General features: G+C 54.6%; 103 protein-coding genes and 7 tRNA genes (2 of these 110 cut by a window edge). 78 read left to right on the top strand and 32 right to left on the bottom strand.

The genetic code is table 11. The annotated features are described in order from the left end of the window. Nucleotides 1-383, top strand: the final stretch of a protein-coding gene (locus tag OGV67_RS21215; protein ID WP_115614963.1) for an MFS transporter. It extends 1,099 nt beyond the left edge of the window; only the last 383 of its 1,482 coding nucleotides appear in the window; the start codon falls outside the window, past its left edge; the stop codon is at nt 381-383. Nucleotides 384-529: 146 nt separating this feature from the next. On the opposite strand, the gene OGV67_RS21220 is transcribed toward OGV67_RS21215, so the two are convergent. Next, the gene (locus tag OGV67_RS21220) at nt 530-736 is read right to left on the bottom strand and encodes a YbfA family protein (protein WP_024130535.1); all 207 of its coding nucleotides are present in this window, start codon (nt 734-736) and stop codon (nt 530-532) included. A gap of 309 nt (nt 737-1,045) precedes the next feature. Here OGV67_RS21220 and kdpF point away from each other — a divergent pair, with 309 nt between their 5' ends. From kdpF to potE, 9 genes are all read left to right on the top strand, one after another. Beyond that, nucleotides 1,046-1,135: a K(+)-transporting ATPase subunit F gene (gene kdpF / locus OGV67_RS21225; RefSeq protein WP_042285393.1), complete on the top strand. Its 90-nt coding sequence runs from the start codon at nt 1,046-1,048 to the stop codon at nt 1,133-1,135. After that, complete coding sequence (gene kdpA, locus OGV67_RS21230; protein WP_115614964.1) at nt 1,135-2,814, top strand: potassium-transporting ATPase subunit KdpA; 1,680 nt, start codon at nt 1,135-1,137, stop codon at nt 2,812-2,814. Before kdpF ends, kdpA begins: the two co-directional genes overlap by 1 nt. A gap of 20 nt (nt 2,815-2,834) precedes the next feature. After that, nucleotides 2,835-4,883, top strand: coding sequence for a potassium-transporting ATPase subunit KdpB (gene kdpB / locus OGV67_RS21235; protein ID WP_115615346.1), 2,049 nt, complete (start codon nt 2,835-2,837; stop codon nt 4,881-4,883). Nucleotides 4,884-4,891: 8 nt separating this feature from the next. Then, nucleotides 4,892-5,458, top strand: coding sequence for a K(+)-transporting ATPase subunit C (kdpC, locus tag OGV67_RS21240; RefSeq protein WP_115614965.1), 567 nt, complete (start codon nt 4,892-4,894; stop codon nt 5,456-5,458). Then, nucleotides 5,458-8,145, top strand: a complete 2,688-nt coding sequence (gene kdpD / locus OGV67_RS21245; RefSeq protein ID WP_200003507.1) for a two-component system sensor histidine kinase KdpD — start codon at nt 5,458-5,460, stop codon at nt 8,143-8,145. The genes kdpC and kdpD overlap by 1 nt, the downstream gene beginning before the upstream one ends. Continuing rightward, nucleotides 8,142-8,819 carry a two-component system response regulator KdpE gene (kdpE, locus tag OGV67_RS21250; RefSeq protein WP_012133308.1) on the top strand — a complete coding sequence of 226 codons (678 nt, stop codon included), beginning with the start codon at nt 8,142-8,144 and terminating at the stop codon, nt 8,817-8,819. The genes kdpD and kdpE overlap by 4 nt, the downstream gene beginning before the upstream one ends. A 278-nt stretch (nt 8,820-9,097) precedes the next feature. Next, a complete protein-coding gene (gene speFL / locus OGV67_RS21255; RefSeq protein WP_114149115.1) occupies nt 9,098-9,202 on the top strand; it encodes a leader peptide SpeFL in 105 nt (34 codons plus the stop codon). A gap of 256 nt (nt 9,203-9,458) precedes the next feature. Continuing rightward, entirely contained in the window at nt 9,459-11,657 is a 2,199-nt protein-coding gene (gene speF / locus OGV67_RS21260; protein ID WP_024130539.1) for an ornithine decarboxylase SpeF, read from the top strand. Then, a complete protein-coding gene (gene potE, locus OGV67_RS21265) occupies nt 11,654-12,973 on the top strand; it encodes a putrescine-ornithine antiporter (protein WP_058668769.1) in 1,320 nt (439 codons plus the stop codon). The genes speF and potE overlap by 4 nt, the downstream gene beginning before the upstream one ends. A gap of 89 nt (nt 12,974-13,062) precedes the next feature. Here potE and pgm read toward each other — a convergent pair whose 3' ends face one another. Both pgm and seqA read right to left on the bottom strand, forming a co-directional pair. Further along, complete coding sequence (gene pgm, locus OGV67_RS21270) at nt 13,063-14,703, bottom strand: phosphoglucomutase (alpha-D-glucose-1,6-bisphosphate-dependent) (RefSeq protein ID WP_012133312.1); 1,641 nt, start codon at nt 14,701-14,703, stop codon at nt 13,063-13,065. A gap of 24 nt (nt 14,704-14,727) precedes the next feature. Beyond that, on the bottom strand, nt 14,728-15,273 hold the full coding sequence (gene seqA, locus OGV67_RS21275; protein WP_047458147.1) for a replication initiation negative regulator SeqA: 546 nt from the start codon (nt 15,271-15,273) through the stop codon (nt 14,728-14,730). 197 nt (nt 15,274-15,470) lie between these two features. Between seqA and ybfF the strand changes: the two genes are divergently transcribed. The 4 genes from ybfF (at nt 15,471) to fur (ending at nt 18,083) form a co-directional block, all read left to right on the top strand. Then, nucleotides 15,471-16,244: an esterase gene (ybfF, locus tag OGV67_RS21280; protein WP_049009846.1), complete on the top strand. Its 774-nt coding sequence runs from the start codon at nt 15,471-15,473 to the stop codon at nt 16,242-16,244. A 128-nt stretch (nt 16,245-16,372) separates the two neighbouring features. Next, nucleotides 16,373-16,666, top strand: a complete 294-nt coding sequence (gene ybfE / locus OGV67_RS21285) for a LexA regulated protein (RefSeq protein ID WP_012133315.1) — start codon at nt 16,373-16,375, stop codon at nt 16,664-16,666. A gap of 150 nt (nt 16,667-16,816) precedes the next feature. Beyond that, nucleotides 16,817-17,347, top strand: a complete 531-nt coding sequence (gene fldA, locus OGV67_RS21290) for a flavodoxin FldA (protein ID WP_047458152.1) — start codon at nt 16,817-16,819, stop codon at nt 17,345-17,347. Between the two features lie 289 nt (nt 17,348-17,636). Further along, nucleotides 17,637-18,083: a ferric iron uptake transcriptional regulator gene (gene fur / locus OGV67_RS21295; RefSeq protein ID WP_007373881.1), complete on the top strand. Its 447-nt coding sequence runs from the start codon at nt 17,637-17,639 to the stop codon at nt 18,081-18,083. Between the two features lie 123 nt (nt 18,084-18,206). Here the strand turns inward: fur and chiQ are convergent, their stop codons facing one another. From chiQ to nagE, 4 genes are all read right to left on the bottom strand, one after another. Continuing rightward, the gene (gene chiQ, locus OGV67_RS21300; RefSeq protein WP_047458156.1) at nt 18,207-18,539 is read right to left on the bottom strand and encodes a ChiQ/YbfN family lipoprotein; all 333 of its coding nucleotides are present in this window, start codon (nt 18,537-18,539) and stop codon (nt 18,207-18,209) included. Between the two features lie 48 nt (nt 18,540-18,587). Continuing rightward, nucleotides 18,588-19,994, bottom strand: coding sequence for a chitoporin ChiP (gene chiP / locus OGV67_RS21305; protein ID WP_012133319.1), 1,407 nt, complete (start codon nt 19,992-19,994; stop codon nt 18,588-18,590). A 443-nt stretch (nt 19,995-20,437) separates the two neighbouring features. Then, nucleotides 20,438-22,105 (bottom strand): glutamine--tRNA ligase, encoded by a 1,668-nt coding sequence (glnS, locus tag OGV67_RS21310; protein ID WP_012133322.1) that lies wholly within the window; start codon nt 22,103-22,105, stop codon nt 20,438-20,440. A gap of 416 nt (nt 22,106-22,521) precedes the next feature. Next, nucleotides 22,522-24,471: a PTS N-acetyl glucosamine transporter subunit IIABC gene (nagE, locus tag OGV67_RS21315; protein ID WP_115614966.1), complete on the bottom strand. Its 1,950-nt coding sequence runs from the start codon at nt 24,469-24,471 to the stop codon at nt 22,522-22,524. A gap of 343 nt (nt 24,472-24,814) precedes the next feature. Between nagE and nagB the strand changes: the two genes are divergently transcribed. The 12 genes from nagB (at nt 24,815) to OGV67_RS21375 (ending at nt 31,689) form a co-directional block, all read left to right on the top strand. After that, nucleotides 24,815-25,615 carry a glucosamine-6-phosphate deaminase gene (gene nagB / locus OGV67_RS21320; protein WP_012133326.1) on the top strand — a complete coding sequence of 267 codons (801 nt, stop codon included), beginning with the start codon at nt 24,815-24,817 and terminating at the stop codon, nt 25,613-25,615. A gap of 58 nt (nt 25,616-25,673) precedes the next feature. Further along, nucleotides 25,674-26,822, top strand: coding sequence for an N-acetylglucosamine-6-phosphate deacetylase (gene nagA, locus OGV67_RS21325; RefSeq protein WP_047458163.1), 1,149 nt, complete (start codon nt 25,674-25,676; stop codon nt 26,820-26,822). A gap of 8 nt (nt 26,823-26,830) precedes the next feature. Beyond that, on the top strand, nt 26,831-28,051 hold the full coding sequence (gene nagC, locus OGV67_RS21330) for a DNA-binding transcriptional regulator NagC (RefSeq protein WP_012133328.1): 1,221 nt from the start codon (nt 26,831-26,833) through the stop codon (nt 28,049-28,051). Between the two features lie 46 nt (nt 28,052-28,097). Then, nucleotides 28,098-28,850, top strand: coding sequence for a ribonucleotide monophosphatase NagD (gene nagD / locus OGV67_RS21335; protein ID WP_012133329.1), 753 nt, complete (start codon nt 28,098-28,100; stop codon nt 28,848-28,850). Between the two features lie 281 nt (nt 28,851-29,131). Further along, complete coding sequence (gene asnB / locus OGV67_RS21340) at nt 29,132-30,796, top strand: asparagine synthase B (protein WP_047458165.1); 1,665 nt, start codon at nt 29,132-29,134, stop codon at nt 30,794-30,796. Nucleotides 30,797-31,018: 222 nt separating this feature from the next. Then, a tRNA-Met gene (locus tag OGV67_RS21345) sits at nt 31,019-31,095 on the top strand. Between the two features lie 8 nt (nt 31,096-31,103). Next, nucleotides 31,104-31,188: transfer RNA gene (locus OGV67_RS21350), tRNA-Leu, on the top strand. 23 nt (nt 31,189-31,211) lie between these two features. Beyond that, nucleotides 31,212-31,286, top strand: a tRNA-Gln gene (locus OGV67_RS21355). 36 nt (nt 31,287-31,322) lie between these two features. Then, nucleotides 31,323-31,397, top strand: a tRNA-Gln gene (locus OGV67_RS21360). 16 nt (nt 31,398-31,413) lie between these two features. Then, nucleotides 31,414-31,490 (top strand) — tRNA-Met (locus OGV67_RS21365). Nucleotides 31,491-31,496: 6 nt separating this feature from the next. Then, nucleotides 31,497-31,571, top strand: a tRNA-Gln gene (locus OGV67_RS21370). 43 nt (nt 31,572-31,614) lie between these two features. After that, nucleotides 31,615-31,689 (top strand) — tRNA-Gln (locus OGV67_RS21375). Nucleotides 31,690-31,787: 98 nt separating this feature from the next. Here OGV67_RS21375 and ubiF read toward each other — a convergent pair. Continuing rightward, nucleotides 31,788-32,963, bottom strand: coding sequence for a 3-demethoxyubiquinol 3-hydroxylase (gene ubiF, locus OGV67_RS21380; protein ID WP_115181847.1), 1,176 nt, complete (start codon nt 32,961-32,963; stop codon nt 31,788-31,790). A gap of 145 nt (nt 32,964-33,108) precedes the next feature. On the opposite strand from ubiF, the gene miaB reads away from it, so the two are divergent. From miaB to rihA, 10 genes are all read left to right on the top strand, one after another. Next, entirely contained in the window at nt 33,109-34,533 is a 1,425-nt protein-coding gene (gene miaB / locus OGV67_RS21385) for a tRNA (N6-isopentenyl adenosine(37)-C2)-methylthiotransferase MiaB (RefSeq protein ID WP_024130541.1), read from the top strand. Between the two features lie 243 nt (nt 34,534-34,776). Beyond that, a complete protein-coding gene (locus OGV67_RS21390) occupies nt 34,777-35,823 on the top strand; it encodes a PhoH family protein (RefSeq protein ID WP_012133334.1) in 1,047 nt (348 codons plus the stop codon). Continuing rightward, on the top strand, nt 35,820-36,287 hold the full coding sequence (gene ybeY / locus OGV67_RS21395) for an rRNA maturation RNase YbeY (RefSeq protein ID WP_012133335.1): 468 nt from the start codon (nt 35,820-35,822) through the stop codon (nt 36,285-36,287). The genes OGV67_RS21390 and ybeY overlap by 4 nt, the downstream gene beginning before the upstream one ends. Nucleotides 36,288-36,371: 84 nt before the next feature. After that, nucleotides 36,372-37,250 (top strand): CNNM family magnesium/cobalt transport protein CorC, encoded by an 879-nt coding sequence (gene corC / locus OGV67_RS21400; RefSeq protein WP_024130542.1) that lies wholly within the window; start codon nt 36,372-36,374, stop codon nt 37,248-37,250. Between the two features lie 24 nt (nt 37,251-37,274). Next, on the top strand, nt 37,275-38,813 hold the full coding sequence (gene lnt, locus OGV67_RS21405; protein ID WP_012133337.1) for an apolipoprotein N-acyltransferase: 1,539 nt from the start codon (nt 37,275-37,277) through the stop codon (nt 38,811-38,813). 360 nt (nt 38,814-39,173) lie between these two features. Further along, nucleotides 39,174-40,082 carry an amino acid ABC transporter substrate-binding protein gene (locus tag OGV67_RS21410; protein ID WP_047458175.1) on the top strand — a complete coding sequence of 303 codons (909 nt, stop codon included), beginning with the start codon at nt 39,174-39,176 and terminating at the stop codon, nt 40,080-40,082. Between the two features lie 162 nt (nt 40,083-40,244). After that, complete coding sequence (gltJ, locus tag OGV67_RS21415) at nt 40,245-40,985, top strand: glutamate/aspartate ABC transporter permease GltJ (RefSeq protein WP_012133339.1); 741 nt, start codon at nt 40,245-40,247, stop codon at nt 40,983-40,985. Further along, a complete protein-coding gene (gene gltK, locus OGV67_RS21420; protein WP_012133340.1) occupies nt 40,985-41,659 on the top strand; it encodes a glutamate/aspartate ABC transporter permease GltK in 675 nt (224 codons plus the stop codon). Before gltJ ends, gltK begins: the two co-directional genes overlap by 1 nt. Further along, nucleotides 41,659-42,384 carry a glutamate/aspartate ABC transporter ATP-binding protein GltL gene (gene gltL / locus OGV67_RS21425; protein WP_012133341.1) on the top strand — a complete coding sequence of 242 codons (726 nt, stop codon included), beginning with the start codon at nt 41,659-41,661 and terminating at the stop codon, nt 42,382-42,384. The genes gltK and gltL overlap by 1 nt, the downstream gene beginning before the upstream one ends. Nucleotides 42,385-42,500: 116 nt before the next feature. Continuing rightward, the gene (rihA, locus tag OGV67_RS21430) at nt 42,501-43,439 is read left to right on the top strand and encodes a pyrimidine-specific ribonucleoside hydrolase RihA (RefSeq protein WP_115614968.1); all 939 of its coding nucleotides are present in this window, start codon (nt 42,501-42,503) and stop codon (nt 43,437-43,439) included. A gap of 93 nt (nt 43,440-43,532) precedes the next feature. Here rihA and OGV67_RS21435 read toward each other — a convergent pair whose 3' ends face one another. After that, nucleotides 43,533-44,015: a zinc ribbon-containing protein gene (locus tag OGV67_RS21435; protein ID WP_012133343.1), complete on the bottom strand. Its 483-nt coding sequence runs from the start codon at nt 44,013-44,015 to the stop codon at nt 43,533-43,535. A 235-nt stretch (nt 44,016-44,250) separates the two neighbouring features. Here OGV67_RS21435 and leuS point away from each other — a divergent pair, with 235 nt between their 5' ends. Genes leuS through nadD form a run of 4 tightly spaced genes read left to right on the top strand, consistent with a single transcriptional unit; the run spans nt 44,251 to nt 49,115 of the window. Further along, nucleotides 44,251-46,833, top strand: a complete 2,583-nt coding sequence (leuS, locus tag OGV67_RS21440) for a leucine--tRNA ligase (protein ID WP_024130545.1) — start codon at nt 44,251-44,253, stop codon at nt 46,831-46,833. Between the two features lie 14 nt (nt 46,834-46,847). After that, nucleotides 46,848-47,441: an LPS assembly lipoprotein LptE gene (gene lptE / locus OGV67_RS21445; protein ID WP_024130546.1), complete on the top strand. Its 594-nt coding sequence runs from the start codon at nt 46,848-46,850 to the stop codon at nt 47,439-47,441. Then, complete coding sequence (holA, locus tag OGV67_RS21450; RefSeq protein ID WP_012133346.1) at nt 47,441-48,472, top strand: DNA polymerase III subunit delta; 1,032 nt, start codon at nt 47,441-47,443, stop codon at nt 48,470-48,472. Before lptE ends, holA begins: the two co-directional genes overlap by 1 nt. A gap of 1 nt (nt 48,473) precedes the next feature. Next, entirely contained in the window at nt 48,474-49,115 is a 642-nt protein-coding gene (gene nadD, locus OGV67_RS21455; protein WP_114847778.1) for a nicotinate-nucleotide adenylyltransferase, read from the top strand. On the opposite strand, the gene cobD is transcribed toward nadD, so the two are convergent. Beyond that, nucleotides 49,090-50,184, bottom strand: a complete 1,095-nt coding sequence (gene cobD, locus OGV67_RS21460) for a threonine-phosphate decarboxylase CobD (protein WP_115614969.1) — start codon at nt 50,182-50,184, stop codon at nt 49,090-49,092. The two genes, nadD and cobD, sit on opposite strands and share 26 nt — an antisense overlap. Before the next feature lie 94 nt (nt 50,185-50,278). Here cobD and OGV67_RS21465 point away from each other — a divergent pair, with 94 nt between their 5' ends. The 11 genes from OGV67_RS21465 to lipA all read left to right on the top strand — a co-directional run bounded on the left by OGV67_RS21465 (nt 50,279) and on the right by lipA (nt 61,007). After that, the gene (locus OGV67_RS21465; protein ID WP_115614970.1) at nt 50,279-50,890 is read left to right on the top strand and encodes an adenosylcobalamin/alpha-ribazole phosphatase; all 612 of its coding nucleotides are present in this window, start codon (nt 50,279-50,281) and stop codon (nt 50,888-50,890) included. Nucleotides 50,891-51,148: 258 nt separating this feature from the next. Next, nucleotides 51,149-51,466, top strand: coding sequence for a ribosome silencing factor (rsfS, locus tag OGV67_RS21470; protein ID WP_012133350.1), 318 nt, complete (start codon nt 51,149-51,151; stop codon nt 51,464-51,466). A gap of 3 nt (nt 51,467-51,469) precedes the next feature. Further along, nucleotides 51,470-51,937, top strand: a complete 468-nt coding sequence (rlmH, locus tag OGV67_RS21475; protein ID WP_286466055.1) for a 23S rRNA (pseudouridine(1915)-N(3))-methyltransferase RlmH — start codon at nt 51,470-51,472, stop codon at nt 51,935-51,937. 30 nt (nt 51,938-51,967) lie between these two features. Next, nucleotides 51,968-53,869, top strand: a complete 1,902-nt coding sequence (mrdA, locus tag OGV67_RS21480; protein WP_012133351.1) for a peptidoglycan DD-transpeptidase MrdA — start codon at nt 51,968-51,970, stop codon at nt 53,867-53,869. A gap of 2 nt (nt 53,870-53,871) precedes the next feature. Then, nucleotides 53,872-54,984, top strand: coding sequence for a peptidoglycan glycosyltransferase MrdB (mrdB, locus tag OGV67_RS21485; RefSeq protein WP_012133352.1), 1,113 nt, complete (start codon nt 53,872-53,874; stop codon nt 54,982-54,984). Between the two features lie 10 nt (nt 54,985-54,994). Further along, the gene (gene rlpA, locus OGV67_RS21490) at nt 54,995-56,119 is read left to right on the top strand and encodes an endolytic peptidoglycan transglycosylase RlpA (protein WP_115614972.1); all 1,125 of its coding nucleotides are present in this window, start codon (nt 54,995-54,997) and stop codon (nt 56,117-56,119) included. 139 nt (nt 56,120-56,258) lie between these two features. Beyond that, on the top strand, nt 56,259-57,470 hold the full coding sequence (dacA, locus tag OGV67_RS21495; protein WP_012133355.1) for a D-alanyl-D-alanine carboxypeptidase DacA: 1,212 nt from the start codon (nt 56,259-56,261) through the stop codon (nt 57,468-57,470). A gap of 106 nt (nt 57,471-57,576) precedes the next feature. Beyond that, complete coding sequence (gene ybeD / locus OGV67_RS21500; protein WP_000850547.1) at nt 57,577-57,840, top strand: DUF493 family protein YbeD; 264 nt, start codon at nt 57,577-57,579, stop codon at nt 57,838-57,840. A gap of 97 nt (nt 57,841-57,937) precedes the next feature. Next, nucleotides 57,938-58,579, top strand: a complete 642-nt coding sequence (lipB, locus tag OGV67_RS21505; protein WP_047458192.1) for a lipoyl(octanoyl) transferase LipB — start codon at nt 57,938-57,940, stop codon at nt 58,577-58,579. 300 nt (nt 58,580-58,879) lie between these two features. Then, a complete protein-coding gene (locus OGV67_RS21510) occupies nt 58,880-59,854 on the top strand; it encodes a YbeF family transcriptional regulator (protein ID WP_047458193.1) in 975 nt (324 codons plus the stop codon). Nucleotides 59,855-60,041: 187 nt separating this feature from the next. Continuing rightward, on the top strand, nt 60,042-61,007 hold the full coding sequence (gene lipA, locus OGV67_RS21515; RefSeq protein ID WP_012133358.1) for a lipoyl synthase: 966 nt from the start codon (nt 60,042-60,044) through the stop codon (nt 61,005-61,007). A gap of 100 nt (nt 61,008-61,107) precedes the next feature. Here lipA and tatE read toward each other — a convergent pair whose 3' ends face one another. Continuing rightward, the gene (gene tatE, locus OGV67_RS21520; protein ID WP_012133359.1) at nt 61,108-61,311 is read right to left on the bottom strand and encodes a twin-arginine translocase subunit TatE; all 204 of its coding nucleotides are present in this window, start codon (nt 61,309-61,311) and stop codon (nt 61,108-61,110) included. Nucleotides 61,312-61,440: 129 nt separating this feature from the next. Further along, a complete protein-coding gene (locus OGV67_RS21525; RefSeq protein ID WP_115614973.1) occupies nt 61,441-62,229 on the bottom strand; it encodes a deaminated glutathione amidase in 789 nt (262 codons plus the stop codon). Nucleotides 62,230-62,320: 91 nt separating this feature from the next. Between OGV67_RS21525 and crcB the strand changes: the two genes are divergently transcribed. After that, nucleotides 62,321-62,704, top strand: coding sequence for a fluoride efflux transporter CrcB (gene crcB / locus OGV67_RS21530; protein WP_024130549.1), 384 nt, complete (start codon nt 62,321-62,323; stop codon nt 62,702-62,704). 54 nt (nt 62,705-62,758) lie between these two features. On the opposite strand, the gene cspE is transcribed toward crcB, so the two are convergent. Both cspE and pagP read right to left on the bottom strand, forming a co-directional pair. Beyond that, entirely contained in the window at nt 62,759-62,968 is a 210-nt protein-coding gene (gene cspE, locus OGV67_RS21535) for a transcription antiterminator/RNA stability regulator CspE (RefSeq protein ID WP_000034825.1), read from the bottom strand. A gap of 187 nt (nt 62,969-63,155) precedes the next feature. Further along, nucleotides 63,156-63,719: a lipid IV(A) palmitoyltransferase PagP gene (gene pagP, locus OGV67_RS21540; RefSeq protein WP_012133363.1), complete on the bottom strand. Its 564-nt coding sequence runs from the start codon at nt 63,717-63,719 to the stop codon at nt 63,156-63,158. A 459-nt stretch (nt 63,720-64,178) separates the two neighbouring features. On the opposite strand from pagP, the gene dcuC reads away from it, so the two are divergent. Continuing rightward, entirely contained in the window at nt 64,179-65,564 is a 1,386-nt protein-coding gene (dcuC, locus tag OGV67_RS21545) for an anaerobic C4-dicarboxylate transporter DcuC (protein WP_012133365.1), read from the top strand. 116 nt (nt 65,565-65,680) lie between these two features. Here the strand turns inward: dcuC and dpiA are convergent, their stop codons facing one another. Continuing rightward, nucleotides 65,681-66,358, bottom strand: a complete 678-nt coding sequence (gene dpiA, locus OGV67_RS21550) for a two-component response regulator DpiA (RefSeq protein ID WP_012133367.1) — start codon at nt 66,356-66,358, stop codon at nt 65,681-65,683. After that, nucleotides 66,327-67,988 (bottom strand): sensor histidine kinase DpiB, encoded by a 1,662-nt coding sequence (gene dpiB, locus OGV67_RS21555; RefSeq protein WP_012133368.1) that lies wholly within the window; start codon nt 67,986-67,988, stop codon nt 66,327-66,329. Before dpiB ends, dpiA begins: the two co-directional genes overlap by 32 nt. A gap of 386 nt (nt 67,989-68,374) precedes the next feature. On the opposite strand from dpiB, the gene citC reads away from it, so the two are divergent. The 11 genes from citC to uspG all read left to right on the top strand — a co-directional run bounded on the left by citC (nt 68,375) and on the right by uspG (nt 77,462). After that, the gene (gene citC, locus OGV67_RS21560) at nt 68,375-69,451 is read left to right on the top strand and encodes a [citrate (pro-3S)-lyase] ligase (RefSeq protein ID WP_012133369.1); all 1,077 of its coding nucleotides are present in this window, start codon (nt 68,375-68,377) and stop codon (nt 69,449-69,451) included. After that, nucleotides 69,448-69,744, top strand: coding sequence for a citrate lyase acyl carrier protein (citD, locus tag OGV67_RS21565; RefSeq protein ID WP_012133370.1), 297 nt, complete (start codon nt 69,448-69,450; stop codon nt 69,742-69,744). Before citC ends, citD begins: the two co-directional genes overlap by 4 nt. Beyond that, nucleotides 69,741-70,649, top strand: a complete 909-nt coding sequence (locus OGV67_RS21570) for an aldolase/citrate lyase family protein (protein WP_024130551.1) — start codon at nt 69,741-69,743, stop codon at nt 70,647-70,649. Before citD ends, OGV67_RS21570 begins: the two co-directional genes overlap by 4 nt. 9 nt (nt 70,650-70,658) lie before the next feature. After that, nucleotides 70,659-72,191, top strand: coding sequence for a citrate lyase subunit alpha (gene citF, locus OGV67_RS21575; RefSeq protein ID WP_012133372.1), 1,533 nt, complete (start codon nt 70,659-70,661; stop codon nt 72,189-72,191). Nucleotides 72,192-72,194: 3 nt separating this feature from the next. Then, nucleotides 72,195-72,746, top strand: a complete 552-nt coding sequence (citX, locus tag OGV67_RS21580; RefSeq protein ID WP_115614974.1) for a citrate lyase holo-[acyl-carrier protein] synthase — start codon at nt 72,195-72,197, stop codon at nt 72,744-72,746. After that, nucleotides 72,718-73,626, top strand: a complete 909-nt coding sequence (gene citG / locus OGV67_RS21585) for a triphosphoribosyl-dephospho-CoA synthase CitG (RefSeq protein WP_115614975.1) — start codon at nt 72,718-72,720, stop codon at nt 73,624-73,626. The genes citX and citG overlap by 29 nt, the downstream gene beginning before the upstream one ends. Nucleotides 73,627-73,650: 24 nt before the next feature. Next, nucleotides 73,651-75,114: a citrate/succinate antiporter CitT gene (gene citT, locus OGV67_RS21590; RefSeq protein ID WP_012133375.1), complete on the top strand. Its 1,464-nt coding sequence runs from the start codon at nt 73,651-73,653 to the stop codon at nt 75,112-75,114. Between the two features lie 128 nt (nt 75,115-75,242). Beyond that, complete coding sequence (gene rna / locus OGV67_RS21595; protein ID WP_012133376.1) at nt 75,243-76,049, top strand: ribonuclease I; 807 nt, start codon at nt 75,243-75,245, stop codon at nt 76,047-76,049. 218 nt (nt 76,050-76,267) lie between these two features. Further along, nucleotides 76,268-76,678, top strand: coding sequence for a nucleoside diphosphate kinase regulator (gene rnk, locus OGV67_RS21600; RefSeq protein WP_012133377.1), 411 nt, complete (start codon nt 76,268-76,270; stop codon nt 76,676-76,678). A gap of 137 nt (nt 76,679-76,815) precedes the next feature. Next, nucleotides 76,816-76,905: a small membrane protein YldA gene (yldA, locus tag OGV67_RS21605; RefSeq protein WP_275148965.1), complete on the top strand. Its 90-nt coding sequence runs from the start codon at nt 76,816-76,818 to the stop codon at nt 76,903-76,905. A gap of 128 nt (nt 76,906-77,033) precedes the next feature. Next, entirely contained in the window at nt 77,034-77,462 is a 429-nt protein-coding gene (gene uspG, locus OGV67_RS21610; RefSeq protein WP_024130553.1) for a universal stress protein UspG, read from the top strand. Between the two features lie 76 nt (nt 77,463-77,538). Here uspG and ahpF read toward each other — a convergent pair whose 3' ends face one another. Together ahpF and ahpC are read right to left on the bottom strand one after the other, a co-directional pair. Then, a complete protein-coding gene (ahpF, locus tag OGV67_RS21615) occupies nt 77,539-79,104 on the bottom strand; it encodes an alkyl hydroperoxide reductase subunit F (RefSeq protein WP_012133379.1) in 1,566 nt (521 codons plus the stop codon). 239 nt (nt 79,105-79,343) lie between these two features. Continuing rightward, a complete protein-coding gene (ahpC, locus tag OGV67_RS21620; protein WP_012133381.1) occupies nt 79,344-79,907 on the bottom strand; it encodes an alkyl hydroperoxide reductase subunit C in 564 nt (187 codons plus the stop codon). A 374-nt stretch (nt 79,908-80,281) separates the two neighbouring features. On the opposite strand from ahpC, the gene dsbG reads away from it, so the two are divergent. From dsbG to OGV67_RS21640, 4 genes are all read left to right on the top strand, one after another. Continuing rightward, nucleotides 80,282-81,028: a thiol:disulfide interchange protein DsbG gene (gene dsbG, locus OGV67_RS21625; RefSeq protein ID WP_047458212.1), complete on the top strand. Its 747-nt coding sequence runs from the start codon at nt 80,282-80,284 to the stop codon at nt 81,026-81,028. 213 nt (nt 81,029-81,241) lie between these two features. After that, nucleotides 81,242-82,144 (top strand): DNA-binding transcriptional repressor CitR, encoded by a 903-nt coding sequence (citR, locus tag OGV67_RS21630; protein WP_049011612.1) that lies wholly within the window; start codon nt 81,242-81,244, stop codon nt 82,142-82,144. Between the two features lie 184 nt (nt 82,145-82,328). Next, the gene (locus tag OGV67_RS21635) at nt 82,329-83,564 is read left to right on the top strand and encodes a phosphoadenosine phosphosulfate reductase (protein ID WP_286466058.1); all 1,236 of its coding nucleotides are present in this window, start codon (nt 82,329-82,331) and stop codon (nt 83,562-83,564) included. After that, the gene (locus OGV67_RS21640; protein WP_012133386.1) at nt 83,537-84,154 is read left to right on the top strand and encodes an IbrB-like domain-containing protein; all 618 of its coding nucleotides are present in this window, start codon (nt 83,537-83,539) and stop codon (nt 84,152-84,154) included. The genes OGV67_RS21635 and OGV67_RS21640 overlap by 28 nt, the downstream gene beginning before the upstream one ends. On the opposite strand, the gene OGV67_RS21645 is transcribed toward OGV67_RS21640, so the two are convergent. Continuing rightward, the gene (locus OGV67_RS21645; RefSeq protein WP_024130556.1) at nt 84,155-85,315 is read right to left on the bottom strand and encodes a pyridoxal phosphate-dependent aminotransferase; all 1,161 of its coding nucleotides are present in this window, start codon (nt 85,313-85,315) and stop codon (nt 84,155-84,157) included. It abuts the gene before it with no gap. A 130-nt stretch (nt 85,316-85,445) separates the two neighbouring features. Here OGV67_RS21645 and OGV67_RS21650 point away from each other — a divergent pair, with 130 nt between their 5' ends. Further along, the gene (locus OGV67_RS21650; protein WP_047458216.1) at nt 85,446-86,534 is read left to right on the top strand and encodes an oxidoreductase; all 1,089 of its coding nucleotides are present in this window, start codon (nt 85,446-85,448) and stop codon (nt 86,532-86,534) included. Nucleotides 86,535-86,810: 276 nt separating this feature from the next. Here OGV67_RS21650 and OGV67_RS21655 read toward each other — a convergent pair whose 3' ends face one another. From OGV67_RS21655 to entC, 7 genes are all read right to left on the bottom strand, one after another. Continuing rightward, entirely contained in the window at nt 86,811-87,008 is a 198-nt protein-coding gene (locus tag OGV67_RS21655) for a YbdD/YjiX family protein (RefSeq protein ID WP_012133390.1), read from the bottom strand. A 60-nt stretch (nt 87,009-87,068) separates the two neighbouring features. Further along, complete coding sequence (cstA, locus tag OGV67_RS21660) at nt 87,069-89,174, bottom strand: pyruvate/proton symporter CstA (RefSeq protein WP_012133391.1); 2,106 nt, start codon at nt 89,172-89,174, stop codon at nt 87,069-87,071. 174 nt (nt 89,175-89,348) lie between these two features. Beyond that, entirely contained in the window at nt 89,349-89,762 is a 414-nt protein-coding gene (entH, locus tag OGV67_RS21665) for a proofreading thioesterase EntH (RefSeq protein ID WP_012133392.1), read from the bottom strand. A gap of 2 nt (nt 89,763-89,764) precedes the next feature. Then, on the bottom strand, nt 89,765-90,520 hold the full coding sequence (entA, locus tag OGV67_RS21670; protein ID WP_115614976.1) for a 2,3-dihydro-2,3-dihydroxybenzoate dehydrogenase EntA: 756 nt from the start codon (nt 90,518-90,520) through the stop codon (nt 89,765-89,767). Continuing rightward, nucleotides 90,520-91,377 carry an isochorismatase gene (locus tag OGV67_RS21675; RefSeq protein WP_047458220.1) on the bottom strand — a complete coding sequence of 286 codons (858 nt, stop codon included), beginning with the start codon at nt 91,375-91,377 and terminating at the stop codon, nt 90,520-90,522. The genes entA and OGV67_RS21675 overlap by 1 nt, the downstream gene beginning before the upstream one ends. Nucleotides 91,378-91,390: 13 nt before the next feature. Continuing rightward, entirely contained in the window at nt 91,391-93,001 is a 1,611-nt protein-coding gene (entE, locus tag OGV67_RS21680; protein ID WP_115614977.1) for a (2,3-dihydroxybenzoyl)adenylate synthase EntE, read from the bottom strand. A 9-nt stretch (nt 93,002-93,010) separates the two neighbouring features. Next, a complete protein-coding gene (entC, locus tag OGV67_RS21685) occupies nt 93,011-94,186 on the bottom strand; it encodes an isochorismate synthase EntC (protein ID WP_060815865.1) in 1,176 nt (391 codons plus the stop codon). Between the two features lie 187 nt (nt 94,187-94,373). Between entC and fepB the strand changes: the two genes are divergently transcribed. Next, nucleotides 94,374-95,330: a Fe2+-enterobactin ABC transporter substrate-binding protein gene (gene fepB / locus OGV67_RS21690; RefSeq protein ID WP_110494549.1), complete on the top strand. Its 957-nt coding sequence runs from the start codon at nt 94,374-94,376 to the stop codon at nt 95,328-95,330. 43 nt (nt 95,331-95,373) lie between these two features. Here fepB and entS read toward each other — a convergent pair whose 3' ends face one another. Next, nucleotides 95,374-96,624 carry an enterobactin transporter EntS gene (gene entS, locus OGV67_RS21695; protein ID WP_071259793.1) on the bottom strand — a complete coding sequence of 417 codons (1,251 nt, stop codon included), beginning with the start codon at nt 96,622-96,624 and terminating at the stop codon, nt 95,374-95,376. A gap of 111 nt (nt 96,625-96,735) precedes the next feature. Here entS and fepD point away from each other — a divergent pair, with 111 nt between their 5' ends. The 3 genes from fepD to fepC are packed head-to-tail and all read left to right on the top strand — an operon-like array spanning nt 96,736 to nt 99,526. Beyond that, on the top strand, nt 96,736-97,743 hold the full coding sequence (fepD, locus tag OGV67_RS21700) for a Fe(3+)-siderophore ABC transporter permease (RefSeq protein WP_012133399.1): 1,008 nt from the start codon (nt 96,736-96,738) through the stop codon (nt 97,741-97,743). After that, nucleotides 97,740-98,732, top strand: a complete 993-nt coding sequence (fepG, locus tag OGV67_RS21705; protein ID WP_286466065.1) for an iron-enterobactin ABC transporter permease — start codon at nt 97,740-97,742, stop codon at nt 98,730-98,732. The genes fepD and fepG overlap by 4 nt, the downstream gene beginning before the upstream one ends. After that, entirely contained in the window at nt 98,729-99,526 is a 798-nt protein-coding gene (gene fepC / locus OGV67_RS21710) for an iron-enterobactin ABC transporter ATP-binding protein (protein WP_049010817.1), read from the top strand. The genes fepG and fepC overlap by 4 nt, the downstream gene beginning before the upstream one ends. 72 nt (nt 99,527-99,598) lie before the next feature. Here the strand turns inward: fepC and wzz(fepE) are convergent, their stop codons facing one another. The 4 genes from wzz(fepE) to fes all read right to left on the bottom strand — a co-directional run bounded on the left by wzz(fepE) (nt 99,599) and on the right by fes (nt 106,330). Beyond that, nucleotides 99,599-100,735: an LPS O-antigen length regulator Wzz(fepE) gene (wzz(fepE), locus tag OGV67_RS21715; protein WP_071259795.1), complete on the bottom strand. Its 1,137-nt coding sequence runs from the start codon at nt 100,733-100,735 to the stop codon at nt 99,599-99,601. Nucleotides 100,736-100,986: 251 nt separating this feature from the next. After that, nucleotides 100,987-104,871 carry an enterobactin non-ribosomal peptide synthetase EntF gene (gene entF / locus OGV67_RS21720; protein WP_115614978.1) on the bottom strand — a complete coding sequence of 1,295 codons (3,885 nt, stop codon included), beginning with the start codon at nt 104,869-104,871 and terminating at the stop codon, nt 100,987-100,989. Further along, complete coding sequence (locus tag OGV67_RS21725; protein WP_058668745.1) at nt 104,868-105,086, bottom strand: MbtH family protein; 219 nt, start codon at nt 105,084-105,086, stop codon at nt 104,868-104,870. The genes entF and OGV67_RS21725 overlap by 4 nt, the downstream gene beginning before the upstream one ends. A gap of 29 nt (nt 105,087-105,115) precedes the next feature. After that, entirely contained in the window at nt 105,116-106,330 is a 1,215-nt protein-coding gene (gene fes, locus OGV67_RS21730; protein WP_115614979.1) for an enterochelin esterase, read from the bottom strand. A 305-nt stretch (nt 106,331-106,635) separates the two neighbouring features. Between fes and OGV67_RS21735 the strand changes: the two genes are divergently transcribed. Then, nucleotides 106,636-108,879: a TonB-dependent siderophore receptor gene (locus OGV67_RS21735; protein ID WP_286466068.1), complete on the top strand. Its 2,244-nt coding sequence runs from the start codon at nt 106,636-106,638 to the stop codon at nt 108,877-108,879. A gap of 48 nt (nt 108,880-108,927) precedes the next feature. Next, nucleotides 108,928-109,581 (top strand): enterobactin synthase subunit EntD, encoded by a 654-nt coding sequence (gene entD / locus OGV67_RS21740; RefSeq protein WP_115614981.1) that lies wholly within the window; start codon nt 108,928-108,930, stop codon nt 109,579-109,581. A gap of 169 nt (nt 109,582-109,750) precedes the next feature. Here the strand turns inward: entD and OGV67_RS21745 are convergent, their stop codons facing one another. Further along, nucleotides 109,751-111,784: a choline transporter gene (locus OGV67_RS21745; RefSeq protein ID WP_047458253.1), complete on the bottom strand. Its 2,034-nt coding sequence runs from the start codon at nt 111,782-111,784 to the stop codon at nt 109,751-109,753. 282 nt (nt 111,785-112,066) lie between these two features. On the opposite strand from OGV67_RS21745, the gene betI reads away from it, so the two are divergent. The 3 genes in view from betI to betA are tightly spaced (at most 13 nt apart) and all read left to right on the top strand, a layout consistent with a single transcriptional unit that may run on beyond the window. Further along, nucleotides 112,067-112,660 (top strand): transcriptional regulator BetI, encoded by a 594-nt coding sequence (gene betI / locus OGV67_RS21750; protein WP_024130562.1) that lies wholly within the window; start codon nt 112,067-112,069, stop codon nt 112,658-112,660. Nucleotides 112,661-112,673: 13 nt separating this feature from the next. Next, nucleotides 112,674-114,146, top strand: coding sequence for a betaine-aldehyde dehydrogenase (betB, locus tag OGV67_RS21755; RefSeq protein ID WP_286466070.1), 1,473 nt, complete (start codon nt 112,674-112,676; stop codon nt 114,144-114,146). A gap of 13 nt (nt 114,147-114,159) precedes the next feature. Next, nucleotides 114,160-115,343, top strand: the 5' portion of a protein-coding gene (gene betA, locus OGV67_RS21760) for a choline dehydrogenase (RefSeq protein ID WP_012133412.1). It continues 493 nt past the right edge of the window; the window shows 1,184 of its 1,677 coding nt (coding positions 1-1,184); the start codon lies at nt 114,160-114,162; its stop codon lies beyond the right edge, outside the window.

Raw genomic sequence — 115,343 nt, forward strand, 5'->3', positions numbered from 1 at the left:
GGTTATCTGCCGCCTACGGTCACTCTTCTATGCCACTGATGATCTTAGGGTTGGCGGTAATGGGTTTTGCCGAGTTGTTCATCGACCCGGTCGCAATGTCGCAGATTACACGTATTGAGATCCCTGGCGTGACGGGCGTTCTGACCGGCATCTATATGTTGCTCTCCGGCGCAATCGCCAACTATCTGGCTGGCGTCATTGCCGATCAGACCTCGCAGAGCGCGTTTGATGCAAGCGGCGCGATCAACTACGCCATCAATGCCTATATCGATGTGTTCGACCAGATAACCTGGGGAGCGCTGGCCTGCGTGGCGCTGGTACTGCTGATTTGGCTGTATCAGTCACTCAAATTCAGAAACCGCCCGCTGGCGGTTGAGTCCTGAATGACATTACGCCCGGTGGCGCAGCGCTTACCGGGCCTACAGCGTGGCACTATCTGTAGGCCGGATAAGGCATCGCCGCCATCCGGCATAACGTATAAAAAAACCGCCACATTTCTGTTGGCGGTTTTCTCGGACGATGCTGTATATCAGTAGAAATCGCAGGTCACTTTTTCTGCCTGCTCCATCCACACCGGTTTATCGCTGGTTTTCGACCAGACGCGATGCAGATAGCTGTAAAAACGAGCACGGTCTTTCCAGAACAACATGACCGGCAGCGCCAGAACCCCAGCCACAACGGCGAGAGTGCGGCGTAACAAAACAACATGAGCTGGATATTCTTTATAGAGTTCCATACTTTTCTCCCCTTTATCTGGCCGGTAATCATCACCGGTAAAGTCAAATTGGTTATCTGCTGAAAATAGTACCGCTTTGCGTGTAATTTTACTACTCATCCGACCACTTATTTTTGTCTATTTAAGCTTTATTTACATTCGCCCTGTAATTAAGTTACATAAAAGTTAAATTAATACTAATCATTAGTTAAATGATGGTCTTTTTCATTTTTATACTTTTTTTACACCCTACGCGCCGATTTTTGCGAAATCTTTGCAGGCAAAAAATTACCCTCCGCATATCAGAAGAAAAACCACTGGAGGTGCACCGTGAGTGCAGGCGTAATCATCGGCATCGTGCTGATTTTCTTACTTTTGGGTTACCTGGTGTATGCCCTGATTAATGCGGAGGCATTCTGATGGCGGCCCAGGGATTTTTACTGACAGCCAGTTTTTTACTGATCCTGTTCGTGCTCGCCCGCCCTTTAGGCGTGGGTCTGGCGCGACTTATCAACGACATTCCCCTGCCAGGCACCGCCAGCGCAGAGCGTCTGCTATGGCGCGGGTTGGGGATACCGACGCAGGAAATGGACTGGAAACAGTATCTGCTGGCCATTCTTACCCTGAATCTGTTGGGTCTGGCAGTGCTGTTTCTGATGCTGCTGGGGCAAAACCTGCTGCCGCTGAACCCGCAGCAGTTGCCTGGCCTTTCCTGGCATCTGGCGCTCAATACGGCCATCAGTTTTGTCACCAATACCAACTGGCAGTCCTACGGCGGGGAAACCACCTTAAGCTACTTCAGCCAGATGGCGGGACTGACCGTACAGAACTTCCTGTCGGCGGCTACCGGTATCGCAGTGATCTTCGCCCTGATCCGCGCCTTTACGCGCCAGAGCATGGATACGCTGGGCAACGCCTGGATGGATTTGGTGCGCATTACGCTGTGGATCTTATTGCCGCTCGCCCTGTTAATCGCCCTGCTTTTCATCCAGCAGGGCGCACTGCAAAACCTGCTGCCCTATCAACCGTTCACCAGCGTTGAAGGTGTGAAACAGCTTTTGCCGATGGGGCCGGTAGCTTCACAGGAAGCCATAAAGATGCTCGGCACCAACGGCGGCGGGTTCTTCAACGCCAACTCATCGCATCCGTTTGAAAACCCGAGCGCATTAACCAACATGGTACAGATGCTGGCGATCTTTTTGATTCCCGCCGCGCTTTGCTTTGCCTTTGGCGATGCGTCAGGCGATCGCCGTCAGGGACAGATGCTGCTGTGGGCGATGTCGATCATTTTCGTGGTCTGCGTCGCCGTGGTGATGTCGGCGGAAGTCCAGGGCAATCCTCATCTGCTGAAGTTTGGCGCCGACAGCAGCCTCAATATGGAAGGCAAAGAGAGTCGCTTTGGCGTGCTGGTCAGCAGCCTGTTTGCCGTCGTGACCACGGCGGCCTCCTGCGGGGCGGTTATCGCTATGCATGACTCCTTTACCGCGCTGGGCGGCATGGTGCCAATGTGGCTGATGCAAATCGGCGAAGTGGTTTTTGGCGGCGTCGGTTCGGGTTTGTACGGCATGCTGTTGTTCGTATTGTTAGCCGTATTTATCGCCGGGCTGATGATTGGCCGCACGCCAGAATATCTGGGTAAAAAAATCGACGTGCGCGAAATGAAAATGACCGCCCTGGCGATTCTGATTACCCCGACGCTGGTATTGCTCGGTACGGCGCTGGCGATGATGACCGAAATCGGCCGCAGCGGAATGCTCAACCCCGGCCCACACGGTTTTAGCGAAGTGCTGTACGCCGTCTCTTCGGCGGCCAACAACAACGGCAGCGCCTTTGCCGGTCTGAACGCCAGCACGCCCTTCTGGAACTGCCTGCTGGCCTTCTGCATGTTTGTCGGTCGCTTCGGGGTGATTATCCCGGTCATGGCAATTGCCGGATCGCTGGTCGGTAAAAAGCGCCAGCCGGCCAGCCCCGGCACACTGCCGACGCACGGCGCGCTGTTTGTCGGCCTGCTGATCGGTACGGTGTTGCTGGTGGGCGCACTGACCTTTATTCCTGCGCTGGCGCTTGGGCCGGTTGCTGAACACCTCTCTTTATATTGAGCGAAGCGGAGTACATGGTGATGAGTCGCAAACAACTGGCGCTGTTCGAGCCCTCCCTGGTCGCTCAGGCGCTGATCGAGGCCGTGAAAAAATTAAGCCCACATACCCAGTGGCGCAATCCGGTCATGTTTATTGTCTGGATCGGCAGTCTGCTGACGACCCTTATCACGGTGGCGATGGCAACCGGGCAGATGCCAGGGAATCCCCGGTTTACTGGCGCGATAAGCCTCTGGCTATGGGTTACCGTCCTGTTCGCTAACGTTGCCGAAGCGCTGGCGGAAGGTCGCAGCAAAGCACAGGCCAGCAGTCTGAAAGGGGTGAAGAAAACGGCATTTGCCCGCAAACTGCGTGAACCAAAGTATGGCGCGCAGGCGGATCGCCTCCCTGCCGATGAGCTGCGTAAAGGGGATATCGTCCTGGTTGAAGCGGGCGATATTATTCCCTGCGACGGCGAGGTCATTGAAGGCGGCGCATCGGTGGACGAAAGCGCCATTACCGGTGAGTCCGCGCCGGTGATTCGTGAATCCGGCGGCGACTTTGCCTCAGTGACCGGCGGAACACGTATTCTCTCCGACTGGCTGGTCATCGAATGCAGCGTGAATCCCGGCGAAACCTTCCTTGACCGGATGATCGCGATGGTGGAAGGCGCGCAGCGCCGTAAAACGCCAAACGAAATCGCGCTGACCATTCTGCTGATTGCCCTGACTATTGTCTTTTTACTGGCAACCGCCACGCTCTGGCCCTTTTCCGCCTGGGGCGGCCATGCCGTCAGCGTGACGGTGCTGGTCGCCCTGCTGGTTTGCCTGATCCCTACCACTATCGGCGGATTACTTTCGGCGATCGGCGTCGCCGGGATGAGTCGAATGCTGGGAGCAAACGTCATCGCCACCAGCGGGCGGGCGGTGGAAGCCGCAGGCGACGTGGACGTGCTGCTGCTGGATAAAACCGGCACCATCACTCTCGGCAACCGTCAGGCCTCAGACTTTCTGCCCGCTCAGGGCGTGGATGAAAAGACGCTGGCCGACGCGGCGCAACTCTCTTCGCTGGCCGACGAGACGCCGGAAGGCCGCAGCATCGTCATTCTCGCCAAACAGCGTTTTAATCTGCGCGAGCGCGATGTGCAGTCGCGCCATGCCACCTTTGTTCCCTTTACCGCGCAAAGCCGGATGAGCGGCATCAACATTGATAACCGAATGATCCGTAAAGGTTCCGTGGATGCCATTCGCCGCCACGTTGAAGCCAGCGGTGGTCACTTCCCTGCTGACGTGGAGCAAAAAGTGGATAGCGTCGCCCGTCTTGGCGCCACGCCGCTGGTGGTGGTGGAAGGTTCCCGCGTGCTGGGCGTTATCGCGCTGAAAGATATTGTCAAAGGCGGGATTAAGGAACGTTTTGCCCAGTTGCGCAAAATGGGCATCAAAACGGTGATGATCACCGGCGACAACCGCCTGACGGCAGCGGCGATTGCCGCAGAAGCCGGTGTGGATGATTTCCTGGCGGAAGCCACACCAGAAGCCAAGCTGGCGTTGATCCGCCAGTACCAGGCTGAAGGTCGTCTGGTGGCGATGACCGGCGACGGAACCAACGATGCACCGGCGCTGGCGCAGGCTGATGTGGCGGTGGCGATGAACTCCGGTACTCAGGCAGCGAAAGAAGCCGGTAACATGGTGGATCTGGATTCCAACCCGACCAAGCTGATCGAAGTGGTGCATATCGGTAAACAGATGCTGATGACGCGCGGTTCGCTCACCACGTTCAGTATCGCCAATGACATGGCGAAATATTTCGCCATCATTCCGGCGGCGTTTGCCGCGACGTACCCGCAGTTGAATACGCTGAACATTATGCGTCTGCATTCGCCGGATTCCGCAATCCTCAGCGCGGTGATCTTCAATGCGTTGATTATCGTTTTTCTGATCCCGCTGGCATTGAAAGGGGTGAGCTATAAGCCGCTTTCGGCCTCTGCCATGCTGCGCCGTAATCTGTGGATCTACGGCCTGGGTGGTCTGGTTGTGCCGTTTATCGGCATTAAAGTGATTGATTTACTGCTGACTCTGCTGGGTCTGGTGTGAGGTTTATAATGAGTGGATTACGTCCTGCATTATCAACGCTGGTGTTTCTGACGCTGCTAACCGGCGGCATTTACCCGCTGCTTACCACCGCGCTGGGGCAATGGTGGTTCCCGTATCAGGCTAACGGTTCACTGATTGTTGATGGCAGTCTCGTGCGCGGCTCTGCGCTTATCGGGCAGAATTTTACCGCCGACGGCTATTTTCAGGGACGCCCGTCAGCAACAGCGGAAATGCCCTATAATCCCATGGCTTCCGGCGGCAGTAATCTGGCGGTCAGCAACCCGGAGCTGGATAAACAGTTGCAGCAGCGGGTGAAGGCGCTGCGGGCCGCTAACCCGGACGCCAGCACGACGATTCCGGTGGAACTGCTCACCGCCTCCGCCAGCGGGCTGGACAATAACCTGACGCCAGCAGCGGCGGCGTGGCAGATCCCGCGCGTCGCCAAAGCGCGAAATCTCAGCGTTGAAGCCGTGACGCAGTTGGTCGCAGAATATACGCAAAAGCCGCTGGTCAGTTTTATCGGCCAGCCAGTGGTCAATATCGTGGAACTCAATTTAGCGCTGGATAAGCTCTGATGGTTAATGAAGAACCGCTACGCCCTGACCCCGATCGCCTGCTGGAACAGACCGCCGCACCACACCGGGGAAAACTGAAAATCTTCTTCGGCGCCTGCGCAGGCGTTGGGAAAACCTGGGCGATGCTGGCTGAGGCGCAGCGACTGCGGGCGCAAGGGCTGGATATTTTGACGGGTGTCGTGGAAACCCACGGGCGTAAAGAGACCGCCGCGCTGCTGGACGGCCTCAGCATCCTGCCGCTAAAACGGCAGACGCGTCACGGACGCCATCTCAGCGAGTTCGATCTCGACGCGGCGCTGGCCCGTCGCCCGGCGCTTATTCTCATGGACGAACTGGCGCACAGTAATGCGCCAGGCTCGCGCCACCCTAAACGCTGGCAGGATATAGAAGAACTGCTGGAAGCGGGTATTGACGTCTTTACCACCGTCAACGTCCAGCACCTGGAAAGCCTCAACGATGTGGTCAGCGGCGTGACCGGCATTCAGGTTCGAGAAACCGTACCAGACCCCTTCTTCGATGCCGCCGACGAGGTGGTTCTGGTCGACCTGCCGCCTGACGATCTGCGAGCGCGTCTGAAGGAGGGCAAGGTGTACATTGCCGGTCAGGCTGAACGCGCCATTGAGCACTTCTTTCGCAAAGGCAATTTGATCGCCCTGCGTGAACTGGCGCTGCGCCGCACGGCCGACCGGGTGGACGATCAAATGCGCGCCTGGCGGAGCCACCCGGGCGAAGAGAAAGTGTGGCATACCCGCGACGCCATTCTGCTGTGCATCGGGCACAACACCGGCAGTGAAAAACTGGTGCGTGCCGCCGCGCGGCTGGCTGCCCGCCTCGGCAGCGTCTGGCACGCGGTGTATGTCGAAACCCCGGCGCTGCATCGCCTGCCGGAAAATCAGCGGCGCGCCATCTTGAGCGCCCTGCGTCTGGCGCAGGAGCTGGGCGCAGAGACCGCCACGCTTTCCGATCCCGCCGAAGAAAAAGCGGTTGTGCGTTACGCCCGGGAACATAACCTCGGCAAAATTGTGCTGGGGCGTCCGGCAACGCGACGCTGGTGGCGCAGAGATTCGTTTGCCGATCGCCTGGCGAAACAGGCGCCGGATCTCGATCAGGTGGTTGTCGCCCTTGATGATCCCCCGACTCGCCCGTTGAATCAGACACCGGATACCCGTGCCTTCAAAGATAAGTGGCGGGTGCAGATACAGGGCTGCCTGGTCGCGATCGCCCTTTGCGCAGTGACCACCGTCATCGCCGTACAGTGGATGGTCGCCTTTGACGCCGCTAACCTGGTGATGCTGTATCTGCTGGGCGTGGTGATTATCGCTCTGTTTTATGGGCGCTGGCCCTCGGTAGTGGCAACCTTTATTAACGTCGCCAGCTTCGATCTCTTTTTTATTGCTCCTCGCGGCACGCTTGCCGTTTCCGATGTGCAGTATCTGTTGACCTTCGCCGTGATGCTGACGGTGGGGCTGGTGATTGGTAACCTGACGGCGGGCGTGCGCTATCAGGCGCGGGTTGCCCGCTATCGGGAACAGCGCACGCGCCATCTGTACGAGATGTCCAAAGCGCTGGCAGTGGGGCGAAGCAGGCAGGATATCGCCGCCACCAGCGAACAGTTTATCGCCTCCACGTTTCAGGCCCGCAGCCAGGTGTTATTGCCGGATGAAAACGGCACGCTGACGCCGCTGACCCACCAGCAGGGCATAACGCCGTGGGATGACGCCATCGCCCGGTGGAGCTTTGACAAAGGCCAGCCGGCCGGGGCGGGCACGGATACCCTGCCCGGCGTGCCGTATCAAATTTTACCGTTAAAAAGCGCCGATAAAACGCATGGACTGGTGGTGGTCGAGCCGGGGAATCTTCGTCAGTTGATGATCCCGGAGCAACAGCGGCTACTGGAAACATTCACCTTGCTGGTCGCCAGCGCGCTGGAGCGTCTGACGCTTACCGCCAGTGAAGAGCTGGCCCGACTCGCCAGCGAGCGCGAAAGCATTCGCAATGCCCTGCTCGCCGCCCTCTCCCATGACTTGCGCACGCCGCTGACGGTGCTGTTTGGTCAGGCGGAGATTTTAACCCTGGATTTGGCAAGTGAAGGATCGCCACATGCGCGCCAGGCCAGCGAAATCCGCCAGCACATTCTCAACACCACCCGACTGGTGAATAACCTGCTGGATATGGCGCGCATTCAGTCCGGTGGATTTAATCTTAAAAAAGAGTGGCTGACGCTGGAAGAGGTTGTCGGCAGCGCCCTGCAAATGCTGGAGCCGGGGCTACCCCACCCCATTAACCTGTCGCTGCCAGCGCCGCTGACGCTGGTACACGTTGACGGCCCGCTGTTTGAACGGGTACTGATCAACCTTCTGGAAAACGCCGTCAAATACGCCGGTTCGCAGGCGGAGATCGGCATTGATGCCCATGTTGAAGACGAACATCTTCAGCTTGACGTCTGGGATAATGGCCCCGGCATTCCTGACGGGCAGGAGAAAAGCATCTTCGACAAATTTGCCCGGGGAAATAAAGAGTCTGCCGTACCGGGCGTTGGGCTGGGGCTGGCTATTTGCCAGGCGATTGTTGAAGTGCACGGTGGAACGATTTCCGCCCACAATCGCCCGCAGGGCGGAGCCTGTTTCCGTGTTACACTCCCGCAGGAAACTGCACCTGAACTTGAAGATTTTCATGAGGATATGTGACCAACGTTCTGATTGTTGAAGACGAACAGGCTATTCGTCGCTTTCTGCGCAGCGCGCTGGAAAGCGACGGGCTGCGCGTGTACGAAGCAGAGACGCTAAGCCGTGGGTTGCTGGAAGCCGCCACGCGGAAACCCGATCTCATCATTCTTGATCTTGGCCTGCCTGACGGCGACGGCATCGATTTTATTCGCGACCTGCGACAATGGAGCGCAATTCCGGTGATTGTGCTTTCTGCTCGCAGCGAGGAGAGCGATAAAATCACTGCGCTGGATGCGGGCGCCGATGACTATCTGAGTAAACCCTTCGGCATTGGCGAACTACAGGCGCGCTTACGCGTGGCGCTGCGCCGTCACGCCAGCGGCCCTTCTCCTGATCCCATCGTGCAGTTTTCCAGCATAAAAGTGGACTTAGCAGCACACCTTGTCCACCGTGATGAAGAAGAAATTCACCTGACGCCGATTGAGTTTCGCCTACTGGCCGTGTTGCTGAATAATGCGGGCAAAGTGCTCACCCAGCGGCAGCTGTTGAACCAGGTCTGGGGCCCGAACGCCGTCGAGCACAGTCACTATTTGCGTATTTATATGGGGCACCTGCGACAGAAACTGGAGAAGGATCCCGCCCGCCCCCGCCATTTCATTACCGAAACCGGAATCGGTTATCGTTTTATGCCATGAATGGTTATTCATTTTTTTTAATTAATTCCTAAATATCATTTTTATCATTAACCACACTGCAAATAATGTATTTTGCAGTGTAATCTCATTCCTTAAAAAATATAAAAATACAAACCCATAACATATAAACAACAATACGATATCTTATCGTGTGATATGCATAAACAACGACTAAATATTTTAGAAATGATCGTTTTTTATTGATCTTCTTCACAGATCAGGCTCATTTCCTGGATAAAATACCCTCACCTTCCACTTATCCAGTAAAGGTAACCAAAATGGAAAATAATAGCCGTACAATGCCCCATATAAGGCGGACAACTCATATTATGATGTTTGCTCACCGTAACAGCTTCGACTTTCATTTCTTTAATGCCCGTTAGTCTTTCGACTAAGGGCACTCCAGCATACAGGTCTTCCTGACCCCTTGTATCGCAGGCTAACGCCTGTATCTCGTGGTGCTCACACTGCATAACCCTGTTTTACCTGTGACCGGAAAGGTTAGGGTTTATTGCATCTTCTAAAAAGCAATTTACTGATTTATTTGTCAGTGGCGTCGTATTGCTTTTTTTCCGGAGCTATCAGTTTCTCATTCGAGAAATTGAGGACCTGCTATTACCTGAAAATAAAGAGATGAAAATGTCTGAATTAAAAATTGCCGTCAGTCGTTCCTGCCCTGATTGTTTTTCTACACAGCGCAGTATCGTTAATGTTGATGAAAGTAATTTCATTGATGTTGCCGCCATCGTGTTATCCATCAATGATATTGAACGAGGTAAACTCGATGAGATTGATGCGACGGGCTACGGTATTCCCGTGTTTATCGCGACACAAAATGAAGAGCGCGTTCCGGCGGAATATCTGCCGCGGATCTCGGGCGTATTCGAACATAATGAAGCCCGTAACGCCTTCTATGGCCGCCAACTGGAGACCGCTGCCAGCCACTATGAAACGCAACTGCGCCCGCCGTTCTTCCGGGCGCTGGTGGACTACGTAAACCAGGGCAACAGCGCATTTGACTGTCCGGGGCATCAGGGCGGTGAATTCTTCCGCCGTCACCCCGCAGGGAACCAGTTCGTTGAGTACTTTGGCGAAACGCTTTTCCGCTCTGATTTGTGTAATGCCGACGTGGCGATGGGCGATCTGCTTATCCATGAAGGCGCGCCGTGCATCGCGCAACAACACGCCGCGAAAGTGTTCAACGCCGATAAAACCTACTTTGTGCTGAACGGCACCTCATCGTCAAACAAAGTGGTACTTAACGCGCTGCTGACCCCAGGCGATCTGGTGCTGTTCGATCGTAATAACCACAAATCGAACCACCACGGCGCGCTGTTGCAGGCGGGCGCGACGCCGGTTTATCTGGAAACCGCACGCAACCCGTACGGCTTCATCGGCGGGATCGACGCCCACTGCTTTGAAGAAGACTATCTGCGTGAACTGGTCAGCGAAGTGGCGCCGCAACGCGCGCAAGACGCCCGTCCGTTCCGCCTGGCAGTGATCCAGTTAGGCACCTACGACGGCACCATCTACAACGCCCGTCAGGTGGTGGATAAGATTGGTCATCTGTGCGACTACATCCTGTTTGACTCCGCATGGGTCGGCTACGAGCAGTTTATTCCGATGATGGCCGATTGCTCGCCGTTGTTGCTGGACCTGAACGAGAACGATCCGGGTATCCTGGTCACGCAGTCTGTTCACAAACAGCAGGCCGGTTTCTCCCAGACCTCGCAGATCCACAAGAAAGACAGCCATATCAAAGGTCAGTCTCGCTATGTGCCGCATAAACGTATGAATAACGCGTTCATGATGCACGCCTCCACCAGCCCGTTCTACCCGCTGTTCGCCGCCCTGGACATCAACGCCAAAATGCACGAAGGCGTCGGTGGCCGTAACATGTGGATGGACTGCGTAGCGAACGGCATCAATGCACGCAAGCTGATCCTTGATAACTGCCATCACATCCGTCCGTTCGTGCCGGAACTGATCGACGGTAAACCGTGGCAGTCTTACCCCACGGCGGAGATCGCAAACGACCTGCGCTTCTTCCACTTTGTGCCGGGCGAACACTGGCATGCCTTCGAAGGCTACGCCGAACACCAGTACTTTGTTGATCCGTGCAAACTGCTGCTCACGACGCCGGGCATCAATGCGCGCAACGGCGAATACGACACCTTTGGCGTTCCGGCGACCATCCTTGCCAACTTCCTGCGTGAAAACGGCGTGGTACCGGAAAAATGCGATCTCAACTCGATCCTGTTCCTGCTGACGCCAGCGGAAGACATGGCGAAATTGCAGCAACTCGTCGCCCTGCTGGTGCGCTTTGAGAAACTGCTGGAAGCCGATGCGCCGCTGGCTGACGTTCTGCCGTCAATTTATAAGCAGCATGAAGCGCGTTATGCCGGCTACACCCTGCGTCAGCTGTGCCAGGAGATGCACGATCTGTACGCACGCCATAACGTGAAACAGCTGCAAAAAGAGATGTTCCGTAAATCCCATTTCCCACGCGTCAGCATGAACCCGCAGGACGCCAACTACGCCTATCTGCGCGGTGAAGTCGAACTGGTTCGCCTGCCGGACGCGGAAGGACGGATCGCGGCAGAAGGCGCGCTTCCGTATCCGCCAGGGGTTTTGTGCGTTGTTCCGGGTGAAATCTGGGGCGGTGCGGTGCTGCGTTATTTCAGCGCGCTGGAAGAAGGGATCAACCTGCTGCCGGGCTTTGCGCCTGAACTACAGGGCGTTTACATCGAAGAACACGACGGCCGTAAACAGGTGTGGTGCTACGTCATTAAACCGCGCGAAGCACAGAACACCCTGCTGAAAGGGGAAAAATTATGAGTAAAGCCAAATCCAATAAAATGGGCGTCGTTCAGCTCACCATCCTGACAATGGTCAATATGATGGGCTCCGGGATTATCATGCTGCCCACCAAACTTGCGGAGGTCGGCACCATCTCGATCATCTCGTGGCTGGTGACTGCCGTTGGTTCAATGGCGCTGGCATGGGCTTTCGCCAAATGCGGGATGTTTAGCCGTAAATCCGGCGGCATGGGCGGCTACGCGGAGTATGCCTTTGGTAAATCCGGCAACTTTATGGCGAACTACACCTATGGCGTTTCGCTGCTGATTGCCAACGTCGCTATCGCCATCTCCGCCGTCGGCTACGGCACCGAGCTGTTCGGCGCCACGCTGTCACCGGTGCAGATCGGTCTGGCGACCATCGGCGTGCTGTGGCTGTGCACCGTCGCCAACTTCGGCGGCGCGCGCATTACCGGGCAAATCAGCAGTATCACCGTCTGGGGCGTGATTATTCCGGTTGTCGGTTTGTGCATCATCGGCTGGTTCTGGTTTAGCCCGACGCTGTACGTCAACTCCTGGAACCCGCATCACGTACCGTTCTTCACCGCCGTCGGTTCTTCTATTGCGATGACGCTGTGGGCCTTCCTCGGTCTGGAATCTGCCTGCGCCAACGCCGAAGTGGTGGAAAACCCGGAGCGTAACGTACCGATTGCGGTATTAGGCGGTACGCTGGGCGCGGCGGTGATTTACATCATCTCCACCAACGTGATTGCCGGGATCGTACCAAACATGGATCTGGCCAACTCCACCGCGCCGTTCGGTCTGGCGTTCGCACAGATGTTTACCCCGGAAGTCGGTAAAGTGATCATGGCGTTGATGGTGATGTCCTGCTGCGGTTCGCTGCTGGGCTGGCAGTTCACTATCGCCCAGGTCTTCAAATCCTCGGCGGATGAAGGTTATTTCCCGAAAATCTTCTCTCGCGTAACGAAAGTAGATGCGCCGGTTCAGGGGATGCTGACCATCGTGATTATCCAGAGCGGATTATCGCTGATGACCATCAGCCCATCGCTGAACAGCCAGTTCAACGTGCTGGTTAACCTGGCGGTGGTAACAAACATTATCCCGTACATTCTGTCGATGGCCGCGCTGGTGATCATTCAGAAAGTGGCAAATGTTCCGTCGTCAAAAGCCAAAACGGCGAACTTCGTGGCATTCATCGGCGCGCTGTACAGCTTCTATGCGCTGTATTCCTCCGGTGAAGAAGCGATGCTGTACGGCTCCATCGTGACCTTCCTCGGCTGGACGCTGTATGGACTGGTATCGCCGCGCTTTGAGCTGAAAAACAAACACGGCTAAAAAAAAGCCCGGTGGCGCTAACGCTTACCGGGCCTACGATCGTTGTTGTAGCCGGGCAAATGCAGTACCGCCCGGCACACAAACCGCACTTACGCGTTTTTCAGCACTTCGCTGACAATCTCAACCGCTTCTTTTTCGATCTGCTTGCGGTGTTCCTCGCCGAGGAAGCTTTCGCAATAAATCTTATAAGCGTCTTCCGTACCAGAAGGCCGCGCGGCGAACCAGCCGTTGTCGGTCATCACTTTCAGGCCGCCAATCGACGCGCCGTTACCCGGCGCCGCCGTCAGACGCGCGGTGATCGGATCGCCCGCCAGCGTGCTGGCGCTCACCATTTCTGGAGAGAGCTTAGACAATGCAGCTTTCTGCGCAGACGTTGCGCTTGCCTGCAAACGGTTATAGCTCGGCGCGCCAAAGCGGGCCGCCAGCTCGTTGTAGTGCTCCTGCGGGTTTTTCCCGGTGACGGCCGTGATTTCCGCCGCCAGCAGGCACATGATGATGCCGTCTTTATCGGTAGACCACGGCGTGCCGTCGAAACGCAGGAAAGACGCCCCGGCGCTCTCTTCGCCGCCGAAGCCGAAGCTGCCGTCGAACAGACCGTCAACGAACCATTTAAAGCCGACCGGCACTTCCACCAGTTTACGCCCCAAATCGTTCACCACGCGGTCGATCATCGCAGAAGAGACCAGCGTTTTACCGACCGCCACCTCTTTGCCCCACTGCGGGCGGTGCTGGAACAGATAGTTGATCGCTACCGCCAGATAGTGGTTCGGGTTCATCAGCCCTGCCGGAGTCACGATGCCGTGGCGGTCATAGTCCGGGTCGTTGGCGAACGCCAGATCGAACTTATCACGCAGCGCCAGCAGACCCGCCATCGCGCACTCGGAGGAACAGTCCATACGGATTGCGCCGTCTTTGTCGAGATGCATAAAGCGGAACGTCTGATCAACGTGATCGTTAACGATAGTCAGGTTCAGGTTGTAGTGCTTAGCAATACGCTTCCAGTATTCGATACCGGAACCACCCAGCGGATCGACGCCCAGCGTCAGGCCCGCTTTCTGAATCGCCGCCATATCGACGATATCCGCCAGCCCTTCAACGAACGGCTGCACCAGATCCTGCTCTTTAACGTGGCCTGAGGCCATCGCCGCATCCAGAGAGATACGCTTCACGCCCTTCAGACCGTCAGCCAACAGCGCGTTGGCCCTGTCTTCCACCACTTTGGTGACGTTGGTATCCGCCGGGCCGCCGTTTGGCGGGTTGTACTTAATTCCGCCGTCTTCCGGTGGATTGTGAGATGGCGTGATCACGATGCCATCAGCCAGCGGGCCGCCTTTTTTATTGTGAACCAGGATAGCGTTGGAAACGGCAGGCGTTGGCGTGAAGCCATTGTTTTCCTGCACGATGACATCAACACCGTTCGCCGCCAGCACTTCCAGTACAGAGATAAATGCCGGTTCAGACAGCGCGTGGGTATCTTTGCCCACATAACAAGGACCAGTGATACCGTTTTTTGCACGCTCTTCCGCAATCGCCTGGGCGATCGCCAGGATGTGCGGCTCGTTAAAACTATGACGACCTGCGCTACCGCGATGCCCGGACGTACCGAACTTCACGGCGTGCTCTGCATTCCCTGCTTCGGGTTTCAGTACATAGTACTGTGCCGTCAGTTGGGCGACGTTAATCAAATCACTCTGTTGCGCAGGTTGACCTGCACGGTTGTGGATTGCCATTGCCTGGTCCTTTTAATGCAAGGATTAAATTGTTCCGCAAACCTTCTCAATCAATTCCGCCGGGAATTGCATTGACTGCATGATGTGTTCAACCATGCTGCATTTACGGCCGGTGTTGGTGTTGGTAATCACCCAATACGGCGTGCCGGGCACATGTTTCGGTTTGGTTTGATTACCATTTTTCAGCAGCGTTTGTTCATCAGCCGCAAAATAGACGCGCGTACGGCCATGCAACGACTCCGTTGCTTCGGCAAACGCGCGATTATCCAGTGAGTAGAGTGTAGACAGCACCAGCATGAAGCGGTTTACCGCTTTCTTCTGCTCCGCGTACTCGTCGGAAAGCAGCAGTTCACGCATGGCGCGGACTTTATCTTTTACGGGGTTGACGGGCTTCGCTTCCACGATAGCAGGTTGCGCGACGCGAACCTCTTTCGCCGCCGGAGTGACAGGCTGTGATACGGCGGAAAACTTCAACATGCGCCGTAAAATGTCGGATGCGCTCTCGCCAATATGCTTGGTGTGGCTGGCAATATAGCTATAGAGTTCATCATCAACTTCAATCGTTTTCATCTTAATCCAGTGCGGTGTCTTATCTGAATACAAGTCGTTGGGATTACCTGCACGTAGTGTAAAGGCAAATTCCAACAGCGGATAGCGTCAAACCTGGCTGACGGAAAAACTCGGAGTAAACCGTAGTTGTTGCAGCCCTGTGGCAGAATAGTCAACATAATACCCTAACCCGACAGAGCGAAAAAAAGAACTTTGCCATGAAATTGAATATCCGAGCGCAAACTGCACAAAACCTGCACAATAATTCTCCCATCGTCCTCGTTCACGGTTTGTTTGGCAGCCTGGACAACCTCGGCGTGCTGGCGCGCGACCTGGTGACCGATCACGATATCATTCAGGTTGATATGCGCAACCACGGTCTCTCCCCTCGCGATCCGGTGATGGACTACCCGGCAATGGCGCAAGACTTACTGGATACCATTGATGCCGAAGGCATTGAGAAAGCCACCTTTATCGGCCACTCCATGGGCGGTAAAGCGGTAATGGCGCTCACCGCGCTGGCGCCGGAGCGTATTGACCAGTTGGTCGCGATAGACATCGCGCCGGTCGATTACCACGTTCGCCGCCACGATGAAATCTTCGCCGCCATCAATGCCGTCACCGACGCGGGCGCCGAAACCCGTCAACAGGCCGCCACCGTTATGCGTCAACATCTGCAAGAAGAAGGCGTCATCCAGTTTCTGCTGAAATCGTTTATCGACGGCGAATGGCGCTTTAACGTACCGGTGTTGTGGGAACAGTATCCACATATTGTGGGCTGGGAGACCATTCCAGCCTGGGATCGCCCGGCGTTGTTTATCCCCGGCGGCAACTCCCCTTATGTGACCGAAGCATATCGTCACGATCTGCTGGCGCAGTTCCCTCAGGCGCGAGCGCACGTCATCGCCGGAGCGGGCCACTGGGTTCACGCGGAAAAACCCGATGCGGTACTGCGCGCCATTCGTCGCTATCTGGCAGATAAGGCCAACTGATTAAAAACTCAGCGTCCGCGCGCGATTACGTCCGCGAGCGTTGGCGTGTCTGCCTTGCTGATGTATGATGGCGCGCTATCCATCCGGGCAGACGCCTGGCTGATTGTTTCCCCGAAGTCACCAAAATCATGGCCAAAGAACAAACGGACCGTACGACATTAGATCTGTTCGCACACGAGCGTCGCCCGGGACGACCCAAAACCAATCCGCTTTCGCGTGATGAACAGCTGCGCATTAATAAGCGTAACCAGCTAAAACGCGACAAAGTACGTGGCCTTAAGCGTGTCGAACTGAAACTCAACGCTGAGGCTGTCGATGCGCTGAACGAGCTGGCCGAATCCCGCAATATGAGCCGTAGCGAACTCATCGAAGAGATGCTGATGACTCAACTGGCAGCGCTGCGCGGCCAGGGCGTAGTCTGAAAAACTGCTCAATATCATAAATCATGTAGCACAGAGTGCAGTCCCGCGTGATTGCTGTTTCCGCATGCCTGACTGTTCTGCTATGATTGCCCTTATCTGCGGGCAATACGCCACCACCATTTCAATAAGTTTCAAGAGGTTATTTTACTCATGGCAATCACTGGCATCTTTTTCGGCAGCGACACCGGTAATACCGAAAATATCGCAAAAATGATTCAAAAACAGCTTGGTAAAGACGTTGCCGATGTGCATGACATTGCGAAAAGCAGCAAAGAGGACCTGGAAGGGTACGACATCCTGCTGCTGGGCATCCCGACCTGGTACTACGGTGAAGCGCAATGTGACTGGGATGACTTCTTCCCGACTCTCGAAGAGATTGATTTTAACGGTAAACTGGTGGCGCTGTTCGGCTGCGGCGACCAGGAAGATTACGCAGAATATTTCTGCGACGCGTTAGGCACCATCCGCGACATCATTGAGCCGCGCGGCGCGACCATCGTCGGTCACTGGCCAACGGCGGGCTACCATTTTGAAGCGTCCAAAGGTCTGGCTGACGACGATCACTTTGTTGGTCTGGCTATCGACGAAGACCGTCAGCCTGAACTGACCGCAGAGCGCGTTGAAAAATGGGTTAAACAGATTTCCGGCGAACTGCACCTCGACGAAATCATTAACGCCTGATTTTGTGCGGCGCAGAAAAGCATCTGCGTCGCATCAATAGATAAAACCAATTAAAATAATTGCTACAAATTTGTAACTTTCTTGCCTGACCCTGTACAATGTCCGGGTGTTATTCTGGTATTGCACAGTGTGTTTGTTGGCGATACCTCGTTTTTATTAACAATATTTGCCGGAGGCTTGCAGTTTTCATTTAGGCGTGGCAGTTCTATAATGAAACGCATTATCTCAAGTGCAATTTCTGTCACTTCTTTGTTTGAAGTGAATCGTTTAGCAACAGGACAGATTCCGCATGACTGACAACAATACCGCATTAAAGAAGGCTGGCCTGAAAGTAACGCTTCCTCGTTTAAAAATTCTGGAAGTTCTTCAGGAACCGGATAACCATCACGTCAGTGCGGAAGATTTATATAAACGTCTGATCGACATGGGTGAAGAGATTGGGCTGGCGACCGTGTACCGCGTGCTGAACCAGTTTGATGACGCCGGTATCGTAACCCGCCACAACTTTGAAGGCGGTAAATCCGTTTTTGAGCTGACCCAACAGCATCATCACGATCACCTTATTTGCCTCGATTGTGGCAAAGTGATCGAATTCAGTGATGATTCTATCGAAGCGCGCCAGCGTGAGATTGCGGCTAAGCATGGCATTCGTTTGACGAACCACAGCCTCTATCTCTACGGCCACTGCGCTGAAGGCGATTGCCGGGAAGACGAGCACGCGCACGACGCGAAGTAATGTGAAACCTGCTAAAAAGCCAACCGACCGGTTGGCTTTTTTTATGCCTCCGACCCGGTAGCGGCCTTAAAAAACGCAAACGGGCGGAGAGTTCTCTCCGCCCGCCATTAACCCGCCCTGCTTTTATTTGGCGCTATTTTTACTGCGAATTTCCTGCCAGATTTTGTCGCAATCGGCGGTCACCGCCTGATCGTTCCCCGTACGCGTAGCCTGAATGCACTGCTGATAATCCAGCACGCGCACGCTCTCTTCTGTAGCAAACTGCTTGTGCTGGTCATCTTTCTTCAGCACGTTCAGTACGCTCTGACAGGCCTCGATTTTCTCTGGCGAACCTTGCGCCGTATTGATGCAGGCGCTGTACGCCTCTTTTAACTGACTGTCTTCTTTGGGCGCGGTTGGCTGCGCGCAGGCCACCAGTCCCGATGCCATCATGGCGATGAGTAACAGTTTTTTCATATCAGTGTCCTCAACGTTGCGGCAGACAAATCGCCTGCGCAACGGGCATCAGAAAATAGTGAACGGAGCGATAACCATGAACTTCACGTCACGTTCATCCTGGAAGATGTTGCCGTAACCGCCGCCCCAGCTTGGGATGTTGGAGTGGTTGTCATATTCCGTGAAGTGCAGTTTAAACATGGTGCCTTTGGCACGGCCTTCCTGTAGGGTGTAGACCGCATCAAGGCTGTAAGAAGACTCTTCAATGGTACGGTTTTTGTCATAGTACGCATCCGGGGTAATCTGCCAGGTTGATGGCTTCGCGTCCCAGGCGTAAACGTATGACGCCCCCACTGCCCAGCCCGGCAGGTTCCAGTTTTTCAGATCGTACATCGCACCGAAGAAGACAGCTTTTTCGCCGTTGGCGTTAAAGTCTGAACGGTTATCCCACCAGATATCCAGACGACCGTTTGAGGATGCGTAAGTCGGCGTCATACGTTGCAGGAAGTAACCTTGTTGACCGTCCGCCTTAACCCAGGTCCCTTCCAGGCGCAAATCGACGACTTCGGCCACTTTGTAACCGAAAGTCAGCGCCTGCAACCAAGCGGTGCCGTCATAAATATCGTTTACGCTGCGATCATCAACTTTGTCGCGCGCACCATAGAACTGATAGCTGGTGGTGAACGGGTTGCCGCCCAAATCAAATTTGTAGCTGGCTTTGGCAAAATACTGGTCGACATACCCTTCTGACTGACCAAATGCCGCTTCCAGCACGAGGTCATTTTTGAAATCGTATTTAGCGCCGATAGAGTGGAGGTAATCCACTTTGGTCTTTTTATCGGCCTGATAGAATTTATCAACATCGGTGTGCCACGGCGCTTTATATTGGTTGGCCCACATATAGGAGAAACTCAGCGCGCCCGCATCACCGTAGTCAAAATTCGCTCCGGCTTCCGCGCCCTGATAAGTACCCGGCATAAAGCTCCAGTGCGGCGCTAACAGCGTCTGACCGGTCGGCTGGATATACCCCGCACGCGCCCAGGTTGGCCCGTACTTAAATTTTGCCGCGGCTTTATAAAGGCTGATCCCGCTCTTATCGCCAGAATAATCTTCATCGTAACCTTTATTCTTTTTCGAGAAGGCGATTTCGTTGGGGTGTCCGCTGTCGCCGTTTTCCGCCATTTCTATCGCGGTAAATGCCGCGATATCCAGACCGAACATATCAGCCGCATAACCAGACTGGAAATCCAGGTTGGCGTTCCAGGTCGCGTGTGAAAGGTTGGTTTTATATTTGTCATCGTCGGTGACATCTTTACGGTCACGCTCACGCTGCCAGTAATAGATGCCGCCTGTTAACGTGGAATCGTCAATAAAGCCTTCGGCCTGAGCCTGTGGAACGACGACCAAACCTGACATTGCTGTGATACCGGCGATAGCCAGCGCCAGCGTACTACGTTTGCCACTAAACGTACGCATGTGTTAATCCTCTTTGACGTATAAAATGCTGCCGAACAAAAGCGGACAGCGAAAAATAAAAATGTAAAAGTAGCGTTGAGAAAAACCTCGCAGACTACAGTGAATAGACTATTTTTCGCGACGCGAATTATCAATCTCTTTCTGTAACGAGAATGTAAGAGTATGAGCAACCGCACATATTTCATTGCTTTCTGTTACATTTTCATCAGGCGCTAAAAAAGATGAACAAAAGTTAAAATTGTCTTGTTTTCCATGCACATGAAATCGGTTTCACATGAAATGATATTCATTCCATAAATTCACTACGCCAAAACTATTTTGTTGCGAAATTATTTTCCCGACGGCATTAATTCGCTCTGCAAACAGAGAGCGGGATGACAAAATGGAAAGGATAAAAAAACGCCGCAAAATGCGGCGTTGGAAGGTGATGTGATGCGGTGGCTTTACTCGCCCGCTTTAGCCCACGTATCGCGCAGACCTACGGTACGGTTAAACACGCGTTTATCCGCCGTTGTGTAGCGGCTGTCCAGGCAGAAGTAGCCTTCACGCTCAAACTGATACGCTTTACCCGCTACGGCGTTCTGCAACGACGGTTCCGCGTAACCCTGCTTAATTACCAGCGATTCAGGGTTGATCACGGACAGGAAGTCCTCTGCGGCGCCCGGGTTCGGCACGCTGAACAGACGATCGTACAGACGAATTTCAACCGGCAGCGCGTGTGCCGCGCTTACCCAGTGAATGACGCCCTTCACTTTACGGCCATCGGCCGGATCTTTGCTCAGGGTGTCCGCATCATAGGTACAGAAGATGGTGGTGATATTGCCTTCCGCATCCTTCTCCACGCGCTCAGCTTTCACCACATAGGCGTTACGCAGACGCACTTCTTTCCCCATCACCAGACGCTTGTACTGCTTGTTCGCTTCTTCGCGGAAGTCAGCACGATCGATCCAAATCTCACCGCTAAACGGTACTTCACGGCTGCCCATTTCCGGTTTGTTCGGATGGTTCGGCATGGTGACCATTTCGCTTTCGCCCTGCGGGTAGTTTTCGATAACCAGTTTCACCGGATCGATAACCGCCATCGCGCGCGGAGCGTTTTCATTCAGATCTTCACGAATGCAGGACTCCAGCGACGCCATCTCAATGGTGTTGTCCTGCTTGGTAACGCCGATGCGTTTGCAGAATTCACGGATGGAGGCCGCGGTATAGCCACGACGACGCAGGCCAGAAATGGTCGGCATACGCGGATCGTCCCAGCCTTCAACGTGTTTGTCCGTCACCAGCAGGTTCAGCTTACGCTTGGACATCACGGTGTATTCCAGATTCAGGCGTGAGAATTCGTACTGACGCGGGTGAACCGGGATGGTGATGTTGTCCAGCACCCAGTCGTACAGACGACGGTTGTCCTGGAATTCCAGCGTACACAGAGAGTGCGTAATGCCTTCCAGCGCATCGCTGATGCAGTGGGTAAAGTCGTACATCGGGTAGATGCACCACTTGTTGCCGGTCTGGTGGTGTTCGGCAAATTTAATGCGGTACAGCACCGGATCGCGCATCACGATAAACGGCGACGCCATATCAATTTTGGCGCGCAGGCACGCTTTACCTTCTTCAAAACCACCGGTACGCATTTTTTCAAACAGCGCCAGGTTCTCTTCCACGCTGCGATCGCGGAACGGGCTGTTTTTACCCGGCTCTTTCAGCGTACCGCGATATTCGCGGATCTGATCCGGCGTCAGCTCATCGACGTACGCCAGACCTTTGGTGATCAGCTCAACCGCATACGCATGCAGCTGATCGAAGTAATCTGAGGAGTAGCAAACGTTGCCAGCCCAGTGAAAACCTAACCACTCGACGTCGTTTTTGATCGAATCAACGTACTCGATATCTTCTTTTACCGGGTTGGTATCATCGAAACGCAGGTTGCACAGGCCCTGATAATCTTGCGCGATACCAAAGTTCAGACAGATGGATTTCGCGTGGCCGATGTGCAGATAGCCATTCGGCTCCGGCGGAAAACGGGTGTGGATTGTGGTGTGCTTACCACTGGCCAGATCTTCATCGATGATCTGACGAATAAAGTTAGTCGGGCGGGCTTCAGCCTCACTCATCGTGGATTCCTCAAAGCGTAAACAACGTATAACGGCATATGATCTTATAAGCCGGACAGACTGACAACCTTTAGTTACTTAAAAAGTGGCTTTGAAGAAAATATGGGGGCTGATTGCTGTAAAAAAAAGCGACGGCGCTTTGCCGGATGACGGCTACGCCTCATCCGGCCTACAAACTGCTACAAACTGCGTCGAACCGTAGGCCTGATAAGCGCAGCGCCATCAGGCGCATTTGCCGGATAGCAGCTATACCTTATCCGGCCTACAAACTGTGTCGAACCGTAGGCCTGATGAGCGCAGCGCCATCAGGCGCATTTGCCGGATAGCGGCTATACCTTATCCGGCCTACAGGCTGCAAAAAAAAAGCGGCGGAGGTTTCCCCCCGCCGCTCAGGCACAAACTCTACTCAGGAGCGATTATTTGCCTTTAATCTCATACAGTGGCGTTTGACCCGCAACCACCTGACCTTCAGCTTTAATCACCAGACCGCTGAAGTCGTCGATGTTGCTGCAAACCACCGGGCTAATCATCGAGCGCGCATTGGCGTTCAGGAACTCCAGATCCATTTCCAGGATCGGCTGACCGGCAACCACTTCGGTACCCTCTTCCACCAGGCGTTTGAAGCCCTGACCGTTCAGCGCAACGGTATCGATCCCCATGTGGACAACGATTTCCGCGCCTTTTTCAGTTTCCAGGCAGAACGCATGATTGGTGTTGAAGATTTTCACAATGGTGCCTGCCGCCGGGGAAACAACGGTTTTATCCGTTGGTTTCACCGCCACGCCGTCGCCAACCGCTTTGCTGGCGAACGCTTCGTCAGGAACCTGTTCCAGCGCAACCACGTCACCCGTGACTGGAGAAACCAGCGTCGCGATAGTCACCGCATTAGGAACCGCCTGCGGTTTTACCGCCGGCGCCGCAGTCACTGGCGCGCTGTCAGCAGACGCTGCCGCAACCGGGCCACGCGCCACCACTTTCTTCATTTCGTCGCCGATAGATTCCGCTTTCGCGCCGACGATAACCTGGATGGTCTGTTTGTTCAGTTTCACCACGCCAGACGCACCAAGACGTTTACACATCGCATCGCTCACGCGAGCCGCGTCGGCAACGGTCAGACGCAAACGGGTGATGCAGGCATCGATCGCTTTCAGGTTATCCGTACCGCCAACCGCAGCAATGTAGTTGGTCGCCAGTTGGGTCATACCTTCTTCAGTGTTGCTGTTCGCTTCGTCAGTCACGATATCGTCGTCTTTATCTTCACGACCTGGCGTTTTCAGGTTGAACACGCGAATTACCGCGCTGAACAGCAGGAAGTAGATGACGAAGAATACCGCGCCCATCACCAGCAGCATCCAGACGTTTTTGCTGGCCGCAGGCAGGCTATACATCAACACGTAGTCAATTGCGCCTGCGGAGAAGGAGAAGCCCGCATGAATACCCAGCAGCGTCGCGATGAACAGGCTGATACCGGTCAATATTGCGTGCAGGAGGTACAGCAACGGCGCCAGGAACATGAACAGGAATTCCAGCGGCTCAGTAACACCGGTCAGGAACGCGGTGATCGCAACGGACAGCAGCATACCGCCAACCATTGGACGACGCGCTTTCGGCGCAGCGAAGTACATCGCCAGCGCCGCACCCGGCAGACCGAACATCATGATCGGGAAGAAGCCGGACATGAACATCCCCGCCGTGCCGTCACCCGCGTAGAAGCGGTTGATGTCGCCGTGGAATACCGTACCTGCCGTGTTAGTGAACTCGCCAATCTGGAACCAAGCGATGGTGTTCAGCACCTGATGCAGACCTGTCGGGATCAACAGACGGTTGATGAAACCGAAGATACCGGAGCCCAGCGCGCCCGCGCCGACAATCCATTCACCGCCCGCATGAATAGCGTGCTGAACCGGAGGCCAGACGTAACCGAAAATCGCCGCCAGCACCAGACAGAAGAAGCCCGTGGCGATCGGCACAAAACGTTTGCCGCCAAAGAAGCTCAGGAAATCAGGAAGTTTGATACCGGACCAACGGTTATAAACGGCGCCGCCCACCAGACCGGTAATGATACCCGCCAGGACGCCCATGTTGATTTCCGGGTTAATCGTCACCATCGCTTTGGTCAGGACGAAGTACCCGACCGCACCCGCCAGCGCTGCTGCACCCGCGCTGTCCTTAGACCAGCTGGATGCCACACCGATGGCGAAGATCAGTGCGAGGTTATCGAAGATCGCCCCGCCCGCCTGCGCGATAAAGGCGACATTCAGTAAATCTGGTTGACCGAATCGCAGCAACAGTGCCGCCACCGGCAGCACTGCGATAGGGAGCTGTAACGCCCTACCCAGTCGCTGGAAAAAACCTAAAATATTCATCTTATTCCCCCTACGAGACCCCGATTAGGCTTCTGGAAGCCATTTTTTTATTGTGCGACAAATCGTTAAAGCGTGATGTTTGGCAACAACGGTATGAATTATTCATCTACGCTCAGAGTGTGTGAAAAATTAATTCGTATCGCAAATTAAACGCGTGTTTTTTGTGATTTGAATCACCAAATATCGTTATTCACCCTCCCTTATACTGGCTAACTGCGAAAACTTATTTTATCATTCAAAAAATCAACACGGATTAGCGCCTGTCCATACGAATCCAGGTTACGCTTACTAACGTACAGATGCTCAATCCGCCAATTTATTACTTTTACTTTTGAGGTGAAGAATGAGACTGATCCCCCTGACGTCCGCAGAACAGGTCGGCAAATGGGCTGCTCGCCATATCGTTAACCGTATTAACGCCTTCAAACCTACCGCCGATCGCCCGTTCGTCCTGGGCCTGCCGACCGGCGGCACGCCGCTGACGGCGTATAAAGCATTAGTCGAAATGCACAAAGCGGGCCAGGTCAGCTTTAAGCATGTGGTGACATTCAACATGGACGAATATGTTGGCCTTCCGAAAGAACACCCGGAAAGCTACCACAGCTTCATGCACCGCAATTTCTTCGATCACGTTGATATTCCGGCAGAAAATATTAACCTGCTCAACGGTAACGCGCCGGATATCGATGCGGAATGCCGTAATTATGAAGAAAAAATCCGTTCTTACGGTAAAATTCACCTGTTTATGGGCGGCGTAGGTAACGACGGCCATATCGCGTTTAACGAACCGGCTTCTTCCCTGGCTTCCCGTACGCGTATCAAAACGCTGACCCATGACACCCGCGTGGCAAACTCCCGCTTCTTTGACGGCGACGTCAATCAGGTGCCGAAATATGCGCTGACCGTAGGCGTGGGTACGCTGCTGGACGCAGAAGAAGTGATGATTCTGGTGCTGGGCCATCAGAAAGCGCAGGCGCTACAGGCGGCTGTCGAAGGCAACGTCAACCACATGTGGACCATTAGCTGTCTGCAACTGCATCCGAAAGCAGTCGTGGTGTGCGACGAACCTTCCACTATGGAACTGAAAGTTAAGACACTGAAATATTTCAACGAGTTAGAAGCCGAAAATATTAAAGGTCTGTAATGTTATCTCCGCCCTGTACGCAGACGCAGGGCGGCATTTTTTGAAATCGGGGGTCGGAATGTATGCTTTAACCCAGGGCCGGATTTTTACCGGTCACGAAATTCTTGATGACCATGCGATTGTTGTCGCCAATGGCCTGATTGATCGCATCTGTCCAGTGGCGGAACTGCCGCCAGAGATAGAACAACGCGCGTTGAATGGGGCCATTCTCTCCCCCGGTTTTATTGATGTGCAATTAAACGGCTGCGGCGGCGTCCAGTTCAACGATACCGCTGACGCGGTGACTGTCGAAACGCTGGAAATCATGCAGAAAGCCAATGAGAAATCAGGCTGCACCAGCTACCTGCCGACGCTGATTACCACCAGCGACGATCTGATGAAACAGGGCATTCGCGTCATGCGTGAATACCTGGCGAAATACCCGAATCAGGCATTAGGTCTTCATCTTGAAGGTCCGTGGCTGAACCTGGTCAAAAAAGGCACCCATAATCCAAGTTTTGTCCGCCAACCTGACGCTGCGCTGGTGGACTTCCTGTGCGATAATGCCGATGTGATCACCAAAGTCACGCTGGCGCCGGAAATGGTGCCGGCAGAAGTGATCGCTAAGCTGGCGGCGGCGGGCATTGTGGTTTCAGCCGGTCACTCCAACGCGACGTTAAAAGAGGCGAAAGCCGGTTTCCGCGCAGGGATCACCTTTGCCACCCACCTGTTCAACGCGATGCCGTATATTACGGGCCGTGAACCGGGTCTGGCGGGCGCCATTCTTGACGATGCCGATATTTATTGCGGCATCATCGCGGATGGTCTGCATGTTGATTACGTCAACATTCGTAACGCTAAACGTCTGAAAGGTGACAAACTTTGCCTGGTGACCGATGCAACCGCCCCGGCGGGTGCAAACATTGAACAGTTCATTTTTGCTGGTAAAACAATATACTACCGTAATGGACTGTGTGTGGATGAGAACGGTACGCTGAGCGGATCATCATTAACCATGATCGAAGGCGTGCGTAATCTGGTTGAACATTGCGGTATTGCGCTGGATGAAGTGCTGCGTATGGCAACGCTCTACCCTGCGCGCGCGATTGGCGTCGATAAGCAGCTCGGCAGCCTCGCGCCGGGTAAAGTTGCGAACCTGACCGCCTTCACCCACGACTTTAAAATCATCAAGACCATCGTTAATGGTAACGAGGTCGTTACTGAGTAAGAGAAAGTATGACACCAGGCGGACAAGCTCAAATAGGTAATGTTGATCTCGTAAAACAGCTTAACAGCGCGGCCGTTTACCGCCTGATTGACCAGCACGGGCCAATCTCGCGTATTCAGATTGCCGAGCAAAGCCAGCTTGCTCCCGCCAGCGTAACCAAAATTACGCGTCAACTCATTGAACGCGGGCTGATCAAAGAAGTTGATCAGCAGGCCTCCACCGGAGGCCGCCGCGCCATCTCCATCGTTACCGAAACCCGTAATTTCCATGCCATTGGCGTGCGGTTGGGTCGTCATGACGCAACCATTACCCTGTTTGACCTGAGCAGTAAAGTGCTGGCTGAAGAGCACTACCCGCTGCCAGAACGCACTCAGGAGACGCTGGAACATGCCCTGCTCAATGCCATCACCACATTCGTCGACAGTAATCAGCGTAAACTTCGCGAGTTAATCGCGATTTCCGTGATCCTGCCGGGTCTTGTCGATCCCGAAAGCGGCGTGATCCGCTATATGCCGCATATTCAGGTTGAAAACTGGGGATTAGTTGAAGCGCTGGAAAAACGTTTTCACGTAACCTGTTTTGTCGGTCACGATATCCGCAGTCTGGCGCTGGCCGAGCACTATTTCGGTGCAAGCCAGGATTGCGAAGATTCCATTCTGGTGCGCGTACACCGGGGGACTGGCGCCGGGATTATCTCAAATGGCCGCATTTTTATTGGTCGCAACGGCAACGTCGGAGAGATCGGCCATATTCAGGTCGAGCCGCTGGGCGAGCGCTGTCACTGCGGCAATTTTGGCTGTCTGGAAACCATCGCCGCCAACGCGGCCATTGAACAACGCGTACAGCACTTACTCAAGCAGGGCTACCAAAGTCGCGTTACGCTGGACGACTGCACGATTAAAACCATCTGCAAGGCAGCTAATAAAGGTGACAGCTTAGCGGCAGAGGTGATTGAACACGTTGGTCGTCATCTGGGCAAAACCATCGCTATCGCTATCAACCTGTTTAATCCGCAAAAAATCGTGATTGCCGGTGAAATTACCGAAGCGGATAAAGTGCTGCTGCCGGCGATTGAAAGCTGCATCAACACACAGGCGCTGAAAGCGTTTCGCAAAAATTTGCCGGTTGTCCGTTCCACGCTGGATCACCGCTCCGCCATCGGCGCATTTGCGCTGGTGAAACGCGCCATGCTCAACGGCATTTTGTTGCAACATTTGCTGGAAAATTAATGAGCTTTTATAGTGGCGCATTATGACTAAATCCTTTGGGTAGTTCATGACCATCAAGAATGTAATTTGTGATATTGACGGCGTGCTGATGCACGACAATGTTGCCGTACCCGGTGCGGCAGAATTTCTGACGGATGTAATGGAAAAAGGTCTGCCGCTGGTGCTGCTGACCAATTACCCTTCGCAGACCGGCCAGGATCTGGCGAACCGCTTTGCTACCGCAGGGGTTAACGTACCGGACAGCGTTTTTTATACTTCCGCGATGGCCACCGCCGATTTTCTGCGTCGTCAGGAAGGCAAGAAAGCCTATGTGGTCGGTGAAGGTGCACTAATTCACGAATTGTATAAAGCAGGTTTTACCATTACCGACGTCAATCCCGATTTTGTGATTGTCGGCGAGACCCGCTCCTATAACTGGGACATGATGCATAAAGCGGCCTTCTTCGTCGCCAACGGCGCCCGTTTCATCGCCACTAACCCCGATACCCACGGTCGTGGTTTCTATCCGGCCTGCGGCGCGCTCTGTGCAGGTATTGAAAAAATTTCTGGCCGTAAGCCTTTTTACGTCGGTAAACCCAGCCCGTGGATTATCCGCGCCGCGTTAAACAAAATGCAGGCGCACTCGGAAGAGACCGTTATCGTCGGCGACAATCTGCGCACCGATATTCTGGCGGGATTCCAGGCCGGTCTGGAAACCATTCTGGTGCTCTCTGGCGTCTCAACGCTCAACGATATCGACGACATGCCGTTCAGACCAAGCTGGATTTATCCTTCCGTCGCCGAAATCGACGTTATCTGAAAACGTCCCCCTGCCTGATGGCGCTACGCTTATCAGGCCTACAATATTGTTCTGTTCGAATCGTAGGCCTGATAAAAAACATCGTTTAATAAAATCGCCATAAAATTATCGATTCATCAATAAACACGCTCATTACGTAATCTTTTTTCATCATTCAACAACTGCCATTGCATTTTTTGCTTTCATCACGCCAAATCTCTTGCGAACCCTGCGGCTTTGCGGCATTTTCATAAACAAGCAAACACAAAAAAGCACCACGCAACGGGTTAATGGAGAAGGTTATGTGTTCTATTTTTGGCGTATTCGATATCAAAACAGACGCGGTTGAGCTGCGTAAAAAAGCCCTTGAGCTGTCACGTTTGATGCGCCATCGCGGCCCTGACTGGTCCGGTATTTACGCCTGCGATAACGCGATTCTGGCACACGAGCGTCTGTCTATTGTCGACGTCAACGCCGGTGCGCAGCCGCTGTACAACGAAAAGAAAACACATGTGCTGGCCGTTAACGGTGAAATTTATAACCACCAGGCATTACGCGCGGAATATGGCGACCGCTATCAGTTCCAGACCGGGTCTGACTGTGAAGTGATCCTCGCGCTGTACCAGGAAAAAGGGGTGGAATTTCTCGACGACTTACAGGGTATGTTCGCCTTTGCGCTGTACGACAGCGAACAGGATGCCTGGCTGATTGGTCGCGACCACATCGGGATCATCCCGCTTTATATGGGTCATGACGAGCACGGCAACTTTTATGTCGCCTCTGAAATGAAGGCGCTGGTGCCGGTCTGCCGCACGATTAAAGAGTTCCCGGCAGGCAGCTACCTGTGGAGCAAAGACGGTGAGATTCGTCAGTACTACCAGCGCGACTGGTTCGAGTTCGACGCGGTAAAAGACAACGAAACGGACAAAAACGTGTTGCGCCAGGCGCTGGAAGAGTCCGTCAAAAGCCACCTGATGTCAGACGTGCCATACGGCGTATTGCTCTCGGGCGGCCTGGATTCCTCCATCATTTCCGCCATCACCAAGAAATTCGCCGCACGCCGCGTTGAAGATCAGGAACGTTCGGAAGCCTGGTGGCCTCAGTTGCACTCCTTTGCTGTCGGTCTGGAAGGCTCCCCGGATCTGAAAGCCGCGCAGGAAGTGGCAAACCATCTCGGCACCGTGCATCACGAAATTCACTTCACCGTGCAGGAAGGTCTGGATGCGATTCGCGACGTGATTTACCACATCGAAACTTACGATGTCACCACCATTCGCGCCTCGACGCCGATGTATTTAATGTCGCGTAAAATCAAAGCGATGGGAATCAAAATGGTGCTGTCCGGCGAAGGTTCCGATGAAGTGTTCGGCGGCTACCTCTACTTCCATAAAGCGCCAAACGCCAAAGAACTGCACGAAGAGACCGTGCGTAAACTACAGGCGCTGCATATGTTTGACTGCGCTCGCGCCAACAAAGCGATGTCTGCCTGGGGCGTCGAAGCCCGCGTCCCGTTCCTGGATAAGAAATTCCTCGATGTGGCGATGCGCATCAACCCGGAAGACAAAATGTGCGGCAACGGCAAAATGGAGAAACATATCCTGCGTGAATGTTTTGAATCCTACCTGCCCGCAAGCGTGGCATGGCGTCAAAAAGAGCAGTTCTCTGACGGCGTCGGCTACAGCTGGATCGACACGCTGAAAGAGGTCGCGGCGGAGCAAATTTCCGACCAGCAACTGGAAACCGCCCGCTTCCGTTTCCCGTACAACACGCCATCTTCTAAAGAAGCGTACCTGTACCGTGAAATCTTCGAAGAGTTGTTCCCGGTACCCAGCGCAGCAGAATGTGTGCCAGGCGGCCCGTCCGTCGCCTGTTCTTCTGCGAAGGCCATCGAATGGGATGAGGCGTTCAAAACGATGGACGATCCATCAGGCCGCGCCGTCGGCGTACACCAGTCCGCTTATAAATAAGTTATCGTGTTAAAAAGAGTCCTGCGGGGCTCTTTTTTTACGCCGTTTTTTCACCGCAAAAAACGATTAATAACCAATAATTGCCGAATATTGCGTCACGCTGTTCGCAACCTAACCAAACAGTCACATTCCGGCCATTTTCAATGAAAAAGAGGTTGACGCTTCAAGGCTCAATACGCATAATGCGCCCCGCAACGCCGATAAGGTAACGCGAAAAAAGATGGCTACGTAGCTCAGTTGGTTAGAGCACATCACTCATAATGATGGGGTCACAGGTTCGAATCCCGTCGTAGCCACCATCTTTTTTGCGGGAGTGGCGAAATTGGTAGACGCACCAGATTTAGGTTCTGGCGCCGCAAGGTGTGCGAGTTCAAGTCTCGCCTCCCGCACCATTCACCAGTACGCGTTGCACGGATGGGGTATCGCCAAGCGGTAAGGCACCGGTTTTTGATACCGGCATTCCCTGGTTCGAATCCAGGTACCCCAGCCATATTTCTTCGAGTTTGCGGATTGCCGCGACGGTCATTGGGGTATCGCCAAGCGGTAAGGCACCGGTTTTTGATACCGGCATTCCCTGGTTCGAATCCAGGTACCCCAGCCATCGAAGAAAACAATCTGGCTACGTAGCTCAGTTGGTTAGAGCACATCACTCATAATGATGGGGTCACAGGTTCGAATCCCGTCGTAGCCACCAAATTCTTGGGGTATCGCCAAGCGGTAAGGCACCGGATTCTGATTCCGGCATTCCGAGGTTCGAATCCTCGTACCCCAGCCAAATTTGAAAGACGTTCGGATGACGAACGCAAAAACCCAATCATTGGGGTATCGCCAAGCGGTAAGGCACCGGATTCTGATTCCGGCATTCCGAGGTTCGAATCCTCGTACCCCAGCCACATTAAAAAAGCTCGCTTCGGCGAGCTTTTTGCTTTTCTGCCCGGCACTCCGGGCGGTGTAGGCCTGATAAGCGCAACGCTATCAGGCACAGAACATCCTACAACCCTAACGCATACTTCAGAGCCTGACGTTTCAACACGCCTGCGCGCTCTGCCGCCATCAATCCAATATTACGCATAATGCGCAGCGGCTGAAGATTATTGCTGAAACCGGCATAGAACAGATCCATCCCGCTTTGCATAATGAAGTTATCCGCCATGCGGCGCGTCTGATAGCGTTTCAGCACCTGGTGACTGGCCCAGACTTCGCCATGACTGCGGGCGCTGATCAACACATCCAGCAGCGCATCCACATCACGATACCCCAGGTTTACCCCCTGCCCGGCTAATGGATGAATGGTATGCGCCGCATCCCCCACCAGCGCCAGGCCAGGCTGTACGTATTGCAACGCATGGCGGCGCGTCAGCGGAAAAGCACCTGCCGCAACCGGTGTGACCTCCCCCAGACGCGACGGAAAATGTTGCATAATTTCCGCCTGCAACTGCGGCATACTCAGGTTCTGCAACTGGCGAATACGCGCTGGTGAGTCATACCACACCAGCGATGCCCAGTTGTCGAACAACGGTAAAAAGGCCCGTGGGCCGTCCGGCGTAAATTGCTGCCAGGTGCTGTCACCGGGATCGTTCTCACACTGTACGGTAATCAGCATACAGGACTGAGCATACTGCCAGGCATGAATGCCAATCCCCGCCAGCTGTCGTACCTGCGAGTTCGCACCGTCAGCGCCGATCACCAGTTTTGCGGTAAGACGCTCACCATCCGCCAGCTCCAGCTCATGTCGATCATTGTGGCGATGCAACGCAATCAGTGAAGCAGGCGCGCGCAGCGTCACTTTCGGGTGCGCGTCCAGCGCCTGCCACAGCGCCTGTTGCAGCACGATATTCTCAACCATATAGCCAAGCAGCGGTAACTTAAGCTCAGCGGCGTCAAACACCACATGGGCGTTTTCCCACTCCCAGGTCTCCAGACGACGGTACGGATGGCTGCGCATCCCCTGCACCGCATCCCAGACGCCCAGGCCTTTAAGCAGCGACACCGACGCCGCGCTGATCGCTGAAATACGCACATCAGGCTGGCTGTCGGCCACAAACGGCGCAGGCTCAGCATGTTCAATCACCGTGACGGTAAATCCATGCTGCGCCAGTCCCAGCGCCAGCGCGCCACCGACCATCCCCCCGCCAACAATGGCAATTTCCGTTGGTTGATTTGTCATGGTCACTCATCCTGTTACGTTGATAAGACAAGTTTACAGGATTTTTTACCTCTAAGGGCTGATAAGCGTCATACTGGTCACAACCGCGCCAAAGCATTACACTATGCGCCCTGCAATTCAGCCACTATTTCGCAAGAGCAAGTCGATGACCAAAAAACTCCATATTAAAACCTGGGGCTGTCAGATGAACGAGTACGATTCATCGAAGATGGCCGATCTGCTGGATGCTACCCACGGGTATCAACTGACCGAGGTCGCGGAAGAAGCGGATGTGCTGCTGCTGAATACCTGCTCAATCCGCGAGAAAGCTCAGGAAAAAGTCTTCCATCAATTAGGCCGCTGGAAGCTCTTAAAAGAGAAGAACCCGGACCTGATTATCGGCGTCGGCGGTTGCGTGGCCTCCCAGGAAGGCGACCACATCCGTCAACGTGCGCACTATGTCGATATTATTTTTGGCCCGCAAACGCTGCACCGCTTACCGGAAATGATCAACTCCGTTCGTGGCGACCGCAGCCCGGTGGTGGACATCAGCTTCCCGGAAATCGAGAAGTTCGACCGCCTGCCGGAACCGCGTGCGGAAGGCCCGACCGCGTTTGTCTCCATCATGGAAGGGTGTAATAAATACTGCACGTACTGTGTGGTGCCGTATACCCGTGGTGAAGAGGTCAGCCGTCCGTCTGACGACATCCTGTTTGAGATCGCCCAGCTTGCCGCTCAGGGCGTGCGTGAAGTCAACCTGCTCGGTCAGAACGTTAACGCCTGGCGCGGTGAAAACTACGACGGCACCACCGGCTCCTTTGCCGACCTGCTGCGTCTGGTTGCCGCCATCGACGGGATCGATCGCATCCGCTTCACCACCAGCCACCCGATCGAGTTCACCGATGACATCATCGAAGTTTACCGTGATACGCCGGAACTGGTGAGCTTCCTGCACCTGCCGGTACAGAGCGGCGCGGATCGCGTACTGAATCTGATGGGGCGTACCCACACGGCGCTGGAGTACAAAGCGATCATCCGTAAACTGCGCGCGGCGCGCCCGGATATTCAAATCAGCTCGGACTTCATCGTTGGCTTCCCTGGCGAAACGACTCAGGACTTCGAACAGACCATGAAGCTGATTGCCGACGTCAATTTCGACATGAGCTACAGCTTTATCTTCTCGGCGCGTCCGGGAACACCGGCGGCCGATATGGTTGACGATGTGCCGGAAGAAGAGAAAAAGCAGCGTCTGTATATTCTACAGGAGCGTATTAACCAGCAGGCGATGGCCTGGAGCCGTCGGATGCTCGGCACCGTCCAGCGTATTCTGGTGGAAGGCACCTCGCGTAAGAGCATTATGGAACTGTCAGGCCGTACCGAAAATAACCGCGTGGTGAACTTTGAAGGCACCCCGGAGATGATCGGTAAGTTTGTGGATGTGGAAATCACCGATGTCTACACCAACTCTCTGCGCGGCAAGGTTGTACGTACCGAAGATGAGATGGGGCTACGCGTGGCTGAAACGCCGGAGTCAGTCATTGCCCGTACCCGTAAAGAAAACGAGATTGGCGTCGGTTTTTACCAGCCTTAATCCTGCTGAAAAGCGAAAAAATGCCCGATGGCGCTGCACTTATCGGGCCTACGGCACAATATGGTTCGTAGGCCGGATAAGGCACCTGTGCCGCCATCCGGCAAATAACAGGCAGACCTTGTAATTCCCCCCTACGCCCCCATCTTCATTGCAATGCTTGCGCCTTTATCCTGTGGCGTGAATAATTTCCTTATCTGCCGGTGAATTTTCATTTTCCGGCGACTCAGGCATAAGAGGAACAGTTTGAACATAGACACTCGCGAAATTACCCTTGAGCCCGCAGACAACGCCCGTCTGTTGAGCCTTTGCGGCCCGTTTGACGACAACATCAAACAACTGGAACGCCGTCTCGGCATCGAGATCAACCGTCGTGACAATCACTTTAAGCTGACCGGTCGCCCGATTTGCGTCACCGCCGCGGTAGATATCCTGCGCAGCCTGTACGTCGATACCGCCCCGATGCGCGGTCAGATTCAGGACATCGAGCCGGAACAAATCCACCTTGCGATTAAAGAAGCGCGCGTGCTGGAACAAAGCGCGGAGAGCGTTCCTGACTATGGCAAGGCGATAAATATTAAAACCAAGCGTGGCGTGATTAAGCCGCGCACGCCGAATCAGGCGCAGTACATCGCCAACATTCTCGATCACGACATTACTTTCGGCGTTGGCCCTGCCGGTACGGGGAAAACCTACCTCGCCGTTGCCGCCGCCGTGGACGCTCTTGAGCGTCAGGAAATTCGTCGTATTCTGCTGACCCGTCCGGCAGTGGAAGCCGGGGAAAAACTGGGCTTTCTGCCAGGCGACCTGAGCCAGAAGGTCGACCCGTATCTTCGCCCGCTGTACGACGCGCTGTTTGAGATGCTCGGCTTCGAGAAAGTAGAAAAGCTGATTGAGCGCAACGTCATTGAAGTCGCGCCGCTGGCCTATATGCGCGGTCGTACGCTGAACGACGCCTTTATTATTCTCGATGAGAGCCAGAACACCACCATCGAACAGATGAAGATGTTCCTGACGCGTATCGGCTTTAATTCGAAAGCGGTTATTACCGGCGACGTCACGCAGATTGACCTGCCGCGCAACACGAAGTCTGGCCTGCGCCATGCGATAGAAGTGCTGGCGGAAGTCGAAGAGATCAGCTTTAACTTTTTCCACAGCGAAGACGTGGTGCGCCATCCGGTGGTTGCCCGTATCGTTAACGCCTATGAAGCCTGGGAAGAAGCGGAGCAAAAACGCAAGGCAGCGCTGGCGGCAGAACGCAAGCGTGAAGCGCAGGAGCAGGAACAAAAATGAGTCAGGTGATCCTCGATTTACAACTGGCATGTGAAGACCATTCCGGCCTGCCGGAAGAGAGCCAGTTTCAGACGTGGCTGAATGCGGTGATCCCACAGTTTCAGGAAGAATCAGAAGTGACGATTCGCCTGGTGGATGAAGCCGAAAGCCACGATCTTAACCTGACCTACCGCGGGAAAGATAAGCCAACCAACGTGCTCTCTTTCCCGTTTGAAGCGCCGCCAGGTATGGAGATGCCGCTGCTGGGTGATCTGATCATCTGCCGCCAGGTGGTGGAGCAAGAAGCGAAAGAACAAGATAAGCCGCTGGAGGCCCACTGGGCGCATATGGTCGTGCACGGCAGCCTGCATTTGCTGGGCTACGACCATATCGAAGACGACGAAGCGGAAGAGATGGAAGCCCTCGAAACAGAGATTATGCTTGCTCTGGGCTATGAGGACCCGTACATTTCCGAGAAAGACTAAGTACGATGAACAAACATGCCGTCAGCCGTTAAGTATATGCATGACGAGCGACCTATTAACCAACATGAGAACCCATACGACGCCATGAGCGACGACAATTCACACAGTAGTGACACGTTAAACAGCAAAAAGGGATTTTTTTCCCTGTTACTGAGCCAACTTTTCCACGGTGAACCCAAAAACCGTGACGAACTGCTGGCGCTGATCCGTGATTCCGGGCAGAACGACCTTATCGATGAAGATACGCGCGATATGCTCGAAGGGGTGATGGACATTGCGGACCAGCGCGTTCGCGACATCATGATCCCCCGCTCCCAGATGATTACCCTGAAACGCAACCAGACGCTGGATGAGTGCCTTGATGTCATCATTGAGTCAGCACACTCGCGTTTCCCGGTCATCAGCGAAGACAAAGATCACATTGAAGGGATTCTGATGGCGAAGGATCTGCTGCCGTTTATGCGCAGCGATGCCGAAGCCTTCAGCATGGAAAAAGTGTTACGCCAGGCCGTTGTTGTCCCGGAGAGTAAGCGCGTTGACCGCATGCTCAAAGAGTTCCGTTCCCAGCGTTACCATATGGCGATCGTTATCGACGAGTTTGGCGGGGTGTCGGGTCTGGTGACCATTGAAGACATTCTCGAACTGATCGTGGGTGAAATTGAAGACGAGTATGATGAAGAAGATGATATCGACTTCCGTCAGCTCAGTCGCCACACCTGGACCATTCGCGCTCTCGCACCGATTGAAGACTTCAACGAAGCCTTCGGCACCAGCTTCAGCGATGAAGAGGTCGATACCATTGGCGGTCTGGTGATGCAGGCGTTCGGTCATTTGCCTGCGCGCGGTGAGACCATTGACATTGATGGTTACCAGTTCAAAGTCGCTATGGCCGACAGCCGTCGTATTATTCAGGTTCATGTCAGAATACCGGATGACTCGCCCCAGCCTAAACTGGACGAATAAAACCAAAAGTGGACTAAAGACTAAATGGCATTTGCCTCACTGATTGAACGCCAGCGCATTCGCCTGCTGCTGGCGTTATTATTCGGCGCCTGCGGAACGCTGGCTTTTTCTCCGTATGACGTCTGGCCCGCCGCGCTTATCTCGCTTATGGGCCTACAGGCGTTAACCTTACACCGCCGCCCGCTCCAGTCGGCTGCTATCGGCTACTTCTGGGGGCTGGGACTCTTTGGCTCCGGCATCAACTGGGTCTACGTCAGTATCGCGCAGTTCGGCGGTATGCCCGGCCCGATAAACGTCTTCCTTGTGGTGCTGCTTGCCGCATACCTTTCCCTCTACACGGGCCTGTTCGCCGGTATTCTGTCGCGTCTGTGGCCGAAAACCACCTGGCTGCGCGTGGCGATCGCCGCCCCCGTAGTCTGGCAAATCACCGAGTTTCTGCGTGGCTGGGTACTGACCGGCTTCCCGTGGCTACAGTTCGGCTATAGCCAGATTGACGGCCCGCTAAAAGGGCTGGCGCCGGTGATGGGCGTTGAGGCCATCAACTTCCTGCTGATGATGGTCAGCGGCCTGCTGGTGCTGGCGGCAGTTACCCGCAACTGGCGTCCTCTGGTCGTCGCGCTGGTGTTATTTGCCCTGCCCTTCCCGCTGCGTTACATCCAGTGGTATACGCTGGAGCCGGAAAAAACCACGCAGGTCTCGCTGGTTCAGGGCGACATTCCCCAATCGCTGAAGTGGGATGAGAGTCAGCTTATCAATACGCTGAAAATCTATCTCGACGCCACCCAGCCGGAAATGGGTAAATCGCAACTGATTATCTGGCCAGAGTCCGCCATTCCCGATCTGGAGATTAATCAGCAGCGTTTTCTGGGCATGATGGACGATCTGCTGAAATCCAAAAACAGCACGTTGATTACCGGCATCGTCGATGCGCGTCTGAACAAGCAGAACCGCTACGACACCTACAACACGATTATCACGCTGGGTAAAGACAGCCCGTACAGCTACGATTCCAGCAATCGCTACAACAAAAACCACCTGGTGCCGTTTGGCGAGTTCGTGCCGCTGGAGTCGATTCTGCGCCCGTTAGCGCCGTTCTTTGACCTGCCGATGTCCTCATTCAGCCGTGGGCCGTACATACAGCCACAGCTGCATGCGCATGGCTTTAAACTGACGGCGGCGATTTGCTACGAAATCATTCTGGGTGAACAGGTTCGGGACAATTTCCGCCCGGACACTGACTATCTGCTGACCATCTCTAACGACGCCTGGTTCGGAAAATCTATCGGCCCGTGGCAGCACTTCCAGATGGCGAGAATGCGTTCTCTGGAGCTGGCGCGCCCGCTGTTGCGCAGCACCAACAACGGCATTACGGCAGTCATTGGCCCGCAGGGTGAAATTCAGGCGATGATCCCGCAGTTTACCCGCGACGTGTTGACCACCCACGTTACGCCAACCCGTGGTTTAACGCCTTATGCCCGTACCGGCAACTGGCCGTTATGGTTGCTCACCGCGCTGATGGGCTTTGGCGCCGTGGTGATGAGCCTGCGTCAGCGTCGTAAATAATCTCCCTTATTACCGGGTAAGACGCGATGCGTCTTACCCGGCCTGGCTATATCCCTCCATTCTGGCACGCCTATTGCTTTGTTAAACAAGGTAAACCTTGTTTTGGCTATATGTGCAACCTGGTCGCACCAATATCGATCATCGGTAGCACCCAAACAGTGCAATGAAAGATTTTTGCCTCTAAACGGTGCGGCGCACTTCGCAAAAATAAACAATAAAGCAGCAAAATCTTTACATTCAGCCAAACTAAATGTTAACAAACACGCATAACACTGCACGCTCAAGTTGCAGACGATAACAACACAAACACTCACAATGGGTATCAATGCGTCGATGGCGCAGACGATAAAGGAGTTGGATATGCAATTACGTAAGCTAGCCACAGCAATGCTGGTCATGGGAATGTCTGCCGGTCTGGCACACGCGGAAGACGCCGCGCCGGCGGCGGGCAGTACGCTGGATAAAATCGCGAAGAATGGCATTATCGTCGTCGGCCACCGCGAGTCCTCCGTGCCGTTCTCTTACTACGACAACCAGCAAAAAGTGGTCGGTTATTCACAGGACTACTCCAACGCCATCGTTGAAGCCGTGAAGAAAAAGCTTAACAAACCTGACCTGCAGGTGAAGTTGATCCCAATTACCTCCCAGAACCGTATTCCGCTGTTGCAGAACGGAACCTTCGACTTTGAATGTGGCTCCACCACCAACAACGTCGAACGCCAGAAACAGGCCGCGTTCTCTGACACCATTTTCATCGTCGGTACGCGTCTGCTGGCGAAAAAAGACGGCGATATTAAAGACTTCCCGGACCTGAAAGGGAAAGCAGTCGTGGTCACCTCCGGTACCACCTCTGAAATTCTGCTGCACAAGCTGAATGAAGAACAAAAAATGAATATGCGCATTATCAGCGCGAAAGACCACGGTGACTCCTTCCGTACGCTGGAAAGCGGTCGCGCCGTCGCCTTTATGATGGATGATGCCCTGCTGGCGGGTGAACGCGCGAAAGCCAAAAAACCAGACAACTGGGAGATCGTCGGTAAGCCGCAATCTCAGGAAGCCTACGGCTGTATGCTGCGTAAAAACGATCCTGAGTTTAAAACGCTGGTAGATGACACGATTGCCCAGGTGCAGACCTCAGGCGAAGCGGAAAAATGGTTTGATAAGTGGTTTAAAAACCCAATCCCGCCGAAAAACCTGAACATGAATTTCGAACTGTCCGACGAGATGAAGGCGCTGTTCAAAGAACCGAATGACAAAGCACTTAACTAACTAAAATAAATGGGGCGGGATCTCCTTGCCCTCTCGATTGTCATTCAGCACGGACAGACTATAAGCCTGATGGTCGTTCCCCATCAGGCCTGAAAACCGCAAAACGCTGGATAACAATCTTCGAGGGTAGCGCTGCTACCCTTTTTTTTCTGGAGTAGATTTATGTCAATAGACTGGAACTGGGGGATTTTTTTACAACAAGCCCCGTTCGGCAACACCACGTATCTCGGCTGGCTCTGGAGCGGCTTCCAGGTCACCGTCGCGTTATCCATCACCGCCTGGATTATTGCTTTCCTCGTCGGCTCGTTATTCGGCATTTTACGTACTGTACCTAACCGCTTCCTCTCGGGAATGGGGACGCTTTACGTGGAACTGTTTCGTAACGTCCCGCTGATTGTTCAGTTCTTTACCTGGTATCTGGTCGTGCCTGAGCTGTTGCCGGAAAATATCGGCATGTGGTTCAAGGCGGAACTGGACCCGAACATTCAATTTTTCCTCTCATCAATGATCTGTCTGGGGCTGTTTACCGCTGCGCGCGTCTGCGAGCAGGTACGCGCCGCGATTCAGTCGCTGCCTCGCGGGCAGAAAAACGCTGCGCTGGCGATGGGGCTGACGCTGCCTCAGGCTTATCGCTATGTTCTGCTACCGAACGCCTATCGGGTGATTGTCCCGCCGATGACCTCGGAAATGATGAACCTGGTGAAAAACTCCGCCATCGCATCGACCATTGGTCTGGTGGATATGGCGGCGCAGGCGGGCAAGCTGCTGGATTACTCCGCCCACGCCTGGGAGTCGTTCACCGCGATTACGCTGGCCTACGTGCTGATTAATGCCGTCATTATGCTGGTGATGAATCTGGTGGAACGTAAAGTCCGCCTGCCTGGCAATATGGGAGGCAAATAATGTACGAGTTTGACTGGAGTTCGATCGTTCCTTCCATGCCGTATTTGCTGGCCGGGCTGGTGATCACCCTGAAAATTACCGTCACCGCCGTGGTGATCGGGATTCTCTGGGGCACTATTCTGGCGGTAATGCGTCTCTCAAGTTTCGCCCCTGTCGCCTGGTTTGCGAAAGCTTACGTCAACGTTTTCCGCTCCATCCCGCTGGTGATGGTGCTGCTATGGTTCTACCTGATTGTGCCGGGGCTGTTGCAGGACGTACTGGGTATTTCGCCCAAAACGGATATTCGCCTGATTTCAGCGATGGTCGCGTTTTCCATGTTTGAGGCGGCGTATTACTCGGAGATTATCCGTGCGGGTATTCAGAGCATTTCACGCGGGCAGTCCAGCGCTGCGCTGGCGCTGGGGATGACCCACTGGCAGTCGATGAAGCTCATCATCCTGCCGCAGGCGTTCCGTGCGATGGTGCCGCTGCTGCTTACCCAGGGTATCGTACTGTTCCAGGATACCTCCCTGGTTTACGTGTTAAGCCTCGCGGATTTCTTCCGCACCGCCACCACCATTGGCGAGCGTGATGGTACGCAGGTCGAAATGATCCTGTTTGCCGGTGCCGTCTACTTTGTTATCAGCCTGAGCGCGTCGTTGTTGGTCAGCTATTTGAAGAAAAGGACAGTTTAATGATTACCCTGAAAAATGTTTCTAAATGGTATGGTCACTTTCAGGTGCTGACCGACTGCTCCACGGAAGTGAAAAAAGGTGAAGTGGTGGTAGTCTGCGGCCCGTCGGGTTCCGGTAAATCGACCCTGATCAAAACGGTGAACGGACTGGAACCGGTGCAACAGGGTGAAATCACCGTTGACGGCACCAAAGTGAATGACAAAAAAACGGATCTGGCGAAGCTCCGCTCGCGGGTCGGAATGGTGTTCCAGCACTTTGAACTGTTCCCGCATCTGTCGATCATTGAAAACCTGACGCTGGCGCAGGTGAAAGTGCTCAAACGCGGCAAAGCGCCCGCCCGTGAAAAAGCGCAGAAGTTGCTTGAGCGCGTAGGACTTTCGGCCCATGCCAATAAGTTCCCGGCGCAGCTTTCCGGCGGGCAGCAACAGCGTGTGGCAATCGCGCGCGCGCTGTGCATGGACCCTATCGCTATGCTGTTTGATGAACCGACATCCGCACTCGATCCTGAAATGATCAACGAAGTGCTGGACGTTATGGTCGAGCTGGCAAACGAAGGGATGACCATGATGGTCGTCACCCACGAAATGGGCTTTGCCCGTAAGGTGGCCAATCGGGTGATCTTTATGGACGAGGGGAAAATTGTCGAAGACTCACCGAAAGAGGAGTTCTTCGCCAACCCGAAATCGGACCGCGCCAAAGACTTCCTGGCGAAAATCCTGCATTAATCCTCCCGGCGCGCACGACAGAGTGCGCGCCATATCACGCTTTATCTCTTCATATCTCGAATCGCACTCATCCCGGCGTTACCCTTGTCACAAAGTACCACTTACAAGGAGCAACAATGGCACTTCCAGTCCTTTTTGATTGCGATCCAGGTCATGACGACGCCATCGCAATTGTTCTCGCCCTCGCATCGCCTGAACTGGATGTGAAAGCGATCACCTCTTCCGCCGGTAACCAGACGCCTGACAAAACGCTGCGTAACGTATTGCGTATGCTGACGCTACTGGGGCGTACCGATATTCCTGTCGCGGGCGGCGCGATAAAACCGCTGATGCGCGATCTGATCATCGCCGATAACGTACACGGCGAAAGCGGACTGGACGGCCCGGCGCTACCGGAGCCGTCATTTGCGCCGCAGACCTGCACCGCCGTTGAGCTGATGGCGAAAACCCTGCGCGAAAGCCCGGAACCGGTAACCATCGTCGCCACCGGGCCGCAAACCAACGTCGCCTTGCTGCTGAACAGCTATCCAGAATTGCACCGTAAAATCGCCCGTATAGTGATCATGGGCGGCGCGATGGGATTAGGTAACTGGACGCCAGCGGCAGAATTCAATATTTACGTTGACCCCGAGGCGGCAGAGATTGTTTTCCAGTCAGGGATTCCCATGGTGATGGCCGGGCTGGACGTAACGCACAAAGCGCAGATTCACGCTGAAGATACCGAGCGTTTCCGGGCGACAGGCAATCCTGTTTCCACGATCGTGGCGGAGCTGCTGGATTTCTTCCTCGAATATCACAAAGACGAAAAGTGGGGCTTTACCGGCGCGCCGTTGCATGACCCTTGCACCATCGCCTGGCTGCTAAAACCCGAGCTTTTCACCACCGTTGAACGTTGGGTCGGCGTGGAGACTCAGGGGAAATACACCCAGGGAATGACGGTCGTGGATTACTATTTTCTGACCGGCAATAAACCGAATGCGACGGTGATGGTCGATATCGACCGGCAGGGCTTTGTGGATTTGCTGGCGGAGAGGCTGGCGTTCTACGCATCATAACCAGCCGGATGGCGCTAACGCTTATCCGGCCTACATCAGCGTACAATTTGTAGGCCGGATAAGACGCTTCGCGTCGCCATCCGGCACTGCCGATTACGGCTCAAACGGTCTGCGCTGGAACTGGTCGTGGCCACATTTCGGGCACAGCGGCAGTACATCCGGCGTATACACCGCTAAATGGTAATGACACTTCTCGCACACAAGGTTGCCCAAGCCGACCACCTCGCCGCTGTGGTAGACCCCGTGGTGATTGAGATCCTGGAACACTTCGCGCCACTCCAGTTGCGTTTTGTCGGTGATGTCCGCCAGCTCCTGCCAGAGGCTCTCTTTAATCACCCGCATAAAGACGCTGTCGCTCTCCTCTTCCTGGCTCTCCTCGTAGCTCATGGCGAACTCTTCCAGGTCACGTCTGACGGCGCGCGTCAGTTCGTCCACCTCGATTCGCGTTAACTCCCCTGCTTTCATTACGCTCTGACGCGCCTGTTCCACCAGCGCGTCAATATCGCGTTCGCCATTACGCAGGCGTTCGCTTAATGACGTCACCAGTTCACGGTAATATTGAGCAACCTTGTTCATCGCTTCGCCTCCTGGGTCGTTAACTGTCTATAATAATAGACGTTATTTACGCCGCGCTTTGCAAGACCGCCCACAGAGTGTGTAAATTCATGCAAGGATTAGCATGGCGAGAATTCAATGCAGAATGCGCGAAAGGCTGTTTTGGCGCGGGCGTTTGGGCTATGCTATGCGGATCTGAAACACCACATCTAACGCTACGTTTGTAGCCGTAATGAAAACAGGACCACTGGCTGCCATGCAAGAGCAATACCGCCCGGAAGAGATAGAATCAAAAGTCCAGCAACACTGGGACGAGAAGCGCACCTTTGAAGTAACCGAAGACGAGAGCAAAGAGAAGTATTACTGCCTGTCGATGCTTCCCTATCCTTCTGGTCGACTACACATGGGCCATGTGCGTAACTACACCATCGGTGATGTGATTGCCCGCTACCAGCGCATGCTGGGTAAAAACGTTCTACAGCCCATCGGCTGGGATGCATTCGGTCTGCCTGCTGAAGGCGCGGCGGTGAAAAACAACACGGCGCCGGCGCCGTGGACCTATGACAACATCGCCTACATGAAAAACCAGCTCAAAATGCTGGGCTTCGGCTATGACTGGAGCCGCGAGCTGGCGACCTGCACCCCGGAATACTACCGCTGGGAGCAGAAATTCTTCACCGAGCTGTATAAAAAAGGCCTGGTGTACAAAAAGACCTCTGCGGTGAACTGGTGCCCGAACGACCAGACCGTACTGGCGAACGAGCAGGTTATCGACGGCTGCTGCTGGCGCTGCGACACCAAAGTTGAGCGTAAAGAGATCCCGCAGTGGTTCATTAAGATCACCGCCTACGCTGACGAACTGCTGAACGATCTGGATAAACTGGATCACTGGCCAGACACCGTTAAAACCATGCAGCGCAACTGGATCGGCCGTTCTGAAGGCGTCGAGATCACTTTTGACGTGAACGGCTACGACAATACGCTGACGGTGTACACCACGCGTCCAGACACGTTCATGGGCGCCACTTACCTGGCGGTTGCCGCAGGTCACCCGCTGGCGCAGAAAGCGGCTGCCAACAACCCGGAACTGGCTGCCTTTATCGACGAATGCCGCAACACCAAAGTGGCGGAAGCCGATATGGCGACGATGGAGAAAAAAGGCGTCGACACCGGTTTTAAAGCCATTCACCCGCTGACCGGCGAAGCGATCCCGGTATGGGCCGCCAACTTCGTGCTGATGGAGTACGGTACTGGTGCGGTCATGGCCGTTCCGGGCCACGATCAGCGCGACTACGAATTTGCCACCAAATATGGCCTGACCATCAAGCCGGTTATCCTGGCGGCTGACGGCTCTGAACCGGATCTGTCCGAGCAGGCGCTGACCGAGAAAGGCGTACTGTTTAACTCCGGCGAATTTAACGGTCTGGGCTTTGAAGACGCCTTCAACGCGATTGCCGATAAACTGGCGGCAAAAGGCGTCGGCGAGCGTAAAGTCAACTACCGTCTGCGCGACTGGGGCGTTTCCCGTCAGCGTTACTGGGGCGCGCCGATTCCGATGGTGACTCTGGAAGACGGCACCGTTCTGCCGACCCCGGAAGATCAACTGCCGGTCATCCTGCCGGAAGATGTCGTCATGGACGGCATCACCAGCCCGATCAAAGCCGATCCTGAGTGGGCGAAAACCACCGTTAACGGTCAGCCTGCGCTGCGTGAAACCGACACCTTTGACACCTTTATGGAGTCCTCCTGGTACTACGCGCGCTACACCTGCCCGCAGTACAACGAAGGGATGCTGGACCCGGAAGCAGCAAACTACTGGCTGCCGGTCGATATCTACATCGGCGGTATTGAACACGCGATCATGCACCTGCTCTACTTCCGCTTCTTCCACAAGCTGATGCGCGACGCGGGCATGGTGAACTCTGACGAACCGGCGAAACAGCTGCTGTGCCAGGGTATGGTGCTGGCAGACGCGTTCTACTATGTAGGCGAAAACGGCGAGCGTAACTGGGTCTCCCCGGTTGATGCCATCGTTGAGCGCGACGAGAAAGGCCGCATCGTTAAGGCGAAAGATGCGGCGGGCCATGAGCTGGTGTACACCGGCATGAGCAAGATGTCCAAGTCCAAAAACAACGGCATCGACCCGCAGGTAATGGTTGAGCGTTACGGCGCGGACACCGTGCGTCTGTTCATGATGTTTGCTTCCCCGGCCGATATGACGCTGGAATGGCAGGAATCTGGCGTGGAAGGGGCAAACCGCTTCCTGAAACGCGTCTGGAAACTGGTCTATGAACACACCGCGAAAGGCGAGGTTGCGGCACTGAACGTTGATGCGCTGAGCGAAGATCAGAAAGCGCTGCGTCGCGACGTCCACAAAACCATCGCGAAAGTGACCGATGATATCGGCCGCCGTCAGACCTTCAACACCGCGATTGCCGCAATTATGGAGCTGATGAACAAACTGGCGAAAGCGCCGCAGGAAGGCGAGCAGGATCGCGCCCTGATGCAGGAAGCGCTGCTGGCTGTCGTGCGTATGCTCAACCCGTTCACCCCACATGCCTGCTTCACGCTGTGGGAAGCGCTGAAAGGCGAAGGCGATATCGATAACGCACCGTGGCCGGTCGCTGACGACAAAGCAATGGTAGAAGACTCTACGTTGGTTGTGGTTCAGGTGAACGGTAAAGTCCGTGGCAAAATCACCGTACCGGTGAACGCCACTGAAGAACAGGTTCGTGAACGTGCTGGCCAGGAACATTTGGTCGCAAAATATCTTGATGGCGTTACCGTGCGTAAAGTGATTTACGTTCCGGGTAAACTCCTCAATTTGGTCGTTGGCTAAGCGCGGGAGGAAGCGTGCGACATCTGACAACATTGTTGTTATCCCTGGCGGTGCTGGTCACCGCCGGGTGCGGCTGGCACCTGCGTAGCACTACGCAGGTGCCCAGCACGATGAAAACTATGATTCTTGATACAAGCGATCCGAATGGACCATTAAGCCGGGCGGTACGTAACCAACTGCGTCTTAACAATATTGAATTGCTTGAAAAAGATACAACGCGCCAGGATGTTCCGTCACTGCGCCTTGGCCGGACCAGTATCTCTAAAGATACCGCCTCCGTGTTCCAGGATGGCCGTACGGCGGAATACCAGATGGTCATGAGCGTCAGTGCAAGCGTTCTGATCCCGGGTCATGATATTTATCCGATCAGCACGAAAGTGTACCGTTCATTCTTTGATAACCCGCAAACCGCGCTGGCGAAGGATAATGAACAGGATATGATCATCAAAGAGATGTATGACAAAGCGGCCGAACAGTTGATTCGCAAGCTGCCGAGTATCCATGTCGCTGATGCTCAGTCATCCCAGGAAAACGCGGACGCCGCTGAAAACACCACGGCGACGCCAGCATCTTCCCCGGCACGCGTGTCCACCACGCTGGGTAACTGATGATCCGGTTGTACCCTGAACAACTCCGCGCACAGCTCAATGAAGGGCTGCGCGCGGCGTATTTGCTCCTGGGCAACGACCCTCTCTTGTTGCAGGAAAGCCAGGACGCTATTCGTCTGACGGCCGCTGCGCAAGGGTTCGAAGAACACCACGCCTTTACGATCGACACCAGCACCGACTGGGGAACTCTGTTCTCACAGTGTCAGGCAATGAGCCTGTTTGCCAGCCGTCAAACGCTGCTGTTGTTGCTACCGGAAAATGGCCCGAATGCGGCGATCAATGAACAGCTCGCAACGCTCAGCGGTTTGCTGCATGACGACCTGCTGCTGATCGTGCGCGGAAATAAGCTCACTAAAGCCCAGGAAAACGCCGCCTGGTATACCTCGCTGGCGGGCACTGGCGTGCAGGTAAGCTGTCAGACGCCGGAGCAGGCGCAGCTACCGCGCTGGGTTGCCGCCAGAGCAAAGCAGAATAATTTGCAACTGGATGACGCCGCGAATCAGCTGCTGTGTTATTGCTACGAAGGCAACCTGCTGGCGCTGGCGCAGGCGCTGGAGCGGCTTTCACTCCTCTGGCCTGACGGTAAGCTCACGCTTCCACGCGTAGAGCAGGCCGTCAACGACGCGGCGCACTTTACGCCATACCATTGGGTGGATGCGTTATTGATGGGCAAAAGCAAACGCGCCCTGCACATTTTGCAGCAACTGCGCCTTGAAGGCAGTGAGCCCGTGATCCTGCTGCGCACCCTGCAACGCGAATTACTGATGCTGGTTAACCTTAAACGGCAATCCGCCCATACGCCTCTGCGCACGCTGTTTGATAAACATCGGGTATGGCAAAACCGTCGCGGCATGATTGGCGATGCGTTGAATCGGCTCCAGCAGACCCAGCTTCGCCAGGCAGTGCAACTGTTGACGCGGACGGAAATTACGCTAAAACAAGATTATGGACAGTCAGTGTGGGCTGAGCTGGAGGGGCTTTCTCTCCTTCTCTGCCACAAAGCGCTGGCAGATGTTTTTATTGATGGTTGATATGAAATCGTTACAGGCTCTGTTCGGCGGCACCTTTGATCCCGTGCATTATGGTCATCTCAAGCCCGTGGAAACACTGGCCAATCTGATTGGCCTGTCGCGGGTGATTGTCATGCCCAATAACGTACCGCCTCATCGTCCACAGCCTGAAGCGTCCAGCGCACAGCGTAAATATATGCTTGAGCTGGCTATCGCCGACAAACCGCTGTTTATCCTGGATGAGCGCGAACTCAAACGCGATACCGCCTCTTACACCGCGCAAACGCTGAAAGAGTGGCGGGAAGAGCAAGGCCCGGACGCGCCGCTGGCGTTTATCATCGGCCAGGACTCCTTACTGACGTTCCCGACCTGGCACGACTATGAAACCATTCTGGACAATACTCACCTGATCGTTTGCCGACGCCCCGGCTACCCGCTTGAGATGGTGAAAGAGCAACATCAGCAGTGGCTGGAGCGCCATTTAACCCATACGCCGGACGATCTGCACGCGCTCCCGGCGGGTAAAATTTATCTGGCTGAAACGCCCTGGTTCAATATCTCCGCCACCCTTATCCGCGAGCGACTGGAGAAAGGCGAACCGTGCGACGATCTCATGCCGGAATCCGTCCTGAACTACATCAACCAGCAAGGGTTGTATCGGTAAAGACTTCCGCAAGCGCCGTCAGCAGACGGCTGTTCTCTTCCTGACTGCGAATCGCCACCCGGTAATAACGCGCGTCAAGCCCCGGATAGTTAGCACAGCTGCGGATCAGAATGTGCTTCTCCAGCAAGGCGCGTTGCAAATCCAGACCTTCCCGCTCACAGCGCAATAAAAGATAATTCGCCCGACCGGGATAAACCGTTAGCTCAGGAAACGCATGTAACCACTGACGGAAGCGTTGCCCCTCCTCCGCCAGCCACTGCCTGGTCGCCTGGTGATAGGCGGCATCCTGCAAGATAACCTCTCCGGCCAGCGCCGCAAACGCGTTGATTGACCAGGGCATCTGTTGCGCTCTCATTTGCGCGACCGCCTGCTCGTCGCTGTTCACCAGATAGCCCAGCCGCAGCCCCGGAATGGCGTAAAATTTGGTGAGCGAACGCAGCACCCAGATATGCGGGTTGCCCTGCAACAGCGGAATAAAGCCCTCTTCACCCGGAATAAAATCGATAAACGCCTCATCCAGGATCAGCGCGATCCCCTGCGTCTTACAGCGATCCGCAATAGCCAGTAACAGTTCGCGGGCAGGCAGGAGTCCGGTTGGATTATTTGGCGTACAGAGAAACAGGCAGTCCAGTTCCGGGGTCAGCGCATTCAGAATGGCGTCCGTGAGTTGCCAGCCATCGGCTTCGCGAAGCGCAAATTCATGTATCTCACACGCGCCCCACTGTAGCGCACGGCGATACTCGGCAAAGCCCGGCGTGACGATCATGGCATGACGCGGCTTCAGCCCGTGAACCAGCGTGAAGATGGATTCCGTCTCGCCATTTCCGGCCAGGAGCCATGACGCGGGGATCTGATGGTGCTGCGCCAGCGCCTGGTGCAGATGCTGATAATCCACATCAGGATACCGCTCCGCGCAGGTAAGATTGTCGATAAGCGCGCGTTTTAAGCGCCCTGGCATACCCAGAGGATTAATATTTGCGCTAAAATCCAGCAACTGTTCAGGCGAGATGCCCAACAATGCGGCGGCTTCCCGGGTGTTACCGCCATGCGCACTCTTCAGTAAAGGCATCTTGCCTCCGATAAAAAGTCTATTTTAGTGAAAAAGCGCTGCGCAATCAGGGTGAATATCATATTTTGCGCGAATACGTATCACGAGGAAAAACATGCGACTCTGGTTAGTTCGTCATGGGGAAACCGAAGCCAATGTAGCCAGATTATACAGCGGCCACGCCCCCACTCCGCTGACAGAAAAAGGGATAGCCCAGGCGCAAACGCTGAATAACCTGCTGCGCAATGTCCCCTTTGACAACGTATTCTGTAGCGAACTGGAACGCGCCCGCCACACGGCGCGGCTGGTGCTTCACGACCGCGACGTACCGCAGCGCCTGTTCCCGGAGCTTAACGAGATGTTTTTTGGCGACTGGGAGATGCGTCATCACCGCGATCTGAGCCGCGAAGACGCGGCAAGCTACACGGCCTGGTGCACCGACTGGCAGAACGCCGTCCCGACCAATGGGGAAGGCTTCCAGGCGTTCTCACAACGCGTAGAGCGTTTTATTGCACAACTTGCTGATTATAAAGATAATAAAAACCTGCTGGTCGTGAGCCACCAGGGGGTTCTGAGTCTCATGATCGCGCGATTATTGTCCATGCCCGCCGCCTCATTATGGCATTTCAGGGTTGAGCAAGGATGCTGGAGCGCCATTGATTTTTGTGAAGATTTCGCCACGCTGAAGGTGTTAAACAGTCGGGCTGTCTGGCATCACGGCGAGTGATATTTCTGTTTTTTCTCCTCGGGGGCGTTTCGGCCATTGACACCCCCTGACAGGCTGCTATCCTCCGCGCCAGACTTCTCCCGCCCTTCAGAGCTTTGCAGAAATTGTTTTACAAAAATGGCGATGCAATCTGTTGTGCGGGATGGGATGATAACCCACTTTTAAACGCCCGTTGATGACATTAGTCCCGACATCGCCTCGGGTTCAGGTATACTGACAGGCTTATTTATATTCATCCGTAATACCCAGGGGGAAAACTTGCAGGGTAAAGCACTCCAGGATTTTGTAATCGACAAAATTGATGACCTGAAAGGTCAGGACATCATCACCTTAGATGTTCAGGGTAAATCCAGTATCACCGACTGCATGATTATCTGCACCGGTACATCCAGCCGTCACGTTATGTCTATTGCTGACCACGTTGTACAGGAATCTCGCGCGGCGGGCATGTTGCCGCTTGGCGTTGAAGGTGAAAGCGTAGCCGACTGGATTGTCGTTGACCTGGGTGATGTGATTGTCCATGTCATGCAGGAAGAGAGCCGTCGCCTGTATGAACTGGAAAAACTCTGGAGTTAATGCGTGAAGCTTCAACTTGTCGCTGTCGGTACGAAAATGCCCGACTGGGTACAAACCGGTTTTACGGAGTATCTCCGGCGTTTTCCGAAAGACATGTCGTTTGAGCTGATCGAAATTCCAGCGGGCAAACGCGGCAAGAACGCGGATATTAAACGTATTCTCGACAAAGAGGGTGAGCAGATGCTGGCGGCCGCAGGCAAAAACCGTATCGTCACCCTTGATATCCCAGGGAAACCCTGGGACACGCCGCAGCTGGCGACTGAGCTGGAGCGCTGGAAGCTGGATGGTCGCGACGTCAGTCTCCTGATTGGCGGCCCTGAGGGGTTGTCTCCGACCTGTAAAGCGGCGGCGGAACAAAGCTGGTCACTTTCTGCGTTAACCCTCCCCCACCCGCTGGTTCGGGTGCTGGTGGCAGAGAGTCTGTACCGGGCGTGGAGTATTACCACCAACCACCCTTATCACCGTGAGTGATTATTAAGCCTTGAGTAGATTAAGCAGCGGATGAAACTACAGAATTCTTTTCGCGACTATACGGCTGAGTCCGCGCTGTTCGTGCGCCGGGCGCTGGTCGCTTTTTTGGGTATTTTGCTGCTGACCGGCGTGCTCATCGCCAACCTTTATAATCTGCAAATCGTGCGTTTTACCGATTACCAGACCCGCTCGAACGAAAACCGCATCAAACTGGTTCCTATCGCCCCCAGCCGTGGGATCATCTATGACCGTAACGGCATCCCCCTCGCCCTCAACCGCACTATTTATCAGATAGAAATGATGCCGGAGAAGGTCGATAACGTTCAGCAAACGCTGGATGCGTTACGCAGCGTGGTCGATTTGAACGACGATGACATTGCCGCGTTCAAGAAAGAGCGCGCACGTTCACACCGTTTTACCTCTATTCCCGTCAAAACGAACCTGACCGAAGTGCAGGTCGCGCGTTTTGCCGTCAACCAGTACCGTTTTCCTGGCGTGGAAGTGAAAGGCTACAAGCGCCGCTACTATCCTTACAACTCCGCGCTGACCCACGTCATCGGCTACGTTTCGAAGATTAACGATAAAGACGTCGAACGCCTTGATAAAGACGGTAAGCTGGCCAACTACGCCGCCACGCACGATATAGGCAAGCTGGGGATTGAGCGCTATTACGAAGAGGTGCTGCACGGCCAGACGGGTTATGAAGAGGTTGAAGTTAACAACCGTGGCCGCGTCATCCGTCAGCTTAAAGAGGTGCCGCCGCAGGCCGGGCATGACATCCATCTCACAATTGACCTGAAACTCCAGCAATATATTGAAACGCTGCTGGCGGGCAGCCGCGCCGCCGTGATCGTAACCGACCCACGGACAGGCGGCGTACTGGCGCTGGTTTCCATGCCGAGCTACGACCCGAACCTGTTTGTGGATGGCATCTCCAGCAAAGATTACTCAGGGTTGCTCAACGACCCGAATACGCCGCTGGTTAACCGGGCGACGCAAGGTGTTTACCCGCCGGCCTCAACGGTCAAACCGTATGTCGCGGTGTCCGCTTTAAGCGCTGGGGTGATCACCCGTAATACCAGCCTGTTCGACCCCGGATGGTGGCAGTTGCCGGGTTCTGAGAAGCGTTACCGCGACTGGAAAAAATGGGGTCACGGTCATCTGAACATCACCAAATCCCTTGAAGAGTCAGCGGATACCTTCTTCTACCAGGTGGCCTATGACATGGGGATAGACCGACTCTCCGAGTGGATGAGCAAATTTGGATACGGGGAATATACCGGCATCGATCTGGCTGAAGAGCGTTCCGGCAATATGCCAACCCGTGAATGGAAGCAAAAACGCTTTAAAAAGCCGTGGTATCAGGGCGATACCATCCCGGTGGGCATCGGCCAGGGTTACTGGACGGCAACCCCGATCCAGATGAGCAAGGCGCTGATGATCCTGATTAACGACGGGGTGGTAAAAGTGCCGCATCTGCTGATGAGCACGGCAGAGAATGGCAAACAGGTGCCGTGGGTACAGCCGCACGAACCGCCTGTCGGCGATATTCACTCCGGTTACTGGGAAATCGCCAAAGACGGCATGTACGGCGTCGCAAACCGCGCGAACGGCACTGCGCATAAATATTTCGCCAGCGCGCCGTATAAAATCGCCGCGAAGTCTGGTACGGCGCAGGTCTTTGGCCTGAAAGCCAACGAAACCTACAACGCGCACAAAATTGCTGAACGACTACGCGACCATAAACTGATGACGGCATTCGCGCCGTATAACAATCCCCAGGTTGCTGTCGCCATAATCCTGGAAAACGGCGGCGCGGGCCCGGCTGTCGGTACAATCATGCGTCAGATTCTTGACCACATCATGTTGGGCGACAACAACACCAATTTGCCTGCGGAAAACCCGGCGGTTGCAGCGGCGGAGGACCAATAATCGTGACGGATAATCCGAACAAAAAAACATTCTGGGATAAAATCCATATCGATCCCACGATGTTACTGATTCTGCTGGCGCTGCTGGTTTACAGTTCATTAGTCATCTGGAGCGCCAGCGGCCAGGATATTGGCATGATGGAGCGAAAAATCGGTCAGATCGCGATGGGTCTGGTCATTATGGTGGTGATGGCGCAAATCCCGCCTCGTGTCTACGAAGGATGGGCGCCCTATCTCTATATTTTCTGCATCATCCTGCTGGTGGCGGTAGACGCCTTCGGGGCGATATCCAAAGGAGCGCAACGCTGGCTGGATCTGGGGATCGTCCGTTTTCAGCCTTCTGAAATCGCCAAGATCGCCGTCCCCCTGATGGTGGCGCGCTTTATCAACCGTGATGTCTGCCCGCCGTCGCTGAAAAACACGGCTATCGCGCTGGTATTGATTTTTATGCCGACGCTGCTGGTTGCCGCGCAGCCTGACCTGGGCACCTCGATTCTGGTCGCCCTTTCCGGCCTGTTCGTGCTGTTTTTGTCTGGCTTGAGCTGGCGTTTAATCGGCATTGCGGTGGTGCTGATTGCCGCGTTTATCCCGATCATGTGGTTCTTCCTGATGCATGATTATCAGCGCCAGCGCGTCATGATGCTTCTCGACCCGGAGACCGACCCTTTAGGCGCGGGTTATCATATCATCCAGTCTAAAATTGCGATTGGCTCCGGCGGCCTGCGCGGTAAAGGCTGGCTGCACGGCACTCAGTCGCAGCTTGAGTTTTTACCCGAACGCCACACCGACTTTATCTTCGCCGTACTGGCGGAAGAGTTAGGCCTGGTGGGAATATTAATCCTGCTGGCGCTCTACATTCTGCTGATTATGCGCGGACTGTGGATCGCTGCCCGCGCGCAAACCACCTTTGGTCGCGTGATGGCCGGTGGTTTAATGTTGATATTATTCGTTTATGTCTTCGTAAATATTGGTATGGTGAGCGGTATTCTGCCCGTTGTAGGGGTTCCACTCCCGCTGGTCAGTTACGGAGGCTCCGCACTGATAGTGCTGATGGCCGGGTTCGGGATTGTTATGTCGATCCACACCCACAGAAAAATGTTGTCGAAAAGCGTGTAAGGGGTGCGCAATGCGTAAGCAGTTGCCAGGAGTCTGCGTCGCGGCAGGAATAATGTTACTCGCGGCGTGTTCGAGTGATGATGGTCAGCAGCAGGTTGCCGTCGCGCCGCAGCCTGCGGTGTGTAACGGGCCGATTGTTGAAATCGGCGGGGCGGAGCCACGTTATGAACCTCTGAGCCCGACAGCAAATCAGGATTATCAACGAGACGGTAGAAGTTACAAAATTGTCCAGGACCCGTCTCGCTTTAGCCAGGCCGGGCTTGCCGCTATTTATGATGCGGAACCCGGCAGCAATTTGACCGCATCAGGCGAAGCGTTTGACCCGATGCAGCTCACCGCTGCGCATCCAACGCTGCCGATCCCGAGCTATGCGCGAATCACGAATCTGGCGAATGGCCGGATGATCGTGGTACGCATTAACGATCGCGGCCCTTACGGTAACGATCGGGTGATTTCACTCTCCCGCGCGGCGGCCGATCGTCTGAATACATCGAATAACACCAAAGTCCGCGTTGATCCCATTATCGTTGCGCAGGATGGTTCACTGTCAGGGCCAGGCATGGCCTGCACGACAGTGGCGAAACAGACCTACGCCCTGCCCGCGCGCCCTGATTTAAGCGGCGGCATGGGCAGCGTCTCTTCCGCGCCGGAATCGGTACAGCCGCAAGGCGATGTCCGGGCGATAAGCAATTCGACGCTGAAAAGCGATGACCCGAGCGGCGCACCGGTCAACAGCAGCGGCTTCCTTGGCGCGCCGACCACGCTCGCCTCCGGGGTGCTCGAAGGCAGCGAAGCAACGCCCGTGCCACAGCCCGCCGCAGCGACACCCGCCGCGCCGGTAACAGCTCCTGGTTCGACTCAGGGCGCAGTCGCTGCCCCGACGCCGGCTCCAGCTCCGGCCGCCGCAAGCAGCGGTTTCGTGGTTCAAGTTGGCGCGGTCAGCGATCAAACGCGCGCGCAGCAGTACCAGCAGCGTTTAAGCCAGCAGTTTGGCGTACCGGGCCGTGTGATGCAAAACGGCGCAGTCTGGCGCATTCAGCTTGGACCATTCGCCAGCAAAACTGAAGCCAGCGCGTTGCAGCAGCGTCTGCAATCTGAAGCCCAGTTACAGTCCTTTATCGCCAGCGCGCAGTAGCCTGCAAAGGGCATCTGAATTGTCAATTTCTGTAAATGACATTAACAAAGTCACGCGGAAAGTCAGATGCCTGCCGGTTATGCTTTTGCTATAGTAGGGCACTTTTTTTAATTCCATCACGGACGTCGTAGTTCAGACCATGAAGACCACTTTTTCCGCTCGTTTCATGCAGCGCATGGCGCTCACCACGGCTCTTTGCGCCGCCTTTATCACAAGCGCGCATGCCGATGACCTGAATATCAAAACCATGATCCCAGGCGTTCCGCAGATCGATGCGGAGTCGTATATCCTGATCGACTACAACTCCGGCAAAGTGCTGGCGGAACAGAATGCGGATACGCGCCGCGATCCCGCCAGCCTGACCAAAATGATGACCAGCTATGTCATCGGCCAGGCGATGAAAGCAGGGAAATTTAAAGAAACCGATCTGGTGACGATCGGCAACGACGCCTGGGCTACCGGCAACCCGGTATTTAAAGGCTCATCCCTGATGTTCCTGAAACCGGGTATGCAAGTTCCTGTTTCCCAGTTAATCCGTGGTATTAACCTGCAATCCGGCAACGACGCCTGCGTGGCGATGGCCGACTTTGCCGCCGGCAGCCAGGATGCCTTCGTCGGGCTGATGAACAGCTATGTGAATGCCCTGGGTCTGAAAAACACCCACTTCCAGACCGTTCATGGCCTGGATGCTGATGGACAATACAGCTCTGCGCGCGACATGGCGCTGATCGGCCAGGCATTAATCCGTGATGTGCCAAACGAATACTCCATCTACAAAGAAAAAGAGTTCACCTTCAACGGGATTCGCCAGTTAAACCGCAATGGTCTGCTGTGGGACAACAGCCTGAACGTTGACGGGATCAAAACCGGCCACACGGATAAAGCAGGCTACAACCTCGTGGCGTCGGCAACTGAAGGCCAGATGCGCCTGATCTCTGCGGTGATGGGTGGACGTACCTACAAAGGTCGTGAAACAGAAAGCAAAAAACTGCTGACCTGGGGCTTCCGCTTCTTTGAAACCGTGAACCCGCTGAAAGTCGGGAAAGAGTTTGCCTCTGAACCGGCCTGGTTTGGCGATACCGATCGCGCCTCGCTGGGTGTGGATAAAGACGTCTATCTGACTATCCCTCGCGGCCGCATGAAAGATCTGAAAGCCAGCTACGTGCTGAACACGGCGGAACTGCATGCCCCGTTGCAGAAAAACCAGGTCGTCGGCACAATCAACTTCCAATTGGATGGCAAAACCATTGAGCAGCGCCCGCTGGTGGTACTACAGGAAATTCCTGAAGGTAACTTCTTCGGCAAAATCATTGATTACATTAAATTAATGTTCCATCACTGGTTTGGTTAAAAATTAAGCACTTGAAAGTGTGATTTCCATCCCCATATACTGAGTATCCTGATAACTCCCACACGCTGTGGGAGTTATTATTTTTTGATGTAATGCCGGAGCTGACATGAAAACCAAACTTAACGAACTGCTTGAATTCCCTACGCCATTTACTTACAAAGTAATGGGGCAGGCGTTGCCTGAGCTGGTTGATCAGGTGGTTGAAGTGGTACAGCGCCATGCGCCAGGTGATTACTCCCCGACGGTAAAACCGAGCAGCAAAGGTAACTACCACTCGGTCTCTATCACCATCAACGCAACCCATATCGAGCAGGTTGAAACACTGTACGAAGAACTGGGTAATATCGATATCGTTCGTATGGTGCTGTAATACATCCGTTCGTTACCCGGCGTTGCCCGGGTAACATCCTCCCCCGCTGTGATATACTTTTCTCCCTCTTTTGTTCATTCTCTACGGAGATGCCGTTTTGTATCAGGATAAAATTCTTGTCCGCCAGCTCGGTCTTCAGCCCTACGAACCCGTTTCCCAGGCCATGCACGAATTCACCGATACCCGCGATGAAAACACGCCCGATGAGATCTGGTTAGTTGAGCACTTTCCTGTTTTCACCCAGGGTCAGGCCGGTAAAGCGGAGCATGTATTAATGCCCGGCGATATTCCGGTGATCCAGAGCGATCGTGGCGGGCAAGTCACCTATCACGGCCCCGGCCAGCAGGTAATGTATGTTCTGCTGAATCTTAAACGCCGTAAGCTGGGCGTGCGAGAGCTGGTAACGCTGCTGGAACAAACCGTCGTCAATACGCTTGCCGAACTGGGTATTGATGCGCATCCGCGAGCCGATGCGCCCGGAGTTTATGTGGGAGAAAAAAAGATCTGCTCACTGGGTTTACGAATCCGTCGCGGCTGCTCTTTTCATGGTCTGGCATTAAACGTCAATATGGATCTCTCTCCGTTCTTACGCATCAATCCTTGCGGTTATGCCGGGATGGAAATGGCGAAAATATCGCAATGGGATAATAACGCAACGACGGATAATATTGCCCCTCGCCTGTTGGCCAATATTTTAGCCCTGCTAAACAATCCACCTCATGAATATATTCCTGCTTAATCAATAAAATATAATGACCCACGCAATTCATGGGTCATTAACTATATATTGCTTGAATGCTTTACTTCTCCGCCCGGTTTCTATATTTTCGTTATGCCTAAGCTAAAACCGTCAATGACGCAACCTCATCAGCCATCAGAATGAGGGGATTCGCCGTGGCTAAAATCCGAATGTACTGTTTGTTACCCTGTTGAAATTGTTACTGATATTGACATTCAGGCGATATTTAAGCCAAATCAAAAATGCAATAAATATAAACCCTACTATTATTTATAACGTGAATAAATTCGGAGCGAGAGCGTGAATGATAATAATCTGCCGGGACGACGTCTAATCGAGCAACGGCCAGAAGACAAACCTCAAATTTTCAGAACGCTGAGAAATATTGACCTTAATCTCTTGACTATTTTTGAAGCGGTATACGTTCATAAAGGCATCGTCAATGCTGCGAAAATTCTTAATTTAACGCCATCCGCTATTAGCCAGTCTATTCAAAAATTACGCGCTATATTTCCCGACCCGCTATTTATCCGTAAAGGCCAGGGCGTGACCCCGACGGCCTATGCCACCCACCTGCATGAGTATATTAGCCAGGGGCTGGAATCTATTCTGGGCGCGCTGGATCTGACCGGCAGCTACGACAAACAACGCACCATCACGATAGGCACGCCCCCCTCTATCGGGGCGTTAGTCATGCCAACCATCTATCAGGCGATCAAATCCCGGTATCCGCAGCTTCTGTTACGCAACATTCCGGTAAGCGACGCCGAATGCCAGCTCAGCCAGTTTCAGACCGATTTGGTCATCGATACCCATATCTACAGTAGTCGGGCCATTCATCACCATGTGCTGTTTGCCGATACTGTTGAGCTGGTTTGTCGCCAGGATCACCCTTCACTTTCCGCCCCGCTAACCGAAGAGAAGCTGAAAGCGGTCGACCATACTCTGCTGATGCTCGAAGGGCAGAATTTCAGCCTGGTGCGTCAGCGTATCCAGGACCTCTTCCCTGAACGACAAATCAACTTTAGCAGCTACAACATCTTCACCATTGCCTCACTCATCGCCAGCAGCGACCTGCTGGGGATGATGCCCACCCGGTTCTACACCTTATTTAGCCGTTGCTGGCCGCTCAAGCGCATTCCCTATGCGCCACTGAGCGATGAGAGAATCGACTTTTCGCTGCATTACAACAAATTAAGCTTGCGTGACCCGGTGCTGGAGAATGTTATTGATGTAATACGCGATGCGTTTCGAACCGGAGATGTTGCTGCTTAGTCACAGGAGATGTTGGGCAAATGGCACAAAACAACAACTATTTTACATTTTGCCGACCACTCAGGCTGCTTTATGGCCCGTTTCAATGATATACTGCCTGTAGTTAATTCAAAAATAGTTGATAAATACAACATTCCCTTGAATTGAAACGCTTTCCTTCGTTATTCGCAACTGGAACACGCACGCTATGAGTAAACCCATTGTGATGGAACGCGGTGTCAAATACCGCGATGCCGATAAGATGGCCCTTATCCCGGTTAAAAATGTGGCAACAGAGCGCGAAGCCCTGCTGCGTAAACCGGAATGGATGAAAATAAAGCTTCCAGCGGACTCCACTCGTATCCAGGGCATCAAAGCGGCAATGCGCAAAAATGGCCTGCATTCTGTCTGCGAGGAAGCCTCTTGCCCTAACCTGGCGGAATGTTTCAATCACGGAACCGCCACCTTTATGATTCTCGGCGCGATTTGTACCCGCCGTTGCCCGTTCTGTGACGTTGCCCACGGTCGCCCTGTCGCCCCGGATACCAACGAACCATTAAAACTGGCTCAGACGATTGCGGATATGGCGTTACGCTATGTGGTTATCACCTCCGTTGACCGCGATGATCTGCGCGATGGCGGCGCTCAGCACTTTGCTGACTGCATTACCGCGATTCGTGAAAAAAGCCCGGCAATTAAAATTGAAACGCTGGTGCCTGACTTCCGTGGCCGTATGGATCGCGCACTGGAGATCCTTAACGCTACCCCGCCAGATGTCTTCAACCATAACCTTGAAAACGTACCGCGTGTCTATCGTCAGGTACGCCCAGGCGCCGATTACAACTGGTCGCTGAAGCTGCTGGAGCGTTTCAAAGAGGCCCACCCGGAAATCCCAACCAAATCGGGTCTGATGGTCGGTCTGGGAGAAACCAACGCTGAAATCATTGAGGTTATGCGCGACTTGCGCCGTCATGGCGTCACCATGCTGACGCTGGGCCAGTATTTACAGCCAAGCCGCCATCACCTGCCGGTACAGCGTTATGTTAGCCCGGAAGAGTTCGATGAGATGAAAGCCGAAGCCATGGCGATGGGCTTTACCCATGCCGCTTGCGGGCCGTTTGTTCGTTCTTCTTACCATGCAGACATGCAGGCGAAAGGACTGGAAGTGAAGTGATCGAGTAATACTCGCTTACATTTAACGCATAAAAAACCCGCTTAAACGCGGGTTTTTTCTCTTCAGAGTCAGATGAAGGAGCATCCTGCTCGCGTCATGATCACTCTTTATGAGAGAGTTTCTCAGCCTGAATATCGCCGCCCGCTTCTTTTTTCGCGCCAGCGTCTTCATCATTCATCGCCTTTTTGAAACCTTTAATTGCCGTGCCCAGGTCTCCGCCCAGCGTACGTAACTTCCTGGTACCAAACAGCAGAACGACCAGTGCGGCAACCACCAGCAGTTTGGTAATACTAATCTCACCCATAGATACCTTCTTGACTTAAAATCAGGCGGCTTAACGCGCCATATTAACCTGAGAATATTAACGGTCATTCGACGCGCGCACACAATAGCAATCTGTAACAAGGTGAATCAAGCTTAGTTTAAAAAAACATCATAATAATTGCGGTGGCGCAAAACGACGGTTACGTAAAACGGGAAGTTGCGCCCGAACTTGCCTGACGCGCTCGGCGGAGACCTCGGCCATAATCAGCGCCGGAGTCTCTGCCGCAGCGGCTACTGTGACGCCAAACGGATCGACGATTCGGCTTTGACCGATATTTTTGTTGCCGCACTCCCCTGCGGCAACGATATAGCAGGTTGAATCCAGCGCTCTTGCCGCCAGTAAGGTCGCCCAGTGATGCTCTTTCAGCGCCCCTCTTACCCAGGCGGCAGGCAGCACCAGAATGTCAGCCCCCTGCAAAGCCAGCGCCAGTGCCAGCTCCGGGAAGCGCAGGTCATAGCAGGTCATTAACCCGACTTTGATCCCCTCAACATCCAGCAGCGGGGCAATGGTGTCGCCGGCATCAACGCTGCGGGACTCCTGAATCGAAAAGGCATCGTACAAATGCAGCTTGGCGTAATGCGCAACAATCTTTCCCCCGCACAACGCAACCTGCATGTTGAATGCCCGCCCCGGCGTTGAAGGAACATGAATCGTCAGGATTGTCGTCATCGTATTGTGCGCGCTCTCACGCAGTAAGCAGAGCAAAAATCCGCCCTCCAGTAGCTGCGCGGACTTAACCGACAGATCGGGATCGCGATCGTCGCGAGCCAGCAGCGCCTCAGGCAACACCAGTAAGGAAACGCCATTTTCTGCCGCCTGAGACATTAACGAAACGCATGTTTCGGCGTTCTTTTCCCAGACCGACGCCACGGCAAATTGTCCTGCTGCAACGAGCATACTCCCCTCCGACCAGATTCGTTAAACTCGCCAAAGATGTTTATTCGGCGTTACACTCATCCCATATACAATCAAATAGCAGGAATATTCAGTGTTACAACTCCTTTTAGCAGTTTTTATTGGCGGTGGTACAGGAAGCGTAGCGAGATGGATGTTGAGTATGCGGTTTAATCCGCTTCATCAGTCCATTCCGTTCGGCACCCTGACGGCGAATTTGATCGGCGCCTTCATCATCGGTATGGGCTTCGCCTTATTTAGTCGCATGACGAATATTGATCCGATGTGGAAGGTGTTGATTACCACCGGTTTTTGCGGCGGCCTGACCACGTTTTCCACCTTCTCAGCGGAAGTTGTTTTTTTGCTCCAGGATGGGCGTTTTGGCTGGGCGATGGTGAATATACTGGTCAACCTGCTCGGGTCATTTGCCATGACCGCGCTTGCGTTTTGGCTGTTTTCAGCATCCACCGCGCATTAAGGGCATAAAAAAACCCGCCAGTTGGCGGGTTTTGGAATTCTTGCTGTCGTATGCTTACAGAGCGATTACGTTAGCAGCAGAAGGGCCTTTGGCACCGTTAGTGATTTCGAACTCTACGCGCTGACCTTCAGCCAGAGTTTTAAAACCATTAGTCTGGATTGCAGAGAAGTGTACGAACACGTCTTTGCTGCCATCTTCCGGAGTAATGAAACCGAATCCTTTGGATTCATTAAACCACTTAACGTTACCTTTAATCTTAGACATCAAAATTACCTTTACATGAAAAATAGACACAAATGCTGTGTCGGGTACCAGTACATCAATTGTGGTGCATTTTGTCCAGTCCAACTTTGCCAAAAAGTGATAAATATCGCGTTATTTTTTAGATTTTTTGTATTACCTATTGTTTTATAACGCTATTTTATATACCACTAACAAGGCATATCACTCATCAAAACTGGAAACGCATCCAGGCAAAGTAGACGTTACCGTTGTTATACGTACCGGGGATGTAGGTCATCTGGAACGTTGCCGGACCGTAGCCTATCGAGGCTAACGGCAACAGAACCGGCACCGGAATGTACTTCCAGTTATCACGCGCCGTTGCGCCAGCGGTAAATCCCAGCCCCATGTGGAAGTTTTCATCTGCCAGAGGTCGCCAGGTTTTTTCCCAACCGTAACCGCCGATAGGCTCCCACTTATTGAAGGAGTCTTTAAACGCCATGATGTAAAGCCCATGCCAGTTGCCTTTATCATCCCAGCGTGACTGACCAAACCCTGCCCCCCACGGGCGCTCATTGTAGCGATCCGTTTTTTCTTTATCGTAGGCAAACCGCGCATGCCAGGTAATGGCCGGCACGTACAAATCATAATGCTCGGGTTGTTGCCAGGTTTCCGACACATTATCTTTCAGCGTATCAAACCAGCCTTTATCTGCTGAAAAGGCCTGGGGCAGAAGGGCGAATTGCACAAAGAGAAATGAAAGAACAAGAAAATATTTTTTAGCGACAATCACAACTTAATTACCATCCTGGAGTTCAATACCGATCGTAGCAAAACGAACCTGAATGGAATCTTAACAAAAAACAGGTAACGAAAAATCAGAAAACTCCCCTTTGCAATAACGAACCCGCTTATTTCCCGTTTATTTCATACGGATCATCGCCGTTTACTGAAACTTTTTATCATCAGGAAAGGGAATCTGGCCTGTTATAATTCTGTACACCACCCCATCATTAACATTACATTTCCATAAAAATAACAAATACAAAACAAATACGTTTCTACGTAAATTTTTCACCTGAGAGATTTCATATTCGTTGCCTGCATGAAAAAATAACAACACAGGACGTTTAATCCGTCCTTTTCTTGATTTTAATCAGCAAGGGGAAGCGGTTTATTCGGCACATTTTCACACCACTTTCTGTTCCTTTTTTATTCTTACTTTCTGGGCGTCCAGGCGACAGGGGAAACAATGCTAACGTTTATTGAACTCCTTATTGGGGTTATGGTTATTGTGGGTGTAGCGCGCTACATCATTAAAGGTTATTCAGCAACCGGCGTGCTCTTTGTGGGCGGCCTGGTGCTGCTGATTATCAGCGCGTTAATGGGGCATAAAGTCCTGCCCGCCAGTGAAACCAGTACCGGCTATACCGCGACGGACATCGTTGAATACATTAAGATTCTGTTGATGAGCCGTGGTGGCGACCTCGGTATGATGATCATGATGCTGTGCGGTTTCGCCGCCTACATGACGCATATCGGCGCAAACGACATGGTTGTAAAACTGGCCTCCAAACCGCTGCAATACATTAACTCACCTTACCTGCTGATGATCGCCGCCTATTTTGTCGCCTGCCTGATGTCGCTGGCGGTCTCTTCGGCAACAGGGCTTGGCGTATTGTTGATGGCAACGCTCTTCCCGGTGATGGTTAACGTCGGGATCAGCCGTGGCGCTGCCGCCGCCATCTGCGCTTCCCCCGCAGCGATCATCCTTTCTCCGACCTCGGGCGACGTGGTTCTGGCGGCAAAAGCGGCTGAGATGCCGTTGATTGATTTTGCCTTTAAAACGACCCTGCCGATCTCCATTGCCGCCATTATCGGTATGGCGATTGCCCACTTTTTCTGGCAGCGTTATCTGGATAAAAAAGAGAACATCTCCCATGAAATGCTGGATGTAAACGAAATTACCACCACCGCCCCGGCGTTTTACGCCATTCTGCCATTCACACCGATTATCGGCGTTCTGGTTTTTGATGGTAAATGGGGTCCGCAGCTGCACATTATTACTATTCTCGTCATCTGTATGCTGCTCGCTGCCGTGCTGGAGTTCATTCGCGGATTCAATACACAGAAAGTCTTTTCCGGTCTGGAAGTCGCGTACCGCGGGATGGCTGACGCGTTTGCGGGCGTGGTGATGCTGCTGGTCGCAGCCGGGGTATTCGCTCAGGGGCTGAGCACTATCGGTTTCATCCAGAGTCTGATCTCTATCGCCACCTCGTTTGGCTCCGCCAGTATTATCCTCATGCTGGTACTGGTGATCCTGACCATGCTCGCGGCAATGACCACCGGTTCCGGTAACGCGCCTTTCTATGCCTTTGTCGAAATGATTCCCAAACTGGCGCACTCTTCCGGTATTAACCCGGCTTACCTGTCCATTCCGATGTTGCAGGCTTCAAATCTGGGGCGCACGATCTCCCCGGTCTCTGGCGTCGTCGTTGCGGTGGCAGGGATGGCGAAGATTTCGCCGTTTGAAGTGGTGAAGCGTACTTCCGTTCCGGTTATGGTCGGGCTGCTGGTTGTCATTATTGCAACTGAAGTGATGGTGCCAGGCACTTCTTCCGCTGTGGCGGGTGGTTAAGCGAATTAATTTGTAGACGATTCGCCGGATGGCGGCGTAACGCCTTATCCGGCCTACAAATCTTACCCGTAGGCCCGGTAAGCATAGCGCCACCGGGCGATTGGCCAATCCCGAATTCAACCGTGGTAAATACGCTGCGGCCTGCCCACTTTTCCGTGAATAATCTCGGCAATAATCAAATGCTGACTGGCGCAATACTCCAGATACCGCCGGGATGTGGTACGGCTGATCGTCAACGCCTGCGCCACCGTCTCAGCCGTATGGCGCGTCGCTGGGTCGCTAAACAGCTTCAGCACGGCATTCAGCGTCAGAGCATCAATCCCGGTCGGCAAATCACCTTTTGGCTCCCCTCGCGCATAGGCATTAAACATCTCGTCAATCTGCCGTTGGCTGGCGCTATCGTTACCCGCCAGCATACGCCGGCGTTGCTGATACCGCGTAAGCGTCTGCCCCAGACGCTCATAGGCAATCGGCTTCACCAGATAATCAAACGCCCCCCAGCGCACCGCTTCGGAGACGGTTTCCATATCACTGGCGGCCGTGGTAAACACGATTCCGCCGGGATAGCGCGCCTGCATCAGTTCATGCAGCAACGTGATGCCCTTCCCATCCGGCAGATAGTTATCCAACAGAATAAGCCCGGGTTTAAAACGTTCGATCATCATACGGGCCTGCGCCAGATTGCCCGCCAGCCATATCTGGCTGAAACCGGGAATATGGCGGATATATTCCGCATGCATTTCCGCCAGCAGCGTTTCATCCTCAACGATCAATAGGGTTAATGGTTCCGTCATCGTTTTTTTTCACTTTCGGAAGAAATAGAGAAAACAAGGTGCCACAGGGATCATTATCTTCCAGCGTAATCACCCCGCCACAGCGCCCCACATAACTTGCAATCAGATACAGCCCGATGCCATGTTCGCCTGGTTCATCGGTTCGGGTGCTGACACCCTGTTCAAATATTTTTTCGCGCAGAGATTCAGGAACGCCGCATCCCTGATCGGCAACTTCAATCACCACATCGTCCCCTTCGTCGCTCAAATAGAGTTCAACGACGTTATTCCCTTCCCGGGTACGCAAACTGGCTTCAAACGCGTTATCGAGAAGATTGCCGACAATCGCGGCAAATTCGGTGCTATCAAGCCCTTCCGGGAGTCGGTGCAGCTGACTCCCGGGTACGATCGTCATTTTTAGCCCCAGCTCCCGCGCCCGCTGGACTTTGCCGAACAGCAGACCGGCGACCTGGCGATCGGCAAACGCGCTGCGTAGACTATCGATCAGTTGCTGTTGCGCCTGCGACTCGCCCTGCACCATTTCCCTGACCCGATCATACTCTTTCATCTGGAGCAGACCGTTGAGCGTCGACATCCAGTTCAGGTGTTCATGACGCAGCGTTCTCAGGCTCTCCACATACTGTTTTATTTGCGTCAGTTGGGCGTTCAGGGTGGAAATTTCATCCTTGCTGCGAAAGCTGATGATTGCCCCCAGTAATTCATCCCCGGAGCGAATGGCCTCACGATTAGCAATAACGCTCAACCCATTGAAATTCGCCATCACATCCTGGCGCTTTTCCGCTATCTGCTGTGTGAAGAAGTCCGCAGGATTAACAACCGTCTCTATCGACTTACCCAGCCATTGCCGCCCCGGCGAACGCAGCCCCAGCATTTTTCGCGCGTTGCGGTTAATGGCGGTAATGTGCCCTTCCGGGTCGACTGCAATTAATCCTTCATACACTGAACTGAATAATGCCTCCTGCTGGCGCACAACGCGCGCAATCTGCTTTGGCTCCATCCCGAGCATCTGGCGGCGAATGTGGGCGGCGAAAAACCAGGAAAGCAGCATAAGCACCACCAGCAGCAGGACGAATACGCCCGCCATCGGCAGTAAAAAATCCAGTCGCCAGCTGTCAATTTTACTGACCAGATAACCGATGGAAACCACGCCGATCACGTTGCCATTGTCGTCAAATATCGGCGTTTTAGCGCGCATCGCCATACCAATAGACCCCTTGCCGGTGATGAAATAGCTCTCACCGTTCTCCAGCGCGCCGGGTTTCGTGAACTGCATCGGATAACCAATTTTTTCCGGGTTAGGATGGTAGAGGCGAATCGAGTTTTTGTCGCCGATGACCACATAATCAAAATCGGTGTCGCTTTGTAGTTTATCCGCGATGGTCGCCAGCCGCCTGTAATCCCGGTGTTTCACGGCCGTGATGATACTGTCGTTGGAGGCGATAATTTTTGCCTGGTTCATCGCCATATCCCTGACATGCGATGCCAGATAGTCTTCAAAGCTGGCGGAAAAATAGCGGGCTAACGCGGCGATGATGAAAACAGAAACGACCAGAATGAGCAGAAAAATCCGCAGCGGGAACGCGAGTTGACGAAAAAAAAGAAACCGTTTTTTATTTTTTGGGTCGGGCATTGTTATTCCTTCGCTGGCGTAAGCGTCTCATTTCCCGTATATGTAATAAAAATGTTTTAACTTTCTGCTGTGCATTTAATAGCGATCGTTACAGATTCCCCACCTTAAATCAATTAAACAAATAAAACCCACCGCGCAATTTGCTATTAAATTAATTAAAAAACTTAAAACCATTAAACACATAAAAACCATCTAAGTGTTTGTGAAATAAATCAAAATTTACCACCAAAATACCCCTTACGATGTAGGCAACAGAGAGAAAAAGAAATACGTCGTAATAAAAACAACGACCGCTCTAATTGAAAACAAAACGTTATCAGGTTGCAACGACACACAACATACGCAAAAAACTGGCAACAAAATATATCATCAGGACGCTCAATACTATGTTCGGTAATAATGTATTCACGCAAGTGAAACGCTCAGAAAATAAAAAGATGGCGGTTATCACGCAATTTCTGAAAGAGAATGATTTAAGCGTAGATACCACCGTCGAAGTTTTTATTACCGTTACGCGCGATGATCGTCTTATTGCCTGCGGCGGTATTGCCGGAAATATCATTAAATGCGTTGCTATCTGCCAATCCGTGCGCGGCGAAGGGCTGGCGCTGACGCTGGCTACAGAGTTAATCAACCTCGCCTACGAAAGGCACTGTACGCACCTCTTCATCTACACCAAAACAGAATACGAAGCGCTCTTTAAACAGTGCGGCTTCTCAACGCTGGCTGATGTGCCTGGCGTGATGGTGCTCATGGAAAACAGCAATACGCGCCTGAAACGCTACGCTGAATCCTTAACGAAACTGCGTCATGACGGGAAAAAAATCGGCTGTATCGTCATGAACGCCAACCCCTTCACAAACGGGCATCGCTACCTGATCCAACAGGCCGCCGCACAGTGCGACTGGCTGCACCTGTTCCTGGTAAAAGAGGATACGTCGCGTTTTCCGTACGAGGACAGGTTTGATCTGGTGATCAAAGGAACAACGGATATTCCACGCCTGACTGTGCATCGCGGTTCCGAGTACATCATCTCGCGTGCGACCTTTCCGTGCTACTTCATCAAAGAACAAAGCGTCATTAACCACTGTTACACCGAAATCGACCTGAAGATTTTCCGCCAGTACCTGGCGCCAGCATTGGGTGTAACACACCGTTTTGTCGGCACGGAACCGTTTTGCACCGTCACCTCCCAGTACAACCACGATATGCGCTACTGGCTGGAGACGCCAACGCTTCCCGCCCCGCCCATCGAGCTGGTGGAAATTGAGCGGCTGTGTTTCCAGGAGATGCCAATTTCCGCCTCCTGGGTACGCAAGCTGCTGGTTAAAAAAGATCTCACGGCTATCGCACCGCTGGTTCCCAACCCCACTCTGCACTATCTGCAAGGCATGGTTGAACGTAACCCGTCCAGCGCGGTAGTCCGCCAAAAGACCCCCGCATTAGAAACAGGTGAAAAATGAAAATAGACCAGGCTGCCGTCGCTGGCACACTTGAGTCCGGTGATGTGATGATTCGCATTGCTCCACTCGACACGCAGGATATTGACCTGCAAATCAACAGCAGCGTTGAAAAACAGTTTGGCGACGCCATTCGCGCCACCATTCTGGATGTGCTTGCCCGTTATAACGTCCGCGGTGTGCAACTAAATGTTGATGACAAAGGCGCGCTGGACTGCATTTTGCGTGCGCGGCTGGAAGCGTTACTGGCTCGCGCCAGCGGCATCCCCGCTCTGCCGTGGGAGGATCGCCAATGATTTCCGCCTCTCTGCAACAACGTAAATCCCGCACCCGCCGCAGCATGCTGTTCGTCCCCGGCGCAAATGCCGCGATGGTCAGCAACTCGTTTATCTACCCGGCCGATGCGCTGATGTTCGACCTGGAAGATTCCGTCGCACTACGTGAAAAAGATACCGCTCGCCGTCTGGTATATCACGCCCTGCAACACCCGCTGTACCGTGATGTGGAAACCATTGTCCGCGTTAATGCGCTGGATTCCGAATGGGGCATTAACGACCTTGAAGCGGTGGTTCGCGGCGGCGCTGACGTTGTCCGTTTGCCGAAAACCGACACCGCTCAGGATGTTACCGACATCGAGAAAGAGATCCTTCGCATTGAGCAAACCTGCGGCCGTGAACCCGGCAGCACCGGGCTGCTGGCCGCAATCGAGTCGCCGCTGGGCATTACCCGCGCCGTTGAAATCGCCCACGCCTCCGAACGTCTCATCGGGATCGCGCTGGGGGCGGAAGACTATGTGCGCAATCTGCGTACCGAACGTTCCCCGGAAGGCACCGAGCTGCTGTTTGCCCGCTGCTCCATTTTACAGGCGGCACGCTCCGCAGGCATTCAGGCGTTCGATACCGTCTATTCCGATGCCAATAACGAAGCGGGCTTCCTGCACGAAGCGTCACACATCAAACAGCTGGGTTTTGACGGCAAGTCCCTCATCAACCCACGCCAGATTGAACTGCTGCACAACCTGTATGCCCCGACGCTTAAAGAAGTCGCCCATGCGCGTCTGGTCGTGGAAGCCGCAGAAGCCGCCGCCCGTGAAGGCCGCGGCGTCGTCTCCCTGAACGGCAAAATGGTAGACAGCCCGGTGATTGAACGCGCCCGTCTGGTGCTCTCCCGTGCAGAACTTTCCGGCATTCGCGAAGAATAAGGCAAAAAAATGACGCAGAAAATCGAACAACTTCAACGACAAGAACGGGTAGCGGCCTGGAGTCGCCATGCCGAAAGCGAATTTTCCGCTTTTCAGAGCACTTCGAAACTGAATTTACAGGCGCAAAAACCGCGCGATAAAAAACTGTGCGCCACGCTTGAAGAAGCCATCCGCCGTTCTGGTTTACAGGATGGAATGACCATCTCTTTCCACCACGCTTTCCGTGGCGGCGACCTGACGATCAACCTGGTGATGGACACCATCGCCAGCATGGGCTTTAAAAACCTGACGCTGGCCTCCAGTTCGCTGAGCGATTGCCACGCGCCACTGGTCGGGCATATTCGCCAGGGCGTCGTGAGCCGAATTTACACGTCTGGTCTGCGTGGCCCTCTGGCGGAAGAGATCTCCCGCGGATTGCTGGATGAACCCGTACAAATTCACTCCCACGGCGGTCGCGTCCATCTGGTGCAAAGCGGTGAGCTCAATATCGATGTGGCCTTCCTCGGCGTGCCGTCCTGCGATCCGTTTGGCAACGCCAACGGCTACACCGGTAAAGCCTGCTGCGGTTCGCTGGGCTATGCGAAAGTGGATGCCGAAAACGCCCGCCAGGTTGTTCTGCTGACGGAAGCGCTGCTGCCGTATCCGCATAATCCAGCCAGTATCGCCCAGGACCAGGTGGATCTCATCGTGCAGATCGAACGGGTAGGCGACGCCGACAAAATTGGCGCAGATGCGACCCGTATGACCACCAACCCGCGTGAACTGTTGATTGCCCGCAGCGCGGCAGACGTGATTGCCAACTCAGGCTATTTCCAGGAAGGCTTCTCTCTGCAAACCGGAACCGGCGGAGCCTCTCTGGCGGTAACCCGTTTTCTGGAAGACAAAATGCGCAGCCGCGATATTCACGCGGATTTCGCGCTGGGCGGCATTACCGCCACGATTGTCGACCTGCATGAAAAAGGGCTGATCCGCAAATTGCTGGACGTACAGAGCTTCGACCGTAACGCCGCAGAATCGCTGGCCCGCAACCCGAATCACATCGAAATCAGCGCCAACCAGTATGCCAACTGGGGCTCAAAAGGCGCATCGGTCGATCGTCTGGATGTCGTGGTGCTGAGCGCCCTGGAGGTGGATACCCAGTTCAACGTGAACGTGCTGACCGGTTCCGATGGCGTACTGCGCGGCGCGTCAGGCGGTCACTGCGATACCGCCGTTGCCGCCGCGCTGTCAATCATCGTCGCACCGCTGGTTCGCGGCCGCATCCCGACGCTGGTCGATAACGTGCTCACCTGCGTAACGCCTGGCTCCAGCGTCGACATTCTGGTGACCGACCACGGCATCGCCGTCAACCCGGCGCGCCCGGAGCTGGCGGAACGCCTGAAAGAAGCGGGAATGAAAGTGGTCTCCATTGAATGGCTGCGTGAACGTGCGCAGTTGCTCACCGGCCAACCTCGCGCCATTGAATATACCGATCGCGTCATCGCCGTAGTGCGTTACCGCGACGGTTCGGTCATTGACGTTGTTCATCAGGTGAAGGAATAAGCCATGCACCTGCTCCCTGAACAGGCCACTCGCCATGCGGTTTCCATTCCCGAGCTGCTCGTCAGCCGTGATGAGAGACAAGCGCGGCAACACGCCTGGCTGACGCGCCATCTCACTCCACTGGTCTCCTTTACCGTGGTGGCGCCCGGCCCGATTAAAGACAGCGAGCTTACTCGCCGAATCTTCAATCACGGCGTAACCGCCCTGCTCGCCGTGGCGAAAAAAGCAGGCTGGTCTGTCAGGGAGCAGGCTGCACTGGCCTCAGCCAGTGGGCCGGAAGGGTTCCTCGCCATTGAGGCGCCAGCCCGCGATCTCAAGCTCGCCACGATCGAGCTTGAGCATCAGCATCCGCTGGGACGTTTATGGGATATCGATGTGCTGACGCCGGAAGGCGACATTCTGTCCCGCCGTCATTTTTCGCTTCCTGTCCGCCGCTGCCTGTTGTGCGAGCAAAGCGCCGCTGAATGCGCCCGGGGGAAAACCCACGCGCTTTCCGACTTACTTATTCGCATGGAGGCGCTGCTGCATGATGCCGATTCCAGCCACATCAACTGATTCCGCCGCCATTCCTCAGACGCTGCTTGACGCCTACGCCCTGCTGGCGTGGCGCGCCATGCTGACTGAGGTTAATTTATCTCCCAAGCCGGGTCTGGTCGATCGCATTAACTGCGGCGCGCACAAAGACATGGCGCTGGAAGATTTCCATCGCAGCGCGCTGGCCATTCAGGGCTGGCTGCCGCGTTTTATCGAATATGGCGCGAGCTGCGCGCAGCTACCGTCAGACGATGTACTGAAAGGGCTACGTCCATTAGGTATGGCCTGCGAAGCCGACATGTTTCGCGCCACTGCCGGCGTTAACACGCATAAAGGCAGCATATTTTCCCTGGGACTGCTGTGCGCCGCCATCGGACGCCTGCACCAGCAGCATTCCCCGATCACTCCTGTAAACATCTGCTCGACCGCCGCAACATTTTGCCGGGGTCTGACCGAGCGTGAACTGCGACAGAACAATCAACAACTCACCGCAGGTCAACGCTTGTACCAACAACTGGGGTTAACTGGCGCGCGCGGCGAAGCCGAAGCGGGTTACCCGTTAGTGATCCGCCATGCTTTACCACACTACCGCGCATTGCTGGCGCAGGGGCGCGACCCCGAGCTGGCGCTGCTCGACACCCTGCTGCTGCTGATCTCAATGAACGGCGACACCAACGTCGCATCACGCGGCGGCGCGGAAGGCCTGCGCTGGATGCAACAGCAGGCGACAACATTATTACGGCAAGGAGGCATTCGTTCTCCTGCCGATCTTGAACATCTCCACCGGTTCGATCAGCAGTGCATTGCACGCAACCTCAGCCCAGGCGGCAGCGCCGACTTGCTGATCGTCACCTGGTTTTTAGCACAAATTTCGCAAGTTAATCATTTACATAATTATTGAAAGATCCTTTTCGGAGAATCACTTATGTCTTTATCTAAAGATAATATATGGAAGTTATTGGCCCCATTAGTCGTTATGGGCATCATGTTTTTGATCCCCGTCCCGGACGGCATGCCCCCTCAGGCATGGCACTACTTCGCCGTTTTCGTGGCGATGATCGTCGGGATGATACTGGAGCCGATTCCGGCCACCGCGATCAGTTTTATCGCGGTGACCATTTGCGTTATCGGCAGCAACTATCTGTTATTTGATGCCTCAGAGCTGGCCGACCCGGCCTTTAACGCGGGCAAGCAGGCGCTGAAATGGGGTCTGGCGGGCTTCTCCAGCACCACCGTCTGGCTGGTGTTCGGCGCATTCATTTTCGCGCTGGGCTATGAAGTCACCGGTCTGGGCCGCCGTATTGCGCTCTTCCTGGTGAAATTCATGGGTAAACGCACCCTGACGCTGGGTTATGCCATTGTCATCATCGATATTCTGCTGGCGCCGTTTACGCCGTCCAACACCGCGCGTACCGGCGGTACGGTATTCCCGGTGATCAAGAACCTGCCGCCGCTGTTTAAGTCGTTTCCAAACGATCCTTCCGCGCGCCGCATTGGCGGTTACTTGATGTGGATGATGGTCATCAGTACCAGCCTCAGTTCTTCCATGTTCGTGACCGGCGCGGCGCCTAACGTTCTGGGTCTGGAATTCGTCAGCAAAATTGCCGGTATTCAGATCAGCTGGTTGCAGTGGTTCCTGGGCTTCTTACCGGTAGGGATCATTCTGCTGATCGTCGCACCGTGGCTCTCTTACGTACTCTACAAACCCGAAGTGACCCACAGCGCCGAAGTTGCGGCATGGGCTGGCGAAGAGTTAAAAACGATGGGCACGCTGACCCGCAAAGAGATGACGCTGATCGGTCTGGTGTTGCTCAGCCTCGGACTGTGGGTATTTGGCGGTGAAGTGATTGACGCCACCGCTGTCGGTCTGCTGGCGGTATCCCTGATGCTGGCGCTGCACGTTGTGCCGTGGAAAGACATCACGCGTTATAACAGTGCGTGGAACACCCTTGTTAACCTCGCGACGCTGGTTGTCATGGCCAACGGCTTAACCCGTTCGGGCTTTATCGACTGGTTTGCTACCACAATGAGCGCCCATCTGGAAGGCTTCTCACCTAACGCAACGGTGATTGTGCTGGTACTGGTGTTCTACTTTGCTCACTACCTGTTCGCCAGCCTGTCCGCACATACCGCAACCATGCTGCCGGTCATTCTGGCGATAGGTAAAGGTATTCCAGGCGTTCCGATGGAGCAACTTTGTATTCTGCTGGTGCTGTCCATCGGTATCATGGGCTGCCTGACGCCGTATGCAACAGGGCCGGGGGTCATCATCTACGGCTGCGGCTATGTAAAATCCAAAGATTACTGGCGTCTTGGCGCGATCTTTGGGGTCATCTACATCACCATGCTGCTGGTGGTTGGCTGGCCGATTCTGGCGCTGTGGAACTAAACATCGGCACATAATGCCGGATGACGGCTAACGCGTTATCCCTCTCATGTCAGTCAGATAAACCTGACTGGCTTTTTTTATGGTTAAATAGGTGATATTCAATATTTGTATGAGTTTCAGCATTCATCATGAAATCAACATGGCGTTATGGTTCTCTCCTGGCGGTATTCCTGCTTCCCCTCTTCAACGTTAACGCTGAGCCACTTCAGGCAAAACAGTACGCTGATTTTGACCGCTATGTGCTGGCGCTCTCCTGGCAAACCGGTTTTTGTCAAAGTCAGCATGAGCGCGATCATCGGGAACCCGAAGAGTGCCGTCAGCAGAAAGAGATTCCCAACAAAGCTGATTTTCTGACTGTCCACGGTCTGTGGCCAGGTCTGCCGGGATCGGTTGCCGCGCGTGGCGTGGACGAGCGCCGCTGGATGCGGTTTGGCTGCGCGACTCGTCCGATCCCCAATCTGCCGGAAGCGCGCGCCAGCCGTAAATGCGCCGCGCCTGAAACCGGCCTTTCACTGGAGAGCGCGGCAAAACTCAGCGCGGTCATGCCCGGAGCCGGTGGAAAATCCTGCCTGGAACGTTATGAATACGCCAAACACGGTGCCTGCTTTGGATTTGATCCAGACGTTTATTTCGGCACAATGGTACGGCTGAACCATGAGATAAAACACAGCGCGCTGGGCGATTTTCTGGCCGCAAATTACGGGAAAAGGGTCAGCCGCGCCGCGTTTGACGCCGCCGTTGCCCAAAGCTGGGGGAAAGAAAACGTGAAGGCGGTGAAACTGAGCTGCCACGGGAACCCGGCTTATCTGACAGAAATACAGTTCTCGCTCAACGCCGCCAGGATTAACGATCCGCTTTCCGCTTCCTCGTTTATATCGCAACCCCATCCGGGCAATTGCGGGAAGCGGTTTGTGATTGACAAAGCGGGTTACTGAGGCGGTATACAAACTTGAGAACCATCACGGCTTGCGACTAAAATTTACGCAAAGACAACCGTATTGAGGATTTCCCCGAATGTGAGCTAAATCACTTCAAAGAAGGGGGAAGTCTCAGTATTATCATAAAAGCTAAACCCTCGCCGCCTGACGGTGAGGGTTTTCTTTTGGGATTATTTACCTGCGGCACTCGCAGCATCGACGACATGGAGTAACAAATGTCCAGACCAACTATTATCATCAACGACCTCGACGCCGAACGCATCGACCGCCTGTTGGAGCAGCCTGCGTTTGCTGGTTTACCCATTGCTGACGCATTAAATGCGGAGCTGGATCGCGCCCAGATGTGCTCGCCGGAAGCCATGCCGCACGACGTCGTCACCATGAACAGTCGGGTGAAATTCCGCAATCTCAGCGATGGCGAGATTCGCGTGCGCACGCTGGTGTATCCGGCGAATATGACCGACAGTAATACGCAGCTTTCCGTAATGGCGCCGGTGGGCGCGGCATTGCTGGGCCTGCGCGTCGGCGATACCATTCACTGGGACCTGCCTGGCGGGGCGTCCACTCACCTTGAAGTGCTGGAGCTTGAATATCAGCCTGAAGCAGCGGGCGACTACCTGCGCTAAACCATCTGGATAAGCGTTCACCCGTTTACACAGAGGATGCTCCCTGCATCCTCTTTCCGAAAATCACCCATTCCTCCTGGTTCACCCCCGTTCCCCGTCATCCAGAATTAATCCGTTTCATTGCCGCGAGTACGGTCATGAATGAGGCTCTTTTCATCACGCTGGCATTTCTTATTATGATGGCGATTATCGTCGTGGCCGTGCTTTACCTTGAGCGACACTGGTAGCTTCTGGTCATAAGCATCAATCAGTCGTAAAGAAACGTTGTGATATGAAAAGTGCCGGGCAGATACCAGAAAGAAATATTATTATATGTTTGAATGAATTCAGTATTAGTTAACAGGGAGAAACGGGTATGTATAAGACAATCATTATGCCGGTTGATGTTTTCGAAATGGAACTTAGCGACAAGGCCGTGCGCCACGCAGAGTTTCTGGCGCAACAGGATGGCGTCATTCATCTGTTGCATGTTCTTCCGGGCTCCGCCAGCCTGAGTCTGCACCGCTTTGCCGCCGACGTTCGTCGTTTTGAGGAGCATTTGCAGCACGAAGCGGAGACTCGCCTGCAAACGATGGTGAGTCATTTCAGTATCGACCCTTCCCGGATTAAGCAGCACGTCCGCTTTGGTAACGTGCGGGATGTGGTGAACGAACTGGGCGAAGAGCTGAATGCGGACGTCGTGGTCATTGGCTCCCGCAATCCGTCTATCACCACGCATTTGCTGGGCTCTAACGCCTCCAGCGTTGTCCGCCATGCTACGTTGCCGGTGCTGGTTGTGCGGTAAATCGCACGGTTGTTGCGTAAAAAAAGAGGCTGCCATTGGCAGCCTCTTGCATTGCAGGTGTAGTCTTACTTTCTTTTTATGCCGTCTTACTGCGGATCAGATAATCAAATGCGCTCAGAGAGGCTTTCGCGCCTTCGCCCGTCGCGATGATGATCTGTTTGTAAGGAACCGTGGTGCAGTCGCCTGCGGCGAATACGCCCTTCACGCTGGTTTCGCACCGGCCATCAATGATGATTTCGCCCATACGGTTACGCTCAATCGCGCCTTCCAGCCAGTTGGTGTTTGGCAGCAAGCCAATCTGTACGAAGATCCCGGACAGCGCAACGTTGTGGATGTCGCCGCTTACGCGATCGCGATATTCCAGCCCCGTCACTTTACTGCCGTCGCCTTTCACTTCCGTTGTCTGCGCGTTCAGAATAATGTCGACGTTTTTCAGGCTACGCACTTTATCTTGCAGAACCTGGTCGGCTTTCATTTCTGGCGCAAATTCCAGCAGCGTAACGTGCTCAACGATCCCCGCGAGGTCAATCGCCGCTTCCACGCCGGAGTTCCCTCCGCCGATCACCGCAACGCGTTTGCCTTTAAACAGCGGGCCGTCGCAGTGCGGGCAATAGGTTACGCCTTTCGTGCGGTACTGATCTTCGCCCGGCACGTTCATGTTGCGCCATTTGGCACCGGTGGCAATGATAATGCTGCGGGCTTTCAGCACCGCGCCGGAAGCGGTCTCAATCTGATGCAGGCCCCCTTCCGTTGCCGCCGGAAGCAGTTTGCTCGCGCTCTGGCTGTCGATCACGTCAACATCGTAATCATCAACGTGCGCTTTCAGCGCGCCAGCCAGCTTCTGCCCTTCCGTTTTTGGCACGGAAATATAGTTCTCGATATCAACGGTATCCAGCACCTGACCGCCAAAACGCTCGCCCATCAGACCGGTACGAATGCCTTTACGTGCGGAGTAAACTGCCGCTGCCGCCCCCGCCGGGCCGGAGCCGACAATCAGTACGTCGTAAGCGTCACGCTTATTCAGCTCTTCCGCCGCCCGTTTTTCTGCGCCGGTATCCACTTTGGCGACGATTTCCGTCAGCGTCATACGTCCCTGACCGAATTCGTTACCGTTCAGGTACACAGCCGGAACGCCCATCACATTACGATCGGTGATTTCATTCTGGAATGTGCCGCCGTCAATCGCGGTATGTTTGATACGCGGGTTCAGCACCGCCATCAGGTTCAGCGCCTGTACGACGTCAGGGCAGTTGTGGCAGGAGAGCGAGTAATAAGTTTCAAACTCGAAATCGCCGTCGATATCGCGGATCTGCTCCAGCAGAGACTGCGCCTCTTTCGACGGATGGCCGCCAGTCCACAACAGCGCCAGCACCAGCGAGGTAAATTCATGCCCCAGCGGAGACCCCGCAAAGCGCGGCCCCTGGTCAGAACCTGGGTTTGCTATCAAGAAAGAAGGCTTGCGCACCGGCAGGCTGTTATCTTCTTTAAATGTGACTTTCTCTGACAGTTCAGCGATTTCAGCCAGCAGTTCCTTGATTTCTGCCGATTTAGCGCTGTCGTCCAGCGTGGCAATCAGCTCAACAGGCCTGGTCAGTTTCTCAAGATACGCTTTGAGCTGAGTTTTCATGTTAGTGTCGAGCATTATTCTTCCCTCTCTAAAAACATCATCATGCAAGTTGCCTTATACCGACAGCCTGAATGCGACTTGCATGATGGTGCTGGAAAAAACGGGTGCGACGCACCCGCTTAAGGATTAATTCGCCAGTATTTCGTGTTACAGGAAGGCGGCAAGCTTATGAATCCCCGGGAGCTTACATCAGTAAGTGACCGGGGTGAGAAAGCGCAGCCAACGCACCTGTAGCGCGAAAGGCGCAGCGAATTTTAGATTTTGCCGACCAGGTCCAGGGACGGAGCCAGAGTCGCTTCGCCTTCTTTCCATTTAGCCGGGCAAACTTCTCCTGGGTGAGCAGCAACATACTGAGCCGCTTTGATTTTACGCAGCAGGTCAGATGCGTCACGGCCGATACCTTCAGCGGTAACTTCGATAGCCTGGATGATACCCTGCGGGTCAACAACGAAAGTCGCACGGTCAGCCAGACCTTCGTCTTCACGCATGTTGTCGAAGTTACGGGTCAGGGCGCCAGTCGGGTCACCGATCATCGCATATTTGATTTTTGCGATGGTTTCAGAGCTGCTGTGCCATGCTTTGTGAGTAAAGTGGGTGTCGGTAGAAACAGAGTAAACGTCTACGCCCAGTTTCTGCAATTCATCGTAATGATCTGCTACGTCGCCCAGTTCGGTCGGGCATACGAAAGTGAAGTCAGCCGGGTAGAAGAAGAAGACGCTCCAGCGGCCTTCGGTATCTTTCTCGGTTACTTCGATGAATTCACCGTTTTTGAACGCCTGGTTTTTGAAAGGTTTAATTTTGGTATTAATCAAGGACATCTATACTTCCTCCGTGTTTTCGTTGAGATGTAAAGTAACCAACTTTCCGTGATTGGGCTAATGCGTTTGCATTATCAAATCAATCAGCGATACCTAACAACTCACACAAGACAACGTTGTGAACGTTTAGCGACAAAAAGTAAAAAGGCCCCCTTTACAGGCGGCCCCATTACCTGAACTACCCGTAGGTAACTTCAGCGCCAGTGAAACTGGCTATGTGTTGCGCTCTACATTACCTTAACAAAGGCTGTAACAGCGAAAGGATTACATCACCCTACCAAAGAAAGGGCAATCTTCCGACGGCAGACCTTACCTATGACTGTGATAGGTTTTGCCGTCAATGTTCCTTTTGCACTGATTTTTAAGGAAATATAATGATAAAACGAACATTGCTGCTGACGCTGTTCCCGCTCATCGCCTTTGCTGAAGAACTGCCTGCCCCGGTTAAAGCGGTAGAAAAACAGGGAATTACGATCCTGAAGTCTTTTGACGCCCCCGGCGGAATGAAAGGCTATCTGGGCAAATACCAGGATATGGGCGTGACCATCTACCTCACGCCTGACGGGAAACACGCGATTTCCGGCTACATGTACGACGAAAAAGGCGCAAACCTCAGTAATGCGCTGATAGAAAAAGAGATCTACGCCCCGGTCGGCAGAGAAATGTGGCAGCGGATGGAAAAAGCGTCGTGGATTCTGGACGGCAAAAAAGAGGCGCCGGTGATTCTTTATGTCTTTGCAGACCCTTTCTGCCCTTACTGCAAACAGTTCTGGCAGCAGGCGCGCCCCTGGGTCGAATCCGGCAAAGTACAATTGCGGACGCTACTGGTGGGCGTGATCAAACCCGAAAGCCCGGCAACGGCTGCCGCTATCTTATCCACCCGAGATCCGGCAAAAACCTGGCATGACTATGAAGCGTCAGGCGGTAAACTCAATCTGGCGATCCCTTCACCGCTGCCAGAAGATAAGATGAAAATGCTGAATATTCATCAGAAACTCATGGACGATCTGGGGGCGAACGCAACGCCAGCCATTTACTATATGAATAAAGAAAATATGTTACAGCAGGTCGTCGGGTTACCGGAAAAAGCGCAGCTGGACATTATGATGGGTGAACATTAAACCTAAATTAAAGGGGGGAGATTGTCATTGTTTTTCTGTCAATCTCCTTTTCCATTATAAATCGCTCGCAAAGATATTCTGAGCTATGCTATTTTAGTATTATTGAAAGAGAATTTAAGCTTAGCAAACATCACTATTGTAAAGCATTGGATGTGTTGCATAACTATAACAAATATAGTTATGACAATAGTCACAAAACAGGAAGAAAAAAACATGGCTAATCTCTACGATCTCAAAAAATTCGATCTTAACTTACTGATTATTTTTGAGTGTATCTACCAGAATTTAAGCATTAGTAAAGCGGCGGAAACGCTGTACATCACCCCGTCTGCCGTGAGTCAATCTCTGCAACGATTACGAACTCAATTCAACGATCCTTTATTTATTCGTTCAGGAAAAGGCATCACGCCGACCGTCACCGGTATAAATCTGCATCATCATCTTGAGGAAAACCTCAATAGTCTGGAACAAACAATTAATATTATGCATAGTTCCAGTCTTAAGAAAAAATTTATCATTTACAGTCCACAGCTACTTACTGCAATGAACGTAATAAAGCTGATTAATTTTATTATGGAAGATTCTTCCGTTGAAATTGAGCATCATGATATCCTGATGTCTGCGGAATCAGCAGAAGACCTGCTGGCATACCGCAAGGCGGACATGGTGATCACCACCACGCCGCTGAACAACCATTCGGTTGTCTGTACGCCTTTTAAAACAATCAAAAGCGTACTGGTGTGTCGTGCCGATCACCCCAGAATCAGCGACGCCAGTACATTAGCGCAAATACTCGAAGAACCGTTTACCTCATACCAGGGAGAGGAGCCAGGCGTTAAAGAATACCAGTCGCTGGTCAACTCCCTTCTTGCCAGCCGGAAAATTGGGTTTCGCAGTGACTCGATGGTTGCAATCATTAATACTATTGCTGAAACCAACATAATTGGCATCGTTCCTGAAGTCATATATGACTTCTTTCACTCCACCCTTAAACTGCAACGGGTTAATATTGATCAAGATTTACCTTCAGTTCAGTTATACCTGGTATATAATCGAACGTCACTGAATAACAAAGGTTTTACGAGTATCATTAACAAAATGACGGAAAATAGCTGAAACGAAAACATCCGGGGCCATCGCCGACACAAGCATTCAAAATTAAAATAATTAATATAAAATTAATTTAAGTTTTGGATGCTTTTTTAAACCTTGCACATTCTGTTGATTATATCATATAATATATATAATTATTTTTCTGTATTCTACACATAGCCATTTTCCGTTCAGGTATGAACTCATTATGTCTGTTTATAAAATCCCACTTGACCAAAATGTTTTGGAAGCTGCGGAAGAGCGCATTACATGGACACTCACCACCTTACCGCGTATTTGCGTGTCATTTTCCGGGGGGAAAGACTCAGGGTTGATGCTGCACCTTACCGCCGGAATCGCGCGTAAGTTAAAGAAGAAGATCTGCGTATTATTTATTGACTGGGAAGTGCAATTCTCCTGCACAATTGACTATGTTCAGTCATTACGCGAACAATATTCCGATGTCATTGAACATTTTTACTGGGTTGCCCTGCCGCTCACCACTCAAAATTCGCTGTCGCAATACCAACCCGAATGGCAATGCTGGGACCCGAATGCCGAATGGGTGCGTCAACCGCCTGCCGACGCCATTACCGATCCGGCTTACTTTCCTTTTTATCAGCCAGGCATGACCTTCGAACAATTTGTTCGCGACTTTGCCGAGTGGTTTTCAGAAAAGCGTCCTGCGGCGATGCTGATCGGCATCCGCGCTGACGAATCTTACAATCGGTTTGTCGCTATCGCCTCCCTGAGCAAACAGCGTTTTGCGGACGACAAACCCTGGACGACCGCCGCTCAGGGCGGGCACACCTGGTATATTTACCCGATGTATGACTGGAAAACGGCAGACATCTGGACATGGTTCGCAAAAACGAAGCAGCCTTGCAACCCGCTTTATAACCTGATGTACCAGGCCAACGTGCCGCTCCGGTATATGCGCATCTGCGAACCTTTCGGCCCGGAGCAACGTCAGGGATTGTGGCTCTATCATGTCATTGAACCCGAACGCTGGGCAGCAATGTGCGCCAGGGTAAGCGGCGTGCGCAGCGGAGGGATATATGCAGGCCAGGATAACCATTTTTACGGCCATCGAAAAATACTGAAACCCGAGCACCATAGCTGGCAAAGCTACGCCATGCTGCTGTTGGACAGCATGCCGGAACAGAGCGCCGAGCATTACCGCAACAAAATCGCGGTCTACCTGCAATGGTATAAAAAGAAAGGAATGGAGAACATTCCACAAACGCAGGAAGGCGATATCGGCTCCAAAGATATCCCCTCATGGCGACGTATCTGCAAGGTGCTATTGAACAATGATTACTGGTGTCGGGCGCTCTCATTCAGCCCGACAAAGCCTAAACACTACCAGCGCTACAATGAACGCATGAAAGCAAAGCGCAAAGAATGGGAGATTTTATGCAACAGCGACTCACCCAACAAATAACCGACTTTCTCTCCACGCTGAACGAAGAAGAGAGAATTGCGGCAATCAACGAATTCAGGATGGCGATCCACCGCGTCAGCCCCTTTCGCGATCAGCCGGTAGACTGCGTGCAATGGGTAAAAAACGAACAAATCGAGCCTAATGATTACAACCCAAACAATGTGGCGCCCCCGGAGAAAAGGCTCCTGCTAAAGTCTATTGAGGTAGATGGCTTCACGCAGCCTATTGTCGTTGCAGAAACGGCGGCAGAAAAATATGAAATCGTGGATGGCTTTCACCGTCACGAACTCGGTAAAGGGAAATCCACATTACGCTCAAAGTTAAAAGGCTATCTTCCCGTCACCTGTCTGGAACGCAATCGCCATGAACGGATTGCGGCGACCATTCGTCACAACCGCGCCCGTGGCCGTCATCAGATTCACGCGATGTCGGAAATTGTGCGAGAACTCTCCCTGTTGGGCTGGGACGAGACGCGAATCGGAAAAGAGCTGGGCATGGATAAAGATGAAGTCCTGCGTCTGAAACAAATCAACGGCCTACAGGAACTCTTTGCCGACCGTCGATTCTCCAAAGCCTGGACCGTAAAGTAATTACAATTTACACAAGCGTTCTGCGGCCGCCAGCAGCGTGGATTCCTGCTTGGCAAAACATAAGCGGATAAGTTTATGTGGGAAAGGATCGGCGCAAAATACCGACAGCGGAATCGCCGCAACGCCGATTTCCCGGGTCAGCCACTGGCAGAAATCCACGTCATTGAGGTCTGATACCGCACTGTAATCCACCAGCAGAAAATAGGTGCCTTCGCAGGGCAGGATTTCCAGACGACTGTCACGCAGGGCATTAACCAGAACGTCACGCTTCTTCCGGTAAAATGCGGGTAAATCGCGGTAATGTTCCGGTTCAGCACGCAGCATATCGGCCAGCGCCAGTTGCGCCGGTGTGTTGACGCAGAACGTCAGATACTGATGCACTTTACGCAATTCCGCGCTGATCGCCGCTGGCGCTACGCAGTACCCCACCTTCCAGCCGGTCATATGAAAGGTTTTACCGAATGACGAGACCGCAACAGCACGCTCACGTAACTGCGGATGCGCCAGTACGCTGGCATGGCCTTCTGGCGCAAAGCAGATATGCTCATACACTTCATCGCTTAATACATAGATTTCGCGATCGCCAATCGCCTGCCACAGCGCTTCAAAGTCGGCTTTGCGCCAGACGGTCGCGCTCGGGTTATGCGGCGTATTGAGGATCACCAGCCGGGTACGTTCGCTCAGTAACGCAGCAAATGCCTGCCAGTCAACGCGAAACTGCGGCGGCTGAAGCGCCAGACGTTTCAGCACGCCGCCGGACAGTTCAACGGCTGGCGCGTAGCTGTCATAGCTGGGATCGAAGCAGATCACCTCATCTCCCGCACGAACCAACGCGGTGATAGCGGCATACAACGCTTCCGTTGCCCCCGCCGTTACCGTCACCTCGCTCCCGGCATCAGCCTTATAGCCGTATAACGCCGCCGTTTTTTCCGCAATGGCTTCGCGTAATGCAGGCACGCCGGTCATTGGCGCATATTGATTCGCCCCTTGTGCAACATGCCAGGCCAGACGTTCCTGTAGATAGCGCGGGCCATCGAAGTCAGGAAATCCCTGAGACAGGTTAATCGCCTGATGCTCCTGCGCCAGGGCACTCATTTGTGTAAAGATTGTGGTGCCTAAATTAGGCAGTTTGCTTTGCGGAATCAGTGGGTTATTACTCATAGTTATCATACCCGAGGGTGATGTCGATGTTGAAACCACTATAACACGATGTTAGCATTTGGCAATCAAGACGCTTAGACGTCTAAATAAAAACAACTCCCGGACAGCGCAGCCACAAGGACAACACACCATGAGCAACACTGACATCCGCGTCGTTACCGGCCCGGCTAACTACTTTTCCCATACCGGCAGCCTCTCCAGACTGAAGGATTTTTTCAGCGCCGGGCAACTCTCCGCCGCAGTATGGGTGTATGGCGAACGTGCGATTGCCGCCGCCCGCCCTTACCTGCCGGATGCGTTTGATCTTCCGGGAGCCAGACACCTGCCGTTTACCGGCCATTGCAGCGAAAGCGATGTGAAACAACTGGCCGCGAAAGCAGGCGACGACCGCCGCGTAGTGATCGGTATCGGCGGCGGCACGCTGCTTGATACCGCCAAAGCCCTTGCCCGTCGGCTACAACTCCCCTTCGTGGCGATCCCGACTATCGCGGCCACCTGCGCGGCCTGGACACCGCTGTCGGTCTGGTACAACGATGCCGGTCAGGCGCTGCACTTTGAAATTTTTGACGACGCCAATTATCTGGTGCTGGTAGAGCCGGAAATCATTCTCCGCGCGCCAGAGGCCTATCTGCTGGCCGGCATCGGCGACACGCTGGCAAAATGGTACGAAGCCGTTGTATTAGCGCCACAGCCAGAAACCTTACCGCTTACCGTGCGTCTGGGCATTAACGGCGCGCTGGCGATCCGTGATGTGCTACTGGAGAGCAGCGAACAGGCGCTGGCGGACAAAGAACGTGGAGAACTCACCCAGGCATTTCGCGATGTGGTGGATGCGATTATTGCCGGGGGCGGCATGGTCGGCGGTCTTGGCGAGCGTTATACCCGTGTGGCGGCGGCACACGCCGTCCATAATGGGCTCACCGTATTGCCGCAAACCGAGAAGTTTCTGCACGGCACCAAAGTGGCTTATGGCATTCTGGTGCAAAGCGCATTGCTGGGTCAGGATGAGGTACTGGCGCAGCTTATCGCCGCTTATCAGCGCTTTAGTCTGCCCACCACGCTGGCGGCGCTGGATGTCGATATCCAGAACCAGGCGGAGATTGATAACGTGATTGCCCACACCCTGCGCCCGGTTGAATCCATCCACTTTCTGCCGGTGACGTTAACGCCAGCCACATTACGCGCCGCGTTTGAAAAGGTAGAGTCATTTACGGTTTAGCGGCGGCTTGCCGGATGGCGGCTGCGCCTTATCCGGCCTGTAAAATACCCCGTAGGCCCGGTAAGCGTAGCGCCACCGGGCAAAACAAAACATCAGCGTAGGCCCCGTAAGCGTAGCGCCATCGGGCAAAACAAAACATCAGCGTAGGCCCCGTAAGCGTAGCGCCATCGGGCAAAACAAAACATCAGCGTAGGCCCGGTAAGCGTAGCGCCACCGGGCAACACAAAACATCAGCGTAGGCCCGGTAAGCGTAGCGCCACCGGGCAACACAAAACATCAGCAGCAACGTGCGCCGCCTTTCCCGCCATAACGCGCATCCTGCCGCTCACGAAAAAATTCTTCGTAAGTCATTGGCGTCTGATCCGGGTGCGTCACGCGCATATGCTCAACGTAGTTGTCATAGTCCGGCACGCCAATCATCAGTTTTGCCGCCTGACCCAGATATTTCCCGGCCTTAGAAAGCGTATCAAACATCGTTACCACCTGTGACGCAAATGCCCTCTCCCGTTAAGAAGAGGGCCGCTTATTTAAAAATTAGTGCGCGCCTTTCGCCTGCGCCACAATCTCTTCAACGTTTTCCGGCATGGCTTCATACGGCGTTTCTTTCGCCGTCGGTTTGTCCTCTTTCAGCGCTGCCAGCGCAGTTTTGATTGAGAACAGGGCCAGAACCACCACCACAACCATGAAGAAGATGGTCAGACCGGCATCCAGACGGTTGTTGAACACCAGCTGCGCCAGCTGAGACTGCGTGTACTGCGCAGGAATATCGCCACTGTCGATCATCGCCTGGAATTTATTGGCGATCGCCAGGAAACCAATTTTGGTATCCGGGCTAAACGCTTTCTGCCAGCCTGCGGTCAGCGTACAAATCAGCAGCCAGGCGGTAGGCACCAGCGCCACCCATGCGTAACGCTGACGTTTCATCTTGAACAGTACAACCGCGCAGAGCATCAGCGCCATACCCGCCAGCATCTGGTTCGCGATACCAAACAGCGGCCACAGGGTGTTGATCCCTCCTAACGGGTCCACCACGCCCTGGTGCAGGAAGTATCCCCACGCCAGCACGCACAGCGCCGTCGCTAACAGGTTCGCAGGCAGTGAATCCGTACGTTTCAGACCCGGAGAGACCACGCCCAGCAGATCCTGCAACATAAAGCGCGCCGCACGCGTACCGGCATCAACCGCCGTCAGAATGAACAGGGCTTCAAACAGAATCGCGAAGTGATACCAGAACGCCACATCCATCATACCGCCCAGCGCGCCGTGCAGGATGTAGGCCATCCCCACCGCCAGCGTTGGCGCGCCACCGGCACGAGAAATAATGGATTGTTCGCCCACTTCGTTGGCAATCTGATGCAGCGTATCAGGCGTAATCGCAAAGCCCCAGCTACTGACTACCTGCGCAGCAGAGGCAACCACATCAGCGGTTCCGGCTGGCGCCAGTACGGCCATTGGGCTGTTCATGGCGAAGTAAACGCCCGGATCGATGATACATGCGGAAACCAGCGCCATAATCGCCACGAAGGATTCCATCAACATCCCGCCGTAGCCGATAAAGCAGGCCTGCCCTTCGTTCGCCAGCATCTTCGGCGTGGTGCCGGAAGAGATCAGCGCATGGAAGCCAGACACCGCGCCACAGGCAATGGTGATGAACAAGAACGGGAACAGGTTACCGGTCCACACCGGGCCGGTGCCATCCACAAATTTGGTCAGCGCAGGCATCGTCAGCGTCGGACGCATAATCAGAATACCGACGGCCAGACCGACAATCGTACCAATCTTCAGGAAGGTTGAGAGGTAATCACGCGGCGCCAGCAGCAGCCATACCGGCAGAACCGCCGCCACAAAGCCGTAGCCCACCAGCATCCAGGTCAACTGTACGCCGGTAAAGTCAAAATACGGCGCCCAGGTTGGGCTTTCCGCCACCCAGCCACCGGAGATGATGGCAAAGACAAGGAACACCAGACCAATAACAGACACCTCGCCAATACGTCCCGGACGCAGGTAACGCAGGTAGACGCCCATAAAAATGGCCAACGGAATGGTGAACGCAACGGTGTACGTCCCCCACGGACTGTGGGTCAGGGCTTTCACGACGATCATCGCCAGTACCGCAAGGATAATCACCATGATCATGAAACAGGCCACCAGCGCGATCACACCAGCCGTTGGACCCATCTCTTCTTTAACCAGTTCACCCAGCGAGCGACCGTCACGACGGGTAGAAACAAACAGCACCATAAAGTCCTGCACCGCGCCTGCCAGCACAACCCCGGCAAGCAGCCAGATCATACCGGGCAGATACCCCATCTGCGCCGCCAGCACCGGCCCAACCAACGGCCCTGCCCCGGCAATCGCCGCAAAATGGTGACCGAACAGCACTTTCTTATCGGTAGGTACGTAGTCCAGACCATCGTTATGACGCACCGCAGGCGTCATGCGCGTCGGGTCAACCGCCAGCACATTTTTGGCGATATACAGACCATAAAAACGGTAGGCAATGAGGTAGACACAAACTGACGCCACGACGATCCATAGCGCGTTGATCTGTTCCCCACGGTTTAACGCAATATATCCCAGGGCAAATGCTCCCATAACGGAGAGCAATGTCCAGACGAGGTATTTCCCTGATTTGTTCATAGTTGTTGTCCGTTTGCGTGTTGTGTTCCAGAGAGATGTTACATTTTGTTTCTATAACACCTCTGCTGGTTTTAACAACCTGACAACGCTATAAAACTGATTATTTACATTGCATTGTTAACTGGATCACTTCATTGCCGGTCAACGCTGCAACATCATTGCATTTTGTTGGGCCTAGCCCATCACCGCCGTCCCCAGGCGGCAGGTACAGCAACGTCGTCCCTGTTCGTCAAAAATCACAATTTCCCAGCTCTGGCTTTGCCGACCCAGATGCAGCGGCTGGCAAACGCCGCGCACCTTCCCCTGCGACACGGCGCGATGATGCGTGGCATTCAGCTCGGTTCCCACCACACACTGGCCGTCACGGGTCATCAGATACCCGGCCATTGACCCCAGGGTCTCCGCCAGCGCCGCCGAAGCGCCGCCGTGTAACAGGCCGAAAGGCTGATGCGTTCGCGCATCGACGGGCATTTCCGCCTCCAGCACGTCATCGCCCAGACGGGTATAGACGATCGCCAGATGCGCCACCATCGTGTTCAGACTGGTGGCGTTCAGCTCATCAAGCGTTAAATGGCGTTTCCAGATCATCGCTACGCTCCCAGGGTTGAACCACCGTCAACCACAATGTCCTGTAGCGTAATGTGGCTGGCCAGATCGGACGCGAGGAATAAAATGGTATTCGCGATTTCCTGCGGACGCGCGATTTTACCCAGCGGAATGCCAAGCTTAAACTGCTCGCCAAAGCCACGAATACGCTGTTGTTCCGCATCATCGCTCACCCACAGCGTGCGCTGCATATCGGTATCGGTAGATCCCGGAGAGACAACGTTACAGCGAACGCCGCTGCCCGCCAGCTCCAGCCCAACGGTCAGCGCCAGGCTTTTCAGCGCCGCTTTGGACGCGCCATAGGCGCTCATGCCAGTGCGCGGCGTGTGCGCCGCATCAGACGCGACGGTAACAATCGCCCCGCCCTGCTGCTGACGAAATTGCGCCATCGTCTGCTGGAAGAGGTTAAACGCGCCGCCGACGTTGACGGCGAACGTCTGCTGCCAGTCCTCGGCGCTTAGCGCATCGGTCGCCCCCATCCGTAAAATCCCGGCGGCATTCACCAGCACATCCAGCCGTTCGGTTTGCGCCAGCACGCGCCGGCAAACCTGCGCGACCTGCGCGGCGTCTGCGACATCCAGCACTTCGGTCGCAAAGGGATACGCATCCTGCGTGAACTCGCGATCGAATCCCGTCACCTGCGCGCCAGCCGCAACAAACGCCAGCGCCGTGGTATAACCAATCCCTTTTCCCGCGCCGGTCACCCAGACGGTTTTGCCGTTAAAATCCAATCCGGCCATCACTTCACCTCACGGGAAAGCAGCGTCCACCAGGCATCGATCGTCGGGTTTTTCGCCAGCATCACGAAGTCGATATCGCCATGCACTTTACGCCAGCGAGCCGCCAGCGCCATCATACGTACAGAGTCCAGCCCATAATCAATCAGGTTTTCATCATCCAGCGGCTCGTCGGATTCATCCAGCAGCGGCAGGATCAGCGCCCGCAACTCTGCTTTGCTCGCCGGAACCGGCGTCGGCAGCAGTTCCTGCGTCATCACCACGCGACCGGAGCGACCGGCAACGTAATTAAGCGACATCACATGTTCTTCACGGCTGAAATCGGCCAGCGCATCCGCCACCATAAACGGCTTGATATCGCGCATGAAAGCGTCGGTCGCCGTGGTCATACAGCCAATGTGCGCATACACACCCGTGATAATCAGCTGATTACGCCCGGTTTCTTTTAACATCTGCTCCAGCGGCGAACGGTGAAACGCGCTGTAGCGCCATTTCACCAGCACGGTGTCCGCCTCGTCCGGCGCCAGCGCATCGACAATCTTTTGCTGCTCGGGAGAACGCGTCAGGCCCGGCCCCCACATATCGTTCAACAGGGCGCGATCTTCATCGCTCTGATCTTTCGGCTGAGCGGTGTAATAGACCGGAATGTTGTGCTCTTTGCAGTACTGACGCAGGGCGGCGATATTCGCGATCACCTGTTCCATCATCGGGCAGTTGTCGCCCCAGAAGCTGACAAAATAATCCTGCATATCGTGGATCAACAACGCAGCGCGTTCAGGTTCAAAGGCCCAGTTCACTTTATTGGGCGGAATATCGAGCGCGCCAGGCAGCGCGTACGCCTGCAATTTCGGAATTGCCATCTCTCTTTCTCCTTCAGGTCAGTGAACGTGACGCCAGCCACTGACGTAATTGTTTTTTATCGACTTTACCGACCGGGGTCAGAGGCAACGCCTCGACGCACTCCACGCGATCCGGCAATTTGAATTCGGCGACCCCCTGCTCACGCAGGAAGCGGCGTACCTGTACCGCGCGCAGCGACTCTTTCACCACCAGCCAGGCGCAGCTTTTTTCCCCCATCAGCTCATCTTCCATGCTGACCAGCGCGGCATGAATTACGGCCGGGTGACGCAGTAACAGGTTTTCAATCTCTTCAGCGGCGATCTTCTCCCCGCCGCGATTGATCTGATCTTTTTCACGTCCCTGCACGGTGATATAGCCATCTGGATCAATGGAGATCAGATCGCCGGAGCAGTAAAAGCCGTTGGCATCAAACGCGCTGGCGTTATGCTCCGGGCTTTTAAAATAGCCGCGAAACGTGTACGGCCCGCGCGTCATCAGGCGTCCCGTTTCCCCCTGCGGCAGCGGATTGCCGTCAGCGTCAGCCACCCAGACCTCATCGTCCGGGCACATCGGGCAACCCTGAGTATTGATGATGCGCTCCGGGCTGTCGTCCAGACGGGTGTAATTCACCAGTCCTTCTGCCATGCCGAATACCTGCTGCAACTGACAGCCGATTTCCGCCGGAATACGCGCGGCAAGCGTCGCTGAAAGCCGCGCGCCGCCTACCTGCAACAGTTTCAACGAGGCCAGTTGCGCGTTGCTGCCCCACTCCTGAATCGCCTGCAACCACAGGCTCACCGCAGGCGGCACCAGCGCCGTTGAATTAATCTGATGCTTTTCAATTAACGGGAAACAGAGCGTAGCGCTCGGGTCAGCCGCCAGCACCACCGTTCCCTGGGCCAGAAAGACACCCAGCGATCCCGGCGAACTCATGGCGTAGTTATGCGCAGCCGGAATCGCGCATAAGAAACGCGTGGCTTCGGTAAAGTGGCAAATTTCATTGCTGCGGCGCACGCTGTAGTAATAATCATTATGGGTGCGCGGGATCAGCTTCGGCGTTCCGGTTGTACCGCCGGAAAGCTGGAAATAAGCCACCTCATCGGCAGGTGATGGCGTGGCGGTAAAATCAACCGCAGGCTGGTCAATCGCCGTTTGCAGGTTGTGTTCACCCGCATCGTTGAGCAACAGCACCACACGCACGGAATTGTGTTCGGCAATAAACGTATTGAGGAAGTCGTCCCCGGTGAACAGCGCGTGCTGGCGATCAGCAATCACCAGCGCCGGTTCAATTTGCTTCGCGTAAGCGTTAAGTTCCGTCCGTTGATGGCTGAACAGCGCCAGAACCGGTGCGACGCCGAGCTTCAGCAGTGCGAAGAAAGTGATATACAGCTCCGCCACGTTGCTCAGTTGCACCAGCGCGGTTTCGCCGGGTTTGATCCCCTGACGACGCAGGCTACAGGCCAGATTATCCGCCGCCTGGTTCAGTTCGCGATAGCTCAGGTGTCTATCGCCATCAATCACCGCCGTTTTATCGCTGTCTGCGTGGCGGGTTAAAATATCGGTCAGCGGCAGATCCTGCCAGTACCCTTTTTCACGATAGCGGCGGGCAAACTCCTCCGGCCAACGGGTGAAAGGAATGGTCATCATCGCTCCTTAATGCAGTCCAAAAACGTTCAACATAGTAGAAAGCTTCACGCCGGTCTCGCGCCACTCCGCTACCGGAGAGGAAGCAGGCACAATCCCGGCGCCTGCGAACAGGCGAACCTGGTTTTGTCGCAGCTTCGCGCAACGAATCGTCACGACCCACTCGCCGTTTCCTTCAGCGTCACACCAGCCGACGATGCCGCCGAACAGTTCACGATCGAACGGCTCCAGTTCGGCAATTAATTTTTTCGCCACCTGATGCGGGAAACCGCTCAACGCAGGCGTCGGATGCAGCAGACACGCCAGCGTCAGGGCATTTTCTTCCGCATTCGCCTTACCTTCGAACGGCGTACCGAGATGCCATAACGTCGGGGTGGTGATCAATTGTGGAGATGCGGGCAGTTGTAATTCACTGCTGCGGTCGCGCAGCACCGTCTTCATGGCCTGAGTGACCAGCTCATGTTCGTGTCTGTCTTTTTCAGAAGCCAGCAGTCGGTTGCCCGCTTCACGATCCAGCACATCATCAGGCTGGCGACGCGCCGACCCGGCCAACGGCAGCGAACTAAAGCGCTCGCCCTCTTTACGCAGCAGCAATTCCGGGCTGGCGCCAAGCAGCACGCCGCCATCCTCCAGAGGCACATGGAAGTTGTAACTCACCGGGTTCTGCGCCACCAGCCGCTCCAGCAGCGCGCCGCTGTCAATGGTGGCATCGGTCGTAATATCAATCAGGCGTGACAGAACCACTTTGTCAACTTCAGGCGTCGCCGTCAGCGCTGCCGCGCGCGCCACCATCGCTTCAAACGTTTCCTGTTCAGGGATACTTTTACGATCAACAACATTCAGTGCCTGATGCCCGGTAAAGTAACGCGAGGATTGTTGCTTTGCCGGTCGGGAGAAGGTCTGCCAGGACTCAGGAATGAACAGCGAGGATGGCTGGCGGGTATCAAAGGGGATAGCGCCGACCATAACAGGATTTGCGATACCCTGCGCTCTGGCGTCGGCAAAGGCTTGCTGTAATTTTTGTTGGAAGGGGCTGTCTAACGAATCCCCGTCAACCGCTGGTTCAGCGAAACGGGCGAAGCATCCTGACGTCGTAAAGCTGCGATACGGCGACATAAAGAAAAAGCGATCGGGGGTGAGCGTTGCCATTTTCTGCTGAACTTCCTCGGCCAGTGACGTATCCATATCATCCTCCAAAAATGATAAAGGCTTTAATAATGATTATCATTTATATTTTCGGGCGCTAACCTAAAAGTAAACAGACAGCATGTCAACTCTTGGGGTAGCACAATGTGCGACTTAGACTTGCATCCCTTCCCGCTAACAATGAAAATGAGAAGCATTAACTCCATTAATAACAGGACGCTGATTCGTGAGACTTCCCCTGCTTTGCAGAACATCCCTGATACTGGTTGGGCTTTTCATTTCAGGAATTTCTTTAGGTCATGCCGCTGACTGGCCGCGCCAGATCACCGACAGCCGCGGCACGCATACGCTGGACCATAAACCTGAACGTATCGTCTCTACCAGCGTGACCCTGACGGGCTCGCTGCTGGCGATTGATGCTCCCGTTGTCGCCAGCGGAGCGACCACCCCTAACAACCGCTTTGCCGACGATCGGGGATTTCTGCGTCAATGGAGCGACGTTGCGAAAGCGCGCAAGCTGGCGCGCCTGTACATCGGCGAACCAAGCGCTGAAGCCGTTGCCGCACAAATGCCGGACCTTATTCTGATTAGCGCAACCGGCGGCGACTCTGCGCTGGCGCTGTACGATCAGCTTTCTACTATTGCCCCCACGCTTATCATCAATTACGACGATAAAAGCTGGCAGTCTCTGCTGACGCAACTGGGCGAGATCACCGGCCAGGAAAAACAGGCCGCCGCGCGCATCGCGGAATTTGATAAACAACTGGCGACCGTTAAACAACAGCTCACATTACCGCCGCAACCGGTCAGCGCGCTGGTCTACACCGCTGCCGCACACAGCGCCAACCTGTGGACGCAGGATTCAGCCCAGGGCAAGCTGATGGAACAGTTAGGCTTTACGCTGGCGCCCCTCCCTGCCGGACTGCAAACCAGTAAAAGCCAGGGCAAACGTCATGACATCATCCAGCTTGGCGGGGAAAACCTGGCGGCAGGTCTGAACGGCGAAGCGCTGTTCCTGTTTGCCGGTGATAGCAAAGATGCCGACGCTATTTACGCCAACCCACTGCTTGCTCACCTGCCTGCCGTGCAAAACAAGCGCGTTTATGCGCTGGGCACCGAAACGTTCCGTCTGGACTACTACAGCGCAACGTTACTGCTTAACCGTCTCGCCGCGCTGTTTTAATTTATTTGCCGGATAGCGGCCAATGCCCTGTCCGGCCTGCATTTTAAAGCGGTGCGCCATCTGGCACCGGCGGCGGCTGGCGAAAACGACGCAACTCGCCCAGCAGCAGCATTAACAACAACCCAACGATCACCAGCCCAAACCCGCTCACGCTCGCTGACGCAACCGGCGTCATCATGGCGCCCAGCCCGCCCAACAGCGCTGCGCCGATGGCGTCACCGGTCACGTTTTGCGCCGTCCACAGGCCGTTGATTCGCCCGAGCATGGCTTCCGGCGTTTGCGTCTGCAACAGGGTGTATTGCAGTAACGAGCTAATCGCGCTGAGCCAGCCGAACAGCGCCAGACAGATCACCCCGAGCAGCCAGACAGGCATCAGCCCAAACAACCCAATCGCCAGGAACGACCCTACGGTGGAAGCCAGCATCAACAGTCCAGGGCGAACGCTGTGCGCCAGTTGCCCGCTGGTTAACGCGCCAACAGCCGCCCCCAATGGGATAGCGGCATAAAGTAAACCGATTTGCGCGGCGGACATGTGCCAGTTAATCGCCAGCGCCGGATAAAGCACGCGCACCGCGCTTGCCATCGTCAAAAGTCCGCCAAGCAACGCAATGCCGCCAATGAGCGGGCTGGAGAGTAAGAAACGGAACGCCGCCAACAGCGATTTCAACGGATGCTCACGCGGTTGCGGCGGCGGCGGGAGCGCCGGAAGGCTCAGCAACGGCAGCAGCGTGATAAATGTTCCTGCCGCCGCCAGACCGTAGTTCCAGGCCACGCCGCCGGTAGCCAGCAATACGCCGCCCAGCATCGGTGAAATCACCGATCCCAGACGCACCGTCAGCATCGTAATCGCCCCGGCCTGCATAAGGTTTTCTCGCCCTACCAGCGCAGGCGTCGCCGCCAGTAGCGCCGTAACCCCCAGCGAGGCAAAAAAGCCATCCCACAGACCGAGCAGATAGATTGCCAGCAGCGAAGGTTCCGGCAACAGCGCGTTCAGACACAGGCCAATAAAGCCAATACCGCAGGTGCCGCGCGCCAGCAGGATCACCTTTTTACGTTCATAACGATCCGCCAGCACGCCGCCGACCATCAGGCCAACAAACATCGCGCTGCCGGTCAGCGTCACCGACAGACCAACCTGCCACGTCGAGTGGGTCATCATCTGGATCTGTACCGGCACCGCTACGCCCAGCAGGCCCAGCGAGACAATAGAGATAAAACGGGCGAGGAAGACAGCGCGAAATGCAGGGTGCGTCTTCAACAGGCTGAGATTCAGCAGCCAGGATTGTCGATTCATTACAACGCCTTAATGCGAACTTTTTTTAAATATCCATTCAATGGCTGCACATGCTAACATAACCGAATAAGATCGATAACGATAATTACTATCATTATCAGGGAAGTTGATATGTCATGCTCTGTTTCCGTGGCACGCGCCATCGCCGTGCCCGGCTTGTTGTTATTACTTATTCTCGCCACGGCATTAAGTCTGGCTATCGGCGCAAAATCACTGCCTGCGTCCGTCGTACTTGAAGCAATTACCGGCACCTGCCAAAGCGCTGACTGCACCATCGTGCTGGACGCGCGATTGCCGCGCACGCTGGCTGGCCTGTTGGCTGGCGGCGCACTGGGGCTCGCCGGGGCGTTAATGCAAACGCTCACCCGCAACCCGCTTGCCGACCCGGGCATTCTCGGCGTCAATTCCGGCGCCAGTTTCGCGATCGTACTCGGCGCGGCGCTGTTTGGTTTTTCCTCTCCACAGGAACAGTTGCTGATGGCGTTTGCCGGGGCGCTGGTCGCCTCGCTGATTGTCGCCTTTACCGGCAGCCAAGGCGCCGGGCAGTTAAGCCCGGTTCGCCTCACGCTGGCGGGTGTCGCGCTCGGCGCAGTGCTGGAGGGGCTTTCCAACGGTATCGCGTTGCTGAACCCGGATGTGTACGATCAGCTCCGTTTCTGGCAGGCCGGCTCGCTGGACATTCGCAGTCTGCAAACGCTCAAGGTTATTGTCGTGCCGGTGCTGATTGCCGGTGCTACCGCGCTGTTTCTCAGCCGCGCGCTGAACAGCCTGAGTCTCGGTAGCGATACTGCCACCGCGCTGGGCAGCAAAGTGGCGCGTACCCAGCTCATCGGCCTGCTGGTGATTACCGTGTTATGCGGCAGCGCGACGGCGGTTGTTGGCCCCATCGCGTTTATCGGTCTGATGATGCCGCACATGGCCCGCTGGCTGGTGGGGGCGGATCACCGCTGGTCGCTGCCGGTCACGTTGCTGGCGACCCCGACCCTGCTGCTGTTTGCCGATATTATCGGGCGACTCATCGTTCCCGGTGAATTGCGCGTTTCGGTTGTCAGCGCCTTTCTCGGTGCGCCAGTGCTTATTTTCCTCGTGCGGCGCAAGCAGCGCGGAGGTGCCGTATGATGCACCTTTCCCGCCGCCTGATCATAAGTTGTCTGCTACTGGTGCTCGGCTGTATCGCTGTTGGCTTGTGGAGCCTGCGCAGCGGCGCCGTTACGCTGGAAGTCTCGCAAATCATCAATGCGTTGCTGGGAGACGCCCCGCGCAGCATTACCCTTGTGGTGACCGAATGGCGTCTGCCTCGCGTGCTGATGGCGCTGCTGATTGGCGCCGCGTTGGGCGTCAGCGGCGCGATTTTTCAGTCGTTGATGCGCAACCCGCTGGGTAGCCCGGACGTAATGGGTTTTAACACCGGGGCCTGGAGCGGCGTGCTGGTGGCAATGGTGCTGTTTGGCCAGAACCTGACGGCGATCGCGATGGCGGCGATGGCTGGCGGGATTCTCACCTCGCTGATCGTCTGGCTGCTTGCCTGGCGCAACGGCATTGAGACCTTCCGGCTGATTATTATCGGCATCGGCGTGCGCGCCATGCTGGTGGCGTTCAACACCTGGCTGCTGTTGCAGGCGTCGTTAGAAACGGCCCTCTCCGCCGGATTGTGGAACGCCGGGTCGCTCAACGGACTGACCTGGGCCAAAACGTGGCCCTCGGCACCGCTGATCGTTCTGATGCTGGCGTGTGCCGCATTGCTGGTACGTCGTCTGCGCTTGCTGGAAATGGGCGATGACAGCGCCTGCGCGCTTGGCGTCAGCGTTGAACGTTCCCGGTTAATGATGATGCTGGTCGCCGTGGTGCTGACCGCCGCTGCGACGGCGCTCGCAGGCCCGATCTCTTTCATTGCGCTGGTTGCGCCGCACATCGCGCGGCGCCTTAGCGGCATGGCACGCTGGGGGTTAACCCAGTCCGCATTGTGCGGCGCGCTGCTGCTGCTGGCCGCCGACCTGTGCGCTCAACAACTGTTTATGCCTTACCAGCTTCCGGTAGGCGTCGTCACCGTAAGCCTCGGCGGTATTTACCTTATCGTCTTGTTAATTCAGGAGTCCCGCAAAAAATGACCGAATCAGTAGCCCGTTTGCGTGGCGACCAGTTAACGCTGGGTTATGGCAAGTATACCGTCGCGGAGAATCTGAACGTTTCTATCCCGGATGGTCACTTCACTGCCATTATTGGGCCGAATGGCTGCGGCAAATCAACGTTATTGCGTACGCTAAGCCGTCTGATGTCGCCCGTACATGGCCACGTCTGGCTCGACGGCGAGCATATTCAGCACTACGCCAGTAAAGAGGTGGCGCGACGAATCGGCCTGCTGGCGCAAAACGCCACCACGCCGGGCGATATCACCGTACAGGAGCTGGTTGCCCGGGGCCGCTATCCGCATCAGCCTTTGTTTACCCGCTGGCGCAAAGAAGACGAAGACGCCGTCGCCGGTGCGATGCGCGCCACGGGGATTACCCACCTGGCGACGCAAAGCGTGGACACGCTTTCCGGCGGGCAGCGGCAGCGAGCATGGATAGCCATGGTGCTGGCGCAGGAAACGTCCATCATGTTGCTGGATGAACCGACGACCTGGCTGGACATCAGCCACCAGATCGACCTGCTGGAACTGTTGAGCGAGCTGAATCGCGAGAAAGGTTACACCCTCGCTGCGGTTCTGCACGACCTTAACCAGGCCTGCCGGTATGCCACGCATTTAATCGCGTTACGTGAAGGCAAGATCGTCGCAGAGGGAGCGCCAAAGGAGATTGTGACAGCGGATCTTATTGAGAAAATTTATGGATTACGTTGCACGATCATCGACGATCCGATCGCCGGAACGCCGCTGGTTGTGCCGCTGGGTCGCTCGAAGTAATCTCAATGGCTGATGGTTAACAATACAGGCCCGGTCAGCGACAGCGCCACCGGGCGATTTGCCGGATGGCGCTTAGACTAACCGTTCTTCCAGTTGAATCGCATCATCCAGTTTACGGGACAGCATGGCATGACGCAGCAGAACACCGCCGCACGCGATCATACCGCCCAACAACGCAGCCAGAATCACGATCAACGCTTTGCCCGGGCCGTCTTTTTTCACTGGCAGCGAAGGCGATAGCTGATATTTAAACGGCATAAATTTCACATCATTGATATTCATCGCGGTCAGTTGCTCTACGTAATACTGGCGATTGCGTATTTCAGCGTTAATTTCCGCAACGTCCGTGACGGACTTTTCAATTTGCAATTTTTGCGCAATACCGTCGGCGCCCAGAGAAATAGAGAAATCCGGGTCGTCTTTTACCGCCTGACCATTACTGTAGACCGGCTTCTTAATCCCGGCGGCGTTGGCAATCTCCAGGGAATAATTGAGTCGCTGAATGTTCGCATCAAGCTGGTTGCGCAATCTCACCCGGTCCATCGCCAGTTTTTCTTTCTCGAAATGCGTTCTGGTGTCCAGCTGGTTACGAATATTCTCCAGCGTCTCTTTCACGACGATGTCCGACACATACTGGATATAGCCGGCCAGCACCTTCTGCGCCTCTTCTTTCGTTGGCGCAGTAAAACTCAATGTCCACGAGGTAAATAACGACGTCTCGTTTTTCTTACCGGCGTTGGTATCCACCGCGTTCATCTTTTCACTGAGCGCAACAATCGCCCGATGCAGTTCCATTTCATCAATATCCGCCCCTTTCAATTGATCCATCACATATGGGGAGGCGCGAAGATATTCATCCAGCAGCGATGTTGAGCTGAATTTCTTAATGAAAAGCGTAAAGACGGCGTCTCGCTGCAAATTAATGTCGAGGTTCAGCACACGCAATGTGGTCAGCGTTTTTTCCAGCGCCTGCCACTGTACGGCCTCTGCCGGGGTGACAATCGCCCGACTGGTCCATTTCTGCGGCAGAATAAAGGACAGCAGAATACCTGCCAGCGCAAACGCAAAAACAGTCGCAATAATGCGATTTTTCGCCCGCCATAAAACATCAACAAGGCTTAACAAATCAATTTCATTACTGTTTGACGGCGCTAACGGATAGCCAGTAAATTCCGAATCTTTTTCCTGCTTAACATTGAGTGATGACATGTTGTGTAACCTGACATTGAGTCCAATGAATAAAAACATCCTTTCTAATATTCTAACAGCATCTCAGAATTATCCGAAACGATCTTTGTTTGTTCCACAGGTAGCATGCAATATTCAGAATTTTACCAACTGTCTGATTATGTTTCACTTATGTTAAATCAATGCTGAAGACAAATAAAAAGCCCATAATAATTGGTAGCTATTATGGGCATCAGTAGAATTAGATTTTTAAAGGCGTCAGAACGCTTCGCTTACTGGTCGAGCAATGCGCGAATAATCGGCCCGATATTCTCAAACGCGGCAGGTGAAATAATATCGACGTGGGCGCAATCCTGGCGGTAGATATCCAGTTCTGCCATCCACGGCGCCCAGCTGCGTTCAGGGCTTATTCCTTCCGGCAGGGTGCGCTCCGCGACAAACAGCGTTGCGCGTCCATCGAACGGTACGCTATGCGCGGTTGTCAGAAGCCGCACGGCATCGGCGTAGTTTCCTTCGATGGTGCTGAATAACTCCCTGGAGGCATTTCCCTGTTGCGCAGCAAGGAACGCTTCACGTTCACGCGCGATCTCCGCTAACACTTCAGGGTCCAGACCATTGGCCTCTTTTTCCTGCCAGTTTTGCGTTTCCGGCGGCCAGGTATCCAGCAGCCCGAGGAAGGCAACCGTTTCGCCACGCGCACGCAAGCGCGCCGCAATGCCCTGGGCCAGCGTTCCGCCCAGCGAATACCCCAGCAGGTAGTAAGGCCCATGCGGCTGCTGCGCCAGCAGCGTTTCCAGATGACGCTCACACACCTCATCCAGATTCGCAGCCGTTTGCATCGGTCCATCAGGCCTTGGCGACTGAATCCCCGTAATTGACCAGTGTGGGCTGAGATAACGAGCCAGCACGCTAAACTGCCAGGCAAAACCGGACGCCGGATGGAAGCAGAATAACGTTGGTCCACTGCTTTCACGCAGCGGCAGGAGCGTTTCAAAGCCCAGACGCTGAGATTGCTCGTCATCGGCGGAATCCAGCAACGCGCTAAGCTGACCAACGGTTGACGCCACCATCACCTGCCCCGGCGTCACCTGACGCCCGGACGCGCGGCTCAACTGCGCGGCGAGTTTCATCGCCAGTAACGAATGCCCGCCCAGCGCAAAGAAGTCGGCCTCCACATCATTGACCTCGCAACCCAGCAGGTCGGCAAAGGCGTCAGCCACCGTTTTTTCCGTCCCTGGTAATGGCGCGCGCCCCGGCGTACGTTGCGTCAGTTGCGGCATCGGCAGCGCTTTACGATCCAGTTTCCCGTTTGCGCTGAGCGGCAGTTCCACAAGCTGTAGCAGAACCACAGGCACCATATGCGGCGGTAATGTCTCGCGTAACCGTTCCTGAAGCGCCGGAATATCCAGCGGTAAGCCGGATTGTGACACCAGATAGCCTACCAGTTGGCGGGCATCGCCTCCTGTCGCGGCCGCCTGGTTAAACACACAGGCGTGAGCCACGGCGTGCTCGACGTCCGGCAGCGTTTGCATAACCCGATCAATCTCGCCCAGTTCAATGCGCTGACCACGAATTTTTAGCTGATCGTCGCTGCGGCCAAGGTACTCTACCGCGCCATTTTCCAGCCAGCGCGCCACGTCTCCGGTGCGATACATGCGTTCGCCCGGCATAAACGGATCGGCAATAAAGCGACTCGCCGTCAGATCCGGGCGCCCCAGATACCCCTGCGCCAACTGGATGCCGGTCAGGTATAAATCACCCGCGGTGCCCGGCGGCACCGGGCGCATCATCGCATCAAGAATACACAGCCCGGTATTCCAGACCGGATAGCCAATCGGCACGCTGTTTCCGGTGACATCCGCCAGTTCTTTGCCGCAGGCGGGATACCAGCTGACATCCACCGCCGCTTCCGTCGGCCCGTACAGATTGTGCAGCGGCGCGCCGGTCAACTGTTCCCACTCGCGGCACAGCCCGGCGGGCAGCGCCTCGCCGCTACAAAATACGCGCTGTAGCGTAGCGCAGCTTTCATGAGCGGATTCAGGAGTGAGCGAGGCGACGAACGCCGCCAGCATTGACGGGACAAAGTGGGTGGTGGTCACACCATACTTCGCAAAGAAATGCTGCATGGCAATCGGATCGCGGTGCGCGTCCGGCTCCGCCATCACCAGCTTCGCCCCGGCAATAAACGGCCAGAAGAATTCCCACACCGAAACATCGAAACTGCACGGCGTTTTTTGTGCGACCACATCCTCTGCCGTTAACGGATAGTGATCCTGCATCCACAGCAGGCGATTCACGATCGCGGTTTGCCCGACCATTACCCCTTTCGGCCTGCCGGTCGAACCGGATGTAAAAATGATGTATGCCGTATGGTGCGGCAACGACAACGCCAGCGATTCAGCGCCGCTCGTCGGCAGCAGCGCGTTGTAGCACAGGCTTTCTACGCCGGGGATATCGTTAAATCGCGGCAGCTGTTCTGCGGTTGTGATCAGTAATTTCGGCTGCGCGTCTTCGAGCATCATTCGCAGACGATCGTCTGGATACCCCGTATCTAACGGCAGCCAGGCGGCTCCGGCCTCCACAATACCGTGCAGCGCCAGCGTCAGGAAAACCGAGCGCGGCAACGCCACCGCGACGCTGTCGCCCGGTTTAACGCCACGTTCACGCAGCAGGTGCGCCAGGGCGATCACCTGCTCGCGCATCTCCTGATAACTGAGCTGATGGCGCGCATCAGCCAGCGCGGGCGCGTCCGGCGTTTTGCGTGTCTGTTCGTCAACCAGCGCGCTGAGCGTCGTGAGCGGTATGCTTACCGCCGTATCATTAATCTGCGCCAGTTGCGCATATTCGGCAGGCAGGAGCATTTCGGCATCGCCGCAGCGCAGCGCCGGATTGTCCGCAAACTGGCGTATCAGCGCCGTCAGTCGCGACGCATGGCAGGATAACGTCGCCTCATCATAGCGCTGTTTGTTGGCTAAGATTTCAATGCTCAGGCCGCCCTCTTCATCCGGGAACAGCGCCAGTTCAAGATCGTTAACCGGGCCGGTCGCCAGCGTATGGGTTTGCGCCTGTACACCGGGAATATCCAGTTGATAATCAAAGACCTTCACGTTCAGTACCGGGCCAAACAGCGGCTCTTCACCCGCCGCGCGGCCGCTGTCGCGAACGATCTGTTCGGCGTCATAACGCTGATGGCGACGCATTTTTTTCATCTGCCCGGCAAGACGCGTCGCCAGTTCCGGCAGCGTTTCCGCCGCATTAATGCTTACCCCTAACGGCAGGACGTTCAGTACCGGGCCGGTCGCCGTTAACGCCGCCGATCCCATACGCCGCATGAATATAAATCCGGCGGCATAGTCCATCCGACCGCACAGGCGGCCCAGCCATAGCGCCACCAGCGCCAGCGCTAAATCCGCACGCTGAATATCAGACATGCGTGCCGCCAGCTGACGGAAAACACCGTCGGGCACATCCAGTTTCATACGCAAAATATCGGCGCTGGCCGCCCGCCCGGGAAGCGGCGCAGCCGACAGCGAAGCGGGAGGCGGCAACTGGCGACGCTGCTCCGCCCAGAAGGCGCCATCGCGTTGATAAGCCTCGCTCTCACGGTAACGCTGATACTCCTCCACCACGTCAGCAAATGGCGTAAACGGCGAGTCGGGCGTCGGGGCGTTACACTGCCAGGCGCGGTAAATCGCCGCGATCTGACGGGTTATCGCCGGGAAACTGAAGCCATCCACCAGTAGATGGTGATAACGCTGATACCAGTACCAACGGGTATCATCGACCTGAATCAACTGGTGGAACGCCAGCGGTTTGCCGCCATCAACGCGTAGATTTTGTCGCAGATCGGCCTGCATCCGCGCCAGCGCCGCCGCATGCGGATCGGGCTCGTCACGCAGATCGATAAGCTCGGGTTGTGCAAACGTGAATGTCGGGTCCACCCACTGCCAGACCTCGCCGTTATCTTCAGTAAATCGCATGCAGAGGGTATCCGCTTGCGCCATACCGGTTACAACCGCCTGCGCCAGCAGAGGGGCATTCAGCGTGCCGTGTAATTCCACATAGTGCGCCACGCTCCAGGCGGAAGGCAGCGTAGAGAGTTTTTCCGCCATCCAGATCCCTGGCTGGGCGGCCACTAACGGTAAACGCGTGGTCATTGAGCCTCCTGCGCAGCGGCGTAATGGGCGGGAGTTAGCGTGGTCCAGTGCGCATCCAGCCACTGCTGGCAAAGCGCCTGCGATTGCGGTTCGCACACCACCTGCCAGCCCGCAGGGAGAGAACACTGCTGTGGCCAGAGACTAAATTGACGCTGCGGGTTTTGCAGAATGTAAAATTGTCCCTGCGGGTTATCGAAGGGATTACTGAATTCCATACTCAACTCCTGTCGTGGAAAATCGCCAGCTACAGCGTGTCGGTTAACGGTTGCCAGAGGGTCATCAACCCCTGCATTAATCCGCCACGCCAGCAAAGCGCATCATGTCCGCCGTCAACCTGACGCCAGAAAACCGACTGCTGCGTAGTGTGTAGTTGGCTGTAAAGCGCCTGATTCGCCCGGAAAATAAGCGGCTCTCTGATACCGGCCTCCAGCACGATGCGCAATCCTCTGGCGGTCAATGTGCCCGCCTTCAGCTGTTCAATAATCTCGCCTTCCCGATCTGCGCCGCGCTGCGGCCACCAGAACGATCCCGACTGGCTCAGTACGCAGCCAAAGCGCTCAGGCCAGTTCAGACCGGCATACAGCGAGGAGAGCCCGCCAAAACTCTGCCCGGCGACGATCGTCCTTTTTGCACAATCGCTGAATGGCGCAACGGTTTTCACCAGCGGCAGGAGTTCTTGTTGTACCGCCAGCCAGAAATCGGCATTGCAGGGCAGTTCACGGCTACGGTGGGGGGTATCAATGGCATCAATCAGCAGGTAGACCGCAGGAGGGAGCTGACGCTGCCGGGTCAGTGAGGTGAGCGCGGGCCAGACGGGCATGCTTTCCGCCCAAAACTGCCCGTCGAGCAGAATCGCTAGCGGACGTTCAGGTCGGGCGTCGCCGGTCGTGAACACCCACACGCGACGCGTATTGCCCAGCCGCTCGCTGCGCCATTGCAAACAAACCGGGGGAGCTGACGGATTTTCAGGCTTATCCCAGCCGGGTTGTACTGGCGCGTCAGGCATTTCCAGCGCGGAAACCGCATGGCCCCGCCCCCCCTTCCAGCTCACCGGGTTAAGAGGATCGGCAATCGCCTGCGGCAATAACTGACGCCAGCCTTCACGCAGCGTGGTTCTGTCAGGCGTTTCATCTACTGCCAGAGAAGCAAAAATATCATCGCGTTCAGAAGGGATGAAACAGTAACTGCCACGCCAGTCGGCGCTTAATGTCGTGCTCCATCGCCAGACATCCGTGCCCGCAATACGCTGCATGGATTGCGGAACCGCATTCTGATGATGGTCGGTGACGCCCGTAATGTAGACCCATACGCGGCGAATTGAAGAGCGGCTTTCCGTTCCCTGCGGATCGCGCCACCAGAAAGTCACCCGATATTTTTCGTCTGTTTCACGCTCCCATTCGGGACCGTGTTTTGACTGCCACCAGGTCTCACTTCCTGTCGTTAACGCCGTCACCGTCATAACCCCATGTTTATTGTGTAATTTTTTATTTAATGATGAAATATATTGATAATATTATTGACAACTATTTTCATTTGCAATAGCGTATTGTCGCGCCGTGGGAAGCGCGAACATTATTTCACCACCCAGGCTGGGTCTCTCATTCGTGCATTGACGCCACGTTCAAATGAGAAACACAACCTGAAACCTGCACTGCGTGCTTTTTCTGGAATGTATGGCTTTCGCAGATGCGGGCGACATCAGGCTAAACACCTCACCACGAGAGTTTGGCGCATGTGGCTAAATAAAGATAAGCAGGAAACACAATGAACAATAAGATTCATTCCCTGGCCTTACTGGTCAATCTGGGAATTTATGGGGTCGCTCTGCCTGTTATGGCGGAGGAGACCACTGATAGCGCAGCGCTTCATGAAGACACCATCGTGGTCACCGCCGCCCAGCAGAACCTCCAGGCACCGGGCGTATCGACCATTACCGCCGACGAAATCCGTAAAAATCCTCCCGCTCGCGACGTTGCCGAAATCATCCGCACCATGCCGGGCGTGAACCTGACCGGTAACTCAACCAGCGGCCAGCGCGGCAACAACCGCCAGATCGACATTCGCGGCATGGGCCCGGAAAACACCCTGATTCTGATCGACGGCAAACCGGTGACCAGCCGCAACTCCATCCGTCTGGGCTGGCGCGGCGAGCGTGACACCCGTGGCGATACCGGTTGGGTGCCGCCAGAGATGATCGAACGCATTGATGTGATTCGTGGCCCTGCGGCGGCACGTTACGGCAACGGCGCAGCGGGCGGCGTGGTAAACATCATCACCAAGAAATTCGACGATCAGTGGCACGGTTCGTGGAACACCTATCTGAATGCGCCGGAACACAAAGACGAAGGTTCCACCAAGCGCACCAACTTTAGCCTGAGCGGCCCGCTGGGCGGCGAATTCAGCTTCCGCATGTACGGCAACCTGGATAAAACTCAGGCCGACGCCTGGGACATCAACCAGGGCCACCAGTCTGAGCGTACCGGCGCCCACGCCAACACCCTGCCAGCAGGTCGTGAAGGGGTTGAAAACAAAGATATTAATGGTGTCGTACGTTGGGATTTCGCGCCGATGCAGGCGCTGGAGTTTGAAGCAGGCTACAGCCGCCAGAACAACCTTTACGCGGGCGACACCCAAAATACCAATAACGACAATGCCCTGGTGAAGAAAAACTACGGTAAAGAGACTAACCGTATTTATCGCCAGAACTTCGCAGTGACCTGGAACGGCGGCTGGGATAACGGTATCACCACCAGCAACTGGGCACAGTACGAACACACCCGCAACTCGCGTCTGGGCGAAGGGCTGGCGGGCGGTCTCGAAGGGTTGTTCAACAGCGACGAATTCACCGACACCGACCTGGCCGACGTGATGTTGCACAGTGAAATTAACCTGCCGCTTGATTTCATCGTTAATCAAAACCTGACGCTGGGTACTGAGTGGAACCAGCAGCGTATGAAGGATTCCGCCTCGAATACTCAGGCTCAACAGGGCGGAGCCATCCCAGGCATGAGCGACGACCGCAGTCCGTACTCATCCGCAGAAATCTTCTCCCTGTTTGCCGAGAACAACATGGAGATAACTGACAGCACCATGCTGACCCCGGCGCTGCGCTTCGATCACCACACTATCGTCGGCAACAACTGGAGCCCGTCCCTGAACCTGTCGCAGGCGCTGGGCGATGATTTCACCCTGAAGATGGGTATCGCCCGTGCCTATAAAGCACCGAGCCTCTATCAGACCAACCCGAACTACCTGCTGTACAGCAAAGGCCAGGGTTGCTATGCAAGCTCCGATGGCGTCGGTTGCTACATGATGGGTAACGATGACCTGAAAGCGGAAACCAGCGTCAACAAAGAGATTGGTCTTGAGTGGAAACACGACGGCTGGCAGGCCGGTGTGACCTGGTTCCGTAACGACTACCGCGATAAGATTGAAGCGGGCTATGCGCCAGTCGGCCATACCTCTTCAGGTAAAGTGCAAACCGATATCTACCAGTGGGAAAACGTGCCGAAGGCCGTGGTAGAAGGTCTGGAAGGATCGTTGAATATTCCGGTCAGCGATGCGATAAACTGGACCAACAACATTACCTACATGCTACAGAGCAAGAACAAAACAACCGGCGATCGTCTGTCGATCATCCCGGAGTACACGCTGAACTCAACCCTGAGCTGGCAGGTACACCAGGATGTGTCAGTGCAGTCAACCTTCACCTGGTACGGCAAGCAGCAGCCGAAGAAATACAACTATAAGGGCCAGCCTGCTACCGGCTCTGAGAAAGATGAAGTTAGCCCGTACAGCATTGTCGGCCTGAGCGCGACCTGGGACGTAACCAAAAACGTCAGCCTGACCGGCGGCGTGGATAACGTCTTCGACAAGCGTCAATGGCGTGCGGGGAATGCCCAGACCACGGGTAACGACACGACCGGCGCTTATATGTACGGTGCAGGTGCTTACACCTACAACGAGCCGGGTCGTACATGGTACATGGGCGTTAACACGCGCTTCTGATAACGACCACCCTCTCCCTGAACGGGGAGAGGGTTTTTATGAGAAACCATGCAAACCACTTATACCGCCCTCTCTTTTTCCCGCCACAAACTTCATCTTATCGGGTTCGATATCGATAGCTTCCACGAACACGATCTGCTCTGGTTGCCGCACCATGCGCAGCTGCTTCCCGCCGGGCGAAAACGTCAGGCTGAACATTTAGCGGGACGTCTCGCCGCGTTTCATGCTCTGACTGAATATGGGCACAAAATCGTACCCGCTATCGGCGATAAACGGCAGCCCTTGTGGCCGGAAGGCCTGTTCGGCAGTATCAGCCACAGCGCCGCCACAGCGCTGGCAGTCGTCTCCCTCACTCCGGTAGGGGTTGATATCGAAGCAATCTTCACGCCTCAAACGGCGGCAGAACTCACCAGCAGTATCGTCGATAACGATGAACAACGCGTTTTACAGCACAGTTCTCTCCCTTTTCCGCTCGCGTTAACCCTGGCGTTTTCCGCTAAAGAGAGCGTCTATAAAGCGTTCTCCGATCGCGCGGCAACGTTACCGGGTTTTGCCAGCGCCAGGATCGTTTCAGTGACGAAAACACATTTAACCATGCAAATGACGTCGGCGTTTTCGCCGCAGCTTGCTGATTGCACAGTGGATATTTCGTGGCGTGAGTACGACGGTCAGGTCATTACGCTCTGCGCGTCCGTCCTGTAGAATTTGCCCGCAGCCATTGCTGACTGCGGAGCACAAGAATTGCCATAAAAGCGTATTTCGTCAGCATATATCGCCTCCATGCGAAGAAGAGACTAACAAGCCGAATTGTCGTGTTCGGGTTGTTAGCCTCAAGGTTGACGGAACTATTTTCAGAAAACGTGAGATCCGCTTACATTCCCGGGAACAACACCCCGTTGCCAGGCGCTTCACGATCCAGATGAATAAAGTTCAGATGACGTTCATACTGATCGAGAATGTCCGTAATCACCTGCTCTTTGCTGTAGTCCATCAGGTCATTTCCCTGGCTTCCTTCCAGCAGGAACGTTTCCAGCCGGTAATAGCTCGATTTGCCGCTACGCGCCCGGTAGGTAAAGCCGGGGATTGCGTACTGCTGCGGCCAGATCTGATAGATAAAGTTGCGCTCATCGCCCATATGAACCCGCAGATCCAGATGGCCAAGGTTTTCCCCTTCCTGCGGCGGCATACTTTTCAGTTCCACCGATGCGCCGCGCAGTTGCAGCTCATGGGCGACCTCTTCCATTGCCGGGAAACATACCTTCTCCATCATTTCGCGGGTATAGCGCGTTCCCGGGTAGTTCATCAGGCGCGACAGTCGTTTTTTCCAGCTCAGCCGGTCCTGCACGCCCATCGGACGCGGCGCGGTATGACGACTGGCGCTTTCCCGACGATAATCTTCAACTTTCAATGACTTATACAATCCCGCCATAATGAAGAAGATCACAAAACTAAACGGCAGCCCCATGATCACCGTCGTGTTTTGCAGCGCTGAAATCCCGTTGGTCATCAGCATCCCCAGCGTCAGCAGGCCAATCGCTACCGACCAGAAAACACGCAGCCAGGCTGGCGCATCGCTGTTGATGTCTTTCAGTTTTGAGGTGAAATTGCCCAGTACCAGCGCACCGGAGTCCGCCGATGTCACGTAGAACAACAGACCGGTGATTGTGGCGACAGACGCGCTGAAGGTGAAGGCCGGATACTGTGCCAGCAGGCTATAAAAGCCGCGCTCAGGGTGCGCCATCGCTTCTTCGGCAAAACCGGCATCGCCATGAATGATTTCATACAGCGCGCTATTGCCAAACACCGACAGCCACAGCAGGGTGAAAGTGAACGGGATAATCAACGTACCGAAGACAAACTGGCGAATGGTGCGGCCACGCGAAATACGCGCCAGGAACAGCCCGACAAACGGCGACCACGCAACCCACCACGCCCAGAAAAAGAGCGTCCAGTTGTTCATCCACTCAACCGGCCTGTCGAACGCAAAGCTGTTCAACGTCATCCCCATAAAGCGGTTAACGTAGTCGCCCACATTCAGCACCAGCGCATTGAGCAGGAATGAGGTGTCCCCCATAAACAGCACAAAGAGGATCAACCCCAGCGCCAGCAGCACATTCAGCTCCGACAGAACCCGAATGCCTTTGTCCACGCCAGAAGTCACCGAGATCGTGGCGATCACCACCGACAGCACAATCAGCGCCGCTTTGGCCGCCATTGAATCCGGGATATCAAACAGCACGCTCAGACCGTAATTGAGCTGCACCACACCAATCCCCAGCGTCGTGGCGATACCAAAGATGGTGCCGATAACCGCAGCAATATCCACACTATGCCCAATCGGCCCGTTGATGCGCTTACCGAAGATTGGATAGAGCGCTGAGCGAATGGTCAGCGGCAGGTTATAGCGATAGCTAAAGTAGCCAAGCGCCATCCCCATTAACGCATACATCGACCAACCGGTCAGGCCGTAGTGAAACAGCGTCCAGACCATCGACTGGCGGGCGGCTTCAATGGTCTGCCCTGCGCCTTCCGGCGGCTGCATATATTGGGTGACGGGCTCCGCCACCGAAAAGAACATCAGGTCGATGCCAATCCCGGCGGCGAAAAGCATTGCCGCCCAGCTTAGCAGACTAAATTCCGGCTTTGACTGCTCAGGCCCGAGCTTGACGGAACCGAAACGCGAGCAGGCAATGAATATGACAAAAACGATATAGAGCGTGGCGGCCAGCAGATAGTACCAGCCAAACGTTCTGGAGACCCAGTTCAGCGTGCGGCCGATCCAGACTGCGGAGAAATCACTAAAAAAAATGGTCGTCAGGGAAAACAACAAAATCAGTCCGGCAGACGTATAAAACACGACGGGATTGATTTTGTCCTTTTCTCTGTTCTGAGCAAGGTTCGTCATCGATTACCTCTGATTAAGTAACGGTGACTACTCTGTCGAGCAGCTAACTTTTTGAGATTCTGTAAGGTGATGGCATTTTTAACAGATTTGCAAAAATAGCCTTATTAACAGAAATGATGATATTTTCAATATATTGTTTTTATTAATTTTATCTAATATCCCATTACATTCCCCTTACCTGTTAACCGCTAAATTGATAACAATTAAGACACATTTTATATTGAACGTCCAATCAAAAAACGGTTTAATACATAACCATAACTGATGACTGGAGCGATAAAAATGCCCAAAGTGGGGATGCAAACCCTTCGTCGCAGGCAACTGATTGACGCCACCCTGGAGGCCATTAATGAAGTCGGGATGCATGACGCAACCATTGCGCAAATAGCCCGGCGAGCAGGCGTGTCGACCGGCATCATCAGTCACTATTTCAAGGATAAAAATGGATTGCTGGAAGCGACGATGCGCGACATCACCAGCCAGCTTCGCTATGCCGTCCTGCGTCGGTTGCACGCCCTTCCTGAGGCCAGCGCTGAATTGCGTTTGCGCGCCATCGTAGCGGGCAACTTTGACGACAGTCAGATAAGCCAGGCCGCGATGAAAGCCTGGCTCGCATTCTGGGCAAGCAGCATGCATCAGCCGATGCTCTACCGCCTGCAACAGGTCGCCAGCAAGCGGCTGCTGTCGAACATTGTGTACGAATTCAGACGCGAACTTCCGCGCCAGCAGGCTCAACAGGCCGGCTATGGCCTGGCGGCGCTTATCGATGGACTGTGGCTACGCGCCGCGCTGAGCGGAAAACCGTTTAATCTCAGTCTCGCTCAAGCGCTGACCACCCATTTCATCAGTCAGCATTTGCCGAACGCCACTGACTAACCGAGGAGAACCCATGCCCCGAATGGCAGAACAACAGCTTTATATTGACGGCGCATATACTGCCGCCACCAGCGGTCGCACCTTTGAGACGATCAATCCCGCTAACGGCGAGGTACTGGCTACCGTACAGGCCGCAGGCCGCGACGATGTCGATCGCGCCGTGAAAAGCGCGCAGCGTGGGCAAAAAATGTGGGCCGCGATGAGCGCAATGGCGCGCTCGCGAATCCTGCGTCGGGCAGTTGATATTCTGCGTGAACGCAATGACGAGCTGGCGCAACTGGAAACGCTCGATACCGGTAAACCACTGAGCGAAACCGCCAGCGTGGACATCGCCACCGGCGCAGACGTGCTTGAGTATTACGCCGGGCTGATCCCTGCCCTGGAAGGCAGCCAGATCCCGCTACGCGAGACGTCATTCGTCTACACCCGTCGCGAGCCGCTGGGCGTGGTGGCCGGGATCGGCGCATGGAACTACCCCATTCAAATCGCCCTGTGGAAATCCGCTCCGGCGCTGGCGGCAGGCAATGCCATGATCTTCAAACCCAGTGAAGTCACGCCGCTAACCGCGTTAAAACTGGCGGAAATCTACAGCGAAGCCGGTCTCCCGGACGGCGTGTTCAACGTGCTGCCAGGCACCGGCGCGGAAATAGGGCAGTTCCTGACGGAACATCCTGATATCGCCAAAATCTCCTTCACCGGCGGCGTCGCCAGCGGCAAGAAAGTGATGGCCAATTCAGCGGCTTCATCGCTGAAAGAGGTGACGATGGAGCTGGGCGGCAAATCACCGCTGATTATCTTTGACGACGCGAACCCCGACCTCGCGGCGGATATCGCCATGATGGCGAACTTCTTCAGCTCCGGCCAGGTCTGCACCAACGGCACGCGCGTATTCATTCCGGCGCACATGAAAAGCGCCTTCGAGCAAAAAATTCTGGCGCGCGTAAACCGCATTCGCGCAGGCGATCTGTCTGACCCGGCAACCAATTTTGGCCCACTGGTGAGCTTCCCCCATCGCGACAACGTTCTGCGCTATATCGCCAGCGGAAAAGCGGAAGGCGCAACGCTGCTTTGCGGCGGCGACGTATTAAAAGGCGAAGCGTTTGATAACGGCGCCTGGGTCGCCCCCACCGTATTCACCGACTGCCGGGATGAGATGACCATCGTACGCGAAGAAATTTTCGGCCCGGTGATGTCCATTCTGACCTACGAAAACGAAGAAGAGGCGATCCGCCGCGCCAATAACACCGATTACGGACTGGCCGCCGGGGTAGTGACAGCCGATCTCAACCGCGCTCATCGCGCAATCCACCAGCTTGAAGCGGGAATCTGCTGGATCAATACCTGGGGGGAATCTCCTGCTGAAATGCCGGTCGGCGGCTATAAGCATTCCGGTATTGGTCGCGAGAACGGCATCATGACGCTGCAAAGCTACACCCAGGTGAAGTCCATCCAGGTTGAGATGGGTCAGTTTCAATCCATATTTTAACCAGGAGGTTTGTTTGCATTTTGACTACATCATTATTGGCGCCGGTTCGGCGGGCAACGTACTGGCAACACGGCTGACCGAAGACAGCGACACCACCGTGTTGCTGCTGGAAGCGGGCGGCCCGGACTACCGTGCGGATTTCCGCACCCAGATGCCTGCTGCGTTGGCGTTTCCGCTACAGGGTAAACGTTATAACTGGGCGTATGAGACCGAACCGGAGCCGCATATGAACTACCGCCGCATGGAGTGCGGCCGTGGTAAAGGGCTGGGCGGCTCATCGCTGATTAACGGCATGTGTTACATTCGCGGCAACGCGATGGATCTCGACAACTGGGCGCAGGAGCCAGGCCTCGAACACTGGAGTTACCTCAACTGCCTGCCCTATTACCGCAAGGCGGAAACCCGTGATATCGGCCCCAACGACTACCACGGCGGCGACGGCCCGGTAAGCGTCGCCACGCCAAAGCACAATAACAACCCACTGTTCCATGCGATGATAGAAGCAGGCGTCCAGGCGGGATATCCACGTACCGACGACCTCAACGGCTATCAGCAGGAGGGGTTTGGGCCGATGGACAGAACCGTGACGCCGCAAGGACGACGCGCCAGTACGGCACGCGGGTATCTCGATCAGGCCAAAGGTCGGCCGAATCTGACCATCATCACCCATGCGCTGACCGACCATATTCTATTCGAAGGTAAAAAAGCGTCAGGCGTTGAGTGGCTGGAAGGCGACAGCACCATCCCGACCCGGGCGATGGCGCGTAAAGAGGTGTTGCTGTGCGCGGGCGCCATTGCGTCGCCGCAAATCCTGCAACGCTCCGGCGTGGGTGACGCATCGCTACTGAAAGCGTTTGATATTCCGCTGGTGCACCACCTGCCGGGCGTGGGTGAAAACTTGCAGGACCATCTGGAGATGTATCTACAGTATGAGTGCAAAGAACCCGTCTCTCTCTACCCGGCGTTGCAATGGTGGAACCAGCCGAAAATTGGCGCTGAGTGGTTATTTGGCGGCACCGGCGTGGGCGCCAGCAACCATTTTGAGGCAGGTGGATTTATCCGCAGCAGCGAAGCGTTTAGCTGGCCGAATATTCAGTATCACTTCCTGCCGGTGGCGATTAATTACAACGGCTCGAATGCGGTGAAAGAGCACGGTTTTCAGTGCCATGTCGGTTCAATGCGCTCACCCAGCCGTGG

It is taken from the genome of Citrobacter sp. CK188, from assembly GCF_030333525.1.
GTDB classification, from domain to species: domain Bacteria; phylum Pseudomonadota; class Gammaproteobacteria; order Enterobacterales; family Enterobacteriaceae; genus Citrobacter_B; species Citrobacter_B koseri.

Bases quoted from the DNA above. Each gene is read 5' to 3' on its own strand.
- OGV67_RS21220 (WP_024130535.1), bottom strand. From the start codon at position 736: ATGGAACTCTATAAAGAATATCCAGCTCATGTTGTTTTGTTACGCCGC.
- kdpA (WP_115614964.1), top strand. From the start codon at position 1,135: ATGGCGGCCCAGGGATTTTTACTGACAGCCAGTTTTTTACTGATCCTG.
- kdpB (WP_115615346.1), top strand. From the start codon at position 2,835: ATGAGTCGCAAACAACTGGCGCTGTTCGAGCCCTCCCTGGTCGCTCAG.
- kdpC (WP_115614965.1), top strand. From the start codon at position 4,892: ATGAGTGGATTACGTCCTGCATTATCAACGCTGGTGTTTCTGACGCTG.
- kdpD (WP_200003507.1), top strand. From the start codon at position 5,458: ATGGTTAATGAAGAACCGCTACGCCCTGACCCCGATCGCCTGCTGGAA.
- speFL (WP_114149115.1), top strand. From the start codon at position 9,098: ATGGAAAATAATAGCCGTACAATGCCCCATATAAGGCGGACAACTCAT.
- speF (WP_024130539.1), top strand. From the start codon at position 9,459: ATGTCTGAATTAAAAATTGCCGTCAGTCGTTCCTGCCCTGATTGTTTT.
- potE (WP_058668769.1), top strand. From the start codon at position 11,654: ATGAGTAAAGCCAAATCCAATAAAATGGGCGTCGTTCAGCTCACCATC.
- pgm (WP_012133312.1), bottom strand. From the start codon at position 14,703: ATGGCAATCCACAACCGTGCAGGTCAACCTGCGCAACAGAGTGATTTG.
- seqA (WP_047458147.1), bottom strand. From the start codon at position 15,273: ATGAAAACGATTGAAGTTGATGATGAACTCTATAGCTATATTGCCAGC.
- ybfF (WP_049009846.1), top strand. From the start codon at position 15,471: ATGAAATTGAATATCCGAGCGCAAACTGCACAAAACCTGCACAATAAT.
- ybfE (WP_012133315.1), top strand. From the start codon at position 16,373: ATGGCCAAAGAACAAACGGACCGTACGACATTAGATCTGTTCGCACAC.
- fldA (WP_047458152.1), top strand. From the start codon at position 16,817: ATGGCAATCACTGGCATCTTTTTCGGCAGCGACACCGGTAATACCGAA.
- fur (WP_007373881.1), top strand. From the start codon at position 17,637: ATGACTGACAACAATACCGCATTAAAGAAGGCTGGCCTGAAAGTAACG.
- chiQ (WP_047458156.1), bottom strand. From the start codon at position 18,539: ATGAAAAAACTGTTACTCATCGCCATGATGGCATCGGGACTGGTGGCC.
- chiP (WP_012133319.1), bottom strand. From the start codon at position 19,994: ATGCGTACGTTTAGTGGCAAACGTAGTACGCTGGCGCTGGCTATCGCC.
- glnS (WP_012133322.1), bottom strand. From the start codon at position 22,105: ATGAGTGAGGCTGAAGCCCGCCCGACTAACTTTATTCGTCAGATCATC.
- nagE (WP_115614966.1), bottom strand. From the start codon at position 24,471: ATGAATATTTTAGGTTTTTTCCAGCGACTGGGTAGGGCGTTACAGCTC.
- nagB (WP_012133326.1), top strand. From the start codon at position 24,815: ATGAGACTGATCCCCCTGACGTCCGCAGAACAGGTCGGCAAATGGGCT.
- nagA (WP_047458163.1), top strand. From the start codon at position 25,674: ATGTATGCTTTAACCCAGGGCCGGATTTTTACCGGTCACGAAATTCTT.
- nagC (WP_012133328.1), top strand. From the start codon at position 26,831: ATGACACCAGGCGGACAAGCTCAAATAGGTAATGTTGATCTCGTAAAA.
- nagD (WP_012133329.1), top strand. From the start codon at position 28,098: ATGACCATCAAGAATGTAATTTGTGATATTGACGGCGTGCTGATGCAC.
- asnB (WP_047458165.1), top strand. From the start codon at position 29,132: ATGTGTTCTATTTTTGGCGTATTCGATATCAAAACAGACGCGGTTGAG.
- ubiF (WP_115181847.1), bottom strand. From the start codon at position 32,963: ATGACAAATCAACCAACGGAAATTGCCATTGTTGGCGGGGGGATGGTC.
- miaB (WP_024130541.1), top strand. From the start codon at position 33,109: ATGACCAAAAAACTCCATATTAAAACCTGGGGCTGTCAGATGAACGAG.
- ybeY (WP_012133335.1), top strand. From the start codon at position 35,820: ATGAGTCAGGTGATCCTCGATTTACAACTGGCATGTGAAGACCATTCC.
- corC (WP_024130542.1), top strand. From the start codon at position 36,372: ATGAGCGACGACAATTCACACAGTAGTGACACGTTAAACAGCAAAAAG.
- lnt (WP_012133337.1), top strand. From the start codon at position 37,275: ATGGCATTTGCCTCACTGATTGAACGCCAGCGCATTCGCCTGCTGCTG.
- OGV67_RS21410 (WP_047458175.1), top strand. From the start codon at position 39,174: ATGCAATTACGTAAGCTAGCCACAGCAATGCTGGTCATGGGAATGTCT.
- gltJ (WP_012133339.1), top strand. From the start codon at position 40,245: ATGTCAATAGACTGGAACTGGGGGATTTTTTTACAACAAGCCCCGTTC.
- gltK (WP_012133340.1), top strand. From the start codon at position 40,985: ATGTACGAGTTTGACTGGAGTTCGATCGTTCCTTCCATGCCGTATTTG.
- gltL (WP_012133341.1), top strand. From the start codon at position 41,659: ATGATTACCCTGAAAAATGTTTCTAAATGGTATGGTCACTTTCAGGTG.
- rihA (WP_115614968.1), top strand. From the start codon at position 42,501: ATGGCACTTCCAGTCCTTTTTGATTGCGATCCAGGTCATGACGACGCC.
- OGV67_RS21435 (WP_012133343.1), bottom strand. From the start codon at position 44,015: ATGAACAAGGTTGCTCAATATTACCGTGAACTGGTGACGTCATTAAGC.
- leuS (WP_024130545.1), top strand. From the start codon at position 44,251: ATGCAAGAGCAATACCGCCCGGAAGAGATAGAATCAAAAGTCCAGCAA.
- holA (WP_012133346.1), top strand. From the start codon at position 47,441: ATGATCCGGTTGTACCCTGAACAACTCCGCGCACAGCTCAATGAAGGG.
- nadD (WP_114847778.1), top strand. From the start codon at position 48,474: ATGAAATCGTTACAGGCTCTGTTCGGCGGCACCTTTGATCCCGTGCAT.
- cobD (WP_115614969.1), bottom strand. From the start codon at position 50,184: ATGCCTTTACTGAAGAGTGCGCATGGCGGTAACACCCGGGAAGCCGCC.
- OGV67_RS21465 (WP_115614970.1), top strand. From the start codon at position 50,279: ATGCGACTCTGGTTAGTTCGTCATGGGGAAACCGAAGCCAATGTAGCC.
- mrdA (WP_012133351.1), top strand. From the start codon at position 51,968: ATGAAACTACAGAATTCTTTTCGCGACTATACGGCTGAGTCCGCGCTG.
- rlpA (WP_115614972.1), top strand. From the start codon at position 54,995: ATGCGTAAGCAGTTGCCAGGAGTCTGCGTCGCGGCAGGAATAATGTTA.
- dacA (WP_012133355.1), top strand. From the start codon at position 56,259: ATGAAGACCACTTTTTCCGCTCGTTTCATGCAGCGCATGGCGCTCACC.
- ybeD (WP_000850547.1), top strand. From the start codon at position 57,577: ATGAAAACCAAACTTAACGAACTGCTTGAATTCCCTACGCCATTTACT.
- lipA (WP_012133358.1), top strand. From the start codon at position 60,042: ATGAGTAAACCCATTGTGATGGAACGCGGTGTCAAATACCGCGATGCC.
- tatE (WP_012133359.1), bottom strand. From the start codon at position 61,311: ATGGGTGAGATTAGTATTACCAAACTGCTGGTGGTTGCCGCACTGGTC.
- OGV67_RS21525 (WP_115614973.1), bottom strand. From the start codon at position 62,229: ATGCTCGTTGCAGCAGGACAATTTGCCGTGGCGTCGGTCTGGGAAAAG.
- cspE (WP_000034825.1), bottom strand. From the start codon at position 62,968: ATGTCTAAGATTAAAGGTAACGTTAAGTGGTTTAATGAATCCAAAGGA.
- dcuC (WP_012133365.1), top strand. From the start codon at position 64,179: ATGCTAACGTTTATTGAACTCCTTATTGGGGTTATGGTTATTGTGGGT.
- dpiA (WP_012133367.1), bottom strand. From the start codon at position 66,358: ATGACGGAACCATTAACCCTATTGATCGTTGAGGATGAAACGCTGCTG.
- dpiB (WP_012133368.1), bottom strand. From the start codon at position 67,988: ATGCCCGACCCAAAAAATAAAAAACGGTTTCTTTTTTTTCGTCAACTC.
- citC (WP_012133369.1), top strand. From the start codon at position 68,375: ATGTTCGGTAATAATGTATTCACGCAAGTGAAACGCTCAGAAAATAAA.
- citD (WP_012133370.1), top strand. From the start codon at position 69,448: ATGAAAATAGACCAGGCTGCCGTCGCTGGCACACTTGAGTCCGGTGAT.
- OGV67_RS21570 (WP_024130551.1), top strand. From the start codon at position 69,741: ATGATTTCCGCCTCTCTGCAACAACGTAAATCCCGCACCCGCCGCAGC.
- citF (WP_012133372.1), top strand. From the start codon at position 70,659: ATGACGCAGAAAATCGAACAACTTCAACGACAAGAACGGGTAGCGGCC.
- citX (WP_115614974.1), top strand. From the start codon at position 72,195: ATGCACCTGCTCCCTGAACAGGCCACTCGCCATGCGGTTTCCATTCCC.
- citG (WP_115614975.1), top strand. From the start codon at position 72,718: ATGATGCCGATTCCAGCCACATCAACTGATTCCGCCGCCATTCCTCAG.
- citT (WP_012133375.1), top strand. From the start codon at position 73,651: ATGTCTTTATCTAAAGATAATATATGGAAGTTATTGGCCCCATTAGTC.
- rna (WP_012133376.1), top strand. From the start codon at position 75,243: ATGAAATCAACATGGCGTTATGGTTCTCTCCTGGCGGTATTCCTGCTT.
- rnk (WP_012133377.1), top strand. From the start codon at position 76,268: ATGTCCAGACCAACTATTATCATCAACGACCTCGACGCCGAACGCATC.
- yldA (WP_275148965.1), top strand. From the start codon at position 76,816: ATGAATGAGGCTCTTTTCATCACGCTGGCATTTCTTATTATGATGGCG.
- uspG (WP_024130553.1), top strand. From the start codon at position 77,034: ATGTATAAGACAATCATTATGCCGGTTGATGTTTTCGAAATGGAACTT.
- ahpF (WP_012133379.1), bottom strand. From the start codon at position 79,104: ATGCTCGACACTAACATGAAAACTCAGCTCAAAGCGTATCTTGAGAAA.
- ahpC (WP_012133381.1), bottom strand. From the start codon at position 79,907: ATGTCCTTGATTAATACCAAAATTAAACCTTTCAAAAACCAGGCGTTC.
- dsbG (WP_047458212.1), top strand. From the start codon at position 80,282: ATGATAAAACGAACATTGCTGCTGACGCTGTTCCCGCTCATCGCCTTT.
- citR (WP_049011612.1), top strand. From the start codon at position 81,242: ATGGCTAATCTCTACGATCTCAAAAAATTCGATCTTAACTTACTGATT.
- OGV67_RS21635 (WP_286466058.1), top strand. From the start codon at position 82,329: ATGTCTGTTTATAAAATCCCACTTGACCAAAATGTTTTGGAAGCTGCG.
- OGV67_RS21640 (WP_012133386.1), top strand. From the start codon at position 83,537: ATGCAACAGCGACTCACCCAACAAATAACCGACTTTCTCTCCACGCTG.
- OGV67_RS21645 (WP_024130556.1), bottom strand. From the start codon at position 85,315: ATGAGTAATAACCCACTGATTCCGCAAAGCAAACTGCCTAATTTAGGC.
- OGV67_RS21650 (WP_047458216.1), top strand. From the start codon at position 85,446: ATGAGCAACACTGACATCCGCGTCGTTACCGGCCCGGCTAACTACTTT.
- OGV67_RS21655 (WP_012133390.1), bottom strand. From the start codon at position 87,008: ATGTTTGATACGCTTTCTAAGGCCGGGAAATATCTGGGTCAGGCGGCA.
- cstA (WP_012133391.1), bottom strand. From the start codon at position 89,174: ATGAACAAATCAGGGAAATACCTCGTCTGGACATTGCTCTCCGTTATG.
- entH (WP_012133392.1), bottom strand. From the start codon at position 89,762: ATGATCTGGAAACGCCATTTAACGCTTGATGAGCTGAACGCCACCAGT.
- entA (WP_115614976.1), bottom strand. From the start codon at position 90,520: ATGGCCGGATTGGATTTTAACGGCAAAACCGTCTGGGTGACCGGCGCG.
- OGV67_RS21675 (WP_047458220.1), bottom strand. From the start codon at position 91,377: ATGGCAATTCCGAAATTGCAGGCGTACGCGCTGCCTGGCGCGCTCGAT.
- entE (WP_115614977.1), bottom strand. From the start codon at position 93,001: ATGACCATTCCTTTCACCCGTTGGCCGGAGGAGTTTGCCCGCCGCTAT.
- entC (WP_060815865.1), bottom strand. From the start codon at position 94,186: ATGGATACGTCACTGGCCGAGGAAGTTCAGCAGAAAATGGCAACGCTC.
- entS (WP_071259793.1), bottom strand. From the start codon at position 96,624: ATGAATCGACAATCCTGGCTGCTGAATCTCAGCCTGTTGAAGACGCAC.
- fepD (WP_012133399.1), top strand. From the start codon at position 96,736: ATGTCATGCTCTGTTTCCGTGGCACGCGCCATCGCCGTGCCCGGCTTG.
- fepG (WP_286466065.1), top strand. From the start codon at position 97,740: ATGATGCACCTTTCCCGCCGCCTGATCATAAGTTGTCTGCTACTGGTG.
- fepC (WP_049010817.1), top strand. From the start codon at position 98,729: ATGACCGAATCAGTAGCCCGTTTGCGTGGCGACCAGTTAACGCTGGGT.
- entF (WP_115614978.1), bottom strand. From the start codon at position 104,871: ATGACCACGCGTTTACCGTTAGTGGCCGCCCAGCCAGGGATCTGGATG.
- OGV67_RS21725 (WP_058668745.1), bottom strand. From the start codon at position 105,086: ATGGAATTCAGTAATCCCTTCGATAACCCGCAGGGACAATTTTACATT.
- fes (WP_115614979.1), bottom strand. From the start codon at position 106,330: ATGACGGTGACGGCGTTAACGACAGGAAGTGAGACCTGGTGGCAGTCA.
- OGV67_RS21735 (WP_286466068.1), top strand. From the start codon at position 106,636: ATGAACAATAAGATTCATTCCCTGGCCTTACTGGTCAATCTGGGAATT.
- entD (WP_115614981.1), top strand. From the start codon at position 108,928: ATGCAAACCACTTATACCGCCCTCTCTTTTTCCCGCCACAAACTTCAT.
- OGV67_RS21745 (WP_047458253.1), bottom strand. From the start codon at position 111,784: ATGACGAACCTTGCTCAGAACAGAGAAAAGGACAAAATCAATCCCGTC.
- betI (WP_024130562.1), top strand. From the start codon at position 112,067: ATGCCCAAAGTGGGGATGCAAACCCTTCGTCGCAGGCAACTGATTGAC.
- betB (WP_286466070.1), top strand. From the start codon at position 112,674: ATGCCCCGAATGGCAGAACAACAGCTTTATATTGACGGCGCATATACT.